General features: G+C 56.0%; 99 protein-coding genes, 7 tRNA genes, 1 pseudogene and 1 riboswitch. Of the genes and pseudogenes, 47 read left to right on the forward strand and 60 right to left on the reverse strand.

Features of this window, described 5'->3' with window-relative positions:
* Positions 1–31 precede the first annotated feature (31 nt).
* Together thiC and WMO26_RS06195 are read right to left on the reverse strand one after the other, a co-directional pair.
* Complete coding sequence (gene thiC / locus WMO26_RS06190; RefSeq protein ID WP_349218959.1) at positions 32–1,333, reverse strand: phosphomethylpyrimidine synthase ThiC; 1,302 nt, start codon at positions 1,331–1,333, stop codon at positions 32–34.
* Between the two features lie 101 nt (positions 1,334–1,434).
* Positions 1,435–1,534: riboswitch (TPP riboswitch) on the reverse strand.
* Between the two features lie 47 nt (positions 1,535–1,581).
* On the reverse strand, positions 1,582–2,520 hold the full coding sequence (locus WMO26_RS06195) for an AEC family transporter (protein WP_349218960.1): 939 nt from the start codon (positions 2,518–2,520) through the stop codon (positions 1,582–1,584).
* 175 nt (positions 2,521–2,695) lie between these two features.
* Here WMO26_RS06195 and WMO26_RS06200 point away from each other — a divergent pair, with 175 nt between their 5' ends.
* Together WMO26_RS06200 and trpS are read left to right on the forward strand one after the other, a co-directional pair.
* Positions 2,696–3,889 (forward strand): aminotransferase-like domain-containing protein, encoded by a 1,194-nt coding sequence (locus WMO26_RS06200; RefSeq protein ID WP_349218962.1) that lies wholly within the window; start codon positions 2,696–2,698, stop codon positions 3,887–3,889.
* 32 nt (positions 3,890–3,921) lie between these two features.
* The gene (gene trpS / locus WMO26_RS06205) at positions 3,922–4,932 is read left to right on the forward strand and encodes a tryptophan--tRNA ligase (RefSeq protein WP_349218963.1); all 1,011 of its coding nucleotides are present in this window, start codon (positions 3,922–3,924) and stop codon (positions 4,930–4,932) included.
* A 395-nt stretch (positions 4,933–5,327) separates the two neighbouring features.
* Here trpS and WMO26_RS06210 read toward each other — a convergent pair whose 3' ends face one another.
* On the reverse strand, positions 5,328–5,855 hold the full coding sequence (locus tag WMO26_RS06210) for a shikimate kinase (protein WP_349218964.1): 528 nt from the start codon (positions 5,853–5,855) through the stop codon (positions 5,328–5,330).
* A 209-nt stretch (positions 5,856–6,064) separates the two neighbouring features.
* On the opposite strand from WMO26_RS06210, the gene WMO26_RS06215 reads away from it, so the two are divergent.
* The 5 genes from WMO26_RS06215 (at position 6,065) to WMO26_RS06235 (ending at position 12,395) form a co-directional block, all read left to right on the forward strand.
* Positions 6,065–8,833, forward strand: coding sequence for a BppU family phage baseplate upper protein (locus WMO26_RS06215; protein WP_349218966.1), 2,769 nt, complete (start codon positions 6,065–6,067; stop codon positions 8,831–8,833).
* A 53-nt stretch (positions 8,834–8,886) separates the two neighbouring features.
* Positions 8,887–9,150 (forward strand): hypothetical protein, encoded by a 264-nt coding sequence (locus WMO26_RS06220; protein ID WP_349218967.1) that lies wholly within the window; start codon positions 8,887–8,889, stop codon positions 9,148–9,150.
* A gap of 29 nt (positions 9,151–9,179) precedes the next feature.
* Positions 9,180–9,308 carry a CD1375 family protein gene (locus WMO26_RS06225; protein WP_349218969.1) on the forward strand — a complete coding sequence of 43 codons (129 nt, stop codon included), beginning with the start codon at positions 9,180–9,182 and terminating at the stop codon, positions 9,306–9,308.
* 25 nt (positions 9,309–9,333) lie between these two features.
* Positions 9,334–10,854 (forward strand): LysM peptidoglycan-binding domain-containing protein, encoded by a 1,521-nt coding sequence (locus WMO26_RS06230; protein WP_349218971.1) that lies wholly within the window; start codon positions 9,334–9,336, stop codon positions 10,852–10,854.
* A 200-nt stretch (positions 10,855–11,054) separates the two neighbouring features.
* Positions 11,055–12,395, forward strand: a complete 1,341-nt coding sequence (locus WMO26_RS06235) for a GH1 family beta-glucosidase (protein ID WP_349218973.1) — start codon at positions 11,055–11,057, stop codon at positions 12,393–12,395.
* Between the two features lie 9 nt (positions 12,396–12,404).
* On the opposite strand, the gene WMO26_RS06240 is transcribed toward WMO26_RS06235, so the two are convergent.
* Positions 12,405–12,632 carry a helix-turn-helix domain-containing protein gene (locus tag WMO26_RS06240; RefSeq protein ID WP_349218975.1) on the reverse strand — a complete coding sequence of 76 codons (228 nt, stop codon included), beginning with the start codon at positions 12,630–12,632 and terminating at the stop codon, positions 12,405–12,407.
* 357 nt (positions 12,633–12,989) lie between these two features.
* A complete protein-coding gene (locus WMO26_RS06245) occupies positions 12,990–13,202 on the reverse strand; it encodes a helix-turn-helix transcriptional regulator (RefSeq protein WP_349218977.1) in 213 nt (70 codons plus the stop codon).
* 220 nt (positions 13,203–13,422) lie between these two features.
* Between WMO26_RS06245 and WMO26_RS06250 the strand changes: the two genes are divergently transcribed.
* A complete protein-coding gene (locus tag WMO26_RS06250; protein ID WP_349218978.1) occupies positions 13,423–13,635 on the forward strand; it encodes a transcriptional regulator in 213 nt (70 codons plus the stop codon).
* A 71-nt stretch (positions 13,636–13,706) separates the two neighbouring features.
* Here WMO26_RS06250 and WMO26_RS06255 read toward each other — a convergent pair whose 3' ends face one another.
* Entirely contained in the window at positions 13,707–15,143 is a 1,437-nt protein-coding gene (locus WMO26_RS06255) for a hemolysin family protein (protein ID WP_349218980.1), read from the reverse strand.
* A gap of 478 nt (positions 15,144–15,621) precedes the next feature.
* Between WMO26_RS06255 and nifJ the strand changes: the two genes are divergently transcribed.
* The 11 genes from nifJ to WMO26_RS06310 all read left to right on the forward strand — a co-directional run bounded on the left by nifJ (position 15,622) and on the right by WMO26_RS06310 (position 23,541).
* Positions 15,622–19,185: a pyruvate:ferredoxin (flavodoxin) oxidoreductase gene (nifJ, locus tag WMO26_RS06260; RefSeq protein WP_349218982.1), complete on the forward strand. Its 3,564-nt coding sequence runs from the start codon at positions 15,622–15,624 to the stop codon at positions 19,183–19,185.
* Between the two features lie 206 nt (positions 19,186–19,391).
* Positions 19,392–19,631 (forward strand): helix-turn-helix domain-containing protein, encoded by a 240-nt coding sequence (locus tag WMO26_RS06265; RefSeq protein WP_349218984.1) that lies wholly within the window; start codon positions 19,392–19,394, stop codon positions 19,629–19,631.
* Positions 19,632–19,798: 167 nt separating this feature from the next.
* Positions 19,799–20,860, forward strand: coding sequence for a hypothetical protein (locus tag WMO26_RS06270; protein ID WP_349218986.1), 1,062 nt, complete (start codon positions 19,799–19,801; stop codon positions 20,858–20,860).
* A 164-nt stretch (positions 20,861–21,024) separates the two neighbouring features.
* Positions 21,025–21,098 (forward strand) — tRNA-Gly (locus WMO26_RS06275).
* A gap of 15 nt (positions 21,099–21,113) precedes the next feature.
* Positions 21,114–21,190 (forward strand) — tRNA-Arg (locus tag WMO26_RS06280).
* Between the two features lie 6 nt (positions 21,191–21,196).
* Positions 21,197–21,273: transfer RNA gene (locus tag WMO26_RS06285), tRNA-His, on the forward strand.
* Between the two features lie 56 nt (positions 21,274–21,329).
* A tRNA-Gln gene (locus WMO26_RS06290) sits at positions 21,330–21,405 on the forward strand.
* A gap of 339 nt (positions 21,406–21,744) precedes the next feature.
* The gene (locus tag WMO26_RS06295) at positions 21,745–21,918 is read left to right on the forward strand and encodes a hypothetical protein (protein ID WP_349218988.1); all 174 of its coding nucleotides are present in this window, start codon (positions 21,745–21,747) and stop codon (positions 21,916–21,918) included.
* Positions 21,911–22,072 carry a hypothetical protein gene (locus WMO26_RS06300; protein ID WP_349218989.1) on the forward strand — a complete coding sequence of 54 codons (162 nt, stop codon included), beginning with the start codon at positions 21,911–21,913 and terminating at the stop codon, positions 22,070–22,072. The genes WMO26_RS06295 and WMO26_RS06300 overlap by 8 nt, the downstream gene beginning before the upstream one ends.
* Positions 22,073–22,183: 111 nt before the next feature.
* On the forward strand, positions 22,184–23,065 hold the full coding sequence (locus tag WMO26_RS06305; RefSeq protein ID WP_349218991.1) for a glycoside hydrolase family 43 protein: 882 nt from the start codon (positions 22,184–22,186) through the stop codon (positions 23,063–23,065).
* 158 nt (positions 23,066–23,223) lie between these two features.
* Positions 23,224–23,541: an L-rhamnose mutarotase gene (locus WMO26_RS06310; protein ID WP_349218992.1), complete on the forward strand. Its 318-nt coding sequence runs from the start codon at positions 23,224–23,226 to the stop codon at positions 23,539–23,541.
* Between the two features lie 242 nt (positions 23,542–23,783).
* Here WMO26_RS06310 and WMO26_RS06315 read toward each other — a convergent pair whose 3' ends face one another.
* From WMO26_RS06315 to WMO26_RS06325, 3 genes are read right to left on the reverse strand one after another with little or no spacing between them, the layout of a single operon-like run.
* The gene (locus tag WMO26_RS06315; RefSeq protein ID WP_349218993.1) at positions 23,784–24,854 is read right to left on the reverse strand and encodes an SDR family NAD(P)-dependent oxidoreductase; all 1,071 of its coding nucleotides are present in this window, start codon (positions 24,852–24,854) and stop codon (positions 23,784–23,786) included.
* 39 nt (positions 24,855–24,893) lie between these two features.
* Entirely contained in the window at positions 24,894–26,153 is a 1,260-nt protein-coding gene (locus WMO26_RS06320) for a zinc-binding dehydrogenase (RefSeq protein WP_349218995.1), read from the reverse strand.
* A 38-nt stretch (positions 26,154–26,191) separates the two neighbouring features.
* Positions 26,192–26,950, reverse strand: a complete 759-nt coding sequence (locus WMO26_RS06325) for a DeoR/GlpR family DNA-binding transcription regulator (protein ID WP_349218997.1) — start codon at positions 26,948–26,950, stop codon at positions 26,192–26,194.
* 232 nt (positions 26,951–27,182) lie between these two features.
* Here WMO26_RS06325 and fabV point away from each other — a divergent pair, with 232 nt between their 5' ends.
* Complete coding sequence (fabV, locus tag WMO26_RS06330; protein WP_349218998.1) at positions 27,183–28,361, forward strand: enoyl-ACP reductase FabV; 1,179 nt, start codon at positions 27,183–27,185, stop codon at positions 28,359–28,361.
* Positions 28,362–28,649: 288 nt separating this feature from the next.
* On the opposite strand, the gene WMO26_RS06335 is transcribed toward fabV, so the two are convergent.
* The 5 genes from WMO26_RS06335 to WMO26_RS06355 all read right to left on the reverse strand — a co-directional run bounded on the left by WMO26_RS06335 (position 28,650) and on the right by WMO26_RS06355 (position 33,439).
* A complete protein-coding gene (locus WMO26_RS06335; protein WP_349219000.1) occupies positions 28,650–30,152 on the reverse strand; it encodes an IMP dehydrogenase in 1,503 nt (500 codons plus the stop codon).
* Between the two features lie 301 nt (positions 30,153–30,453).
* Positions 30,454–30,846 (reverse strand): hypothetical protein, encoded by a 393-nt coding sequence (locus WMO26_RS06340; RefSeq protein ID WP_349219002.1) that lies wholly within the window; start codon positions 30,844–30,846, stop codon positions 30,454–30,456.
* Positions 30,847–30,950: 104 nt separating this feature from the next.
* Positions 30,951–31,994, reverse strand: a complete 1,044-nt coding sequence (locus WMO26_RS06345; RefSeq protein ID WP_349219003.1) for a M23 family metallopeptidase — start codon at positions 31,992–31,994, stop codon at positions 30,951–30,953.
* Between the two features lie 70 nt (positions 31,995–32,064).
* Positions 32,065–32,781, reverse strand: coding sequence for an IspD/TarI family cytidylyltransferase (locus tag WMO26_RS06350; RefSeq protein WP_349219004.1), 717 nt, complete (start codon positions 32,779–32,781; stop codon positions 32,065–32,067).
* A 136-nt stretch (positions 32,782–32,917) separates the two neighbouring features.
* Positions 32,918–33,439 (reverse strand): gamma carbonic anhydrase family protein, encoded by a 522-nt coding sequence (locus tag WMO26_RS06355; protein WP_349219006.1) that lies wholly within the window; start codon positions 33,437–33,439, stop codon positions 32,918–32,920.
* Between the two features lie 183 nt (positions 33,440–33,622).
* Here WMO26_RS06355 and WMO26_RS06360 point away from each other — a divergent pair.
* From WMO26_RS06360 to glgA, 6 genes are all read left to right on the forward strand, one after another.
* Positions 33,623–33,696 (forward strand) — tRNA-Gln (locus tag WMO26_RS06360).
* Between the two features lie 276 nt (positions 33,697–33,972).
* Positions 33,973–34,683: a helix-turn-helix domain-containing protein gene (locus WMO26_RS06365; protein ID WP_349219008.1), complete on the forward strand. Its 711-nt coding sequence runs from the start codon at positions 33,973–33,975 to the stop codon at positions 34,681–34,683.
* Positions 34,684–35,016: 333 nt separating this feature from the next.
* Entirely contained in the window at positions 35,017–37,008 is a 1,992-nt protein-coding gene (glgB, locus tag WMO26_RS06370) for a 1,4-alpha-glucan branching protein GlgB (protein WP_349219010.1), read from the forward strand.
* 5 nt (positions 37,009–37,013) lie between these two features.
* Complete coding sequence (locus WMO26_RS06375) at positions 37,014–38,231, forward strand: glucose-1-phosphate adenylyltransferase (protein ID WP_349219012.1); 1,218 nt, start codon at positions 37,014–37,016, stop codon at positions 38,229–38,231.
* A complete protein-coding gene (gene glgD / locus WMO26_RS06380) occupies positions 38,228–39,343 on the forward strand; it encodes a glucose-1-phosphate adenylyltransferase subunit GlgD (protein WP_349219014.1) in 1,116 nt (371 codons plus the stop codon). Before WMO26_RS06375 ends, glgD begins: the two co-directional genes overlap by 4 nt.
* A 49-nt stretch (positions 39,344–39,392) precedes the next feature.
* Entirely contained in the window at positions 39,393–40,820 is a 1,428-nt protein-coding gene (gene glgA / locus WMO26_RS06385) for a glycogen synthase GlgA (protein WP_349219015.1), read from the forward strand.
* Positions 40,821–41,091: 271 nt separating this feature from the next.
* On the opposite strand, the gene WMO26_RS06390 is transcribed toward glgA, so the two are convergent.
* The 12 genes from WMO26_RS06390 to WMO26_RS06445 all read right to left on the reverse strand — a co-directional run bounded on the left by WMO26_RS06390 (position 41,092) and on the right by WMO26_RS06445 (position 55,320).
* Positions 41,092–41,955, reverse strand: a complete 864-nt coding sequence (locus WMO26_RS06390; RefSeq protein ID WP_349219017.1) for a YitT family protein — start codon at positions 41,953–41,955, stop codon at positions 41,092–41,094.
* A gap of 304 nt (positions 41,956–42,259) precedes the next feature.
* Positions 42,260–44,086 (reverse strand): glutamine--fructose-6-phosphate transaminase (isomerizing), encoded by a 1,827-nt coding sequence (gene glmS / locus WMO26_RS06395; protein ID WP_349219019.1) that lies wholly within the window; start codon positions 44,084–44,086, stop codon positions 42,260–42,262.
* Positions 44,087–44,172: 86 nt separating this feature from the next.
* Positions 44,173–45,459, reverse strand: coding sequence for an adenylosuccinate synthase (locus tag WMO26_RS06400; RefSeq protein ID WP_349219021.1), 1,287 nt, complete (start codon positions 45,457–45,459; stop codon positions 44,173–44,175).
* 111 nt (positions 45,460–45,570) lie between these two features.
* Positions 45,571–47,001, reverse strand: a complete 1,431-nt coding sequence (gene purB / locus WMO26_RS06405) for an adenylosuccinate lyase (protein WP_349219023.1) — start codon at positions 46,999–47,001, stop codon at positions 45,571–45,573.
* Between the two features lie 395 nt (positions 47,002–47,396).
* Positions 47,397–48,284 carry an alpha/beta hydrolase gene (locus tag WMO26_RS06410; RefSeq protein ID WP_349219025.1) on the reverse strand — a complete coding sequence of 296 codons (888 nt, stop codon included), beginning with the start codon at positions 48,282–48,284 and terminating at the stop codon, positions 47,397–47,399.
* 124 nt (positions 48,285–48,408) lie between these two features.
* Entirely contained in the window at positions 48,409–49,242 is an 834-nt protein-coding gene (gene pgeF, locus WMO26_RS06415; RefSeq protein WP_349219027.1) for a peptidoglycan editing factor PgeF, read from the reverse strand.
* 370 nt (positions 49,243–49,612) lie between these two features.
* Positions 49,613–50,401 carry a sugar phosphate isomerase/epimerase family protein gene (locus tag WMO26_RS06420; protein ID WP_349219029.1) on the reverse strand — a complete coding sequence of 263 codons (789 nt, stop codon included), beginning with the start codon at positions 50,399–50,401 and terminating at the stop codon, positions 49,613–49,615.
* 42 nt (positions 50,402–50,443) lie between these two features.
* The gene (locus WMO26_RS06425; RefSeq protein ID WP_349219031.1) at positions 50,444–51,289 is read right to left on the reverse strand and encodes an SDR family oxidoreductase; all 846 of its coding nucleotides are present in this window, start codon (positions 51,287–51,289) and stop codon (positions 50,444–50,446) included.
* Between the two features lie 32 nt (positions 51,290–51,321).
* Positions 51,322–52,365, reverse strand: a complete 1,044-nt coding sequence (uxuA, locus tag WMO26_RS06430) for a mannonate dehydratase (RefSeq protein ID WP_349219033.1) — start codon at positions 52,363–52,365, stop codon at positions 51,322–51,324.
* Between the two features lie 127 nt (positions 52,366–52,492).
* Positions 52,493–53,668 carry a Gfo/Idh/MocA family protein gene (locus tag WMO26_RS06435; RefSeq protein WP_349219034.1) on the reverse strand — a complete coding sequence of 392 codons (1,176 nt, stop codon included), beginning with the start codon at positions 53,666–53,668 and terminating at the stop codon, positions 52,493–52,495.
* The gene (locus WMO26_RS06440; protein ID WP_349219035.1) at positions 53,656–54,549 is read right to left on the reverse strand and encodes a sugar phosphate isomerase/epimerase family protein; all 894 of its coding nucleotides are present in this window, start codon (positions 54,547–54,549) and stop codon (positions 53,656–53,658) included. Before WMO26_RS06440 ends, WMO26_RS06435 begins: the two co-directional genes overlap by 13 nt.
* A gap of 12 nt (positions 54,550–54,561) precedes the next feature.
* The gene (locus WMO26_RS06445) at positions 54,562–55,320 is read right to left on the reverse strand and encodes a sugar phosphate isomerase/epimerase family protein (RefSeq protein ID WP_349219037.1); all 759 of its coding nucleotides are present in this window, start codon (positions 55,318–55,320) and stop codon (positions 54,562–54,564) included.
* 176 nt (positions 55,321–55,496) lie between these two features.
* On the opposite strand from WMO26_RS06445, the gene WMO26_RS06450 reads away from it, so the two are divergent.
* Positions 55,497–56,351 carry a helix-turn-helix transcriptional regulator gene (locus tag WMO26_RS06450; protein ID WP_349219039.1) on the forward strand — a complete coding sequence of 285 codons (855 nt, stop codon included), beginning with the start codon at positions 55,497–55,499 and terminating at the stop codon, positions 56,349–56,351.
* Between the two features lie 369 nt (positions 56,352–56,720).
* Positions 56,721–57,995 (forward strand): hypothetical protein, encoded by a 1,275-nt coding sequence (locus WMO26_RS06455; RefSeq protein ID WP_349219041.1) that lies wholly within the window; start codon positions 56,721–56,723, stop codon positions 57,993–57,995.
* A 300-nt stretch (positions 57,996–58,295) separates the two neighbouring features.
* Here WMO26_RS06455 and WMO26_RS06460 read toward each other — a convergent pair whose 3' ends face one another.
* The 9 genes from WMO26_RS06460 to WMO26_RS06500 all read right to left on the reverse strand — a co-directional run bounded on the left by WMO26_RS06460 (position 58,296) and on the right by WMO26_RS06500 (position 66,409).
* Positions 58,296–58,787, reverse strand: coding sequence for a VOC family protein (locus WMO26_RS06460; RefSeq protein WP_349219042.1), 492 nt, complete (start codon positions 58,785–58,787; stop codon positions 58,296–58,298).
* A 14-nt stretch (positions 58,788–58,801) separates the two neighbouring features.
* A complete protein-coding gene (locus WMO26_RS06465; protein ID WP_349219043.1) occupies positions 58,802–59,188 on the reverse strand; it encodes a hypothetical protein in 387 nt (128 codons plus the stop codon).
* A 29-nt stretch (positions 59,189–59,217) separates the two neighbouring features.
* Positions 59,218–59,421: a hypothetical protein gene (locus tag WMO26_RS06470; RefSeq protein ID WP_349219045.1), complete on the reverse strand. Its 204-nt coding sequence runs from the start codon at positions 59,419–59,421 to the stop codon at positions 59,218–59,220.
* A 364-nt stretch (positions 59,422–59,785) separates the two neighbouring features.
* Positions 59,786–60,997 (reverse strand): FprA family A-type flavoprotein, encoded by a 1,212-nt coding sequence (locus tag WMO26_RS06475; RefSeq protein WP_349219046.1) that lies wholly within the window; start codon positions 60,995–60,997, stop codon positions 59,786–59,788.
* Positions 60,998–61,530: 533 nt separating this feature from the next.
* Complete coding sequence (locus WMO26_RS06480; RefSeq protein ID WP_349219047.1) at positions 61,531–62,382, reverse strand: GIY-YIG nuclease family protein; 852 nt, start codon at positions 62,380–62,382, stop codon at positions 61,531–61,533.
* 308 nt (positions 62,383–62,690) lie between these two features.
* On the reverse strand, positions 62,691–63,107 hold the full coding sequence (locus WMO26_RS06485; RefSeq protein ID WP_349219048.1) for a GtrA family protein: 417 nt from the start codon (positions 63,105–63,107) through the stop codon (positions 62,691–62,693).
* Positions 63,091–64,893, reverse strand: a complete 1,803-nt coding sequence (locus WMO26_RS06490; protein WP_349219049.1) for a hypothetical protein — start codon at positions 64,891–64,893, stop codon at positions 63,091–63,093. The genes WMO26_RS06485 and WMO26_RS06490 overlap by 17 nt, the downstream gene beginning before the upstream one ends.
* A 147-nt stretch (positions 64,894–65,040) precedes the next feature.
* Entirely contained in the window at positions 65,041–66,003 is a 963-nt protein-coding gene (locus WMO26_RS06495) for a glycosyltransferase family 2 protein (protein WP_349219122.1), read from the reverse strand.
* A gap of 330 nt (positions 66,004–66,333) precedes the next feature.
* A tRNA-Pro gene (locus WMO26_RS06500) sits at positions 66,334–66,409 on the reverse strand.
* 233 nt (positions 66,410–66,642) lie between these two features.
* On the opposite strand from WMO26_RS06500, the gene rlmB reads away from it, so the two are divergent.
* The gene (gene rlmB, locus WMO26_RS06505; RefSeq protein ID WP_349219050.1) at positions 66,643–67,422 is read left to right on the forward strand and encodes a 23S rRNA (guanosine(2251)-2'-O)-methyltransferase RlmB; all 780 of its coding nucleotides are present in this window, start codon (positions 66,643–66,645) and stop codon (positions 67,420–67,422) included.
* An 87-nt stretch (positions 67,423–67,509) separates the two neighbouring features.
* Positions 67,510–69,666, forward strand: a complete 2,157-nt coding sequence (locus WMO26_RS06510) for an HAD family hydrolase (RefSeq protein ID WP_349219052.1) — start codon at positions 67,510–67,512, stop codon at positions 69,664–69,666.
* 82 nt (positions 69,667–69,748) lie between these two features.
* On the opposite strand, the gene WMO26_RS06515 is transcribed toward WMO26_RS06510, so the two are convergent.
* From WMO26_RS06515 to WMO26_RS06530, 4 genes are all read right to left on the reverse strand, one after another.
* The gene (locus tag WMO26_RS06515; protein WP_349219054.1) at positions 69,749–70,726 is read right to left on the reverse strand and encodes an aldo/keto reductase family protein; all 978 of its coding nucleotides are present in this window, start codon (positions 70,724–70,726) and stop codon (positions 69,749–69,751) included.
* 113 nt (positions 70,727–70,839) lie between these two features.
* Positions 70,840–71,556 carry a DUF6320 domain-containing protein gene (locus WMO26_RS06520; protein ID WP_349219056.1) on the reverse strand — a complete coding sequence of 239 codons (717 nt, stop codon included), beginning with the start codon at positions 71,554–71,556 and terminating at the stop codon, positions 70,840–70,842.
* Between the two features lie 29 nt (positions 71,557–71,585).
* Entirely contained in the window at positions 71,586–72,866 is a 1,281-nt protein-coding gene (locus WMO26_RS06525) for a condensation domain-containing protein (RefSeq protein WP_349219057.1), read from the reverse strand.
* Between the two features lie 132 nt (positions 72,867–72,998).
* Positions 72,999–73,874 (reverse strand): DegV family protein, encoded by an 876-nt coding sequence (locus WMO26_RS06530; protein ID WP_349219058.1) that lies wholly within the window; start codon positions 73,872–73,874, stop codon positions 72,999–73,001.
* A 504-nt stretch (positions 73,875–74,378) separates the two neighbouring features.
* Between WMO26_RS06530 and WMO26_RS06535 the strand changes: the two genes are divergently transcribed.
* The 12 genes and pseudogenes from WMO26_RS06535 to WMO26_RS06590 all read left to right on the forward strand — a co-directional run.
* Positions 74,379–76,013, forward strand: coding sequence for a Na/Pi cotransporter family protein (locus tag WMO26_RS06535; protein ID WP_349219060.1), 1,635 nt, complete (start codon positions 74,379–74,381; stop codon positions 76,011–76,013).
* A gap of 397 nt (positions 76,014–76,410) precedes the next feature.
* The gene (locus WMO26_RS06540; protein WP_349219062.1) at positions 76,411–77,580 is read left to right on the forward strand and encodes a ribose-phosphate pyrophosphokinase; all 1,170 of its coding nucleotides are present in this window, start codon (positions 76,411–76,413) and stop codon (positions 77,578–77,580) included.
* A gap of 279 nt (positions 77,581–77,859) precedes the next feature.
* A complete protein-coding gene (gene ruvC / locus WMO26_RS06545; RefSeq protein ID WP_349219064.1) occupies positions 77,860–78,345 on the forward strand; it encodes a crossover junction endodeoxyribonuclease RuvC in 486 nt (161 codons plus the stop codon).
* Between the two features lie 22 nt (positions 78,346–78,367).
* A complete protein-coding gene (gene ruvA, locus WMO26_RS06550) occupies positions 78,368–78,967 on the forward strand; it encodes a Holliday junction branch migration protein RuvA (protein WP_349219065.1) in 600 nt (199 codons plus the stop codon).
* Positions 78,968–79,006: 39 nt separating this feature from the next.
* Complete coding sequence (gene ruvB / locus WMO26_RS06555) at positions 79,007–80,041, forward strand: Holliday junction branch migration DNA helicase RuvB (RefSeq protein WP_349219067.1); 1,035 nt, start codon at positions 79,007–79,009, stop codon at positions 80,039–80,041.
* 29 nt (positions 80,042–80,070) lie between these two features.
* Positions 80,071–81,420: a phosphoglucosamine mutase gene (glmM, locus tag WMO26_RS06560; protein WP_349219069.1), complete on the forward strand. Its 1,350-nt coding sequence runs from the start codon at positions 80,071–80,073 to the stop codon at positions 81,418–81,420.
* Complete coding sequence (locus WMO26_RS06565; protein WP_349219070.1) at positions 81,417–82,283, forward strand: class I SAM-dependent methyltransferase; 867 nt, start codon at positions 81,417–81,419, stop codon at positions 82,281–82,283. The genes glmM and WMO26_RS06565 overlap by 4 nt, the downstream gene beginning before the upstream one ends.
* 27 nt (positions 82,284–82,310) lie before the next feature.
* Entirely contained in the window at positions 82,311–83,189 is an 879-nt protein-coding gene (locus WMO26_RS06570) for an energy-coupling factor transporter ATPase (protein ID WP_349219072.1), read from the forward strand.
* Complete coding sequence (locus WMO26_RS06575; RefSeq protein ID WP_349219074.1) at positions 83,162–84,034, forward strand: energy-coupling factor transporter ATPase; 873 nt, start codon at positions 83,162–83,164, stop codon at positions 84,032–84,034. The genes WMO26_RS06570 and WMO26_RS06575 overlap by 28 nt, the downstream gene beginning before the upstream one ends.
* A complete protein-coding gene (locus WMO26_RS06580) occupies positions 84,031–84,846 on the forward strand; it encodes an energy-coupling factor transporter transmembrane component T family protein (protein ID WP_349219076.1) in 816 nt (271 codons plus the stop codon). The genes WMO26_RS06575 and WMO26_RS06580 overlap by 4 nt, the downstream gene beginning before the upstream one ends.
* An 11-nt stretch (positions 84,847–84,857) precedes the next feature.
* The gene (truA, locus tag WMO26_RS06585; RefSeq protein ID WP_349219078.1) at positions 84,858–85,616 is read left to right on the forward strand and encodes a tRNA pseudouridine(38-40) synthase TruA; all 759 of its coding nucleotides are present in this window, start codon (positions 84,858–84,860) and stop codon (positions 85,614–85,616) included.
* A gap of 13 nt (positions 85,617–85,629) precedes the next feature.
* Positions 85,630–86,481, forward strand: a pseudogene (locus WMO26_RS06590) (DUF5711 family protein); the annotation flags it as partial.
* Positions 86,482–86,978: 497 nt separating this feature from the next.
* Here the strand turns inward: WMO26_RS06590 and WMO26_RS06595 are convergent.
* The 3 genes from WMO26_RS06595 to WMO26_RS06605 are packed head-to-tail and all read right to left on the reverse strand — an operon-like array spanning position 86,979 to position 88,076.
* On the reverse strand, positions 86,979–87,590 hold the full coding sequence (locus WMO26_RS06595; RefSeq protein WP_349219081.1) for a manganese catalase family protein: 612 nt from the start codon (positions 87,588–87,590) through the stop codon (positions 86,979–86,981).
* 4 nt (positions 87,591–87,594) lie between these two features.
* Positions 87,595–87,879 (reverse strand): spore coat protein CotJB, encoded by a 285-nt coding sequence (locus WMO26_RS06600; RefSeq protein ID WP_349219083.1) that lies wholly within the window; start codon positions 87,877–87,879, stop codon positions 87,595–87,597.
* Entirely contained in the window at positions 87,879–88,076 is a 198-nt protein-coding gene (locus tag WMO26_RS06605; RefSeq protein ID WP_349219084.1) for a spore coat associated protein CotJA, read from the reverse strand. Before WMO26_RS06605 ends, WMO26_RS06600 begins: the two co-directional genes overlap by 1 nt.
* A 265-nt stretch (positions 88,077–88,341) precedes the next feature.
* Here WMO26_RS06605 and WMO26_RS06610 point away from each other — a divergent pair, with 265 nt between their 5' ends.
* Entirely contained in the window at positions 88,342–88,944 is a 603-nt protein-coding gene (locus tag WMO26_RS06610) for a hypothetical protein (RefSeq protein ID WP_349219086.1), read from the forward strand.
* Positions 88,945–88,998: 54 nt separating this feature from the next.
* On the opposite strand, the gene WMO26_RS06615 is transcribed toward WMO26_RS06610, so the two are convergent.
* Positions 88,999–89,286, reverse strand: a complete 288-nt coding sequence (locus WMO26_RS06615) for a helix-turn-helix domain-containing protein (protein ID WP_349219087.1) — start codon at positions 89,284–89,286, stop codon at positions 88,999–89,001.
* Between the two features lie 101 nt (positions 89,287–89,387).
* Here WMO26_RS06615 and WMO26_RS06620 point away from each other — a divergent pair, with 101 nt between their 5' ends.
* Positions 89,388–89,696 (forward strand): hypothetical protein, encoded by a 309-nt coding sequence (locus WMO26_RS06620; RefSeq protein ID WP_349219089.1) that lies wholly within the window; start codon positions 89,388–89,390, stop codon positions 89,694–89,696.
* Positions 89,697–89,764: 68 nt separating this feature from the next.
* Here the strand turns inward: WMO26_RS06620 and WMO26_RS06625 are convergent, their stop codons facing one another.
* Positions 89,765–90,049: a helix-turn-helix domain-containing protein gene (locus WMO26_RS06625; protein ID WP_349219090.1), complete on the reverse strand. Its 285-nt coding sequence runs from the start codon at positions 90,047–90,049 to the stop codon at positions 89,765–89,767.
* Positions 90,050–90,161: 112 nt separating this feature from the next.
* On the opposite strand from WMO26_RS06625, the gene WMO26_RS06630 reads away from it, so the two are divergent.
* Complete coding sequence (locus tag WMO26_RS06630; protein WP_349219092.1) at positions 90,162–90,605, forward strand: hypothetical protein; 444 nt, start codon at positions 90,162–90,164, stop codon at positions 90,603–90,605.
* Between the two features lie 90 nt (positions 90,606–90,695).
* Here the strand turns inward: WMO26_RS06630 and WMO26_RS06635 are convergent, their stop codons facing one another.
* The 16 genes from WMO26_RS06635 to WMO26_RS06710 form a co-directional block, all read right to left on the reverse strand.
* Entirely contained in the window at positions 90,696–91,439 is a 744-nt protein-coding gene (locus tag WMO26_RS06635; protein WP_349219094.1) for a class I SAM-dependent methyltransferase, read from the reverse strand.
* A 60-nt stretch (positions 91,440–91,499) separates the two neighbouring features.
* Positions 91,500–91,934 (reverse strand): DUF2752 domain-containing protein, encoded by a 435-nt coding sequence (locus WMO26_RS06640; RefSeq protein WP_349219096.1) that lies wholly within the window; start codon positions 91,932–91,934, stop codon positions 91,500–91,502.
* An 18-nt stretch (positions 91,935–91,952) separates the two neighbouring features.
* Complete coding sequence (locus WMO26_RS06645) at positions 91,953–92,729, reverse strand: tyrosine-protein phosphatase (protein WP_349219098.1); 777 nt, start codon at positions 92,727–92,729, stop codon at positions 91,953–91,955.
* Between the two features lie 29 nt (positions 92,730–92,758).
* The gene (locus WMO26_RS06650) at positions 92,759–93,844 is read right to left on the reverse strand and encodes an LCP family protein (protein ID WP_349219099.1); all 1,086 of its coding nucleotides are present in this window, start codon (positions 93,842–93,844) and stop codon (positions 92,759–92,761) included.
* A 221-nt stretch (positions 93,845–94,065) separates the two neighbouring features.
* Complete coding sequence (locus tag WMO26_RS06655) at positions 94,066–94,608, reverse strand: GNAT family N-acetyltransferase (RefSeq protein WP_349219101.1); 543 nt, start codon at positions 94,606–94,608, stop codon at positions 94,066–94,068.
* A gap of 66 nt (positions 94,609–94,674) precedes the next feature.
* On the reverse strand, positions 94,675–95,379 hold the full coding sequence (gene araD / locus WMO26_RS06660; RefSeq protein ID WP_349219103.1) for an L-ribulose-5-phosphate 4-epimerase: 705 nt from the start codon (positions 95,377–95,379) through the stop codon (positions 94,675–94,677).
* A 19-nt stretch (positions 95,380–95,398) separates the two neighbouring features.
* Positions 95,399–96,874 (reverse strand): L-arabinose isomerase, encoded by a 1,476-nt coding sequence (gene araA, locus WMO26_RS06665; RefSeq protein ID WP_349219104.1) that lies wholly within the window; start codon positions 96,872–96,874, stop codon positions 95,399–95,401.
* Between the two features lie 69 nt (positions 96,875–96,943).
* Positions 96,944–98,605 carry a ribulokinase gene (gene araB / locus WMO26_RS06670; RefSeq protein WP_349219106.1) on the reverse strand — a complete coding sequence of 554 codons (1,662 nt, stop codon included), beginning with the start codon at positions 98,603–98,605 and terminating at the stop codon, positions 96,944–96,946.
* 137 nt (positions 98,606–98,742) lie between these two features.
* Entirely contained in the window at positions 98,743–99,297 is a 555-nt protein-coding gene (locus WMO26_RS06675) for an acyltransferase (protein WP_349219107.1), read from the reverse strand.
* Between the two features lie 258 nt (positions 99,298–99,555).
* On the reverse strand, positions 99,556–100,824 hold the full coding sequence (locus WMO26_RS06680; RefSeq protein WP_349219108.1) for a methionine gamma-lyase family protein: 1,269 nt from the start codon (positions 100,822–100,824) through the stop codon (positions 99,556–99,558).
* 196 nt (positions 100,825–101,020) lie between these two features.
* Positions 101,021–101,782, reverse strand: a complete 762-nt coding sequence (locus WMO26_RS06685) for a class I SAM-dependent methyltransferase (protein ID WP_349219110.1) — start codon at positions 101,780–101,782, stop codon at positions 101,021–101,023.
* Positions 101,760–102,563 carry a GNAT family N-acetyltransferase gene (locus WMO26_RS06690; RefSeq protein ID WP_349219112.1) on the reverse strand — a complete coding sequence of 268 codons (804 nt, stop codon included), beginning with the start codon at positions 102,561–102,563 and terminating at the stop codon, positions 101,760–101,762. Before WMO26_RS06690 ends, WMO26_RS06685 begins: the two co-directional genes overlap by 23 nt.
* Positions 102,560–103,579 carry a M42 family metallopeptidase gene (locus tag WMO26_RS06695; protein ID WP_349219114.1) on the reverse strand — a complete coding sequence of 340 codons (1,020 nt, stop codon included), beginning with the start codon at positions 103,577–103,579 and terminating at the stop codon, positions 102,560–102,562. The genes WMO26_RS06690 and WMO26_RS06695 overlap by 4 nt, the downstream gene beginning before the upstream one ends.
* Complete coding sequence (locus WMO26_RS06700; RefSeq protein WP_349219116.1) at positions 103,572–104,594, reverse strand: M20/M25/M40 family metallo-hydrolase; 1,023 nt, start codon at positions 104,592–104,594, stop codon at positions 103,572–103,574. Before WMO26_RS06700 ends, WMO26_RS06695 begins: the two co-directional genes overlap by 8 nt.
* A 40-nt stretch (positions 104,595–104,634) precedes the next feature.
* Entirely contained in the window at positions 104,635–106,026 is a 1,392-nt protein-coding gene (gene murD / locus WMO26_RS06705; RefSeq protein ID WP_349219117.1) for a UDP-N-acetylmuramoyl-L-alanine--D-glutamate ligase, read from the reverse strand.
* 406 nt (positions 106,027–106,432) lie between these two features.
* Positions 106,433–106,508, reverse strand: a tRNA-Val gene (locus tag WMO26_RS06710).
* A gap of 240 nt (positions 106,509–106,748) precedes the next feature.
* Here WMO26_RS06710 and gpr point away from each other — a divergent pair.
* Positions 106,749–107,630 carry a GPR endopeptidase gene (gpr, locus tag WMO26_RS06715; RefSeq protein ID WP_349219119.1) on the forward strand — a complete coding sequence of 294 codons (882 nt, stop codon included), beginning with the start codon at positions 106,749–106,751 and terminating at the stop codon, positions 107,628–107,630.
* 560 nt (positions 107,631–108,190) lie between these two features.
* The gene (locus WMO26_RS06720; RefSeq protein ID WP_349219120.1) at positions 108,191–109,234 is read left to right on the forward strand and encodes a G5 domain-containing protein; all 1,044 of its coding nucleotides are present in this window, start codon (positions 108,191–108,193) and stop codon (positions 109,232–109,234) included.
* Positions 109,235–109,291 lie beyond the last annotated feature (57 nt).

The following is a 109,291-nucleotide window of genomic DNA, read 5'->3' on the forward strand; positions in this document are numbered from 1 at the left end:
CCCCCCCCCCCCCCCCTTCTTTTCCATTCCTTTAAATCACGTCTACAAACTCGCCGTTCAAAATCTTATTCATATTGCGCACGGCGCACATCTTGCCGCACATGGTGCAGGTGTCCGCATGTTCGGGGGTGGATTCCTCCCGGTAGCGGCGGGCCTTTTCGGGGTCGATGGCAAGCTGGAACATCTTCTCCCAGTCGAGCTCCTTTCTTGCGGTGCTCATGGCCTTGTCCCAGTCCTTCGCGCCGGGGATGCCTTTGGCGATGTCCGCCGCGTGGGCGGCGATCTTCGCGGCGATGATGCCCTCCTTCATGTCCTCCAGGGTAGGCAGGCGCAGGTGCTCGGCGGGAGTGACGTAGCACAAAAACGACACGCCGTAGGTAGCGGCGATGGCGCCGCCGATGGCGGAGGTAATATGGTCATAACCCGGGGCCACGTCGGTCACCAACGGGCCGAGCACATAGAAGGGCGCGCCCTTGCAGACGCTCTGCTGAATGCGTACGTTTGCTTCAATCTGGTCAAGGGGCATGTGACCCGGGCCTTCGATGATGACCTGCACGTCCTTATCCCAGGCGCGCTGGGTCAGCTCGCCCAGGACCATCAGCTCCTCGAGCTGGCAGATGTCGCTTGCGTCCTCGATGCAGCCGGGACGGCAGGCGTCGCCCAGGCTCAGGGTTACATCGTGCTCACGGCAGATGTCCAAAAGCTCATCAAAATGCTCGTAGAAGGGGTTTTCATTGCCGGTCATAGCCATCCAGGAGAAGATGAGGGAACCGCCGCGGGAGACGATGTTGGTCAAGCGGCCGGCTTTCTGAAAGCGCGCGGCGGTGCTTTTGTTGATGCCGCAGTGGATGGTCATGAAGTCCACCCCGTCCTCGGCGTGCATGCGGGCCACATCCAGCCATTCCTGGGAAGTGATTTCGTTTAACGGCTTATTGTAGTAGACAATGGCGTCGTAGATGGGCACAGTGCCCAGGGTGGCCTTGCACTCGGCGGTGAGCTTACGGCGGAAGGTACGGGTATCCCCGAAGGAGCTTAGGTCCATAATGGCTTCGGCGCCCATGGCCTCAGCGGCGTGGACCTTCTCAAGCTCTGCATCCATGTTCAGGCAGTCCTTCGAGGTACCCAGGTTTACGTTGATTTTGGTTTTCAGGGCGTTGCCGATGCCGTTGGGGTCAAGGCAGGTATGGTTCTTATTGGCCGGGATGGCGACCTTGCCGCCGGCTACCAGCTCCATGAGCTTCTCGACTGCCATATGCTCCTTTTCGGCCACCGCCTGCAGTTCCTTTGTAACGATTCCTTTGCGGGCCGCGTCCATTTGCGTGGTATAGTTCATTTGGCTCCTCCTAGTTGCCTTCCCGCTTTGGGCGGGGTATTCTTTTTGGCCGGAAAACAAAAGCGGCCGTACCCTGTTATGGATACGGCCGCATACGCTTTGGTATGGCTTTAGCAACTCCCTACGACGGCATTATCCGTATCAGGTTTAACGGGTTTAGGATTGCTCCAATCTCAGCGATACGCTCCCCGGTTTTCCTTATTTGTTTCTCTATTCTATCCCATTCGACCTAACTTGTCAAAGCGTATTTACAAAAGGCCAAGCTGCTTAAACGAAAACACCCACAAAAAGATGGTCAAGATGGAGAAAAGCGAGCCGAACACCACCAGTTGCCCGGCCAGCTGGGAGTCCCCGTCCATCTGCTGGGCCATGGTAAAGGAGGAGACGGCGGTGGGCGAAGCGAATAAGGCGATGAGCACAGCCAGCTCCGGCCCGCGAAAGCCCAGGGCGACGCCGATGGGCAGAAAAATGGTTGGGATCAGCACCAATCGGCCGCCCAGGCCCAGCAAAAGCTGTTTTCCATAGCCTTTGACGGCGGAAAAGGAGAAGGACGCGCCCAGGATGATCAGGGCCAGAGGGGTGGCGATGCCGCCCACGTCTGCCACCACTTCCTCGAGCACCGCCGGAAAACGAAAGCCGGTGACCATGGCGAGCACCCCCAGGGCGGAGGCAAGAATCAAGGGGTTTGTCACAATGCCCTTGAGAATCTTCTTGGGGTTCATTTTGCCGCCGCGGAAGAGCTCCAGCGCCACCACCGAGAGGGCATTGAACAAAGGGATGATGACGGCGATGAGGAGAGACGCGGTGCCTGCGGCGCCGGGGCCGAAGAGAGACTCGGTGACCGGCAGGCCGAAAATGATGAAGTTGCTGCGGAAGATGCCCTGGATGAGCACGCCCCGGCGGGGGTTTGCCTTCTCGATGCGGGGGATGAGGAGGAGAAGGACCAGGAAGGACGCCGTCACGCTGACGGCGGCAAAGGTCATGAGCTTGTAGTTTAAGGCGGTGCTCACGTCGGTTTTATAGATGTTATAAAAAAGCAGGACTGGGAGGAACACGCGGAAGGCGAGATTGTTCATCACCTTGAGGGAAGGATCGTCCACCATGCGGATGCGCTTGACAAAATACCCCAGCACGATCATGAAGAAGAGCGGCAGCACGACGCTCGCGGATACAATGAGGTTTTCCATAAGAGGCAGCCCGTCCTTGTTATATTTTCGAATAAAAAAGCAGCCCGGCGCGGGGCGCTTACGCTTTATTATAGCATTCTTTTCCCCAAAAGGGGAAGCGGGTGCGAAAAACGCTTTGCTTTGGCAGGCAGTTGTGATAAAATAAGGAACAAATTGATAGGAGAGGCGAATCATTATGACGTATTCCTTTGCTGACCGGGTGATGGCGCTACAGCCGTCGGCCATCCGTGAAATCCTCAAGTTCACCTCCGATCCAGAGGTGATTTCCTTCGCGGCCGGAAATCCCGCGCCGGAGGCCTTCCCGGTGGAAGCCATCCGGGCCATTTCCGCCGATATTTTTGAGCATCATCCCATCGAAGCCCTTCAGTACAGCATTACGGAAGGGTATACGCCGCTGCGCAATACGCTGAAGAAGTACATGTCGGAAAAGTACGACAGCGTGAAGGATTTTGACGAGCTGATCATCACCACCGGCGCTCAGCAGGTGATGGAGCTGACCACCAAGTCCTTGTGCAACGAAGGGGACACCATTCTCTGCGAGGCGCCCAGCTTCATCGGTTCCCTCAACGCCTTCCGTTCCTATGGGGTAAACCTGCGGGGCATCCCGGTGGACAACGACGGCATCAACCTGGAAGCGCTGGAAACGGCCCTCAAGGAAGAGAAAAAGGCCAAGTTCCTTTATGTGATCCCAAACTTCCAGAATCCCTCAGGGGTGACCATGTCCCTTGCAAAACGCAAGGCGGTGTACGCGCTCGCCAAGCAGTATGGCGTGATGATCCTGGAAGACAATCCTTACGGGGAGGTCCGGTTCGCGGGCGAGCCGCTTCCCAACATTAAGTCGATGGACGAGGACGGGATCGTCATTTACGCGGGCAGCTTTTCAAAGGTGATTTCCTCGGGTATGCGGGTAGGTTACGCCATTGCGCCTACAGAGGTCATGCAGAAGATCATCGTGTGCAAGCAGGTGTCCGACGTACATACCACCATCTGGGCCCAGATGGTGATCGACCGGTTTATGACCGGCGGCGGGTTCGAGGCCCATCTGGAGCGAAACCGCGGCATTTACCGGGGCAAGTGCAACCTGATGATTGAGCTGATGGAACGGCATCTGCCCGACTCGATCCGTTTCGTGCGGCCCCAGGGCGGGTTGTTCTTGTGGTGCCAGCTGCCCGACTCCATCGACATGCCCGCGTTCGCGAAGCGGGCGGTGGAGCGGTACAAGGTGGCAGTGGTGCCCGGCAACGCCTTTTTGACCGACGAAAGCCAGCCGTGCAACGCGGTGCGGCTGAATTTCTCCACCCCCACCAACGAGCAGATGGTCAAGGGGATGGAGCTTTTGGGCAAGTGCTTTGCGGACTTTGAGGCGTAAGGCAAACCGTAAGACGAGAGGGAGATTGCGTTATGGAACCGACGACGACACAAAAGAAACCGATTCTGTTCTCCGGCATCCAGCCCAGCGGCAGCCTGACGCTGGGCAATTACCTGGGGGCGCTGAAAAACTGGGTGGCGCTGCAGGATGAATACCGGGGGATTTACTCGGTGGTGGATCTGCACGCCATTACCGTACGGCAGGACCCGGCGAAGTTCCGCCAGCAGATTATCCGCACCTATGCGATTTTGCTCGCATGCGGCATCGACCCGCAGAAAAGCCTGCTGTTTATCCAAAGCCAGGTGCCCGCCCACGCGGAGCTTTCGTGGCTGTTAAGCTGTTACACCCAGTTCGGCGAGCTTTCCCGCATGACCCAGTTTAAGGACAAATCCGCGAGGCATGCGGACAATGTAAACGCGGGGCTTTTCACCTACCCAGTTCTGATGGCGGCGGACATTCTGCTTTACCAGGCGGATGTGGTGCCGGTAGGGGCAGACCAGAAGCAGCATCTAGAGCTTTCCAGGGACATTGCGGCTCGTTTTAACGGGCTTTATGGGGACACCTTCACGGTTCCCGAGCCCTATATTCCGAAAATCGGGGCGAGAGTCATGTCTTTGCAGGAGCCGACTAGGAAAATGTCCAAGTCGGACGAAAATGTGAACGCCTATGTGGCGATTCTCGATAAACCCGAGGATATCCTGCGCAAGTTTAAGCGGGCGGTGACCGATTCTGAGGCCCAGGTCCGCTACGCCGAGGGCAAGGACGGCATCAATAACCTGATGGGCATTTACTCGGCGGTGACCGGTAAGGACTACGGGGCCATTGAAGCGGAGTTTGACGGCAAGGGCTACGGCGACTTTAAGACGGCCGTGGGCGAAGCGGTGGTGGAAGAGCTGCGCCCGGTTCGGGAAAGGTTCGACCAGCTGATGGCGGATAAGGCCTATTTGGAGGACTGTTGGAAGGAAGGCGCGAAGCAGGCGTCTTACCTGGCGGAGAGGACTCTGCTCAAGGTGCAAAAGCGCATCGGCTTTGTCAAGCGGTAGAGCTTGGGCATACCGGTTTCTGAACAGCCGGTTTCATAAACCATGCGGCGATTGCTCATTATTGAAACACGAGGAACAAAAAGAGGCGGCTCGGGTCGAGGCGCGGGGGCCCCCCGCCTCTTTTTGTTGCATTATCAAACACGGTTTGCTATTTTGAATGGTTCGATCCCCTTAACCGACTGCTGCGTTTTGGTTCCAGCAGACCATAACGGGGGTTCCGTGCCGTGTTCACAGGCACGTTTGTTTCCCTCACATCGCAGCCATTCAAAACGCATAAAAACCGCCTATAAGGCTCTGCAGGGAGCCAGCGCTTGATAGGCGCTGGCTTTCGTTTGCGGTAAAATAGCGGCGCAGAACCGTTTACACCGCCATATGACCCAAAACCGCGTCTATGTCTATTGAGAAGAAGGAAGAGGCAGGCCCAGCTCCACGGCAATCTCCCGGGCAACCTGTTCAGCAGGCCGGTTCGCGTCTACCGTAAAGTCCGCCGCTTCGCGGTAAAGAGGAAGGCGGGCTTCATAGAGCTCTTTCATGGCGGTCTCCTTATCCAGGCGGTTGAGAAGGGGACGGGTCTTATCCCCCTGGAGTCTCCGGGCAATTTCCCCAAGCGGCACGTCCAGCAAAACAATGCGGGAGCCGGCCTTTCGAAGCACCTGGACGTTCTCGCCAAAAGTCAGGGCTCCGCCGCCCGCCGCCGCAATCAGGGCGGGTTCCTCTGCGCAGGCCCGGACTGCTTCCCGCTCCAATGCCCTAAAATGCGCTTCCCCGTCCTGCTCAAACATGTCCGCCACGGTTTTTCCCGCTTTTTGTTCAATCCATTCGTCCAAATCCCGGTATGCATAGCCGGTAAGCCGGGACAAGGCCCGCCCTACCGTGGTTTTGCCGCAGCCCATGAAGCCGCACAGCACGACTACCTGTTTCATCCGCCTCTCTCCTGACTACGACGCCTGTCCGTTTTTGGACAGGCATATTTTTTCGCCCAAATCCATAAGATGTGGTACCAACTCTATGATACCTGCATATCCTGTCCAATGCAACCAAAGAATGCACAGAACATGCACCCGCATACGTCCCCCAGAGACTATAATAAATACGAACTTATGTTTGAAATTTTAGTTCAGGAGGACGATCCATGGCAAAGGATATCATTGTGATTCCGGTCCAAATTGGGGCCGTCCTGCCCGACGTCGCTGTAAAACAGGGAGACGCCGGCTCCAGGCTCCTGCGCTTGTGTTTTCGCGGCCGGGACGACAAGCCCATCGACCTCACCGATCATTTGGTCACATTATATGCGGTAAAACCGGACAAGACAAAGGAATTTGCGTCTGTCTCCATTTCCGATGCCGCCGCAGGCGAGGCGCAGGTGGTTCTCTCTTCCAGCCTCCTTGCGGTGGCGGGAATCTGCGAGTGTGAGCTGACTTTAACCGGGCCGGACGACACGGTGCTCTCTACCAATCCTATGCGCATTGCGGTGCTTCCCCTTTTGCGGGACGACGCGGCCATCGAAAGCCAGGATGAGTTTCCCGCCATGCTCGAAGCCCTGGCACGGGCCCAGCAGTATAACGCGCAGATTTTCACCATGAGCGTCAACGGCGGGGAACCGCACGGCCCGGATGAAAACGGAAATGTGGACCTGGCCATCACCGGCGCACAGGAGCTGACCGGATACCTTCGCGCCGACCATCTTAACCAGCCGGGCAATCCGCCTGCGCTTGACGAGGACGGAATACTTGACGAGTCGGTGCTTCCCCTTTCCGGATATCTCAAAAAAGCAGAGCTGGATACAGCGGGGAATCCCCCTTCCTTGCAGCAAAACGGTCTGCTTTCTCTTTCCGTCCTTCCTCTGGAAGGGTATCTTTCCTACGCGGCGCTGGGAACGCCGGGCAACCCGCCTGCTCTTGGTTCCAATGGGTTGCTTTCCGAAGCTGTTCTCCCTCTTTCCGGTTACGTGAAAAAAGCCGACGTCAACAAACCGGGCAGTCCTCCGGCTTTGGGAGCGGATGGGAAGCTTTCCAGCGACCTGCTGCCGGAAAACGACTATCTCTCTCGCAGCGCGCTGGGAACGCCGGGCAATCCGCCAAAGCTCAACGCGGACGGAAAGCTTCCGGACGCAGTTCTTCCCTTTGACCGGCTGGTCACCTACGGGAGCCTGGATTCAGCGGGAAGCGCTCCCCTGCTTCGGGGAGACGGTACCCTTTCCCCGTCGGTCATTCCCCAATTGGACGGCTATGTGACCAACGACGCATTGGAGGAAAAAATACAGGCGGGAGATTTCTCGAAGGTCCTAAGCGAGGAAACCTGCTATTTGCCGGTGGGATACGACTATGTGACGGAAAAAACGGTGCAAAGCGCTTCGATTGTGCAAGCGGTGGGGAGCACCTTGTGTGACCCGTCCAGCCATCTGCTCAGCCACGCCCAGCCTTCCCTGACGGTAGGGGAAACGTCCGTTTTGCTTCCCGCACTGGGAGAATGGGACCGGATTGCGGACGGCACGCTCTACCGCGGCACCTCGGAAATCCTGTCTCTGGCGGCGATGCCTGGGACATGGTCGATACTCGGCAGCTATTCCTCTGCGGAAAGCGGCGTGTGCATGGAACTGTCCACCCCGCTTCCCGACCCCTGGCTCCCCCCGGGGCTTTCCTGGGGACAGGAAGCGGTCAACGAACAGGCCCTTCGCATCCTCTGCTCCCATTTTGATTCCTACGCCACCCGGTATGTCATCTATTCCAGCGGCGTGCGCAAAACCGGGATTTGCATTGAAAAGGCCAAAAAAATCCGGGTACGGGTTCCGCTGTCCTTTGTGGGGGTGGAAACGGTGGCACAGGTAACCAGCGCCAATTTCATCGCCGCCTTGCAGCAAAACAACGTTCGCATCGTTTACGGCTACCAAACACCGGTGGCGTCGGCTTTGGAAAGCAGTTCCCTTCCGATCACGCCAAACATGACAAACCGCATTACTCTGACCGGCCTGCCGGTACAGGAGGAAACCGGCTTATCCTCTTTACAGGTCTCGTTTCTCCATCAGCGCACCCTGGACCACACCGTCGCCCTTGCAAAAGAGAGCGCCGCTGACCGCTACGCGAACGCCCTCACCGGCCTTGCCGAAGGTACGGAGCTTTCGGTCAGCGATTTGCAGAGCGGCACCCGGTTTTCTTCCCTGAAGCTATTTGGAATCTGTCAGCAGAATTCCGTTCCTGGAACCATCTCTTTCGCCGGGGACGGCGGATCGATTCCCCTGCTTGTGGATGGGCAAACGCGGGAAATTCCCCTGTCCCTTTACGGAATTCCCGACGGCACAGGAGGTTTCACGGCGCAGGACCAGCTGGTGGTCGACTATGTACAGAACACCGTTTTTGTGCTACGCCGGGTGGGACGGATCGTAATGAACGGCGAAGAAACCATATTTGCAGACCTGGACAGCGCTAGAGACGAATCCAATTATGTGTATATGACGGGAAACAATCTGGCGGCAAACGGCCGGCTGCTATGCAATCTTCTCCCCTGGCGTTCCAACGGATACGACACCGCCCTGAGCTACTGCTGGACATCTACGGTAATCGCCGTCACCCTATTAAACAGCGAAACCGGGATTGTGACCGGCGAAGAGAGAAGCGCTTACCTGGAGAAATTCCGGACGTGGTTTCGCGCAAAAGCTGCGGCAGGGACACCCCTTACCCTCTACTATCCTCTTGTCCAGCCGCAGCTCGAACAGGTGGACAACAAAACGAGGGCTTTACTTCTTTCCATTGCTCCGAAGGGGACCGGCACGGTTTTATCCACAGCCGCGACGCCTCACCCAGAGCTTTCCCTTTCCTATCACAAGGATGCGGATAAAACCATTGCCTCCCTGCTCAGCCGAATCGAAGTGTTGGAGGAGCAGGCGGTGAACGCGCAATGGTAACGGACTGAAAAAGCCGGAAAGATTCTATTAAAAATCGTATAAGGAGATGCATCATGACGGACGCATTTGTCAAAATTTTGACCCAGGTAGTCACACGGGGCCAGTATTCCTTAACGCAGATGCTCGAAAAACTTCATGTTCTGTGGGTGCAAAACCTTCTAAGCGACGAGGAGCTGGAAACCCTCACCGCTTTGGCCCAGACGAGCGTCGACCCGGATTACCGGGAACCCAAGCGCATCGAGGAACGGGTGAGCGCATTGGAAATCGAAAGCGTCAACACCATGCTGGCTCTGACAGAGCTTTATGAAATGATTTGAAATAAGTGAAGGAAAGGATGAATAAGAATATGAGTATGATCTATGCCACCCTCATCATCAAGGGGGTCAAGACCTTCGCAGACGTGCCGGACACCCTTAAAGACGCGGTCCGGCAGATTCTGGTGGAAGCCGGCTGTGAACATCTGACCGTCCAATAACAAGCCAATCTAGGAGGACAAATCTATGTTTCGAATCTGCATCGACCCTGGTCACGGCGAGTATGGCAATCCCTATCCCCAGCGCCCCGGCTATTATGAGGGGACGCAGATGTATAAGCTCGCCCAGTACCAAAAAGAGGAATTGGAAAAATATTCGGACGTGGAAGTAATCCTCACCCGCAAAACCATCACCGACGACCCGTCCCTGGACGCACGGGGAAAAATGGCGGCGGGCTGCGACCTGTTTTATTCCGACCATTCCAACGCCGCCGACAGCTCCGGCAACTGGAGTGCCGCCAGAGGGGTGGATATCTACGGCAGCAACCGCAAGCCAGCGGAGGCTTTGTGCAACCAGCTGGGCGCGGCCATCGCCGCCGCCATGGGCAACAACTTCCGCGGTACCTTCTACCGGGACTACCAGACCGGGCGCACTTACTCCGAACCACAGCCCGGAATGCTCGATTACTACGGTGTAATTCGTTCGGCGGTGGCCACCTCCTGTAAGGCGGCCATTATCGTCGAGCACGGGTTTCACACCAATGAGCTTGACAGCGCCTTTTTGATTAACGACGACGATCTGCGCAAAATGGCCAAGGCGGAAGTGGAGGTACTCGCCCGGTACTATGGGCTCGGCTCCTCCGGCGGGGAAACCCCTGCGCCCGACCCCACCCCTTCCGGGGACACCTATACCGTTGAGACCGGTGACAGCCTCTCCGCCATCGGCGCGAAGCTGGGGCTTGACTGGCGGGAAATCGCCGCCTTAAACGGCATCACCTCTCCCTATGTCATCTACACCGGACAGGTGCTCAAGCTCCCGGGCTCCTCCTCCGGCGGGGAAACCCCTACGCCCGACCCCACCCCCTCCGGGGACACCTACACCGTGCAGACCGGCGACAGCCTCTCCGCCATTGGCGCGAAGCTGGGCCTCGACTGGCGGGAAATCGCTGCCTTAAACGGCATCTCTTCCCCCTATATCATTTACACCGGACAGGTGCTCAAGCTCCCGGGCGCTTCCTCCGGCGGTACGCCCACGCCTGCCCCCACTCCCTCCGACTCCACCTACACCGTACAGACCGGCGACAGCCTCTCGAAAATCGGCGCGAAGCTAGGGCTTAACTGGCGAGATATCGCCGCTTTAAACGGCATCTCTTCTCCCTATATCATTTACACCGGACAGGTGCTCAAGCTCCCGGGCGGCGCAGACGACACCCCCGACGCCTCCCAGACGCCCGACACCTACACCGTGCAGAAGGGAGATTCTCTTTACAGCATCGGCAACCGGCTGGGTGTGAGCTGGAGCGAGCTTGCCGTGGCCAATTCCATCGCCCCGCCCTATATCATCTACGCCGGGCAGGTGCTCAAGGTTCCCGGCGGTACGGCCCAGGTGGCCACCTCCTACGCGGTGAAAACGGAGGATGCCCCCGACGAGGTGGACACCGATTACCAGGCCCTGTACCAGTCGGAAAAGACGGCCCGGGAAGCCGCGGAAAACAAGCTCAAAACCCTCATTGATAAGATTACAAGCCTCCTATCAGGCATGCAATAAGCATTCCTATTTCGCATTTCTCCTCTTCTCTCCTACCGAAGGCGGCGCGCAAAGCATAGGCTCTGCGCGCCGCCTTCCTCGTTTTTCCCCGCTCCCCCTTGCAACTGCATCTTAGTGCGCTTATACTAAACACATATCATAACTCCCCACTTTTATACCGCAGCCTGCCGATTCCGGCAGGGTAAAAGGAGCGTATTGCTATGGGTTTTTGCAAGGATTTTGTCTGGGGTGCGGCCAGCGCCGCTATTCAGATCGAAGGGGCCGCCTATGAGGACGGAAAGGCCCCGTCTCTCTGGGATGTGTATGCCCGTTACCCCGGCGCCGTCTACCGCGGCCAGAACGCCGACACCGCCTGCGACCACTACCACCGTTTTCAAGAAGATGTGGCGCTGATGAAGCGCATGGGGCTTACCGCTTACCGTTATTCCATCTCCTGGCCCCGGGTACTCCCCCAGGGGACGGGGGAAGTCAACCAAAAGGGCCTGGACTTTTACGACCGGCTGCTGGACGCCCTGCTGGAGGCGGGGATCGAGCCCTACCTGACCCTGTTTCACTGGGACTATCCTTACGCCCTCTACCAAAAGGGCGGATGGATGAACCCGGATTCGTCCGACTGGTTTGCCGCCTATGCCGACCGCATCACCCGCCGCTACGGCGACCGGGTGAAGCATTTTATCACCATCAACGAGCCGGAATGCTTTGTGGGTGCGTTTGAATCGGGAGATCTGGCCCCGTTTTACCGGGTTCATCGGCGGGACTATCTGCAAATGGCCCACAACGCCCTGTTGGGCCACGGTAAGGCGGTGCAGGCCGTCCGAGCCAACTGCCCTGGGGCAGCCTGCGGCTTTGCGGCCACTAATTGGCTCAAATACCCCATCACCGACGAGCCGGAGAACGTGGAACTGGCCCGCAAGCGATGCTTTGAGCTCAACGAGCCCACCGTTACTTCCTTCCCCTGGTGGACGGAGGCGGTGTACCTGGGCCGGTATCCCGCCGCGGCCGTGGCGGCCGCGGGGCCCGACATGCCGGTCATCGGCCAGAACGACATGGCCCTCATCTCCCAGCCGCTGGACTTCTTCGGCATGAACCATTACACCGGCATCCCTGTGGCGCCGGACGGGACCCAGGGCGACCCGGTTTTTTCCGACAATGCGCCCCGTAGCACCTACGACTGGCCCTTGCAGCCCAGGGCCTTCTATTACGCGGCCAAGTTTATGTACGAGCGGTACGGCCTGCCCATCCTGGTAACGGAAAACGGCTATTCCGGCAACGACCTGGTCAGCGCGGACGGGAAGGTTCACGACGCCTACCGCATCGAGCAGCTTTCCTCCTATCTGAAGGCCCTGCGCCGGGCGGCGGACGAAGGCGTTCCCGTGCTGGGGTATTTCCACTGGGCGCTGATGGACAATTTTGAATGGGCCCAGGGCTACGGCAAACGGTTCGGCCTGGCGTATGTGAATTTCGACACCCAGGAGCGGATTTTAAAGGATTCCGGGACGTATTACCGGAAGGTCATTGAATCCAATGGGGAAATTCTGTAGCGGATACTACTATCTGTTGTTCTTCCTCGAATGCGGCTGACGCTCTTGTGTCAATCCCGCCAGGTAATCCACGCTCACCCCATAAAGCTCCGCCAAGCGCACCACCACCCGCAAGGGGATTTTTCCTTCTCCGGATTCGTAGCGGACATAGGTGCGAACCCCTACCAAAATGCGCCCGGCCACCTGGCTTTGGCTGAGGCCTTGTTCTTCCCGAAGCTGCCGGATTCTTTCGTGCAAAGGTGTGCCTCCTTTCCAGTTATTCTGGAAGCCTTCCGAAAGCAGGATACCGCATTTTCCCGTCGGAATCTATAACCGGAACCGGTATCAAATCCGGTGCGAAATGCAAAAAAAGCGGGAAGCGTGGGGCAAAAGGTCCTCGCTCCAGGCTTTTCTATGGATATTGCATGTTTGCCTGCAATTTGTGAGCATATTTCGCCAACACTTATTCTTTCCCCCTTGCCCTCCTCCGATCAGAGGGGAATTTTCAAGGGGGAAAAACAAGTGTCCCCGTTCCTAGCGTCTTTTTCCCCCTTGAACTGCCTTTTCTTTGGTTCGTTTCTTTTAGCAGCGCAAAAGAAATGAACATCCTTGGGATCATCGAAGATCCCGTTTCTCAGTGCGTCCGGTCATCCAATCCACCGTGCACCCATACAAATCCACAAGCTTCACAAGCACAGGCAGCCGCATGGAATTGGCCCCTTTTTCCTCATAACGCCGGTAGGTCCGCAACGTTACGCCGATGGCCTTTGCCACCTTTTCCTGGCTGAATCCCGCCTCTTCCCTTGCCTCAAGTAATTGAAACCCCATTCTCTTTCACACTCCAATCTTCTTTGCTTTGTTCACAAAAAGTTTACGCCTCTTCTTCTATACGTAAATATACGAAATAAATATTTATTTATTCAAAAATTATACGTCTATTCACGTATTTTATCAATAAGCAAATTCGCTTTTTCCCAAATATTATACGCTTTTTATTTGATTGCCTTCGCAAAAAACCGTATAATGACAAGGGAAATGAGGTGGTTTTTTGTCTGCGGCTAAGAAAATAAAAATTCTCTTGGTTGAGCGGGATATGACGCTTACGGATTTATCAAAATTATTAGATAAACATTTGTCAACGATGAGCGATAAAATGAGGCGCGATAATTTTACTGAAAAAGACCTGAAAAAAATAGCCGAGGTCTTGAATTACGAGTATGATGTTGTATTTACGGATAAAGAGACCGGCAAGAAACTTTGAATCCCATCTTCTTGCCGGTCTTGAAAGAAACAAAAAGAGCCGCGAAGTATCTGCTTCGCGGCTCTTTCTATTTACTCTTCGGTTTTTCGTCCCTTGCGGTCCTGCTTTTCCTCTTGGGGCGGCGTTTCCTCCGCCTTGGGCTCGGGCAGCTTCTCCACCCGGACCTTGGCAATGCGCCGTTCCTCGATTTTCTCCACCGTAAAGGAATACCCGGCAATCTGCACCACCGGATGCTCATTCGCTTTGGGAATATGGCCGAGGCTTTCCAGAAGCATGCCGCCCACCGTGTCGTAATCCCCTTCCGGCAGCTCCACATCAAGCTGCTCGGACAGCTCGTCGATGTCGGTGGTGCCGTCCACGGTAAAGGTGGTGTCGGACAGTTTGACTACGTCCTCTTCCTCATTGTCGAATTCGTCCTGGATGTTGCCCACAATGGATTCGAGCAGGTCCTCCATGGTCACGATGCCCGCGGTGCCGCCATATTCGTCCACCACCACGGCCATTTGCACCTTGCAGCGCTGCAAATCCTGCAACAGCTCCCCGCACTTTTTCGCCTCCGGGATATAGAGGGTCTGGCGCATCACCGAGGTCAGCGGCAGCTTTTCCGGCAGGTTCTTGCCTACATACTTAAGCAGGTCCTTGACGTAGCACACGCCCACGATGTTATCCAGCCCCTCCCGGTAGACCGGGATGCGGGAATATCCTTCCTCTATGGCGATCTGGAGCACATCCCCGATGGAGTCCTCCTCGTCTACCGCCGAAATCTCGGTGCGGTGGGTCATGATCTCGCCGGCGGTAATGTCGTCAAACTCAAAGACGTTGGAAATCATTTCGCTGGTGGCTTCCTCGATGACGCCCCGTTCCTCGCCCTCATCCACCATCATGAGGATTTCCTCCTCGGTCACGCTCTCGTCCTCGGCGTTGGGGTTAAAGCCCAGCAGCCGGAGCACGCCGTTGGTGGTCTTGGACAAAAGCCAGATAAAGGGCTTGGTCACCACCGCAATGCCCCGCAGGATACCCGCCACCTTGTAAGAGATGCCCTCCGCCCGCTGCATGGCGATGCGCTTCGGGACCAGCTCGCCGAACACCAGCGTCAGAAAGGACAGCAGCAGGGTGATGACCACGGTGGCGATGCCGGAGATGACGCTGGCTGGGATCGGCACAACGCCGTCAAGGGCCGCGGTGATCTTCTCGGCAAAGGAGGTAGCCGCCACGGCGGAGGCCAGAAACCCGGAGAGGGTTACGCCCACCTGGATGGTGGCAAGAAAGTTGGAGGGGTTGGAGGTCATCCGCATGAGGATGCCCGCCTTTTTGTTGCCCTCTTCCGCGTCCTTCTTGAGCTTGTTGTCGTTGAGGGTGATGATGGCGATCTCCGACGCCGCAAAAAAGGCGTTAAAGAAGATCAAAAGCACCAGAATAAGCAGCTGGAGCAGTGTGCTTCCCCAGTCGCCCGTTTGCGCGGAGGCGACGGAAGCGGTGAGCAGTATTCGACTGCCGTCAGGATCCATGATAAGTCCCCTTTCCAAATTGGTCCGTTTTCTGTTTTATTCGCTTTGCGGCCTCGCCTTACCCGCCAAAACCGGCGAAAAAGGCAGAGATTCTTCCGAGGCGTTTCTCTATCATGATAATAGAACCCCGTGCCTCTGTCAAGAGGCGCAAAACCGCGTATTCAGCCGGTTTATCGAAGACGGCGGTGTTTTCGAAAACCAGATTCTTTTTGCTTGTTTTTTCGTTCCGTTACATTGTAAAAAAAAGAACCCCTGAAAATTCATAAATTTAATGATATTTAGGCTTTACAGGTATCTGTAAAAATGCTACACTTTTTAAGGTCGAGGAAAAGGACAGATTTCGTCTTTTTCCGCCCCTTCCGATTACCGGATTTGCCGTTTTGCCCGGGCGCGGAACAGCGGCATAAGGACAGCTTCGCGTAATCGAAATCGCCGACAAAGGTTTGTTAAGACCTTGAAAAGGGAGGAAAAAATAAAAATGGCAAGAAAAATGAAAACCATGGACGGCAACAATGCCGCCGCGCATGTATCCTATGCGTTTACCGACGTAGCCGCCATTTATCCGATCACGCCGTCATCCGTTATGGCGGAAGAGACCGATAAGTGGGCCGCTGGCGGACGCAAGAACGTCTTTGGCCAGGAGGTCAAGGTCGTGGAAATGCAGTCCGAGGCTGGCGCTGCCGGTGCGGTGCACGGCTCTCTCGCCGCGGGCGCTCTGACCACCACCTATACCGCTTCGCAGGGTCTTCTCCTGATGATTCCGAACATGTATAAGATGGCTGGCGAGCTGCTTCCCTCCGTCATCCACGTTTCCGCGCGTGCCCTTGCTTCTCACGCCCTTTCCATCTTCGGCGACCATTCCGACGTGTACGCCTGCCGCCAGACCGGTTACGCCATGCTATGTTCTTCCAGCGTGCAGGAGGTTATGGACCTGGGCGCTGTGGCTCATCTGGCCGCCATCAAAGGCCGCGTTCCGTTTTTGCATTTCTTCGACGGCTTCCGCACCTCTCATGAGGTCCAGAAGATCGAAGCTTGGGACTACGAGGACTTAGCGGAGATGCTCGACTGGGATGCGGTTGACGAATTCCGCCGCGGCTCTCTCAATCCGGAGCATCCGGCCCTGCGCGGCTCTGCGCAGAACCCGGACGTGTTCTTCCAGGCCCGCGAGGCCTGCAACCCCTACTACGATAAGATCGTAGATGTGGTTGAGGAGTACATGAACAAGGTTAACGCCAAGATCGGCACCAAATATAAGCCCTTCAACTACTATGGTCCCCGCGACGCCGAGCGCGTCATCATCGCCATGGGTTCCGTGTGCGACACCATTGAGGAAACCGTGGATTACTTAAATGCCAACGGCGACAAGGTCGGCCTGGTGAAGGTCCGCCTGTACCGTCCGTTCTCCGCCAAGCACCTGATCTCCGCGCTGCCCTCCAGCGTCAAGAAGATCGCCGTGCTCGACCGCACCAAGGAGCCGGGCTCCATCGGCGAGCCGCTGTATTTGGACGTGTGCGCGGCGGTGCGCGGCACTGAGTTTGCCGACTGCACCATCCTCACCGGCCGTTACGGCCTGGGCTCTAAGGACACCACGCCGGCCCAGATCATCGCCGTTTACCGCAACCTGGAGGCCGCCCGTCCGAAGAAGCGCTTCACCATCGGCATTGAGGACGATGTGACCAAGCTCTCCCTGAAGATCAAGGAGAACCCGGACACCACGCCCCGCGGCACCCATTCCTGCAAGTTCTGGGGCTTGGGCTCTGACGGCACCGTCGGCGCCAACAAGAACTCCATTAAGATTATCGGCGATAATACCGATATGTATGCGCAGGGCTACTTTGCCTATGACTCGAAGAAGTCGGGCGGCGTCACCATCAGCCATCTGCGTTTCGGCAAGAAGAAGATCAAGTCTACCTACTACATCAGCAAGGCGGATTTCGTGGCCTGCCACAACCCGTCCTATGTGGACAAGTACGACATGGTCGAGGACCTCAAGCCCGGCGGAACCTTCCTGCTCAACTGCGACTGGGAGGGCGAGGAACTTTCCGAGCGCCTGCCGGCCAAGATGAAGCGTTACATTGCCAAGAACGACATCAAGTTCTACACCATCGACGCGACTCACATTGCCAAGGAGCTTGGCCTGGGCGGCCGCATCAACACCATCCTGCAGGCAGCCTTCTTCAAGCTCGCCAAGATCATCCCGGCGGACACGGCCGTTACCCTGATGAAGGAAGCAGCCACCAGATCCTACGGCAAGAAGGGCGAGAAGGTGGTTGCACTCAACCATGCGGCCATCGAGCGCGGCATTGACGGCGCAAAGAAGGTCAAGGTTCCTGCAGAATGGGCTAAGGCCGAGGACGCTGCGGTGGAAGCGAGCGCTACCACCTCCAGCAACCCGAAGCTTTCCAAGTTTGTCGACACCATTCTCCATCCGGTCAACAAGCAGCAGGGCGACAAGCTGCCGGTTTCCGCCTTCTCCGACGAAGTCAACGGCGAAATCCCGCAGGGCTCCGCGGCTTACGAAAAACGCGGCATTGCGGTGGATGTTCCGGAATGGAATCCGGCGAACTGCATCCAGTGTAACTTCTGCTCCTATGTGTGCCCCCATGCGGTCATCCGCCCGGTCGTGATGAACGAGGAAGAGGCGGCCAACGCTCCGGAGCTTCTCAAGTCCAAGATGGTGGACATGACCGGTATGCCGGGCATGAAGTTCGCCATGACCATCTCCACGCTCGACTGCACCGGCTGCGGCTCCTGCGCATCCGTCTGCCCGGGCCGCAAGGGCGAGAAGGCCCTGACCATGCAGCCCATCGACACCCAGCGGGAAGGCCAGAAGTCCTTTGACTACGGCAGAGAACTGGCTCCGAAGGCCGAGGTCTTCGAGAAGTTCAAGCCCAACACCGTCAAGGGCAGCCAGTTCAAGCAGCCGCTGCTGGAATTCTCCGGCGCCTGCGCGGGCTGCGGCGAGACCCCGTACGCGAAGCTCGCTACCCAGCTCTACGGCGACAAGATGTACATCGCCAACGCCACCGGCTGTTCTTCCATCTGGGGCGGTTCCTATCCGTCCACCCCGTACACCACCAATTACAAGGGCTTTGGTCCTGCCTGGCAGAACTCTCTGTTTGAAGACAACGCTGAGTTCGGCTACGGCATGGCGGTGGCCCAGGGCGCCATCCGCAATCGTCTGGCCCAGTATGTGACCCGCATCGCGGAGATCTCCTTCGGCGACGTGCAGGCGGCGGCCAAGGAATGGCTGGACACCTATGCCGATACCGCGGCTAACGGCCCGGCGGCTGATAAACTGCGCGCGGCTCTGGCCCAAGTCAAGGACGACGGCGAGGTCGGCCAGCTGACCGCTAAGGTTCTGGCGGACGCCGACTACCTGGCGAAGAAGTCCACCTGGATCTTCGGCGGCGACGGCTGGGCGTACGACATCGGCTTCGGCGGCCTGGATCATGTCATCGCTTCCGGCGAAGATGTGAACATCCTGGTCTTCGACACCGAGGTGTACTCCAACACCGGCGGACAGGCTTCCAAGTCCACCCCGATCGGCTCGGTCGCCCAGTTCGCGGCTGCTGGTAAGGCGGTTAAGAAGAAGGATCTGGCCGGAATCGCCATGAGCTACGGCTACGTTTACGTGGCGCATGTGGCCATGGGCGCCGACTACAACCAGTGCATCAAGGCCTTCAACGAGGCCGAGAGCTATCACGGCCCGTCCATCATCATCGCCTACGCTCCGTGTATCAACCACGGCATCAAGGGCGGCATGGGCATCAGCCAGGCCGAAGAGAAGAAGGCAGTGGCCGCCGGTTACTGGAACCTCTTCCGCTTTGACCCGCGTCTCGCAGACGAGGGCAAGAACCCCTTCACCCTCGACAGCAAGGCTCCCACCGCCAGCTATCGTGACTTCATCATGGGCGAAGTTCGTTACAACTCTCTGACCCGTTCCTTCCCGGAGCGCGCGGAGAAGCTGTTCGGCGAAGCCGAGAAGGTCGCGGCCGATCGTTACGAGCACCTGCTCAAGCTCTCGAAGCTTTACGAATAATTCATCCGGTTTCCAACGAGCGCCGGGCTTTCCATTTGGGAAGCTCGGCGCTTTTTCTATGATGGGAATAAAATTTACGATTGACCTCTTGTGAATGTCCACTCTTGATTTATCAAGTGGTACGATCAGGGCATCCCTTTCTTTTGGCAGCGCAAAAGAAAGAACGACGAAAAAAGCACAACAAAGCATGAAAAGGAGCCGATCCAATGGAAACGTATCCGGATCTTCTCAAAGAGCTGCGGCGGGACCGCGGGCTTACGCAAGAAGCGCTGGCGAAAGAGCTGGGTCTGTCCACACCCAGCTACCGCCGCTATGAAAACGCCCACGGCAACATGCCTCTGGACATTCTGACCCGCCTCGCGTTCTTCTTCGACACCTCCACCGACTACATCCTGGGCCTGACCGACAACCCCAAGCCATATCCCCGCCGCAGCCGTCTGCCATGACCGGCAGGCTGTGAGCGCCATGGGTATAAAACCGCATTTTCCCAGAGTGCATCTTTTTCATAGACAAATCTCCTCAGGAATGTTACAATAGATTAAATTGGTTTCTTTGCGCAAAAACGCAGGGCGTTTTACAAGAATATCTGTAACATTTTAGGAGGAAACTTTCTATGAAGCTCGCAAAACGCATCACCACCTTCGTGCTGGCACTGGTCTTGACACTCAGCATGACCTCGTGCAGCAGCACGACCTGGGCCGTAAAGTCCGGCGACGACACCATTCCCACCGGCTTGTATCTTTCTTACCTATTTTATACCTTCAATAGTCTTTATAACAATTATTATAATATGGGCAACGACGTCTCCAACTTTTTTAATGAAAAGCCGAACAATTCCACTATGGAGCAGTATATCATGGATACCGCACGGGACTCCGCCAAGGAATCTCTCGCCGTCACTCAGTGGCTACGGGAGCTGGGCCTGGAAATTCCTCAGGAAGAGCTGGACAGCGCCAACCAGACCGCGGAGGAATCCTATGAGCCCAACGCCGATTATCTCACGCAAATCGGCCTGACTAAGGATGACATTATCGCCTACTACAAGGACAACGCTGCTTTCCGCACCCTCTTCAATCACTTCTTCGGGGAAGGCGGAGAAAAGGAAATTTCCCTCCAGGAGCTGAAGGACGATTTCTATGAAAACAACTATCGGGTGGAAATCTTCTATGTCCCGCTGAAAACCTCCACCGGCGGCTCTCTTTCGGAAGAGGAACAGCAGGCGATAAAAGACCGGCTTAACGGCTACGCCAAGGAGATCAATGAGCAGGGCGCGACCTTTGCGTCCATCCGGGAAAAAGAAGCCGAGCTCACCCCCAGCGTGGCCAGCACCTCTGAGGACAGCGCCGGCTATCTGAGCAAGGATAACGTCAGCGAGGACGATCTGGTTTCCTCCACCATCGCTTCCCTTGCCGAAGGGGAGGCCACTGCCTTTGACTTTAGCAGCTATTATTACGTTCTGGCTCAGAAGATGCCCATCAAAAGCGCGGAGACGGACAAGCATGTGGAGGATTATCAGTTTTCTCTGCGGTATGCCATCGCTCAGGATGAATACGAGACTATGATCACCGACCGTATCAACAAAACCAATTATTCGCTCAATAACACCGTTTTAAAGAAATATAGCCCCCGGTCCTTCCTGGTGGACACTACCTCCAGCACCGCGTCCTCTAAGTAAGGCACCGCTCGTTCCAGGTTGTTTTTTCTGCCGACCCGGACTTTTTCACAAGTCCGGGTCCGTTTTTTCTTCGTAGACGGCAGAGGAAAATCCCTGCGCAAAATGGCAATTTTACTCTTGCTTTTCCAGACAAACTATGGTATTATAAAATGCGTCTTGGAAATGCGGGTGTAGTTCAATGGTAGAACTCCAGCCTTCCAAGCTGGTCGCGTGGGTTCGATTCCCATCACCCGCTCCACACGTTTTCATGTATGCGCTTGTAGCTCAGGTGGATAGAGCAACTGCCTTCTAAGCAGTGGGTCAGGGGTTCGAGTCCCTTCAAGCGCGCCAGATATGGTGGATATAGCTCAGTTGGTTAGAGCGCCAGATTGTGGCTCTGGAGGCCGTCGGTTCGAATCCGATTATCCACCCCATGCACAAAGGGTCTTAGGTCGAAACGCTTTCAGACCTTGGGCCCTTTGTCTCATCTTGGGATGTAGCCAAGCGGTAAGGCAACGGACTTTGACTCCGTCATCTCGGTGGTTCGACCCCACCCATCCCAGCCAGCGGCGGGCGCCGCAAAAAAACACACCTCAAAAAATGAGGTGTGTTTTTTTATACCTTACCAACTGCACGGCGCTTTTGAGATGTATTTTTACGCACGAAGCCTGTAAATTCTATACTTTGTAACTCCCTTTTAAAATCCCAGACCGTCGGGTTTGAGCTATTTTAGTATTCTCTCGCCGCTGCTATTATGGGTTGTCCGGGGAGTTCTTTTTCTTATGTTGCAAAAAAGAAAAGACGCTCTATGAAATCGCGTTTTATTTCTTTTTGCGCGGACATACTACGAATGTAGACGCCACCGGGCGCCTTACAACATCAACTTGAAAAAGGAGTCTTCTTTTATGAGCAAGAATCAGAAGCAGAACAACAGCTATTCTAACTCCAACAACCAGAATAACAGCAAAAACCAGAAGCAGAACAACAGCTTCTCCAATTCCAACAACCAGAGCAACAGCAAAAACCAAAAGCAAAACAACAACTACCAGAATAAGCGGGACAACCAGTTCGATGACTAACCGCAGCGCCAAAAAAAGCAAACCTTCGGTCGAAAACGTGGCCGAAACGCTCAAAAAGCAGGGCAGAGGCTCTATCCCCTCCGACGTAACCGGCAGCTATACCGGCCAGTCGGCCACGGGAGAACGTCCGGAGCAGGACGCGGACGATCTGTAGGCGTCCGCTTTACGAGCGCGGCAAAATATGCTATGATGAAAAGCAGGATCACAATCCTTTTGTGGTTCTGCTTTTTCTTTGTCTGACGCAATCGGCTGGAGGAATGAAATCATGCTCTTACGTGATCTTCGCATCCGCGACGTTTTTGTGCTTCCTTGTCCCCAGGAAAGGTGCTACTATCTGTATGGGAGCACCGATTCGGACACCTGGAACGGTCCCGGCGTCGGATTCGACGCTTATGTCACTACGGACTTTGAGCACGCAGAGGGTCCCTTCCCCGTCTTTCGCCCCGCTCCCGGCTTCTGGGCCGACCGGCATTTTTGGGCGCCGGAGGTGTACTCCTACCGGGGACGGTATTACATGCTTGCTTCCTTTAAGAGCGGGTCCGCCTGCCGGGGCACCCAGGTGCTGGCGGCGGAGCATCCGAAAGGCCCTTTTGTCCCGGTTTCCAACAAGCCGGTCACACCCGCTGAGTGGGAATGCCTGGACGGCACTCTTTACGAGGAAGACGGGCAGCTTTATCTAGTCTTCTGCCGGGAATGGGTGCAAACCGGGGACGGTGAGATGTACGCCATGCCTTTGGACGAAGCGTTAAACCGGGCTGGGGATCCTATTTTGCTCTTTACCGCGTCCAACGCTCCCTGGGCCCGGCCCCGTTTTCCCCAGCAGGACGGTCACGAGGTCATCGCTTACGTGACCGACGGCCCCTTCCTGTACCGCACGAAAGACGGATCCCTTTTGATGCTCTGGTCTTCCTTTGGGGAATCGGGCTATGTGCAGGGCTATTCCCGCTCTCTGACCGGCAAGGTCAAGGGACCCTGGACCGCGGCGAAAGAGCCGCTTTATGCCAAAGACGGCGGGCACGGTATGCTCTTTCGCGCCCTGGACGGCCAACTGACCCTGGCGCTGCACACTCCCAACTCAAACCATGCCGAGCGGCTAAAGCTGCTCTCTGTAAGCGACGAAGGCGGCTTCCTGACCGTCCTAAAATAGCTCTTTGAGCTATTTTTTACGCATCCGGCCACCCTTGTGGCCGGGCACAATGATCGTGATTGGCCCCGGGCCGGGACGGCCCGGATGACCGCTTTTTATAGCTTTGCTGCGCAGAGCTAGAGAAAATCCACCCACATCAGAAAGAGAGGAATGGTTAGATGGAACGTTATGCATGGAAAGCCATTGTCAAGGAAGGAAAGATCGACGAATACGTCAAGCGGCACAATGAGATCTGGCCGGAACTGGTAGACGTGCTCAAGGCGGCCGGAATCAAGAACTACACCATCTGGAACGTAGGCAACGAGCTGTTCGGGTACTACGAATGCGAGAAGGGCGTGCAATTTGCCGCCGAAACCCAGGCGAAGAGCCCGGTGGTGGACAAATGGAACGAGTTCATGAAGGATGTCATGATCATGGAGATGGACCCGGAAACCGGCGCCCAGCCCATGCTCAAGCAGGTCTTTTTCCTGGAATAAGCCGAGTGTTTTCCCCGGCCTCATCCGTCCGGTCAGGAAGGATGGGGCCATTCCCTTTTTCGCCTCTTGACAGGAGCTAACCGCAATGTTTTGACTCCGGGCGGCTCGTGTCAATAATATTCTTCCTTTTCAGCGCCGTTTTGCAGCGGAAATGTGGGACCATGATGGAGAGAGCAAGAGTAAGCAAGAAGGCCTCCTTCCGAATAAATCGGAGGGAGGCCTTCTCTGGATAAGGATAGAAGTTAGCTGAGCATGACCTGGCCGCCGGTGACGGGCACCGCCTGGCCGGTTTCGTATTTCTGTTCCACCACGTAGAACAGGGCGCGGGCCACGTCTTCACCGTAGCAGCCCCGCTTCATAGGAACCTTGGACTCGTAGTAGTTTTTCACGTCCTGCACCGTTTTGGCGCCCGGGACCTTGCCCGCATGCAGGTACTGCACGAAGAGGCCGCGGTCGGGGTCGGACCACAGGGGGCCGTCCAGGAAGTTGCCCGGGCAGATGGAGTTTACCTTGATGTTATACTCCACCAGCTCCAGCGCAAAGCTCTGGGTCAGGCCAATGCCGCCGAACTTCCCGCCTGCATAGGCGAAGTTCTTGTTGCTGCCCTCCAGGCCGGACTTGGAGTTGATCTGAATGATATCGGTCATGTAATCCTTGTTGTACCGGTGCTGGATCTTCATGACGCGGGAGGCGTACTTGGCGCAGATAAAATAAGCTTCATAATTGATCTTGGTGACGAACTCGAAGGACTTGGCGTCCATCTCTTCCAAGCTGCCCGCTTTGAGAACGCCTGCGTTGTTGACGAATACGTCCAGGCCCCCGAAGGCCGCCACCGTCTCGTCCATCATGTTTTTGACCGATTCCTCGTTGCCCACGTCCACCTTGACGGCCAAGGTCCGAGGAGCGGTCTGATTCATTTCGTCGCTGACCTTTTTGGCCAGGTCATAGTTCAAGTCCGCAATCACCACATAGGCGCCTTCCCGCACCATGGCGGTGGCAAGCTCCAGCCCAAAGCCCTGGGCAGAACCGGTGACGATGCACACCTTGCCCGCCAGACGGCCGGTTCCTTGAGGCTTTACCGCCGTGAAGGTGGCTACGTTTTCCACGCATACGCTCTTGGGCGCAGCGCCGTTTTTCTGGATGTAAGCAGGGATTTCCGCCGCCAGCAGGGTGTTGACCGCCTCGGCGTCCACACCGGATACCGTCAGGTCCGCAGGACCCGGCTCGGAAAGCTTCACAAGGTCGGCGGGATCGTTTTTGGAAAGGAGCACGCGCACGGCAGGTGCCACGGCTACGGCAAATTCTTTATTCATAAACAAACGCCTCCAAATTTCACTTTTTTTAAGCTTCCCTTACTGGGCCTTGTTCTCCAGCAGGTATTTCTCCGCCTCGGCGCTCCACAGGCCCTTGTTGCGCCCGCAAATTTCCGCCAGGCCCTTGAAGAAGGGATCCGTCTCGCCAAGCTTCGCAAAATCGGCAATGGCGGTCAGCGGCATTTCGATGCCGGTGTAGATGAGCTTCTTGCCGCCGGGGATCTTGGGCAGGTTTAACGTGGTTTCAATTACCGCGTTGAGGCCGCCTACATGGGTGATCATGGCGGCGGGGTTGATAAGCCCCTTCTCCATCATCTGGAGGGATTCGATCATGTCATCGGTGTTGCCGCCGCTGGTGCCCACAATGTGGGTGGCGGCGTAATGGACGTTATAGAAATTAAACTCGGCCTTGAATTCCGGATTGGTCGGGCCGGCAAAGAAGTTCAGGCAGCCGTCGTGGGCTAAAATCGCGTCGCCCTGCTCCACCACCGGGCGCACCGGCGCGAACACAAACACGTCGTTGTACCCTTCGCCGCCGGTCAGCTCCTTGAGCGCAGCAACCGGATCGGGCGTGGCGGCGGTGTTGAGGTAAATAAGCTCCACGCCGCATTGAGCTGCCTGCTCGGGAGTGAAGAGCTCCTTGGCTCTGGCAAGACGCGCGTCGTCGATATCGGTGACCACCAAAAGGCGGGGACGCAGCTCGTTATGTACCGCGTAGTCAATGGCGCCCAGGCCCATGGGGCCCGCGCCCGCTAAAATCGCCATGCAGCCGCCCTCTTTGATGCCCATGTCATGGACATAGGAGCCGCCGGTGGTATGATAGTTGGCATGGAATCCGCCCACAATGCAGGACATAGGCTCAGCAAGGGAACCATAGAAGAAAGCCTCGCCGTCATAGGGCAGCAGGCATCCCAGCTCCATCACCTCGTGGGGGATGACGATGTAGGTGGCGTCGCCGCCGATGTAGGGATAGGAATAACCGGGAGCGTCCAGGCTGCCGTTGTAGTTGAGAGCGGGCTGGATGGAGAACTTCTGGCCGGGCTTGAATTCGCTCTTCCACTTCTCACCCACCTCGACGATTTCACCGCAGAACTCATGGCCGATGATGATGGGATTTTCGGCGACATCGTTGTGCACACGCTTGTGATCGGCCCCCTGGGAGGTGGCCTTATAGCTGCTCATGCACAGCGAATCGGAAACAACGCGGGCGAGGATTTCGTCCTCGCGGATGGGCGGCAGCTCAAAGCTTTCCAGCCTGAGGTCGTTCTTCCCATAAAGTCTGACAGCTTTTGTAATCATCTGTTTTCCTCCATTGTGTTAAGATAAAAGGTGATGTGTTATACGACTTTGGTCTGACACCGCTGAGCCTCCGCCTGCACCTCTTCGGGAAGCTCCCCTTCGGAGATGAGCACGTCGATGTCCGACATGGTGGCGAAGGTAAAGGGCATGTTGCGGTCGAGCTTGGAGCCGTCCATCAGCATAACCACCGTATGGGCCTTTTTGATAACCAGCTTTTTAAGCTCCGCCTCATCGAAATTGCCGGAGGTGAACTGCCCCGACAGCGAATATCCGGAGGTGGCCATAAAGGCAATGTCCACATTGATGGAGCTTACAAAGTCCACCGCCTTGGCCCCGGAAAGGGTCAGGTTATCGTGGTTGAGGGTGCCGCCGGTGAGCATGACGGTGGCGTTGGGCTTGGTAATCAGTTCGAGCGCCATATTGGGCGCGTTTGTCAGGATGAAATAGTTTCCTTCCGGCAAAAGCCTCGCAAACGCCATGGTGGTGGAGCCCGCGTCGATAAAGACCGAGCAGCCCCGTCGCATAAAGTCCAGCGCCTTTTTGGCAATGGAGAGCTTCGCCTCGGTGTTCTCCTGGGCACGCTGGGAATAGATGGCCTCCTTGAACACCGAAATGTCCGACCCGGCCCGCACACTTCCCCGCATACGGCGGATGAGGCCCTGCTTTTCCATGAATTCCAGGTCCCTGCGGATGGTCATGGAGGACACCTGCGGAAAAAAGGCGAACAGCTCCGCGAGCTTTACTTCCCCGCGCTCCTGGATGTATTCGTTGAGCGCCTGTATTCTCGCCGTGTTCATAGCAGCCTCCGATCCGTTACTCCTCACAAAATAACAAGAATTGTGATATTTCACAGCTTTGAAAATAATTCTAACATTGATATCACAAAAAGTCAACATGAATCCGGAGAAGGTTTCCGTAAATTTGCAAAAGATTTGCGGCGGCTTCTTCCTTCTGGTATACTAAGGAAGAAAACGCGGCTATGAGCCCGCAAAATCCCGTCGGAAAGACGGCAGAGAAAGGACAATTGCGATGATGGTAACACCTAAGGTTCGCGGCTTTATCTGCACCACCGCTCACCCGGCCGGATGCAGGGAAAACGTGAAGGAACAAATCGAATATGTCAAACGCCAGCCCAAGGCCGACGGCCCAAAAAAGGTGCTGGTCATCGGGGCGTCCACCGGCTACGGCCTTTCTTCCCGGATTGCGCTGGCCTTTTCCTCCGGTGCCGCCACGCTGGGCGTGCTCTTTGAAAAGCCGGCAGCCGGCAGCCGGACCGCCACCGCTGGCTGGTATAACACCGCTGCCTTTGAGGAATTCGCCCAAAAGGACGGGCTTTACGCCAAGTCGGTCAACGGGGACGCGTTCTCCAAGGAAGTCAAGGACCAGGTCATCGGCCTGATCAAGCAGGACCTGGGACAGGTAGACATGGTGGTGTACAGCCTGGCCGCGCCCCGCCGCACTGACGCGAACGGAAAGGTGTGGTCCTCGGTGCTCAAAACCACCGGCGCTTCTTACACCAATAAAACCATCGACCTGAAGACCCGGGCGGTTTCCGATGTGACCATCGAGCCTGCCACGGAAGAAGAGATCACCGCCACCGTCAAGGTCATGGGCGGGGAGGACTGGAAGGACTGGATTTCCGCTCTGAAGGCGGCGGACGTGCTGGCTCCAAACGTCGTCACGGTGGCCTATTCCTACATCGGCCCGGCGCTGACCCATCCCATGTATCTGGACGGCTCCATCGGCATGGCAAAACGGCATCTGGCAAAGACCGCAAAGGAAATCACGCAGGAGTTCCCCGGCGTCACCGGGTATATTTCCGTCAACAAGGCGCTGGTCACCCAGTCGAGCGCGGCGATTCCGATTGTCCCGCTTTACATTTCCCTTCTTTACAAAGTGATGAAAGAAAAAGGGCTTCATGAGGGCTGCATCGAGCAGATGACCCGGCTCTTCGGCGAAAAGCTCTGCAATGGTTCCCCTCAAGTGGACGGGGAAGGCATGCTGCGGCTGGACGACTGGGAGATGCGTGACGATGTGCAACGGGAAGTAAGCCGCCTGTGGGAAACCGTCGCCACGGAGAACGTGGAGCAGCTTGCGGACATCGACGGCTACTGGGAGGATTTCTACCGCATGTTCGGCTTCCATCTGCCCGGTGTGGACTACGACGCGGACGTGGCGGTGGACGTGTCCATCCCCAGCCTGGCTTAACACACAAAAATGCCCGGCAACGACGTTGTTTTCGTTGCCGGGCATTTTCGTACCGATCTGGACCCGTTCTTTCGTCTCTTCTCCACCGGTTGGAAAGAACGCGGTCCAGTTACTGGCAGGCGCCCATGAAGCACCTTTCCCGCTAGTCCCTTCGCGGCGTTGGATATCCTTTGTGCCAATGCTGCACTCTATACCGCGTTTTCCCCAGCCGCCCGCGTTGTTGGCATAAACAAAAGAGGCCCGGTTCCATTCGGAACCGGACCTTTGGTTCTCCGGCGAAAGCCGGGCTTATTTCATTCCGCTGTTTTCCTTGACAATGACGTCATGAGCGCCACCCTCCACAATGGAAGTGGCGGACACCAGCGTAATCTTCGCATTCTTTTGCAGCTGCGGGATGGTAATGGCGCCGCAGTTGCACATGGTGGACTTGACCTTTCCAAGCGTCACCCGCACATTGTCCCGCAGAGAGCCGGCGTAGGGCACGTAGGAATCCACGCCCTCCTCAAAGGAAAGCTTCGCCGCCCCGCCTAAGTCGTACCGCTGCCAGTTGCGCGCACGGTTGGAGCCTTCGCCCCAGTATTCCTTGACGTAGTTGCCGTTGATGTTAAGCTTGTTGGTGGGGCTTTCGTCAAACCGGGCGAAATACCGGCCCAACATGATAAAGTCCGCTCCCATGGCCAGCGCCAGGGTGATGTGGTAATCGTAGACGATACCGCCGTCCGAGCAGATGGGCACGTAAATGCCGGTGGCCTCGAAATATTCGTCTCTGGCCTTGGCCACTTCAATGAGCGCGGTGGCCTGGCCCCGGCCGATGCCCTTTTGTTCGCGGGTGATGCAGATGGAGCCGCCGCCGATGCCCACCTTGACAAAGTCCGCCCCGGCCTTGGCCAGATACAAGAACCCTTCCTTATCCACCACGTTTCCGGCGCCCACCTTCACCGTGTCGCCGTACTTTTCCCGGATAAAGTCGATGGTGATCTTCTGCCATTCGGTGAAGCCCTCCGACGAGTCGATGCACAGCACGTCCGCGCCCGCTTCCACCAAAGCGGGAACCCGGGTGGCGTAATCGCGGGTGTTAATACCTGCGCCCACCATATACCGCTTCTTTTCGTCCAGCATCTCCTCGGGATTTTCCTTATGAGACGCATAGTCCTTGCGGAAAACCAGGTAAAGTAGGTGCTGATCCCTGTCGATAACGGGCAGGGTGTTGAGCTTGTTCTCCCAGATGATGTCGTTGGCTTCCTTGAGGGTGGTACCCTCCTGGGCATAGATGAGGGAAGCAAACGGCGTCATGAACTCGCTGACCGGCTGGTCGGTGGTCATGCGGCTGACCCGGTAGTCACGGCTGGTGACGATGCCCAGCAGCGTGCCGTGGGCAGTGCCGTCGTCGGTGACCGCAATGGTGGAATGGCCGGTGCGTTCCTTTAAGTCCAGCACGTCCTGCAGCGTCTGGTCTGGGCGGATGTTGGAGTCGCTCTCCACAAAGCCCGCCTTGTAGCTTTTGACGCGGCTGACCATGGCCGCCTGGCTCTCGATGGACTGGGAAGAGTAGATAAAGGACAAGCCGCCTTCCGTAGCCAGGGCCACCCCCATCTTATCGTCGGAAACCGACTGCATGATCGCAGAAACCAGCGGGATGTTCAGCGTCAGCGCCGGCTCCTCCCCTCTGGAAAACTTGGCAAGCGGGGTCTTCAGGCTCACATTTTGGGGCACGCATTCGTGGGAAGAATACCCGGGTACCAGCAGGTATTCGCTGAAGGTGTGGGATGGTTCGCTGAAATAATACGCCATATCTGCTCTCCTCCTGTGCACGTCTCGTCGGTTTCACGTCCGATTCTGTTGAAAAGGAGCCGCCTAACTGGAGGGGACATTCTGGCGGAAAACCCGTATTTCCGTTTCCATTAGGCGGCACTATATAACTTTAAATTTTACACTGATTTCCCCAAAAGTCAACCGAATTCCCGTTCCTTAAGATGCCAAAAAAACGGCCGGTTTTCCCGCTGAAATCTAGCACATTTACGTAGGATGCGGCTTTTCCCCTCTTTTCCATTCAAAAACCGAGCGCAACGCCAAAACGCCGCGCCCGGTTTTGCTATTCCTGTATAACCGTGTGACGGTTTTTATGCCGGCAGAAGTACCAGGTCGCCCATCCGAAGGCGGCGGACAAAAGGATTCCCAGCCCGAACCGCACGGCGGCATAGATGCTGTGAAACCCGGTTCCTGCCGTCACAATGGCCGAACACAGATAATACGCGAGATTCGCAAGCAGAGTCAGCAAGGTCAGGCCGAACCGCTCTTTTTTGGAAAAATGGGAAAGAAAGAAATCCAAAATCATCAGTCCTCCCACCGCCAGCATGACCGTCGACACCGCCCAAGGATTCAAAAGGCCGTTCAGAAGGGATGGACGCGGGACCAGCAGCCCGCCTAAGGAGGCAAGCGTCAAAAAAACGCCCCAGCCGAGGATGCCAAAATAGAACCGTTTCACTTCCATACCCTCCATTCATCCCCCGATACAAGTATCAGTTTATCGAATTATTTATCCGAATTCAATAAAAGGAAACGGCGAATTGTTCAAAAAACTTGGAAGGTTTAATCCGGCTCCATCAAATCGTACACCCGGTCGTAATCCTTGGTTTCCTCGTTGTACTGGACGGCGCTCTTGTTTTTCTGCAGCAGCTCAATGATCTCATAGACGTCGATCCAAATCTGATTGTCCCCATCCTTCTGGCTTTCGTCAAAAATGAGCTGGAGGCCGAAATGCAGATGAGGGGTGTTGATGTTGTTGACGTTTTCTTTCGAGCTGTATCCGGTCATCCCCAGGTATCCGATCACATCCCCGGCGTTCACCCGGTCCCCTTCCCCGATGGTATAATGAAACGGATGGTCCCGGCGCAGATGCGCATAATAATAGTACCGTTTCCCGTCCAGGGAACGGATTCCTACCCGCCAGCCGCCGTACTGGTTCCACCCCAGAGCCTCCACCACGCCGCTTTCCACCGCGATAATGGGCGTTCCCACGCTGCCCATTAGATCGTTGCCCAGATGCTTGCGCTTATACCCGTAGGACCGGGAGGCGCCGAAATCGTTGTAATGGGAGAAAGAATAGCCGCCGGCAATGGGAGAATAGGCCTTCAGGCCGTACCGCTGCACCACCGTTTTCTGTCCCTCCTGCTGCGGGTCGTCGATTTCGATGCTGTATTCCCCTACAAACCCGTCCAAAATGGCCGTATAGGCCTCCAGATAATAGGAATAATATTGCATCCCATTTGTAATATCTTCGATCTTTTCTCCGTCTAGTAAACGCTGTGCCACCGCATCCAGGTCTTTGGAGGCGGATTTGGGGAGGTTGCCGTAGTTTTTCGCCGACGTATATGCCAGCAGTTCAATCCAATTGAGATGGGGCTCCTTCCCATAGCTGTCCAGGTCGTAGGACAGCGCCTTGCTCATAATGGAAGCCGTCAGGTTAAAGTCCACCCATTTGATGTATTTCTGGGTGTCGCCGTTTTCCTGGGCCACCGTCTGATAAAGCTCCTCCCGGGAAGCGGCGGCGATGGACCCCGCCACACAGATGACCCCCAGCAAAACCGCCACCACCACGATTGCAATCCATTTTCGCTTGACAATCAAAAACATTCCCATCACCCATACATGATTATGCGGGTGACGGGAATGTTATACGCGCGTATCGCTTAGTGAAACCGGCTTACCCTTCGTCGGCGGCCGGCTGGTTTTTGCACAGGAAATCCGCCACCGCCAAGTCATACGGGGTGGTGATTTTAAAGTTCTGCTGCTCGCCCACGACGATTTTCACCGGCAGCCCTTTGAGCCGGTAAATCTTGGACGCGTCGGTGAGGGTTTTCGCTTCCCGCTCGGTCAGGGAACGGCATACCTCGATAAAGGCCGCCATGCGAAAGCTCTGGGGCGTCTGTACCTGGTACATAAGCTCCCTAGGCGGAATGGTGTCGAGAAACTCCCCTTCCCCGGTGGCGATGGTGTCGATGGCGGGAAGCATGGTGTTAGCCGCCCCCACCTCTCTGGCAAAGCGCACGTTCTCCTCCAGAATCCGTGCGCTTACAAAGGGACGCACCGCATCGTGGGAAACAAGGACGTCCTCCTCTTTGATGCCAAAGGTCTTCTCTATATAGCCGCACACCCGCAGAAGGGAGCCGTTGCGGTCCTCTCCCCCCTCCACCACCGAAACAGCGGCTTCGGGCAGGTACTTTTCCAGCAGTACCTTCGTATACTCCATCCATTTGGCGGGCACCGCCACCAGCACCCGGTCGATGCAGCCGGCATGCAAAAACCGCTCCACCGTGTGAATCAGAATGGGGCGGCCGCCGATGGGCAGAAACTGTTTGGGACGCTGGGTATGCCCCATCCGCTCTCCCCGGCCGCCCGCCAGGATCCCTGCGTATACCAAAACGATCCCCGCCTTTTTGCTGTGTTTTCGCAAAGGAAGCGTCCAAACGCCGCTTCTGCGGCGACGCGGCATTCCTGTTTGCCGCCGGCCGCGGTTCGAACGTCTCTTTTGTCCACGCTGCGTGAAGGAACCCGCCTTACAGGTCCATCTGCTGCATAACCTTATATTCGTCCGCAAAGCGAACGTATTCCTCGGCGTTCGCCCGCATTCCCTGTTTTTCCTCCTCGGTCAAAGCCCGTACCGGCTGGGCCGGGCTTCCCAGCGCCACAAAGCCGTCCGGGATCTGCTTATGCCCGGTCACCAAAGCGCCCGCGCCGATCATGGCTTCCTTTCCGATGACCGCCCCGTCCAAAACAATGCTGCCCATCCCAATGAGGGCTCCGTCCTTGATGGTGCAGGAGTGGAGAATGGCGCCGTGGCCCACCGTGACTCCATCGCCGATCACCAGGTCCTCTTCATGGCCGCAGTGAAGGATGCAGCCATCCTGCAGATTGGTACGGTTTCCCACCACAATACGCCGGCAGTCTCCCCGGATGACACAGTTATGCCCGATGTACGTGTCCTCCCCGATGACCACATCGCCGATGATCTGGGCCGTCTCCGCGATATAAGCATCTGGAGAAATCTCGGGCGCTTTGTCCTGGTACGATAGAATCATGGTATTCCCATCCCTTCCGCCTGTCTGCTTTTTCCACAGGCTTTCGTTTGTTATTATAGCAGGCTTTTCTTCCCGCCGCAATCGACACCACAAGTATTTTCCGAAAACCCGGAAAAAATGCAACAAATCCCTTGACAAACGACCGAGGGATGTCTATAATTATCCATGCTGTCTTAAAACTGATGCGGAATTGTGTAATGGTAGCACGGCAGACTCTGACTCTGTTTGTGAGGGTTCGAATCCTTCTTCCGCAGCCAAAACGCCGCAAGTGGGAAACCGCTTGCGGCGTTTTTTTGAAAGATTCTTGCTGACCTTTCGATCTGTGGCCTGTATTGAATTTATAATGTTACACAAAAATAATCCTCCCCGTTTGGTAGAAAACCCGGAATTGTGAGAAATTACAACAAAATCCGGCCTCATTCTGCTTTACAAAACCCGCCGTACCCATTATAATGTAGGATGTATCTTTAGGGGCTACTTTTCGAAAACACAGGCGGCAATGGGTTCGTTGTGCCTACGATGGGGGTTTGCAAATGAATAGCAGCTTTCCCAGAATCATGACCTTGCTTCGTAAGGAACGCGGCATCAGCCAGAAGGCCGCCTCGCAGGGGCTGGGAATTTCCCAGGCTTTGCTTTCACACTATGAAAAGGGAATCCGCGAATGCGGGCTGGATTTCTTAGTCCGGGCAGCGGATTATTACCAGGTATCGTGCGACTATTTGCTGGGACGCACGCCGGACCGCAACGGGGCGCAGATTACGGTGGAGGATATTCCGGAACCGGATGCGGCGGGAAAGGAAAACGTGTTCCGCGGCAGCGTCCTTCCCACGCTCAACAAAAAACTGATTGCCAATTCGCTGAACATTGTGTACGACAAGCTGCAAACCTGCAACAACAAGGGGCTGACCACGGAGGTATCCGCCTTCTTCATGCTGTCGGTGTACCGGATGCTCCGAGTGCTCTACGGGGCCAATCCCAAAAACCCGCAGTCGACCTTCGCTGTCCCGCCTCAGCTTGCCCGCGGTTCGGCGTCGGCTCAGATGCAGCTGGCGGAGGCAAACGCTAAGTGTATTGCCGGAGGGCTCAATCTATGCGGGTTTGAAGGTCTTTCCGACCCTGCTCTGCTTGCCATGACGCCCGAGCAGCTGCTTAAGGATTATCCTTTGTTCGCTTCTTCTCTCATGAACCTGATCCAGAACGCGGAAAACCGCATGGGATACCACAAAAAAACATCGTCCAAATAAAGATGTTTGGCGGCTTGTACCGCCCGGAAGAAATTTTCGGGGGTATAAGCCGCTTTTTGATTTTTCCAATTGGCTGAAAAGTTTCCGGAATCAAAAGCAAAAAAAGCATTGCACCAATGCATTTTTATGCTATAATTGTGTTCTGTGCTAATTTTTACCAGTTGTCAAAACCGCCAATTATAACAGCCATCTCCCGCCTATTTGTATATATCGCACAGAACTTTTCAGTGATTTTCCACATGAGTTATGCGAATATTACCATAAACCCCTTGAAAACTGGAAAAAAAGTTGGTAAAATAAATGCATGGTAACATGGAAACGGAGGGATATTCAATGCCAGAGAACCATTTGCTCGATTGTTCGGCGCCCTTAGCCTTGTTCCACCAGGGGAAACATACGAAAGCCTACGAATTCTTAGGCGCGCACCTGTTCCGGGATGGAAAAGAGACAAAAGCGGTGTTTCGCACCTGGGCTCCCAATGCGGTTTCGCTCAGCGTGGTAGGCACCTTTAACGATTGGGACACCCAGGCCAATCCCATGCGCCGCATTTCCGACGGCGGGGTTTGGGAAGCGGTCGTCGCCGGGGTCAAGCAATTTGATCTTTACAAGTACGCGGTGGAAACCCAGGACGAAGAGGTGGTTTTGAAAACCGACCCGTACGGGTTTCACACGGAAACGGCGCCGGACAATGCTTCCCGCCTTTACGACCTGGAAGGGTACCAGTGGAAAGACGGGGCTTGGCTCGCAAAAAAAGCAAAAACCAACATCTACGAAAGCCCGGTCAACATCTATGAGGTACACGCGGGTTCCTGGAAGCAGTACCCGGACGGAAAGCCCTTTTCTTACGAGAAGCTGGCCGACGAGCTCATTGAATACGTGCTGGAAATGGGATATACCCACATCGAGCTGCTGCCTTTGACCGAGTATCCCTATGACGGCTCTTGGGGCTATCAGGTGACCGGGTATTTCGCCCCTACCTCCCGCTATGGCACTCCAAAAGACCTGATGAAATTCATAGACCGGTTCCACCAGGCGGGCATCGGGGTGATTATGGACTGGGTTCCGGCCCATTTTCCAAGGGACGGGCACGGCCTGTTCCGGTTCGACGGCACCCACTGCTACGAATACGCCGACCCGCGGAAGGGTGAGCACAAGGAGTGGGGAACCTGCGTGTTCGACTATGGGCGAAACGAGGTGGTTTCTTTTCTGACCTCCTCGGCCATGTTCTGGCTGGACAAGTACCACATCGACGGCATCCGGGTGGACGCGGTGGCCTCCATGCTTTATCTGGACTATAACCGCCGGGACGGGGAATGGATCGCCAACAAATACGGCGGCAAGGAAAACCTGGAGGCGGTTGATTTCTTAAAACACCTAAACGAAGCGGTGTTCGCCCAATTCCCCGACGTGATGATGATCGCGGAGGAATCGACGGCCTGGCCGCTGGTTTCCAAGCCCACCTATATGGGGGGCCTGGGGTTCAACTTCAAGTGGAACATGGGCTGGATGAACGACATGCTGCGCTACATGTCCACCGACCCGTATTTCCGCCGGCATAACCACGACGCGCTGACCTTCTCCTTCTTCTACGCGTTCTCGGAAAACTATGTGCTGCCCGTCTCTCACGACGAGGTGGTCCACGGCAAATGCTCCCTCATCGGGAAGATGCCGGGGGAATACGAGCAGAAGTTCGCGGGCGTGCGGGCGTTTCTGGCCTTTATGATGGCCCACCCGGGCAAGAAGCTTTTGTTTATGGGGCAGGAGTTCGGCCAGTTTAACGAATGGAATTACCAGACGGGGCTGGACTGGATGCTGCTCGATTATCCCGCGCACAAGCAGCTGCAGCGCTACTCCAAGTCCCTCAACGAATTTTACCGGGCCCATCCCCAGCTGTGGCAGATTGATTATTCCTGGGAGGGCTTCTCCTGGATTTCCAACGACGACAACCGCAATTCGGTCATCAGCTTCCGGCGGATGGACAAGGACGGCGGTGAGCTGATCGTAGTGTGCAACTTCCTCAACATCGCCCATGACAATTACCGCATCGGCGCCCCCTATTACGGGGAATACGCCGAGGTGTTCAATTCCGACGACAAAAAGTTCGGAGGCTCCGGGATGCATAACCCAACCGTCATCCAGGCGGATTTGGAGACTCCCATGCACGGCTTTGAGCAATCCATTAAGCTGGTGCTGCCGCCTATGTCGGTTCTTTACCTGCGCTGCACCCGCAAGCTCAAAAAGCCGGTTAAACCGGTCAAACAGGCGACCCTTCCCAAGAAGGCGGCTGTTCCTACTCTTGTAAAAAAGGCCATAAAGGAGGAATAAATCCTATGTTTCGCAAGCAGGAATGTGTAGCAATGCTGCTGGCGGGCGGGCAGGGCAGCCGTTTGGGCGTTCTGACCAAGAATTTAGCAAAGCCTGCGGTGCCCTACGGCGGCAAATACCGTATCATCGACTTTCCTCTTTCCAACTGCGTCAATTCCGGGATTGAGACGGTGGGGGTCCTCACCCAGTACCAGCCCATGGTGCTCAATGAATACATCGGAACCGGCCAGCCCTGGGACCTGGATACCATGCACGGCGGCGTGCATGTGCTGCCCCCCTACCAGCGCAGCCGGGGCGCCGACTGGTACAAGGGCACGGCCAACGCCATTTATCAAAACATTCCCTTTATCGAGCGGTACGATCCCGATTACGTGCTGGTCCTGTCCGGCGACCACATCTATAAAATGGACTATTCGAAGATGATCGCCGAGCATCAGAAAAACAACGCCGACTGCACCATCGCAGTGCTGGAGGTCCCGATGGAGGAGGCTTCCCGCTTCGGCATTCTCAACACCAACCCAGACAATTCCATTTACGAGTTTGACGAGAAGCCCAAGGTTCCCAAAAGCAACCTGGCTTCCATGGGTATCTATGTCTTCAACTGGGAAAAGCTGCGCCGGTATCTGGAGGCGGACGAAGCGGATAAGAAATCCTCAAACGACTTCGGCAAAAACGTACTGCCGGCCATGCTGGCGGACGGGCAGCGGATGTTTGCTTACCGGTTCGAGGGCTACTGGAAGGACGTAGGTACCATCGACAGTCTCTGGGAGGCCAATATGGATCTTTTGAATCCCAAAGTGGACTTAGACCTTGGCGATCCGGCCTGGCGCATTTACGCACGCACGCCGGTGCTGCCGCCCCACTACATCGGGGAAAACGCCCTGGTGCAGAATTCCCTCATTACCGAAGGCGCCAACGTGCTGGGCACGGTGGATTTTTCGGTTTTGTTCGCGGATACGGTGATTGAAGAGGGCGCGGTGGTACGCGACTCCATTATTATGCCGGGCGCGAAGATTAAGAAAGGCGCAGTGGTTCAGTACGCCATCATCGGGGAAGACACGGTGGTGGAGGAAAACGCGGTCTTCGGCGAGCGGCCGGAGGAAGCGGAGAACCTGGACGCCTGGGGCGTAGCGGTTGCCGGGGCGGATCTGGTCATCGGCGCAGGCGCCAGGGTTCCGGCCAAGGCCATGGTGGAGAAAGACGTGAAGGGGGCGGTGAAATGAGAGGCAACAATGTGTTAGGAATCGTGTTTTCCAACATGCACGACGAATTTCTCAAGGAACTGACCGCGGTGCGCACTCTTGGATCCATTCCCTTCGGCGGACGGTACCGGCTTATCGACTTCGCCCTGTCGAACATGGTAAACTCCGGCATCACCAAGGTTGGCGTCATCACCAAGTCAAACTACCAGTCACTGATGGACCATCTGGGCTCCGGCAAGGCGTGGAACCTGTCGAGAAAGCGCCAGGGTCTTTACATACTCCCGCCCTTCGGCCAGGGCAACGATGTTTACAGCGACCGGATCCAGGCTCTGGAAGGCATCATGCCGTTCCTCAACCATTCCAATGAGGAATACGTGCTTCTTTCCGACTGCGACCTGGTCCTCAATTTCGACATTGACGCCATGATGGAAGCCCATATGGCTTCCGGGGCGGACATTACCATTGCTTACAAATACGGCGTCAAGCCGGAGCGGCGCAACGACGTGATCGTGATGGACTTAGACGAGACAAACCGGGTTACCAATATCGAAATTGATCCCCAGCGCACGGAGGACTGCTGTTTCGGGCTGAACATTTACCTGATGCGCAGGGATTTCCTGAAGATGGCTATTTCCTCCGCCCGCAGCAAAAGTGCTACCAGCTTTGTGCGGGATGTGATCCAGTCGCGGGTACTCAAGAACCGCATCTATGGCTACCGGGTAAAGGAACATGCCAGCGTCGTCGATTCCATCGCCAGCTACTTTTCCGCTAACATGGACCTGCTCAAGCCGGAGGTACGCGCCGAGCTTTTCGAGCGCAGCCGGCCGATCTACACTAAGGTCCGCGACGATATGCCCACCCGGTATGGCCTGGGCTCGTCGGTGAAAAACAGCCTGATTGCCGACGGCTGCGTCATCGAGGGTGAAGTGGAGAACTCCATTTTGTTCCGCGGGGTGCATGTAGGCAAGGGCTGCAAGGTGAAAAACTGCATCATCGGCCAGAATTCGGTTCTGGGAGTCAATTCCCAGATTGCCTATGTCATCACCGACAAGGATGTCATCCTCAAGGGAGGACGCACTCTGATGGGATTTGAGACTTATCCGGTGTTCATCGGCAAGGAGGCCGTGGTATGACCGGGCCGCACGGCGGCAATCGTCAAGTAGGAAGGGAGCCGAAGCAGAGATGAAAGTGTTGTTTGTGACAAGTGAAGCGCTGCCCTTTGCAGCATCAGGGGGCCTGGGCGATGTGGCGGGTTCCCTGCCCCAGGCCATCCGCGCCCGGCTGGTGGGATGCCGGATCGTCATGCCCTTATACGAAGAAATCCCCCAACATCTCAAGGATAATATGAAGTTTCTGACCAGCATCTCGGTACCGGTGGCCTGGCGGCGCCAGTACTGCGGCATTTTTGAAGCCAAGTACGGCGGGGTCATCTACTACCTGCTGGACAATCAATATTACTTTAAGCGCCAGGGGCTGTACGGGCATTACGACGATGCGGAGCGGTTTGCATTTCTGTCCCGTGCCGCCATTGAAATTATCCCCGCAATTGACTTTAAGCCGGACGTGATTCACGCCAACGACTGGCAGACGGCGCTGACCCCTATTTACTATAAGCTGTTCTATCAGAATCTTCCCGAGTTCGCCGGGATCAAAACCGTCTTTACCATTCACAACATCCAGTACCAGGGCAAGTATGGCATGGAGCTTTTGGAGGACGTGTGCGGCCTGCCGAAGAATGCGGCGCATATTGTGGAATACGACAAGTGCGTCAACTTTATGAAGGGAGCCATCGAAACGGCCGACGCGGTTACCACCGTGAGTCCCTCTTACGCCCAGGAAATCCTCGATCCCTGGTTCTCCCATGGGCTCGACCCCATCCTGGCGAAAAATTCCTTTAAGCTGTCCGGTATCCTAAACGGCATCGACGTGGACAACTATAACCCCGCCACCGACAACCAAATCTATGCCAACTTTACCGCCGACGACCTGTCCGGCAAGGCGGAAAACAAGCGCATGCTCCAGGAGCGGATGGGGCTTCCCACCAATGCGGACATTCCGATCCTCAGTATGGTCACCCGTTTGGTTGCCCATAAGGGGCTTGACCTGGTAAAGTATATCCTCGACGAGCTTTTGGGCTCGGAGGACATACAGATGGTGGTGCTCGGCTCGGGGGACTGGACCTATGAAAGCTTCTTCAAAGAGATGCAGCAGAAGTATCCGGGCAAGCTGTCGGTAGCCATCGGCTTTATCCCGGAGCTGTCCCGCAAGATTTACGCCGGGTCCGACCTGTTTTTGATGCCGTCAAAGAGCGAGCCCTGCGGCCTTTCCCAGATGATTTCCCTGCGCTACGGCACCGTTCCCATCGTGCGGGAAACCGGCGGCCTTCGCGACAGCATTCACGACTCGGGCGACATGCAGGGCAACGGCTTTACCTTCAAAAGTTACAACGCCCACGACATGCTCGGCGCCATTCGCCGCGCCATCCATGGGTATTACGACCGGGAGAATTGGAAAATACTAGTTAAACGTGCCATGCAGTGTGACAACAGCTGGGGCAGGTCAGCCAACGAATACATCCGGCTGTACAAATCCTTAGTCCAGCACGACTGATTGCAAATCCCACGATAAAGCAACCCCCGCTGTTTTGATGACAGAAAACGGGTCATCGAAACAGCGGGGGTTTTCCTTTGATTGCTCTCTTTCCTGTCCCTTCGCAACGGATCCAAGTAGGACGTACGTTCTGAGCCTCTGCGGGCATGGACGCAAATCAGGCCTATACCGCCTGGGATGTGAAAGATAACAAAACGGTAACCAGCCTCTTTCTTATACAAAAGGGAACAAGGAAACACCGCCCTTCATCCGGCCAAAGCAGATACACTCATTATTGCTTATCGATGTGCTTAAAGCCTTCCCCAATGATCTCCCCTACGTCGGACACTACGATAAACGCATCGGGGTCGGTCTGTTTGATGACAGCACGGATCTGGAACACTTCCTGACGGCGCACCACACACAACAGCACTTCCTTATCCTCCCCGGTATACGCCCCCTGCGCCTTGAGCACCGTGACCCCGCGCTGGATGTCTTCCAGGATGCGTTTGGCGATGGCATCGTTTTGGTCGGACACAATGAGCATCATCTTCCCCGTGTCCGCTCCGTAAAGCACCCCGTCAATCAGGCGGCTGCTGATGAAGATCATGATGAGCGCATAAAGACCGCTTTCCATGGTACCGTACACCAATGTCGCCGCCAGAACAATAACCAAATCCACCGCCATAATCAGTTTCCCCATGGGAATATGGGGGAATTTCCGGGAAAGGAGTTTCGCCCCCAAGTCGCTGCCGCCGGTGGTGGCACCCCGCAGATAAATAAGACCCAGACCCAAGCCGGACAAAAAGCCGCCGTAAAGAGCCGCCAACAACGTGTCTCCCTGGTATTGGGGCAAAAAAGGCGCCAGCCCGTCGATCAAGGCGGAAGAAACGATGGTGGCCACCACGGTACGGGCCAAAAACCGCCAGCCCAGCAACTTCCAGCCCAGCAAAAACAAAGGCAGGTTGATCAATAGGATGGTGGTACCGATGGGCAGGGTGGTCAGGTAGTTGACGATGGTGGCAAGGCCGGTAGCGCCGCCGGGCGCGATAGCATTGGGGGACGAAAAGGTGTCGATGGCCACGGCGAACAGTACGCTGCCGCCCACAAATGCAGCCGCGTCCAGAACGTATTCCTTCATCCGGTTTTTCTTCATGGGGTTCTCTCCTTTGGGGAACGGTACGCCCAGGTTCGACATTTGAAATCCGGGTTCCTTGTTCCATAGTGTTTCGCAATTCGGGAAAAACATACCAAACAGGCCGCCTTTCCTTGGTATCGCCAGCCCAAAACGCCAATAAGATTCCATTTTGAGATGTTTTTGGGGACGCAGGCACGCCTCCTTGCGTCTGCCATCCAGCCTGTTTTTTCTGTAAATATGAGTTTTTCGGCACAAAAGGCCCGGCAACGATTGTCTCGTTGCCGGGCCTTTTCCAAGCGGCGCCGCGCTTTTTCCGGTTTCTTTACTCCACCGTCACGCTCTTTGCCAAATTGCGGGGCTTGTCGATGTCGCATCCCTTCATAGAGGCCATATAATAGCCGAACAGCTGCAAAGGAACAATGGCTAGCGAAGGTAGGAAAATATCCAGCGTCTCCGGAATGTAGAACTGGAAGTCGGTGGTTTCGTTAATACGGGTATTGTGCTCGGTGGTAAGCCCCAGCACTTCCGCGCCCCGGGCTTTTACTTCCTTGACATTGCTCATGGTTTTGTCAAACAGCCGGTCCTGGGTGGCGACTGCCACCACCAGGGTACCTTCCTCGATCAGGGAAATGGTCCCGTGTTTGAGCTCGCCCGCGGCATACGCCTCGGAATGAATGTAGGAGATTTCCTTGAGCTTCAACGATCCTTCCATGCAAACCGCATAATCCAGATTGCGCCCGAGGAAGAACACGTCCTTGTCCGCATAGTGGCGGGAAGCAAAATACTGAATGTCTTCCTTCTTTTCGAGCACCGTCGCCACCTTTTCCGGCAACGCCAGCAGCTCGCGGATCATCCCTAAATTCTCCTCGTCGGAGATTTTCCCCAGCTGCCGCCCCACATACACCCCCAGCAGGTAAAGAACCGCCAGCTGACAGGAATAGGCCTTGGTGGTGGCCACAGCGATTTCCGGGCCCGCCCAGGTATAGATCACGTCGTCGGATTCTTTGGCAATGGAACTGCCCACCACATTGACGATGGCCAAAGTCCTGGCTCCCTGCTGCTTCGCATAGCGAAGAGCCGCCAGAGTATCCGCCGTCTCGCCCGACTGACTAATGATGACCACTAAGGTATGTTCGGTAAGAATGGGATCCCGGTACCGGAATTCCGACGCCAAATCCACCTCCACCGGCTTACGGGTGAGGCCTTCGATGACGTACTTGGCCACGATGCCAGTATGGTAAGCCGAGCCGCAAGCCACGATGAGAATCTTGTCGACCTTCTCGAGCTGGTCCTTGGTGAGCGTAATGTCGTCGAGCACCACCTCGCCGTCCTGAATGCGGGGCTTGATGGTGTCGGTGAGGGCCTTGGGCTGCTCCATGATCTCCTTGATCATAAAGTGCTCATAGCCGCCCTTCTCCGCTGCGGACACGTCCCAATCCACATGGAACACTTCTTTGTCCACAAGCTCCTTGCTGGTGTCGTACACCTTTACCTCGTCTGCGCGCATCACCACAATTTCCTTTTCCTCGAGATGATAGATGTCCCTCGTGTAGGAAAGGATGGCGGGAATGTCGGAGGCGATGAAGTTCTCGCCTTCCCCAAGCCCCACGATGAGGGGGCTGTCCTTGCGCATGGCGATGATCTCGTCCGGATGGTCCAGGCACAAAATACCCAAGGCATAAGAGCCCTCCAGGGAATTTTGCAGCATGACCACGGTATCGAGAATGTCGCCGTTATAGTAATATTCAATCAGCTGGGCGATGACCTCGCTGTCCGTCTCGGACGCAAAGGCAAACCCCTTTTCCATCAGGCGGTTTTTCAGCTGCATATAGTTTTCGATGATGCCGTTGTGAACAATGGCAAACCGGCCGGAAGAACTGATATGCGGGTGGGAGTTGACATCGGAAGGCTGCCCGTGGGTGGCCCAGCGGGTATGCCCGATGCCGATAGTCCCCTTGAGATTGCGGCCGCCGTCGAGCATATCGCGAAGGATCTCCAGCCTTCCCTTGGCCTTGACCACTTCCAGCTGTTCCCCAGTGTATACCGCTACACCCGCTGAGTCATACCCCCGGTATTCGAGCTTGGAAAGACCGTCGAGCAGAATGGGCGCTACCTGCTGGCTGCCCACATAACCTACGATTCCGCACATAGAAACTGTGCCCCCTTATTTACATAGAATGATACGGTTAAAAACGCCGTCTGTCCTCCCAGCGTATTTACCTTTGCCCTTTTCTCTTACAGACGCGGCTGCCGGAAAATAATATCCTCGCGGCCGGGTCCGTTCGAAACCATTGTAACAGGTGTGTCAATGGCACGCTCGATGAAATTGACGTATTCCTGTGCCGCCTTGGGAAGCTCCTCAAACTTGCGGATGCCCCGGATGTCTTGCTTCCAGCCGTCGAGCACCTTGAGCACGGGCTTTGCCCGTTCCAGGTCGGGTGTCACCGGGAAATTGTCGGAAATTTCGCCGTCGAGCTCGTAACCCACGCAGACCGGAATGTTATCCAGATACGAAAGCGCGTCAAGCACCGTTACCACCGCTTCCGTGGCGCCCTGCACCTTGCAGCCGTACCGGGTAGCGATGCAGTCAAACCAGCCCATGCGGCGCGGGCGGCCGGTGGTGGCGCCGTATTCGCCCTTGTCACCCCCGTGGCGGCGAAGCTCTTCCGCCTCTTCCCCGAAGATCTCGCTGACAAAAGCGCCTGCGCCCACGGCGCTGGAATAGGCCTTGACCACCGTGACCACGCTCTCCACCGAGTGGGCGGGAAGACCCGCTCCCACCGGCCCGTAGCCGGCGATGGTGTTCGACGAGGTGACCATGGGATAAATGCCCCAGTCCAAATCCTTCAAGGCGCCCAGCTGGCCCTCCAGCAGAATGTTCTTTCCTTCCTTGACGGCCTCCTGCATAAACGCGTGCACATTTCCAACATATGGCCTTACTTGCTCGCGATATTCCAGCATGGTGGCATAAAGTTTCTTTGCATCCAGGAGAGGTTTGTGGTATAAGTGCTCAAGCAGCACGTTCTTGGTCTCGATGACCCGTTCAATCTTCTCAAGAAGCTCCTTCTCCCGGAACAGCTCGCACACCTGGAACCCCACCTTGGATACCTTGTCCGCATAAAAAGGGGCGATGCCCGACTTGGTCGAGCCGAAGCTTTTCGAGGAAAGCCGCTCCTCCTCATACTGGTCGAACAGGACATGATAGGGCATGACAATCTGGGCCCGCTCGCTTATCAAGAGGCGGGGAGCCGGCACGCCGCCGTCCTTAATCTGCTTGAGCTCCTTCATTAGCTGGGGAATGTTGAGCGCCACCCCGTTGCCGATGACGTTCATAATATGGGAATAAAACGCGCCGGAAGGCATCATGTGCAGCGCGAAGCGCCCATAGGGGTTGATGATGGTGTGTCCCGCGTTGGCGCCGCCCTGGAAACGCACCACAATGTCCGATTTCGCGGCGAACATATCAGTAATTTTTCCCTTGCCTTCGTCGCCCCAGTTTGCGCCTACAATCGCCTTTACCATGTGGTATCACTCCTAACAATCGGTTGGCCCCAGGGAGATCTTCCCCCTGCGGCATGCTTTCGGCCGGGTTTTCGTTTCACTGCTTCCTTGCCGCGAAACGCTTCTTTTCCCTTAGACCTTGATTTCTACCTCCACCTGACCGATGCCTTGATACCGGTCCAGGACCTCCTTGACGTCATGCTCCAAAAACTCCGTCACCTGCTGAGGCGCCCGGCCCACGTAATTCTCCGGACGGATGAGGGCTTTGAGTTCTTCCAACGTCACACCGAAGGCCGGATCCTTTGCAATCCGCTCGAGCAGATCGTTTTCGCCGCCCTCCTGCTTGATGACGCGTCCCGCCTCCATGGAGTGAACCCGGATGCGCTCGTGCAGCTCCTGCCGGTCGCCGCCCCGCTTGACCGCGTCCATCATAATGTTTTCGGTGGCCATAAAGGGCAGCTCCTTCATAAGCCGCTGCTCGATGACCTTGGGGTACACCACTAAGCCGTCTACCACGTTGATATACAGACTCAAAATCGCGTCCACCGCCAAAAAGGCTTCCGGCACGCTGATGCGCTTGTTGGCCGAGTCGTCCAGCGTCCGCTCGAACCACTGGGTGGAAGCGGTAAGGGCGGGGTTGACCGCGTCGGCGATCACATAGCGTGCCAGCGACGCGATGCGCTCGGTGCGCATGGGGTTGCGTTTATAGGCCATGGCGGAGGAACCGATCTGCTGCTTTTCAAAGGGCTCCTCAATCTCCTTGAGATGCTGCAAAAGCCGGATGTCATTCGAGAACTTAGCCGCCGACTGGGCGATGCCGGACAATACGTTTAAATACTGGCTGTCCACCTTTCTCGAATAGGTCTGCCCGGAAACCGGGAACACGCCGGGATATCCCATAATCTCCGCAATCAGGCCGTCGAGGGTACGCACCTTTTCCTGGTCCCCCTCAAACAGCTCCAGAAAGCTCGCCTGGGTGCCGGTGGTTCCCTTGGAACCCAGCAGCTTCGCTTTGGAAAGCTGATGCTCCACATCCTCCAGATCCAGCAAAATGTCATTGAGCCACAGCGCCGCCCGTTTTCCCACCGTGGTGGGCTGGGCAGGCTGGAAATGGGTAAAAGCCAGAGTGGGCTGGTCTTTTTGCTCGTCGGCAAACTTGGCCAGATGCCCAATCAACGTCACCAGCTTGTCGCGGATGAGGGTCAACCCTTCGTGCATCAGGATCAGATCGGTATTGTCGCCCACATAGCAGGAGGTGGCGCCCAAATGGATGATGGGGCGGGCCTTGGGGCACTGCTGGCCGTACGCGTAAACATGGGCCATCACGTCGTGACGGCATTCCCGCTCCCGCTTTTCGGCCACGTCGTAATTGATGTCGTCTGCGTGCTGCTTCATTTCCTCGATCTGCTCCTCGGTCACCGGCAGGCCAAGCTCATGCTCCGCCTGGGCCAGGGCAATCCACAGCCTGCGCCAGGTGCGGAACTTCTTGTCCGGTGAAAAAAGATAGAGCATTTCACGGCTGGCATACCGTGAGGACAGGGGGCTTTGATAGGTATCGTTCAAAATAGAACGCCTCCTTGCGAATTTGGTAAGAATCCGTTGCCGCGAAGAGGCATACGCCCGTTCGCGCAGATTTTCTCCAGTTTACTGCAGTTTAATAGTAATACATCCGGATGGATTTGTAAAGAATTTGCTTGTAAAACGAAAAAAGCCGCGCGTCTTTGAAAAGACGTGCAGCCTGCCGGTGCGGCCCAGGATCTCCGGCTCCCGCATGAAACCGTAGAGAAGAGATTGATACCAGTTAGGAAGCGAGATGGCGGGAGCGGAGACAGGGAGAAAAGGGTAAAGATGTAAGCAAAAAGAAGAATGTAACAAGAGGAATTCTTGTTATCCCTATTATAAAAACACGCTCGAACCCTGTCAATACGATATGCCAAACTTTAATCTTTGTATACAATTTATACTGCGAGTAAATGATCGAGGAAATCCCGGATTTGTTCCATCGCCTGGTTGGTCTCCGGCAGATCAAACACATGGAACACATGCCACATGCCGTCGAACACCGATAGGGTTACCGGTACGCCGCATTCTTCCAGTCTTTTCTTCAAAAGCAGCGAGTCTCCCAGCAGCACCTCGTTGGTACCCGCCTGGATGAGAACCGGGGGAAACCCGGCCAAATCCCCGTACACCGGCGACAGATAAGGGGTCCCAAGCGGCGTTCCCGCCGCGTAATGCAGGGCGGACAGGTGCAGCCCCTCGCTTTCGATGATGGGGTCGTCCTGGGCCCGGGTACGATGGGAGGAAACCGACCCGGTCAGGTCGGTCCAGGGGGAAAGGCAAACGATCCCGCCGGGCAGCGGCTCATCCCTGTCTTTGAGGCACAAAGCCAGCGCCAGCGAAAGACCGCCGCCCGCCGAGTCTCCGGCCAAGACAATCCGGCCCGGTTCGATTCCTTCCCTGCACAGATGCCGAAAGACGGCCAGAGCGTCGTCCAAAGCGGCAGGGAACGGATGCTCTGGCGCCAGACGGTAGTCATAGGAAAGGACGCGCCGCCCGGTATCCTGTGCCAGGACCGACGCCAGCGCCCGGCTGGAGGTCAACGACCCGCCTTCGTAGGCGCCCCCGTGGGAATAGAGGATCACCCGGTCCCCCCTTTCCTTTGCCGGGACAATCCACTCCGCCGGCCGAGGGCCGGGGGCCGGCGCCACCCGCAGATCAGGCGGCATCTTTTTGAGCTTTCCTAAAAAATCCGACCCGGCACGTTTGAGATCCAGGTTCAGATTACAAATCACCGGCTTTACGCTGCGCAATAGTCCCAGCATCGCCGCGCTCTTCTTGCTTTGCATACTTCCCCTCCATGTTCCAGCCGCCTTTTCCCTCTCCATGGAGAAACGGCCTAAGTCTGCCACCTCTTCCCCCGTCGGCACCCAAAGCAAGGCAACCGCATTTCGCTGTTGACCTCCTCGCTCCCTATTCCGGCAAAATCTCCAAAAACGCCGCCAGGCCGCCCCGCCTTCCGCCGGTGGCCCGGTGGGAAAAAAGCAGGTCGCTGTGGCAACAGGTGCAGATCCCCGAGACCGTGATCTGCGTTTGCGGAATCCCGGCGCCAACGAGCAGCTGCCGGTTTAGCTCCCACAAATCCAGCTGATAGCGGCCGTTTTCCTTGGGGAAAAGCACCTGCTCGAGGTGAATCCCCGAAAGTGCCCGCACCCGATCGGCCACCGCGTCGTCCACCTCATAACAGCATTTCCCAATGGAAGGGCCTACGGCCGCCTTGAGGTCTCTAGGGTCGGTGCCGAATTCCTCCCGCATCCGTTTTACGGTGATGGGACCGATGGACGATACCGTTCCCCGCCAGCCCGCATGAGTTAGGCCGATGGCCTTGTGCACCGGGTCGAGAAAGAACAGGGGGACGCAGTCGGCATAATGGGTAACCAGGGTAAGGCCCGGCACATCGGTAATCAATCCATCCACACTCTGGTAATCCTTCTTCCGCCTGATCCCTTTTCCACGGTCCTCTTCCGTTACCCGGCGGATCACCGTATGGTGATCCTGGGCGGAAAAGACCAAACTTTGCGGGTCAAACCCGGCGGCCAGGGAAATGCGCCGGTAGTTTTCCCGTACATTTTCGTCCGGGTCTCCCCGGCCGAAGCTCAGGTTGAGCGCCGCGAATTCCCCTTCGCTCACCCCGCCCAAACGGGTGGAAAAGGCATGGCGGAACCCGAGTTCCTCCGAAAGGGCCGGGAATGTCAGAAACCCCACCCCATCCTTTTGCTCGAGCCTCATATTCCCAATGGAGTTCATTTTAAAACGCCCCTTTCCTTTGCTGCGTGATTCGCAGGCCATCGGCCTGCCAGACTGCGCGTGGTGGGAACGGCATTCCTCGCACCGCCCATACCGGGGACAACGTTTCCTGCGGCATGGGCAGGGGGATTTCACCGGTGTTTGCACAAAACTCCCTCCTTGGTTTTCTCCTTTGTTCTTTTTGCCAATGCCAGCCTTGGATGTTCCGCGGCGCTTCTTCTATTGTATGCCATTCGGGCTTCTTTGAACCAACATAGAAAAATCCCGCGACGAAGCCCACCCGCCGCGGGATTTCCGCCCGTTCGCTGCAGGACCCGCCAGCGCAAACGGACACGTCATTTGCCTATTGTGAAGGAAGAAAAGGCGCTTGTCAAGCTCTTGCCAGAGCTTCCCGGATAATTTTGCTGTCCCAGTCGTTTTCCAGCGGGTCGCCGATGCACTCGGAGGACATCCGCCCGTCGTACCCGGCGGCCTTCAGCGCCGCGAAGAACGGTATGCATTCCTCCAGCTCCTCACCCCGGGGGAAATACCGGGTGGGCGAAGAAATGTGCGTGTGCCCCAGCTTGCCGGACTCGGCCGCTTGCGCCACAATGGACACATCCTCATGGTCCACGCACATGTGATAGTAGTCCAGCAGAATGCCCACGCTGGGATGGTCCACCTGGCGCATCAGCGCAAGGCCTTCGGCGCCGGAATTGATGAGGTTTGTCTCCGTATGGTTGAGTGGTTCGATGACGATGGTAATGCCGTACTTTTTCGCCACGTCGCCCAGCTGATAGGTAAGCTCCGCCATCTGCTGAAAGGCATCCTCCTTAGAGAAGCCTTCCGGCACCTTGCGGGCCGCGCCCGAGCCCAGCACCGACGTTTTCACGCCCAGGGACGCCGCCTTATAAAGAGCTTTGTCGGTATACTCAAGCAGGCTTTTTACGTCCACATTCGGGCCGGTCAGCGGCGCCGAACCGGAGAAGAAAATATTGGTCGCCTCGGTCTTGAGGCCCGCCGCCTCACAGGCGGCGCCAAACTCTTTGAGCTGTGCGTCGGTCATATCTGCCAGCTTGCACAGCGCCACTTCCACATAATCGTAGCCAAGCCGTTTTTTTGCCAGGGGGAGTTTCTCCGCAGCATGTTCAAAGTCGCCAAAGCAAAGGCCGAATCGCATGGTTATCGCATCCTTTCCGTTGAGAAAATGTTGATTGTGATCTTACACGCCCGAGTAGGCGGAGAACCCACCGTCTACGGGGATGACCGTACCGGTGACAAAACCGGAGGCCGCGTCGCACAAAAGCCACAGCAGCGTGCCGGTCAGTTCCTCCGCTTCCCCGAAGCGGCCCATGGGGGTGGCCCGGAGAATTTTGTCGGTGCGTGCGGTGGGCCTGCCGCTCTCGTCAAACAGCAGAGCCCTATTCTGATTGGTCACAAAGAAGCCCGGGGCAATGGCGTTGACCCGTACTCCCGCCTTGGCAAAATAAACCGCCATCCACTGGGTCAGGTTGGACACCGCCGCCTTCGCGCCCGAATAAGCCGGGATTTTGGTCAGCGGGCGAAAGGCGTTCATGGAGGAGATGTTGATGATATTGCCGCCCCGGCCCGCCATGTTCTTGGCGAAGACCTGAGTGGTCAGCAGGGTGGCCATGTAGTTGAGGTTAAGCACAAACTGCACGCCGGAAGGGTCCAGGTCAAAGAAAGTCTTCACCTGGCCGATAGCGGCCGGGTCGAGCTGCTCGTCGTCGGTGGTGCCCCGGGGATGGTTGCCGCCCGCGCCGTTGATGAGGATGTCGGGGGTGCCAAGGCGCTTCTCCACTTCCTCGGACGCTTTCTGAAGGCTTTGCACATCTAAGCAGTCGGCCGCCACCGCAATCGCCTCGCCGCCCTCTTGGCCAATCTCGTCGGCCACCTTCCGGGCCGCGTCCTGATTCAAGTCCAAAACCGCCACCTTTGCGCCGCACTGGGCTATGGTCTTGGCAAAAGCTGAGCAAAGGACTCCTCCCCCGCCCGTGACCACCGCAACCTTGCCCTTCAAATCAATGTCAAACGGAAGCTTTGCCATATCGCTGTCTCCTTTTCGTTTGGATCCTTGGGTCATTTTTTCTTGCGGATGGCTTCCCACAATCCCGTGAGATAGCACGCGCCCAGCGCCCGGTCGTAAAGGCCGTAGCCCGGCCGTCCTTCCTCGCCCCAGATCATCCGCCCGTGGTCGGGGCGCATATATCCGTCGAAGCCGGTTTCGTACAGGGCGGTGAGCAGCGCCGCCATATCCAAAGACCCGCAGGCAGAGGGATGGGCCGCTTCTTCAAAGGAACGCCCGCCGGTATTCTTGATGTTGCGGGCATGAACAAAATGAAAACGGTGCTCGGGGCCGAACCGGCGGATGATCCCTTCCAGGTCGTTGTCCGGGTCGGCGCCCAGCGAACCAAAGCAAAGGGTAACGCCGTTGCGCTTGCTTTTGTTAAGCGCAAAAAGCCGTTGGTAGCTGTCCGCCCCGGTGATGATCCGGGGCAGGCCGAAGATGGGCCAGGGCGGATCGTCTGGATGGATGGCCATGTTCACCCCGTATTCCTCGCAAACCGGGATGACCGCGTCCAAAAACCGGCCCAGATTGCGCCACAAATCCTCTTCGCTCACCTTTGCGTACCGCTCCATGAGCGTTCTCAGCTCGTCCCTCGTGTAGCTTTCGTCCCACCCGGGCAGGCTCAGCTCGCTTTTGACCGGGTCGATGGAACAAACGGTTTCGTCGTCGTAGGCCAGGGCAGTGGAGCCATCCGGCAGCGGTCTTTTCAGCTCGCTTCGCGTCCAGTCGAACACCGGCATAAAATTGTAGCAGATACACTTGACTCCCGCCTTGCCCAGACGGCGGACGTTTTCGCAGTAGTTCTCGATGTATTTTTCGCAGCCAGGCGCGCCCAGCTTGATGTCCTCATGGACCGGCACGCTCTCAATGACCTCAAACGCAAGGCCCTTTTCCTCAGCCTGCCGCTTAAGCGCGTCAATGTCCTCCTGGGGCCAAACCTCGCCTACCGGCACGGTGTACACCGCGGTGACCACGCCGGACATGCAGGGAATTTGGCGAATGTGGTCGAGGGTTACCGGATCGTCCGGCCCGTACCACCGAAAGGTCATGTTCAAAACGGCGTTCCTCCTCTGCTGTATTCCAATACGTAATTTTTATTTCAAATATTTCTAATCGTTGTCAACATAGCCGTCCTCCGGGCCCTTCCTTGCAGCCGGAAGGATTCGATCAAATCGGTCTTTCTTACTTTTTCTGCACGTTATAGGAACCGGAGGTATCCGCAAAGACCGCTTGGGTGTTCTTCACCACCGAGGTGGCCACCCGCTTTTGCAGCTCGTTGTAGAACAGGTCCTCGTCAAAGGGGATGTCCACGGTCCTGTCCAGCCAGGAGGACAGGTGCATGGCGTTGGAGAGGGTCAGGCCGTTGATGCCCTCCTCGCCTCTGGCCACCAGCGGCTCGCCCCGCAGGATGGCGCCGCCGAAGGCGCGCAGCACGCCCTGGTGCTGGGGGGACAAGCCGTCGGTTTCCACGTCCACAACCTCCACCGCCGGCTGGCCGAACACATCCGAGCGGTTGGTGGCGTTAAATTCCTTCTGGCCGGGGGTAATCTTCCACAGCTTCAGTTTTTCATCCTCGCACACCAGCTTGCCGCCGTCACAGGTGATTTCAAACCGGTTGGTGCCCGGCGCGTCGGACACGCTGGTGACAAACACGCCGGACGCGCCGTTTGCGTATTCAAAATAGGCGGTCACGTCGTCCTCCACCTCAATGTCGCGCCACAGGCCGTTGTGGCAGAAGGCCCGCATTCTCACCGGCATACCGCAGATCCACTGGAGAAGGTCCAGGTTGTGGGGGCACTGGTTTAAGAGCACGCCGCCGCCCTCGCCCTTCCAGGTAGCGCGCCAGGAGCCGGAGTCGTAATAAAACTGAGAGCGGTACCAGTTGGTCACGATCCAGTTGACCCGCTTGATCTCGCCCAGCTCGCCGCTGTGCACCAGCTCGTGCATCTTGCGGTAAATGTGGTTGGTGCGCTGGTTGAACATCAGGGCAAACACCCGGTCGCTCTTGGCGGCAGCCTCGTTCATTTCCCGCACCTGCTTGGTATACACGCCCGCGGGCTTTTCGCACAGCACATGCAGGTTGTGCTCCAATGCCTCAATGACCAGAGGCGGGTGGGAATAGTGGGGAACGGCGATGGTCACCGCGTCCACCAGCCCGCTTTCCATCAGGGCGGTGGCGTTGTCAAAGAGCGTTACCTCTTCGCCCACCTGGGTCTTGGCCCACTCCAGGCGCTGGGGATTGATGTCCGCTACGGCAGTGAGCACCAAATCGTCCCCGCACTCGTGGTCGCGGATCATACGCACATGGCCGGAACCCATGTTGCCGATGCCGATTACGCCGACTCTTACCTTATCCATGTTCCCTGTTCCCCTTTCGCTTCGTCAAAACTGCATTTGATCAGGATTTCCTTCAACGCGTCCACCGCCGCCCCGTAGGCGTCCTTGGCGCTCGGGTACACAAACCGGCCGCCCGCCTGTACCTCGCCCTGCTCCAGGCTTTTCATCCCCTCGAACAGCGTCAGGTGCGGCTCGCAGGTAAGGTAACGCAGCCCCTCCTTGGCAGAGAACTTGCGGATGATCTTGTCCACCTCGCCCACGCCGTACCCGGCCGGGACCACAAAGCCCACGTTGGTGGCGTCCTTGACGTGCACGCTTTCCACAAAGTACTCCAGTTTATCCCACGCCGTCCGCACGTTCTCGCCGCACTGGACGAAGTTTGCCGGGTCAAAGATGGCCTGCATGCCGCCGTCCATCTCGGTGAGGATGTCCAGGCACCGATCGGCGGTGTCGCCGTAAATGCCCTTTTCGTTCTCGTGCAGAAGGGCGACGCCGCTGCCCTGGGCCGCGTCCACAAAGGCGCGCAGCCGCTTCATGACCTCGTCGCGGTACTTTTTCGGGTCTTCCCCCTTGGGGATGTAGAAGCTGAAAAGACGGATGCGCGTAACATCCAGGAGTTTGCAGAGCTCCAGCGTCCGTTTGAAGAGCTCCAGGTGGGGCTCAAAGGGATCGGTAATTAAGATCTTGCCCAAAGGCGAGCCCATGCAGGTCACCTTCAGGCCCTCCTGGTCCAGAGTGGACTTGAGCGCCTTCGCTTCCTCGTCGGTCAGCTCGGTGCAGTTCTTGCCGTATACGCCCCGCAGGTCGATGCCGGCAAGGCCCAGCTTTTTGCAGCATTCGATCTGCTCGGCAAGGGCGGGCGAATATTCGTCGGTAAATCCAGTCAGTACAAAACGTGCCATGGTCCGTTCCTCCTATCGGTATCCCAGTTTTCTCAAATATTGATAGCTGGTTTGCAGCGACGCGAAGGGATCCCCTTCGCAGGTGTCCTGCTCCACCAGGAGCCATTCGGTCCCGGCCTTTTCGCATGCATCCAGAATGGCGGGAAAATTCAAGTTTCCCTCCCCTACCGGGGCCATTACCTGGGTCATTCCGTGTACCGCCATGTCCTTGAGATGCACGCAGCGAAGCCGCCCGGACAGCTTTTTGATCCACTCCACCGGGTCGCAGCCCCCCGCCTGGACCCAGTAGGTGTCCAGGATGAAGTGCATTTCCTCCGGCGCGAACATATCCGCAAGGCGGTCGATCACCATCCGTCCGCCGAACCGTTCGAACTCCAGATTGTGGTTGTGGTAGTGAAACTGGCAGCCCGTATCCCTGATTTTCCGGGCCACCGGAAGAAAATCCCGGCAAAACCGCTCCACGCCCTCCATGCTTCCCCGGTATTCCTCCGGAAGCATGCCAAGGCCGATGTTTTTGCAGCCGTAAACCGTGTGTTCCGCCAGCACGTCGCCGAGCTCAGTCAGCAGCCGCCCCGGTGGGATATGGGTCACCGCAATGGTCAATCCCAGCCGGTCGCAGCAGTCTTTCAGACGTTTGGGTTCAATGGGGCCCAGCCCCGAAACCTGCACCGTCCGGTACCCGATCTGCGCAATCTTTTCAAGGGCGATTTCAATCTCTTCCGGGGTTTTACACTGCTCGCGCACCGTGAACATCTGCGCGCCCAGTTTCATACCATCTGCCTCCTTTTCCCGTCCGGACCGGACGGATTCAACGACTTTTTTCCTCGTCTTCATCTTATCACATCCGCAAAAATTTACGATTGCAATTCAAGCCAATAACATTGCAAATATAGCGGTTTGGCTGTAAAATATCCCTAGAGCTATTTCGAAGGGGAGGGAATTTCTGTATGCCGGAACGATCCGCCATCCGCACCGATCAGCTGTTCTACCATTATAGTGTGGATGAAACCGAGAAAAACAGCGAATATGACCTGCATTGCCACACCACCTATGAGCTTTTCTATATGATAAACGGTTCGGTCAGCTACCTGGTGGAAGGCCGCCAGTATCATCCCGCGCCGGGCAGCGTGCTGCTTATGCGTCCGGGCGTGTTCCACGGCCGCAAGCACGAAGGCGGCATCTATGAGCGCTGCGTAGTCCATTTTTCTCCTTTTCTCCTGGAGGAAGCGAACCGGGAACGGCTTCTGTCTCCCTTCCATAACCAGGGAGGAAACGGCTGCTATTACACCGACGTAGACGCCTACGGCTTTTCTTCTATTTTTGAAACCCTCGCCACCTGCGCAGGTTTTCCGGATGCGGAACGGATGCTCTGTTCCCGGTTTGCGGTGCAGACGCTGTTGGCCTGCCTGGTGCATATGAGTAAAAGCCGCCATTTTGATGTTCCCGCCGTGGTCAGCGGGGTGGTCAACGACGTACTCTGGCACCTAAACGAGGACATCGCAAGACCGGTCACTCTCGACGAGCTGTCGGCTAAGTTTTTCATTTCCAAGCACCATCTCAACAAGGTGTTCCGGGCCGCCACCGGCACCACGGTGATGGAATACGTCATCCGCAAGCGGGTCATGCTCACCCAGCAGCTGATGCAAAAGGGACATACCTCCACCGAAGCGGCGGAAAAAGCCGGGTTTGGGGACTATTCCAACTTTTACCGGGCCTACCGCCGGATTACCGGCCACGCCCCGTCGGCGGATAAGGTGGTGCCCGACACGATCAACATAGCGGGGCAGACGAGCCTGTTGTAGGCTTGACGAATCCCGTCCGGATGGCCTCTGTCTTCGGTGCGCCGCTTTGAACTGCCGTCTAACTTGTGCCCCAGTCTCTGTTTTTCCTATTCACTGTGAGGGCCTTCTCTTTGAGACAAAAGAGAAGACCGGGTGGGCGGCTCCCCATAGGACCGCATCGAACGTCCCCATCAAAAATACACGCTCAAAAGCGCTTGCTTTCCAAGCAGAATGCCGCTGTTATGCAAAACATGAAACAAGGGATGGATGCAATGGATACCCCCTGTACTGGTTCCCTGTTCTTCGTCGGTGATTATCACCGAAAAGGATACCGTAAGGAAAAATTTTAAGGAACCCCGGACTATCTTAATGAAAAAGGCAGGATATCATATGAAATTCTTGTCAAAAACACTTGGAAAATCCATCTTGCTTGTCCTTTCATGCACGATGGTCGGATTATTGCTATTAATTGCTGTGTTCGCCATTCCTACCGACCGGATGGAAGAACATGTCCTCGCCTCTGCTGCGGTTTTTGAAGAGGAAGGCGCTTATCCGGAATTCAATATCCTTGGCACACACAGCACGTTGGACAACTGGACCGATGCGATTATGCTGCTTCAAGCGTCCTATTGCAACGATACCGGTCTCCTCGACCGGGCAATCAGCGTATACAGGCCAACCATCGAAGGGGAAAATCCGGCGCAAGTGCTCGTATCCTATTATACTCAGGGGGCACAAACCCAGATTATCTCTTACCCAAGGTATTGGCACGGGTATCTTGTGTTTCTAAAACCGCTTCTTTGTGTTTTTTCCTATGATCAAATCCGAATCCTTAACGCGGTCTTCGTCGCCGTTCTTGCATTGCTGTTCATCGCTGTTATGTATTACAAGAAAATGGCGAGATACATCCTTCCCTATGTGATTGCTCTGCTGCTCATCGATCCGTTTGCAATTTCTCAATCCATACAATTCACAACCATTTATTATATATACACCATCGCTTCCATTGTACTTCTTCTGAAGCAGGATTGGCTCGAAGCGTCTGTAGAGCGGCTGGCTCTGTTTTTTGTTGTGATCGGCTGTGCGACGAGTTATTTTGATTTTCTGACATACCCGCTCGTCACATTCGGCGTGCCGGCAATCCTTTTTCTCTGTTCTACAAAAAAGCCCTTGAAGAAAACCGCTAAAATTTTGTTGCTGGTTTTGGTTTGCTGGTTCATCGGATATGCCGGAATGTGGGCGGGAAAATGGATTCTTGGAACGCTGCTTGGAAACGAAAACATTATTATGGATGCCATTTCGTCTATTTTTCTCCGGTCCTCCACGTTGGATGTATCTGGTCAGTCGTTCTCTTTGTTCAGCGTCTTAAAAGCACAGTTGTATCATATTATAACGCCTGCTTTCGGGTTCGCTGCGGTTTATGTGATTGTAATGGGGATCTGTTTTTGGAAGCATAACCCTAAGAAAAAACGATCGGATTTTACATGGACGCTCTATATTGGCATCGCTTTGCTGCCGATTTTATGGTTTGTTGGTGCAAGCAATCACTCGTATGTCCATCATTGGTTTACCTATCGGGAATTGCTCACTTCTGCATTCTCGGTGATGTGCTTGTTCGCAAGATACGCGACAAAAACAGATGCGATCGCTCGTCGTGAAAAATAGGCATCCAACGTTTCTTGTCGACAAAGGCACGCTTATCTATGGGTTCGCAGCCCTGCGCCGGGTGCTTATCTTCGGGCTAAGACGAGCGGGACAAACGAGCCCGTTGCAGTCCTGGGGTTTGGCGCCATCCTTTTTCCGCAAAACCGCACCGATGAACTTTCTTGAAATCCACTAGCCTGGCGTCACGTGGTTTTTCGGCCTTTTTCGAAAGTGTCCACTTGCTTTCCCCGACGTTTCTTAGAACAAAAAACAAAAAAGAGCCGCCTAGTCAGGCGGCTCTTTTTCTTGTGTTTTGTGCATTTAACGCGCCTCTTCGGGCGTATTCTCCTGCATACACATACGGACAAATTCGATCGGATGCTGGGTACGCTTGGCGGTCTCCTCCGGCGAAAGGCCCTGGCCCAAAAAACGCAGGACTACCGCGCGCATGCTATCGGCTACCTCGATGATATGCCCGTCCGGGTCGTAAAAGCGGATGACCCGCTGCCCCCAGGGAAATTCCTTGAGTTTATGGACATAAACAACGTCTTCCCTTTGCCCGAGCTTTTCCAAAAACGAATCCAACTGGTCCTCTTCAAAATAAAGCTCGAAATCGTTTCCGCGGGTGTTGATCTCGGTTTGGGGCCGCTCAATAAACTCGGCCCAAGACTCTTTGGTCTGCAGCGAAAAGCCCCGTTCAAAGGTGATATTCGCCCCGAAGTCGAAGATCACGTTCAGGCCCAATATCTCCTCATAAAACCGGCGGGTTGCGGCCATATTCTCCGTAACCAGAAGCGGACAATTTAATTGCATCTGAATTCCTCCTATCATCGTTTCGTGTGCAGGTTTAGTATACACAAGACCGGGCCCGTTGTATTGTAAAAACCGGACAACCTGAGCATCCGGCGCCGCTTGTTTCGACGGCGGGAAGGAATCGGATTCTTCCTCCCGGAAGGACGGGCCACCACAATCCGAATCGGCTCTCTGGGCGGCGAGGACAGGTCGATCTGCGTAAGCTGGCGGATCCGGTTTTTCAGTAGCGCGCACTCGAAGGGACGGATGTAAAGCTCGTATTCGGAATAGGTGGTGCTTCGTCCGTACGCAAGGATCATCCACAGCAAAATTACCAGTGTCGGACAGATAAAAAGAGGAAGGACGATTACGGAAACGAGAAGGGAAATCAGGGGTGGTCCCTGCGGAATTTTTTCAATCAAATTCACAACTGCTGAGCCAAAGATACCCATCAAAGAAGTAGAATATTTTGGTTATAAAGTCTGTGCTGTTTGAGCTTTCGCAGGCGTTTCATCAAAAGGGGCACCATTTCCCGGTCTATCTTCCGGTACTGCGCCGTAATTTGCTTTTTGGTCTCCAGGATAGCCCGCGGATCATCTTTGGGATATTGCCGCTGTATCCAGTGAAAGAGCTTCTTTCCCGCTATGTACTTCATCACTTGTTTCTCCTTTCCGGCTGTGTTTTATGAATGATCCTCCTTTCATTCAATCACTTATCGGTACAAGAAATTTCCCTGTTCTGAGCCAGGCACAAAGCCCCTATTTTGTAGAATCATTTTTCCTTTGCTAAAGCCCCCTTCCATGAGACCGGCGGAAAAAAGACGGTTCCCATTTGGCCGAGCCTGGATAATCATTTGGTCCTTCCTGCAAGTCTATAAACATGCAGACGAGCCGGACTGCCGCCTGTCCTCCTTTAACGGAGAAAAAGCCGGAGCAAGCGGGTGAAACGCTTGGCTCCGGCGTAAAAACAAGAGGGTACAGCCCTTGGAAAAACGCCGGGCGCGGCTAATGCCGTTTTCCTCAGGCGTTTTGGGACAGGGAGGCCAGGATGCTGTCTTTGAGCTGCATCAGGGCGGCCATCCCGTCGTTCTTGAGGGACGACTTGATCGTCACCACCGGCTTTAAAACCGAAATGTCCTTCAATTCGGACAGCAAGTCCATCGTCTGCTTGCCGGCCGCCGGCGCCCAGGAACCGTTTTCAATCAATCCCACCGTCCGGTTTTGCAGATTGAGGGCCTTCATATCGTGCAGGAAATTCAGCATCGCCGGATAGACGCCGTTGTTGTAAGTGGGCATCGCCAGCACCAGATGGCTGCACCGGAACACCTCGGAGATAAGGGTGGAAACGTGCGTGCTGGAAACGTCGTACACCGTGATGCTTTTTACGCCGCCTTCGGCCAAAGCGCCGGCCAGGATGTTGACCGCGTTCTCCGTGTCTCCGTACATGGAGGCGTACAGCAGAGCCACTGCCTTTTCCTCCGGTTCATATCGGCTCCAGCGGTCGTATTTATCCAGCAGCCAAACCAAATCGCTGCGCCACACCACGCCGTGAAGGGGGCAGATCACACGGATGTCCAGCCCGGAAAGCTTTTTGAGCGCATTTTGCACCTGAGGTCCGTATTTGCCGACGATATTTCCATAATAGCGCCTGGCGTCCGCCAGCCAATCCTGCTCAAACCGTACCTCGTCGTTAAACAGGTTGCCGCTTAACGCCCCGAAGCTGCCGAAGGCGTCCGCGGAAAAGAGCAGATGCTCGCTTTCCTCATAGGTCATCATGACCTCCGGCCAATGCACCATCGGCGTAAAATAAAAGCGCAGCGTGTGTTCTCCCAGGGACAGCGTATCCCGTTCCTTTACGATAACCGTGCGGTCCTCTAGATCAAACGCATAAAACTGCTGGATCAGCCCGATGGTTTTGGCGTTGCCTACTACTTTCATGGACGGAAATCGCAGCATCAGCTCCTCTATATTGGCGCAGTGGTCCGGTTCCATGTGGTTAACAACCAGGTAATCAAGAGGGCGCCCGTCCAGCGTATGCAGGATGTTTTCAAAAAACTGCCGGGAAATGGAGGAATCCACCGTATCGATCAAGGCGGTTTTTTGATCCAGAATCAGATAAGAATTATACGTGATCCCACGGGGAATGGGGAATAGGTTTTCAAAGAGGGCTAGACGGCGGTCACAGCCGCCTACCCAGAAAACGGTCTGCGTGACTTTTCTCGTGCAATACATAGAATGTATCTCTCCCTTCAAAGCTTTCGTGTCCTTAAAGGCCGGAGCATGTCCCAATTGCCAAAATGCACGGCCTTGCCTGGACAACAACCGTGGATGACTCTTTTTGGATTATAGCATAGTCCGGATAGAGGAACAAGAATCTGAAAATCAGATACGGATTCAGTTTCACGGCAGCGCCCATATAGCAGGGTCCTTTCCGTGTTCTCCGGCTCGTCTGAAAACGTTCGTTTTTATCCTTGGATGAAACGGGTATTGCTAAACAGAAACCTTCTTAAAAAGTCGCTGTTTTTGCAGGAACGTTCTTCCTCCGGTTTGCACGGTTTTGGTAAAAGGGAGGCAAAAAGGGACCGCCCTGCTTTCGTAGGGCGTGTCCCTTAAAAATACGCTTCATTCAGGCCTTCACCTTGCCCGAAACAAAATTCAAACAAGCCTCGTCTATTTTTCAGTACTGCGATCCAAAATGGATAAAACCCGCTTTGCCCGATCTTAGTACCCGTTCAAAAAGTGATGTGTTATGGACATCATGGCTTTTATGATTTTTCTAGCTCCTTCAACGTTTTTCCGTTATATTTCCACATTCGGGGACCAGCGGTATTTCCGCCGCTTATGATGACCGCCGCCCTACTTGGGCTGTTACAGGGAATGTCTCTTACAACCACCAGTTCATTTTCATTTTGGCTTTCCACAATTGCGCCGTCGTGTTCTAATGTAGCGCGGATATCCCTGATGTTTTGGCTGGCAGATTTACGAAAACTCTTCGAAGCGGTAGAGCCGGCCAATAATACATACTTCCCGTCTCGAATCGCCATTTTACCAAGATAGTTTTTTATTCGATATTCATATATGATTTCATTTTCTTTTGGCAATTCGGAGTTATAAGACAACGGCTTAAAGAAGGATAGGTTCAATACATTGACCAGCAATTGTATTGCTTCTAAGAATTGCTGCACTTCCGCTTTATCCACCTCGGAGATGGTGGGCTTCGATGAGATATTGATATTATCCAATTTCACACGTTTTACTTCTTTTGCAATATCAATCAACTTGGATTCCAAATATTTTATTTGTGTTTTCGTTAGATATTCATCTTTCGATGTAAACACAAATGCATCTGTCCAAAACTCTTTGTTGACGCCATGGCTTTTTATTCGTTCCGATACCGGATCGCCTTCTCCAATATAAAGAATTGGCTTGGATTGTTCGTCTATGGAGTTTCCATATAGCATATAGACGCCCGGGCGTCTAGATTCATCTCTTTCCAGAAAGTCCTTTAGCAAAGGACGGGGGAACACGGTTGCTTTTATCGTCATATTGGAAATTTCAAGCGTTTTTAATCCATCCGGATTGTCTTTGACTAGAAATGTTCTTATCAATCGCCCCATGCCCTGTCACATCCCTTTTGATCATAATTGCATTATATCAGAACATCTACTTTCTGTCATCCAATTTTCTCATTGAGCATATCGAATGCATTTCGTCTCGCAGCCCCACATAGAGCAAAAGGCTGCCGACCATGGTCGGCAGCCTTTTGCTTGGGTACCTCAAACGGTTAATATTGAAATCCAAACCATCAAAGCTGTAAATCATGCCTTAATATAATAATTGAAAGCCTCACGCTTGCCGCATTATGAAAGCAATAAACCGTTCTCTATACATCGGGCACGAGCATCAAATCAAACTTTCCTTTCCGTCACTCCAAAAACAACTTCCGCGTTATAAAGTTAAAGACCATGACAATTGCCGTCGCCACAATTTTGACCAGCTTATAGCTCCAATGTATACAATCGACCCCAACCCACATCAACAGTTCGGTCAGTAGAAGTCCAATCACACTGAACACGATAAAAAAGATAAAATTACGCATCTTTCCGTGGTTTTTATTTGCATCAAAAACAAAGCGGACGCTTAAGATATAGTTTACAATCACAGAAATTGTGAAAGAAATTGCAGCCGCCACAAGGTATTGCACATTGAAAAGTTCCTTTAGCGCCAGCATGATCCCATAATCAATCACAAAACAAAGCACGCCGACCCCAGAAAATTTCACGATTTGTGCAAATAATTTTTTTAAATCTTCGATCCGTATTTTTTTATGATTTACGTTCAATTTCAAGTTCTCTTTTCTTATATTCCTTTTTCTTTTTACTCACATGGCCCGTTTTAGATTCCACAAAAATTGCATATGGAACCACCAGCAAAGCCATCTCGATGGTCTCGATCACAAATCTGGGATCTTGTGACGGCGTTGTAATAATCATGAGCACATCAAAGATCGCGATGGGAACCAGTGCAATCAAATCCGCTCTGCGCCGCTTCAGCAGCAATATTGCAACACTGATGATCAAAAAGAACAAGCAGTATCCGCCCCGCCAGCATAAATCTTGAAGAATCGGAGACTGAAACGTAAACATTCCATAGTTCTGAATTATTGGATACGCTCCCTTATAAGTGATCCCTTCATTTGGCGCCACATTGACGAGCGCCCAATTATATCCATCGTTCGGCTGCGCAATTTGCCACAGGATCGAACTTGGATCCAGCAGGCGTGAAGCATAGAATACCGGATGATGAATAAAAATTTCCGCGTTCATCCGAATGAGCTGCTTTCCGAACCCTTCCTTTTCAATCAAATCATTGATTTTCGCAATACGTTCCGCGCCAATTTTTCCCCACGTTCTGCTTGCGTCATCAATCCAGTATTTGTTATATACATTGCCCCATTCATCCAACGGCATGACCTGTTCGAGCAACGCTACATCATTCTCATCCAATTCGATGCCGTCATGAACCGCAGCGCTAATCATATAAAGCGGGCTGCCATATGTTACATACGCCGGATTCGGTTCGGCTTTTAATACATGTTCCCCAACGTACGATACGGTTCCGTTTAATACAAGCGCACAAAGTGTGACAACCGATCCGAGCAGCAGCTTTTTGTACTTCTTTTTCCCGACCAGGTACACAAGAGCGATCAGTATGCCAAGAAGAGCCGGAACGCTGCCCATATGACGGAAGGTCATGGTAAAGAAGACTGCGACCATGCCGGGGATCAAATATCTCCATTTCAACTTTTCCGCATGGATTAAGTACAGAATAAACAACGATTCTCCAACCAAACCCATCGAGAAAATAACGTCCTTGTACATGACCTGCGTATAATAAAAGGGAGTGAAAACAGCAATACTTGCAACAGCATAGAAAATCATCATTTTGTTGCTGTTTTTCATCTTGAAAAAGTATAATAAAATAAAATAATTCAATATAATCCAAAGAAGGCCATTCAAAAACACGACGCTTCCCGGGTTTGGAACAACTTGATAGCAGAGCCAGACCAGCATCTGATATCCAACTGTATGCCAATCATTCCACGCCTCGTTTGTAACGGCTATATCTACCGTTCCAACATCGTCTGAGATCCAAACACCTTGATCGGTTGCAATGACACAGAGGATGGTTACAAATGCAACCGCGGCAAAGCAGAACCAGAAGGTCCGTTTTTGTTTCTTTAAATCCGTATCATCGCTTTTTTTCTGTATACTCATTTGAACGATGTGCAGCATACAGTAATACATACAGACAATTAAAGCCGCCGTATAGGCACATTGCCCTACTGTGGACATGCTTTGAAACCGATTCGTTGCAAATAATTGGAATATCGACAGCATTAAAAAATAAATAACCGTTAGGATACCGCTTGCACAATACATTTTAGGGGTCAAGGCACTTAACTTTGAGTAATAAGGCAGTAAAACAGCTGCTCCGATCAACGGCAGCAATGATGCATACATAACATTGGACATTTCGCCCGAGGAGGAAAACAGCAAAACCTTAAACACGATTCCTATAATTATCAGCTCTAAGATGCAGATAAGTATGTTCCTTTTTACGTTCATTTTCATTTTTCCTCTCGTTATCTTTGATCGGCCAGCTAAAAGAGCCGCTGCACATTTTTTAACCTTTTACGCAACCTTATGGGCAGAAAAATCTCTGCGAAAACTTAGGATTCCATGACGAATGCATATGCGGTTATTTTATTGGTCTTATATTTCTTTTTTATCGTGCGAATGCTCCACTAAATTCTTATAACAGCGATCAATCAGTTGCAGCCTGAATTCAAATTCCCGGTGATTATTCTCCGAAATACATAAAAGGATCAGACCCGTAAAGATCGATAAAAGTCCCGCCAGGCCGATAAAACCGGAGACAATCAACGTGGGGAAATTAGGAACCAGTTTGGTTTGTGCGTACGTGATCAGAATCGGAAGGAAAAAAGCAAAGGCAATCATAAATAGGACAAGCCCTAAAATTCCAAAAAAGCGCATAGGCATATAGTTTCGGTACAGGCGGAAAATCGTCCGAATCACTTTGATTCCGTCTGAATATGTGTTCAATTTGGATTCGCTTCCATCCGGACGGTCACGGTATTCAATAATCACATTTTGAACGTTCATTTTCTTGTCAATCGCATGGATGCTCATTTCCGTTTCAATTTCAAACCCTCTTGACAGCACCGGAAATGTTTTTACAAATTGATAGCTAAAAGCCCGATATCCGGTCATAATGTCTCTAATATCGCTCTTAAACAAATGATTAATAGAGGCTCGCACCAAACTATTTCCGAAGTTATGGAACGGCCTCTTATTTTCTTCAAAATAGGTGGAAGACAACCGATCTCCCACAACCATATCTGCATGATTGGTCAGGACTGCATTTACGAACTCATTTGCATAGTCCGCCGGATAGGTATCATCTCCATCGACCATGATGTAGCATCTGGCATCAATCTCACGAAACATACGCCGAATTACATTGCCTTTGCCTTGCTGGTTCTCTTTGCGTACAATTGCTCCGGCTTTCCGGGCGATAGCCGCCGTATCATCGGTCGAATTGTTATCATATACGTAAATAGCGGCAGAAGGAAGTTCTTTTTTCCAGTCATGAATTACCTTCCCTATGGTTTTGCTTTCATTATAACAAGGAATCAGTACTGCAATATGATCCATACCCATGCCCATACCTCTCTAATCTGTAAAAATAAAGCAATTCGGTGTGTACAAATTTCATATAAAATACATAATTTTTTTACATTTTACTATATAACATCGAAAAAGTCAAGATATTCATAACCAATCGCAGGGACTATACCCAAATATTATCGAATGAATGGGAAGATTTCCACACAGATCCGGCATCCTTCATTTGGTATCGAAATTTGGAAAACTCATGCGTGAAAACGTGCGCGCGCCGTAAGGCATGTCCGAAAAATACCGGTTGCACAGGCTGGAGCATCTCACAAAAAAGTCGTCGCGAACGAAACGACGTCCGCGACGACATGGTCCGAGTGACAGGGTTCGAACCTGCGGCCTGATGGTCCCAAACCACCCGCGCTACCAACTGCGCCACACCCGGAAATCCGGTTCCTCTTTTCTTTGCGAAAAGCAATGAACAGCATAAACACGACTGTAATTATACGGCAAAGGCTTTTGCGCTGTCAACCGTTATTTGAACCGAAAAGACGGCGGTCTCCCTGATTTCCAGACAAATCCGCGTGAAAAAATACGGCAAAGGGTTTGTATTGCGGAAGGAATGTTGGTATAATGAAATAATATTATATTATGTGTCGTTTCAAAGGGGTTTTTATTATGACCGATCCCGCAAAGCAACCAAACAGCGAGGTCATCGCCGGACGCAACAGCGTCATGGAGGCGCTCAAGTCCGGCCGGCCGGCGGACCGGCTTCTTCTCGCCAAGGGGGAACGCACCGGCGCGGTGCAGGCCATCGTCGCCCGCTGCCGGGACCGGGGGATTCCGGTCAAGGAGGTGGATCCCCGCAAGCTGACGGCTCTGTGCGGCGGGGACGCCCATCAGGGAGTGGCGCTGCTGGCGGCCGTAAAAGAATACGCCACGGTAGACGACATCTTCGCCCTGGCGGAAGAACGGGGAGAACCGCCTCTCCTCATCATTGCCGACGAGCTGTCCGACCCGCACAACCTGGGCGCCATCGTGCGAACGGCCGAAGGAGCGGGCGCCCACGGAATTGTAGTTCCAAAGCGGCGCACGGCGGGGCTGACGCCGGCGGTGCTGAAAGCGGCGGCCGGGGCGCTCGAATATATCCCGGTAGCCAGGGTTTCCAACCTGGCGGCCGCCATCGAGGACCTTAAAAAGCGCGGCGTCTGGATTTACGCGCTGGACATGGACGGCACACCCTGGTGCCAGACCGACTTTACCGGCCCTACCGCTCTGGTCATCGGTTCGGAGGGACAGGGGGTAGGCCGGCTCATCAAGGAAAAATGCGACTTTACCATATCCCTTCCCATGCGCGGACAGATTGATTCCCTCAACGCTTCGGTGGCGGCGGGAATTGTTCTTTATGAGGCCGCGCGCCAGCGCACCGGCCTCTCTCGCGTGAAAACCAGGCAATAAATCGGCAGGCAAACAGGTTTTGGAGGTGACGACAGCATGCCCAGCGAAAAAGATCCATTTCTGTCCGGTCAAAAGGAGCCGTTTGCTTTGGCGAATAAATACTCCCTGGACGATATCATCAAAGAGGCGAAGCACCGCCATAAGGGGAACGGCCCCATCGACACGTCGAAAACGGAGGAAATCCTGCTGGAGTTTTCGGCGAAAAACATCCGCGAGCCGATGGAGGATGAAAACAGAAAGGACGCGCCTTTCCGCCCCGACCAGGAAACCCAGCCCATGCCCATCCAGGCCTTCCAGAAAAAGCGGCCGGCGGAGGACGACGAACTGGAAGGACAGCTTAAGCTGTTCGACAGCGACGGCGTGGAGGAGCCTGGGCCGGTAAACGAACGGGTTCTCTACGAGAAGCGGCGGGAACGGGCGGAGAAGTTCGTCCTTTCCGGCACGGAGGAGGACACCGACCCAAAGGAGCTCTATGACGCCGACAGCGAAGCCGGAAAGCAGATTGACGATTTCACCTCTTATGAGGATGCGCCGGTTATCCAGGCGCATTTGAACTCCCAGTTTTCCGGGCTGCTTACGCGTCTGGGCTTAAGCGTGCTGGGCCTTCTCATCACCGGCTGGCTGACCGTCGCGCCCGCCCTTTTTCTTTACACCGGCGCGAAGCTCCCGCTGTATGACTTCCCCGTCACCAGCCCGATGCTGTTCGTTTCCATCAACGCGGCGGTGCTTATGCTGGCGGCTTCGGTCAATTCCGCCGTCTTTGCTTCCTCCCTGCGCAGCGCATTCAAGCTGCACACCGCCCCAGACATGCCTACCGCCATCGCGGTGTTCGCCGTGTTTGTACATACCTTTTCCATGCTCTTTTTCCCCGAGCGCGTCGCGGATATGACCGTGCCCCTGTACACAGCCCCGGTCATGCTCCTTTTGTGCGCAAACGCGGGTGGAAAGCTCCTCAAGCTCTCCCGGATCAAAGAGAATTTCGCCTTTCTTTCACAAAAAGGCGTGAAGCACGGCGCCCGGATGCTTCCCAACGACAACACCACACGGGATCTGTGCCGCAACATCTTGGGTGACCCTTATATCGTCATGCCGGTGAAGGCTTCCTTTCTCACCGGGTTTCTGGACGACTCCTATGCGGACGATTCCTGTGCCTCCCTAGGCGGCTTTTTGTCCCCTTGTGTGCTGCTCGGCTCTTTGGTGACGGCGGTGGCCTGCTTGGTTGTGACCAAGGACGGGGCTTTGGCCATCACCGCCTTTGCCGCCGTGTGCTGCCTGGCCGCGCCGATTGCGTCCCTTTTGTGCGGCAACCTGCCCATGAAAGCCGCTTCCCGCCGCCTTCTGCGGCGCGGGGCCATGCTTTCCGGGTTCCCTGCGGTAGACGATTATTTCCTGACCAACAGTCTGACGGTGGATGCAAGCGACCTCTTTCCCGCCGGGTCGGTGACCCTCAACGGCATTAAGACCTTCAGCGGCGGGCGCATCGACCAGGCGATTCTGGACGCGGCGGCCCTGGTGCATACGGCGGGCGGACCGCTGACCCCGGTGTTTGAGCAGGTCATCCAGGGGGACGACAAAATTCTGCCCACGGTGGAGTCGCTGGTGTACGAGCAGGGGATGGGCATCTCCGGCTGGGTGGACGGCCGGCGGGTACTGGCGGGCAACCGGGAGCTTCTGCAAAACCACGGCATTGTCCCCCCTTCTCTCGACTATGAAAGCCGCTACCTGCGCGCCAGGCGCAAGCTTGTCTACCTATGCTCGGCCGGGGAGCTGTGCGCCATGTTCGTGGTGACCTACCGCTTCTCCCCTTACATCCGCCAGGAGCTCGATCGGTTCGCCCGCAACGGCATCGGCCTGATGGTGCGCACCTGCGACCCCAACGTGACCACCGAGCTTCTCTGCGACGGGTTTGACATTTCGGAAAGCGATGTGCTGATCTTGTCCGCTGCCGCTACCAGCGAATTCGATCAGTTAAGCGTCCCTCAGGAGACGGCCCAAGCGAGCGTTGCTTACGACGGGAAAATCGACGGACTGATGGATGTTCTTTCCTCCTCCATAAGGCTTGGCACCATCGTCAAGCTTTCCTCGGTGCTGCAGGTAATTGGGGTGCTGCTTGGATTTTTGCTGTCGGCGTTTCTGGCATTCTACGGCGGGCTTTATAACTTAAACGGCGCCACGGCGCTGCTGTTCCAGCTTTTCTGGCTCTTAGCGTCGCTGATCCCTTCCCTGCTCCGAAGCTCCAGTTAGAAAAACAAAAGCGCCCTGCTGCAAAGCAATTGCAGCAGGGCGCTTTTTCATATGCGGGAGCTTTTCCTCTCCCGGACCAGGCTTATCCGATGCGGCGGAAAAACGGATGGTAGCCGAGAATCGTTTCGATTTCCTCAAGCACCGGTTCGGACAGACTTAGGCCGCTGGCTTCGATGTTCTGCGCCAGCTGCTCGGGCCGGCTGGCCCCGGTGATCACGCTGCTGATCACCTTCTTGCGCAAAATCCAGGCAAGGGCCAGAACGGAAGGTGTGGTATGCAGGTCCCCGGCGATCTGCGAAAGCTTCTCTACCTTCGAAAGGTTTTCCTCCGTCAAGAGGCGGTTGACCTGCTTATCTTTCTGATGGGTGGCCCGGGACCCCTCGGGAAGAGGCTGGCCCTTTTTGTATTTCCCCGTCAGAAGGCCCTGCGCCAGCGGGGAAAAGGGGGTAATTCCCATGCCGTACTTTTCGCACACATCCATGATTTCGTCTTCAATATACCGGTCCAGCATATGGTACTGGGGCTGGATGACCGTCATGGGCCGCAGGCCGCGCTTTTCGATGATTCCATGGGCCTCTTCCAGCCGCGCCGCTGTCCAGCCCTCGCTCACGCCATAGTAGAGGATTTTCCCCTGGGCCACCAGGTCGTCAAGGGCCTGCAGGGTTTCCTCCACCGGCGTGTCCGGGTCAAAGCGGTGGCAGTAATACAAGTCGAGATAGTCCATCTTCAGGTTTTTCAGCGACCGGTCCACATTCTCAAAAATATGCTTTCTGGAAAGGCCCCGTTCGTTTACCCCTTCCCCGGTGGGGAAATACACCTTGCTGGAAACCACCAGCCGGCTTCTGGGGTAAGCCGCGAGCACCTCGCCCAAAAACCGCTCCGCGGCCCCGTTTCCATACGCGTCCGCGCAGTCAAAGAAATTGATTCCCTTTTCGAACGCCAGTTGGATGGTTTCTTTCGCCAGGCTCACCTTTTCGGTGCTGCTTAGATCGGTCAGCCATGTGCCGATCGAAATTTCGCTTACCTTCAGCCCGGATTTTCCAACGTTGCGATACTGCATTGCATACCGCTCCTTTCTGTGCTTATCCGCAAATTTTTCGACCGCCGGGACGGCGGAACGTTTCTAACAAGGCTGCCGCCTCATTTGGACCTGCCGCTGAGCCAAAACCTCTTTTACATATGAAGCCGCCGGCGCAGCTCTTCCTTGACCGCCCGGTACCGGCCCACGAACAGGAAAAATCCCGCCAAAATCAGACAGGGCACCAATGCGTACAAGGACCAGGTAAGGCTGACCGCTCCGGACAGGTAGGCATCCACGATGCATTCCAGGCCCACGAGCAGCAGCGCCACCGTCAGCATCACCGGCACTCCAATATACGCGCCTTTTACCACCCGCGGGAGAATCAGCGCCGCGTTTAAAATCAGAAAGCCCAGCACCATCCCGGTTACGGGCAGGGCAAAGGGCACAAACCATGCGCCGTCTGTGAGCGTCTCGCACATCCACAAAAAGCCGCAAAGAGCCAGCGCATCCAGCAAGGCGCTGAGCAGGAAGGTGACGGCCGGCTTTATCCGCAGCATCAACGGCGGGAACAAAAACACCCACAGCATACAAAGGGCCCCGGCCGGATAATAGGCCCAGGTTACCTCCCCCGCATACACCGCATTGAGGAAAATGCACATTCCGCCCGCGAAAAAGAACAGCAGGGTCATCACCAGCGCCGCGATCCGCCTTCCCCGCAGGGACACCAGCGGGGAATCCAGCTGCTTGGGGTAAAGCTGCTTTGCCTTGGGGTCATAAGGCTCCTTGGGATTGACCACCTCGGTCCCGCACAAGGGGCAGCGCTGCTCAGCTTTCCCAAGCTCCACCCCGCAGTTGACACAGTAGGACATACCGTTCCTCCCTTTCTATGGCTTTGGGCCTATTGGCCGTTGCTTTCGATTTTCACCGGAATCCCCAGCTTCACAAGCTGGGTGAAAAACTCCCGCTCAATAAAAGTTTCCCTGGTGGTACGGGTAAAATTGAGCACCAGGCTGCCGCCGTAGCTGACGGCGGTCAGGTTGCCACGGTTGATCTTGCTGGCTCCCAGCAAAAAGTCGAACCGCTCCACATAAGGGCGCATCGCGTCGGGAACCTTTGCTTCCCCTAAGTTCGAAAGGGTGGCGCTGAAGCAGGATTCCCCCACCACACGGAAGGCCATGGACATGGCCCAGTCTTTGAAAAGCAGGGGCACCATGCGGATAAAGGGATTGCGCTCGTCGGAGACGTTGGTGCAAATCTGGGCGGCGATGTATTTCTGGTTGAGGCGCATGCGCATCTGGCAGTGGACCTGTTCGACGATTTCCTCCAAGGTATAGTCCCCGTAACCCGGGTCAATGCCGGGGGTCAGGTACAAAACAAAGTTGCGCAATGTGTCGCTGGGGAAAAATTTGCGCAGGTTCACCGGCACGCAAAGCTTCACGTCCTTCTCTCTCAGGTGGCGTTCCGCCGTTTGCAGCCGGTGAAGGGCCAGAATGTAGTTGGCGGCTAAAAACTCGGTAAGGGTCGCCTTGGCCGCCCGCGCCTTCTCCAGCAGCGGCCCGAGCGGGATGGTGGCGCTGATGATGTGCAGCGTGGGAAAGGGCTCCAGGGTCCCTTTGAAGTGATAGGCCTTGGACTCCCGGCGGGGAGCCCTCTTTTGAAAGGCAGCGTATTTGGAGAAGGCGTCCTCCAGCTCCCCCTTCTTTGGCCGGGCGCTCGTATCGAGCACGCCGTCGGTGAACGGAATTTGTTTGCCCATCAGGGTCAGGTACCGGGCGGCCAGGGTCTTTAAAAACACCATGGCGCCGTTCCCGTCGGTCAGCACATGGAAAGGCTCCAGCGCGATGCGGCAGCCGTCCACCCGCACCCGGAAAAGAAAGCCGCCGTTCTCCCCCTTGCCGATGGGCTTGCAGGGATTGGCCACGTCTGCCTCCACCTGCGCAACTCCGTCGTTTTGCTCTAGGTAACGCCAGAAGAGCCCGGTGCGCAGCCGCATGCCGAAAAAGGGGATGCGCTTGACCGTGTCCTCCAACGCCGTTTGGAGCACCTTCGGGTCCACTTCCTCGGTGAGGGTCACCGACACGCGGAACATGGTGGAAAACCGGGCGTTGCGGATGGCGGGATAGATCATGGCGGAATTGTCCAGCTTCATCCACCGTTTGACCCGTTTTCGCTTTTTCACCGGCATTTCCTCCTTTTTCTCAATCTTTTGCAGAAACGCCCGATAACGAAGGTTCGTTACCGGGCGTATGAATCAGGTCGTCTTGGGGCGGGACGAAAAGAACCGGCCTTCGCCTGCTTAGGGAACGCACCGTTACCGCTTGGTTCCCAGGAAGAAGAGGGCCACCGTTCCCGGTCCCGAATGCGCGCCGATGACCGGGCCGATGGGATTTATAAGAATATCCTTGACCCCCAGCCGCTCGCGCACCTTTTGGGCGAGAATCTGTGCGTCCTTTAAACAGTCCCCATGGCTGATGAACACCGTCTGCTGTGCCGGGTCTATGGCGGTCTTCTCCATCTGTTCTGCCATCTTATCCAAGGATGCGGCCCGGCCCCGCACCTTTTCCACCAGAATCAGATGCCCCTCATCGTCCACGTGCAGCACGGGCTTTACGCCCAAAAGGGATCCCATGATGGCCGATGCCTTGGATACCCGGCCGCCCCGGTGGAGGTGATGCAGGTCGTCCACCGTAAACCAGTGGCACAAGTTGAGCTTATTGTCCTCAAACCATTTGGCGTTTTCCTCAATGGTCATGCCCGCATCCCGGTTTTTGACCGTGTGGTAGGCCAAAAGGCCTTCTCCCATGGAGGCCGCCAGGGAATCGAGTACCAGGATCTTGCGGTCGGGATATTTTTCCCGCAAAGCGGCCGCGCCGTTTAAGCAGGAATGAAAGGAACCGGACAGGCCGCTGGAAAAACTGATGTGCAGCAGGTCCTTGCCCGCCTGCAAAAAGGGCTCGGCAAATTCCTCAAACTCCACCGCCGTCACCTGGGCGGTGGAAGGCATCTGCCCGCTGCGCACCAGGTCATAGAACGCATGATTGGAAAGAGGACAATCGCCGCAGTCCCGGTACTCCTTCCCGTCCACAGTGAAAAGCATGGGGATAAACGGAACCTCGTGTTCCTGATAAAAGCTCCACGGCAGGTCCGCTGTGGAATCGGTTGATACGACATAGGATCGTTCGGTCATGTTGCCCCTCCGCCATTTCTCCAGCGGTCAAAACTAAAGTCTTCGGCAGCCGTTGAAACCGCTGGGAAACGGCCGCAGCACTTTCGCGAAAAGAGCCGAAAACCCATCGAAAGCACTGGAAAATTGCGTAAAATTTGCACAAGAATATATCTGACTGTATTGTACCCGCTTTCTCCCTGCAAGTCAAGCAAGAATCCCGTCGAACCGGCGCGATGCGTCCTTCTGTTTTCCAGGGTGAATGGAACCGGCGGAACGTGATATTCCAGATATTGTTACTGTTTTTGCAGGATTCTGTTCAATGCTCTCAAAAATCGGCGTAAAAATTCATGAAACCTTCTAAAATGCAGGTTTGGTCTTGTCTCACGTGTCAAGATAGTGTAAACTTTTGAATAGGGTCGTTTTTCGATATTTGAAAGAGATCCTGCATATTTTTGTAAAGATTTGGCTTTTTGTGCGACTGATACCGCGGTACCGATTTTTCTACCATCTTGGGGGGCAGACAATATGGCATTCGGTTTTGGCGATATTCTGATGCTGATCGGCGGCTTGGGACTTTTCCTGTACGGCATGAAAATGATGGGAGAGGGCCTGGAGCTTGTGGCGGGTTCCCGGCTGAAAAAACTGTTGGCGGTGCTCACTTCCAACCGTCTGCTGGCCGTATTGGTCGGGATTGCGGTCACGGCGGTAATCCAAAGCTCATCGGCGACGACGGTGATGATCATCGGCTTTGTAAACGCGGGGCTGATGAACCTGGCGCAGGCGGTGGGCGTCATCATGGGTGCGAACATCGGCACTACCGTCACCTCCCAGCTCATCGCCTTCAAGGTGGGCGATTTCACTCTGACCGACTTAGCGCCGATTGCGGTGGGCATCGGCGTGGGCCTCATTATGTTCTGCAAAAAGCCCACCATCAAGCACGTGGGGCAGGTGGTAGCCGGTTTCGGTATCCTGTTTATGGGAATGGACACCATGAGCACGGCGATGGAGCCGCTGCAGCAGGTGCCCGAATTTGTAAACCTGCTTACGCAGTTCCAGAATCCCTTTATCGGCATTCTGGTGGGCGCCTTGTTCACGGCCATCATTCAAAGCTCCTCGGCTTCGGTGGGTATCCTCCAGGCGCTGGCCATGCAGGGCCTGATTGGGCTGGATGGAGCCATCTTCGTCCTGTTCGGGCAGAATATCGGTACCTGCGTCACCGCTCTGCTTTCTTCCATCGGCACCAATAAGACCGCCAAGCGGGCGGCCATCGTCCATCTGCTTTTCAATGTGGCGGGTACGATTATTTTCGTACCGCTGGCTATGTTCCTCCCCTTTGTGGACTGGATGCAGGCCATTACCGGGAACATTCCCCAACAGATCGCCAACACACACATTATCTTCAATTTAGTCAGTACGGCCGTGCTGCTGCCTGCGGCGCCCCTGCTGGTAAAGGCGGCCAACTTCCTCATCCCCGGCAAGGACAAAGCCTTCGAGCCCATGCAGCTGCAATACCTTGACGAGCGTATTCTGGCTACGCCGCCTATTGCGGTGGCCCAGGTCATCAAGGAAAGCGAACGTATGGCAGTGCTGGCGCGGCAGGAATTCCACGATTCCATTGAATATTTCTTTAAACCCAACAGCGAGCTTTTGGAAAAGGTAACGGCCAACAAGCAGGTGCTCGATTACCTCAATAAGGAGATTACCTCCTATCTAATCAAAATCAGCGCCCTAGAGCTCCCCGCCAGCGACAGCAAGGCGGTGGGCGCATTGTTCCACACCATCAACGACTTCCAGCGCATCGGCGACCACGCGGAGAACATCGTCGAGGCGGGGCAGGCCATGCAGGAGGGGAAACTGTCCCTATCGGAAAACGCGGTCAACGAGATGAAGGAAATGTCGCTGCGGGTGGAGGTGCTGCTGGATGAAGCGCTGCACATGTTCCGCACCCGGGTGTACGACGAGGAACTGGCGGCAGCCATCAACCGGTCGGAAGAAGAAGTGGACCAATGTACAGAGGAATTCCGCAACAACCACATCCGCCGGCTGACCAAGCACAAATGCACTCCGGAGCAGGGAGTCGTCTTCCTGGATATACTGGGCGATCTGGAACGTGTGGCCGACCATGCCACCAATATTGCCTTCTCTCTGAGCAACCAATAGAAATTCAGCCGTCCCGGCGGGGAACCGAAAGGCTCCCGCCGGGATCTTTTTGTCCGATTCGTTTTGGCCGCCTAACCGGGAAGGAAAAATCGTCCATACGGCCTTTGCTCTTCTTATTTTTTTCTTAATATCCAAATTCAGGATTCCTTTTGTGCGTTTCTACGGATTTGCTGGGAAAAAGAAAGGATTTTTATACGAAAATGGGCCGCTTTGCCGCTTTCAAAATGGGACAAAATCGTTTAAAATAGAAGATAGTTCGAGTGGCGCGTTTTGCGCCGTTCAGCTTCGTTCGTTTCTATAACTGCATTGCTGGAACTGACGGCATCCGTTTGAATCCCGCCGCAAAACGGACGCTTTTTTCTTTTCGCCGCAGCGGCAGCGGCAAGGGGCAAACGTCATGCCAGATTTGATCAGCGATTTTCAGACCATCCCGGTGGGCAGGCTGGGCATCATCGCCATGCGCGGCTGCGAAGACCTGGTGGACAGCATCAACGACTACCTGGTATCCTGGCGCCAGCAGCGGGAAAGCGAGCACAAAACCACCATCGCTTTTGCTGGCTACCAGCGGGACACCTATCTGATCAAAACCCAGTGCCCTCGTTTCGGAACGGGCGAAGCCAAGGGAATGATCAAGGAATCGGTGCGGGGATTGGACTTGTTTATCCTGACCGACTGCTACAATTACGGCTGTACCTATAAGATGTACGGCCACGAGGTCCCCATGAGCCCGGACGACCACTATCAGGATCTGAAGCGGGTCATCGCGGCGGTCAGCGGCAAGGCGAGGCGGGTAAACGTCATCATGCCCATGCTTTACGAGGGACGCCAGCACAAGCGCTCCTCCCGGGAATCGCTGGACTGCGCGGTGGCGCTGCAGGAGCTGATTAACGCAGGGGTTGCCAACATCATCACCTTTGACGCCCACGACGCGCGGGTACAGAACGCCATCCCTACCGGCGGCTTTGAAGACGTGAAGACCACCTACCAGATGATCAAAGCCCTTACTCGCTGCGTACCCGACTTAAAGATCGACAAGGACAGCATGATGATCATCTCGCCCGACGAGGGCGGCATGAACCGCTGCATTTACTATGCTTCGGTGCTGGGGATCAACTTAGGCATGTTCTATAAGCGGCGGGATTATTCCCGCATCGTCAACGGCCGCAACCCCATCGTCGACCACCAGTACCTGGGCACGCCGGTGGAGGGGAAGGACTTGGTCATTGTGGACGATATGATTTCGTCCGGAGATTCGGTTCTGGAAATCGCCGAGCGGGTCAAGGGAATGGGTGCGAACCGGGTGTTTGTCTGCACGTCCTTCGGCCTCTTCTGCGAAGGGCTTGGGCGGTTCGACGAGGCCTATGAGAAGGGCATCATTGAAAAGGTATTCACCACTGACTTAATCTATCGTTCTCCGGAGCTGCTTTCCCGGGAATGGTACTGCGAGGTGGACATGTCCAAGTACCTGGCCTATATCATTGACTCCCTCAATCACGATATTACCATCAGCCCTTTGCTCGACCCGTCCGACCGGATCGAGCGGCTGCTCAAAAAACTTCCCAAATAACCCGGTCGATTGCGGGACGGATGCAACGGATGCATCCGTCCTTTTTGCGTGGATGGGACAAGGCCCGCTTCTTTTCAAAAGCCGGTTGCGCTGTGCTGGGACGGTTCGCCGGCGGCAAAAGCGGGGCGGGCGGCATGGCGATTCCATCCGTGTGCTTCTCTGGGAAAGCCGATGGTTTCGGGCGAAGTCTTTTCCCAAAATCCGCCCCTTCTTCCTTGTGGAAGGGCGGATTCTATGGTATGATATTATATTATACACCTGTGGAAAGGACGGGAAGGCATGATCGTTTTGGGGATCGACCCGGGCTACGCCATCGTGGGCTGGGGGGTGCTGCGCTACGAGGGCAGCCGGTTTACCACCATCGCCTACGGCGCTATCCTCACCGACGCGGACATGGACTTTTCCCGCCGTCTTGAGCATATTTATGACCGGATGTGCGCCATCTGCGCGAAATATCAGCCCGACGCGGTTTCCGTCGAGCAGCTTTTCTTTACCACCAACCAGAAAACGGCCATCAAGGTGGCGGAGGCCAGAGGGGTGATTATGCTGGCAGTACGCAAATACGAAATCCCGTTTTTTGAATATACGCCCTTGCAGGTCAAGCAGTCGGTGGTGGGGTACGGCAAGGCCATCAAGTCCCAGGTGATGGAGATGACCCGGCAGGTTCTCCATTTGGAGAAAGTCCCCAAGCCTGACGACACCGCCGACGCCTTGGCGGTGGCCATCTGCCATGCCCACTGCGCCGGGTCGCGGATTTTCTGGTAACGATACAAAAGGAGATACGTCCATGTTTTACAGCGTAACCGGCGTGCTGCGGCATACCGAGCCGAATTTTGCCGTGATCGACTGCGGCGGGGTGGGGTTTCAGTGCATGACCACCACCTACACCCTTTCCAAGCTCCCTCCTGTTGGGAAAACGGCGACCCTCTATACCTATCTGAACGTCCGGGAGGACGCGCTCATCCTCTTCGGGTTCGGGGATCAGGAGGAGCTTCACTGCTTTAAGCTTCTCATTTCGGTCACCGGGGTGGGGCCCAAGGCGGCCCTGGCCATTCTTTCTGAGCTCTCTCCGGCGCGCTTTGCCCTGAGTGTGGCCGCGGGGGACAGCAAGTCCATTACCCGCGCCCAGGGGGTGGGCAACAAGACCGCCCAGCGCATCGTGCTGGAGCTCAAGGATAAGCTTTCCGCCAATCTAACCGCCGGGGAGGACGAGTTCGCCCCGGCGCCCGCGGCGGACGCTTTCGGCAATGCCTCGGAGGCGGTGGCGGCTTTGACGGTGCTGGGCTTTTCCGCGCCCCAGGCCTCCGCCGCGGTAGCCAAGCTCGACAGCGCGTTGCCGGTAGAGGAGCTCATACGCCTGGCGCTGCGCTCTTTGGGCAGCGTATGACGAAGAATACCTTGCGATTGGGAAAGGGGATAGGACTGTATGCCGGACGATATTGAAATGGACTTTGAAAACCGGATTGTGGCCCCGGAGTATACGCCCGAGGACGTGGATACCGAGAATCCCCTGCGCCCGAAAACCCTTGCCGATTACATCGGACAGGAAAAGGCAAAGGAAAACCTGTCCATCTACATCGAAGCGGCCCGGGGCCGGCAGGAAGCGCTGGACCATGTGCTGCTCTTCGGCCCGCCGGGCTTAGGAAAGACCACGCTGGCGGGCATCATCGCCAACGAAATGAACGTGCACCTGCGGGTGACCTCCGGTCCCGCCATCGAAAAGCCCGGGGACCTGGCGGCGTTGCTTACAAACCTGTCACCGGGGGACGTGCTCTTTATCGACGAAATCCACCGGCTTCCCCGCACGGTGGAGGAGATCCTCTACCCGGCAATGGAAGACTTTTCGTTGGACATCATCATCGGCAAAGGCCCTTCCGCCCGTTCCATCCGCATTGACCTGGCGAAATTTACCCTAGTGGGGGCCACCACCCGTTCCGGGCAGCTGGCCGCCCCCTTGCGGGACCGGTTCGGGATCCATCTGCGCCTGGAGCTGTACACTCCTCGGGAGCTTGCCAGCATCGTGTCGAGAAGCGCTTCGATTCTAGGGATCGAAACCGACCCGGAGGGCGCTTTGGAGCTTGCCTCCCGCTCACGGGGAACCCCCCGTATCGCAAACCGTCTTCTAAAGCGAGTGCGGGATTTCGCCCAGGTGACGGGGAACGGCGTCATCACCTGCGAAACGGCTAGGAAGGCCCTGGACCGGATGGAAATCGACGAGCTGGGGCTCGACGCCAATGACCGGCGGATGCTTCTGACCATCATCAACCTCTATCATGGGGGACCGGTGGGGTTGGACACCATTGCCGCCGCCATCGGGGAAGAATCGGTGACGCTTGAGGACGTGTACGAGCCCTATCTGATGCAGATCGGGTTTTTAAGCCGCACCAAACAAGGCCGGGTGATCCTGCCGCCCGCTTACGCCCATCTGGGCCTGGAGTATAACGGACAATTGACCATGTAGACCATGTATAGAGGAGTGTTTTTTTCGCTATGGGAAGACTTTTTGGAACCGACGGTGCCCGCGGCATCGCCAACACCGAGCTCACCTGTGAGCTCGCCATGCAGATCGGCCGGGCGGCCGCCTGCGTGCTCACCGAAGCCACCCATCACCGGCCCCTGTTTCTCATTGGAATGGATACCCGCGTTTCTTCGGAAATGCTGGAAGCGGCCATGGTGGCGGGGCTTACCTCGGTGGGCGCAGACGTAAAGCTATTGGGCGTGATTCCCACCCCGGCGGTGGCGTATCTGGTGAAAAAATACGGGGCGGACGCAGGTATTATGATCTCCGCTTCCCACAACCCCTGCGAATACAACGGCATCAAGCTCTTCAACGGCGAAGGCTTCAAGCTGTCCGACCAGATTGAGGAGCAGATTGAAGAGATCGTTCTCGACCGCAAGACCCAGCTTCCAAAGCCCGTGGGCGGGGATCTAGGCCGGGTCAGCCGGGCGGACTGCGCCGTGGACGATTATATCCACCACATCGCCTCCACCGTCCCATGTTCTCTTTCGGGGCTGAAGGTGGCGCTGGACTGCGCCAACGGCTCGGCAAGCGTCACCGCCAAAAAGCTCTTTACCTCCCTGGGCGCGGACGTGATCACCATCCATGACGAGCCAAACGGAATCAACATCAACGACCACTGCGGTTCGACCCATATGGACGACTTAATCGAAACCGTCAAGCGGTACCGCTGCCAGGCGGGTCTGGCCTTTGACGGGGATGCGGACCGTTGCCTGGCGGTGGACGAACAGGGGAACCTGGTGGACGGGGACCGGCTCATCGCCATTTTCGCCGACGAGATGATGAAGGAAGGCACTTTGAAAAACGACACGGCGGTGGTCACCGTTATGACCAACCTTGGCTTTTTCCGGTTCTGTGAATCCAAGGGCATCAAAACCTGCGCCACCAAGGTGGGGGACCGGTATGTGCTGGAAGAGATGCTCAAAAACGGCTATAAAATCGGGGGCGAACAGTCGGGCCATATTATTTTCCTGGACCATTCCACCACCGGCGACGGCCAGCTGACCGGCGCGCAGCTTCTCTATGTCCTGCGAAAGCACAGCGAACGGCTTTCGAAACTCTCCTCGCTGATGGAGCGGTTCCCCCAGGTGCTCGTGAACGTGCGCACCGACGCGAAAGGCAAAGCCAAGTTCCCGGAGGACACGGTCATCAAAGAGCGCATCGACGAAGCGTGCAAGCAGCTTGGCCGGGACGGCCGGGTGCTGGTGCGCATCTCCGGGACGGAGCACCTGATCCGGGTGATGGTGGAAGGGAAGGACTTTGACACCATCAACCGCATCGCAGTGGACCTGTCCGACGTGATTAAGGAACGACTGCAATGAGGGTAGCGGCGCATTGGAAGGACTATGAGCTGCTGGACGCTTCCGGCGGCGAGCGGCTGGAGCGGTGGGGAGAGGTGCTCCTCATCCGCCCGGACCCGCAGATTTTGTGGGACACCCCCAAAACCCATCCCGGCTGGAAGCGCGCCCACGCCCGTTACCTGCGCTCGAACACGGGCGGGGGCCAATGGGAGCAGCGAAGGCCTCTTCCTCCCTCCTGGTCCATCCGCTACGGGGAGCTGACCTTCCAGGTCAAGCCCATGGGCTTTAAGCACACGGGGCTGTTCCCCGAGCAGGCGGTCAACTGGGACTGGATGGGGGAACGCATCCAGAAAGCCGGGCGGCCTGTTAAGGTACTCAACCTCTTCGCCTACACCGGCGGGGCGACCCTCGCCTGCGCGGCGGCAGGGGCGGCGGTATGCCATGTGGACGCGTCGAAAGGAATGGTCGCCTGGGGCCGGGAAAACGCGGCGGCTTCCGGGCTTTCGGACAAGCCGGTGCGCTGGCTGGTGGACGACTGCGTCAAATTCCTAAACCGGGAAATCCGGCGGGGAAACCGGTACGACGCCATCGTGATGGACCCGCCCTCCTACGGCCGGGGGCCGGGAGGGGAAATCTGGAAGCTGGAGGAGCAGGTGTATCCGCTCATTGAGCTGTGCGCCAAGGTGCTCAGTGAAGCTCCACTCTTTCTGCTTTTAAACTCCTACACCACAGGGCTTTCCCCGTCGGTGATGGAATATATGCTGGCGAGCGTGCTCCTGCCGCAGTTCGGCGGAAGGACCAGCTCGGACGAAATCGGCCTGCCGGTCAAGCAGAACGGCCTGGTCCTTCCCTGCGGGGGGACGGCCATTTTCCATGGAAAATAAAACGCGAAGGTCCAAAGAGGGAACAGGATGACAAACATCATTGAAACAAAAGACCTGCGGTTTGAATACACCTCCGAGGAGGAGGGGGCGCGGGTGGTGCTAAACGGGGTGGACCTATCCATCCGCAAGGGCGAGTTTGTGGCGGTCTTAGGCCACAACGGCTCGGGCAAATCCACCCTCGCCAAGCACTTCAACGCCATGCTTCTGCCTTCGGGCGGGAAATGCTTTGTGGCGGGGATGGACACGGCAGACGGGGAAAAGCTCTTCGACATCCGCCAGACGGTGGGAATGGTGCTGCAAAACCCCGATAACCAGCTGGTGGCCACCATCGTCGAGGAGGATGTGGCCTTCGGCCCGGAGAATATGGGAGTGCCTCCCGAAGAAATCCGCAAGCGGGTGGACGAAGCTCTCAAGGCGGTAGGGATGTACGAGTACCGCCGCCACGCGCCTCACAAGCTGTCCGGCGGGCAAAAGCAGCGCATTGCCATTGCGGGCATCATCGCCATGCGTCCCGCCTGCATTGTTTTGGACGAGCCCACCGCCATGCTCGACCCCAGAGGCCGGGAGGAGGTCATCTCCACCATTCACCGGCTGTGCAGCGAAATGGGGATCACCATTGTCCTTATTACCCATTACATGGACGAAGCGGTGGACGCCGACCGGGTGGTGGTCATGGACGACGGGCAAATTTTACTGTCTGGCACGCCCAGGGAGGTTTTCTCCCAGGTTCCCCGGCTCAAGGCGGTGGAGCTGGACGTACCCCAGGCCACCCGGCTCATCTACCGGCTGCAAAAGGCCGGGGTGAAGGGGCTGCCGGCGGGCGTGCTCACCGACGACGAATGCATTGAAGTGCTGTCGAATCTGCTGGAGGTGAATGGATGCCCATCCTCGAAACCAAGGAGCTAAGCTACGTCTACGGCCAGGGGACTCCATTTGAGAAAACGGCGGTGGACCACGTTTCCATCGCCATCGACGAAGGGGAATTCGTGGGCGTCATCGGGCACACGGGTTCGGGCAAATCCACCCTGGTACAGCATTTAAACGGGCTGATTCAGCCCACCTCCGGCACCGTACTGGTGGACGGTCGGGACATTTGGGCCGAACCGAAAAAAATCCGCTCGGTGCGCTTTGAGGTGGGGCTTTGCTTTCAGTACCCGGAACACCAGCTTTTCGCGGAGACGGTGTATAAGGACATTGCCTTCGGCCCGCAGAACATGGGGCTTAACGAGGACGAGGTCAATAACCGGGTCAAAAGCGCGGCCCAGTTCGTTTCCTTAAAGCCGGAGCTTTTAGAGAAGTCCCCTTTTGACCTGTCCGGCGGGGAAAAGCGCCGGGCGGCCATCGCGGGGGTGCTGGCTATGGAGCCGAAGGTGCTGATTCTCGACGAGCCCACCGCCGGCCTGGATCCTAAGGGCCGGGACGTGATTTTAGGGCAGATCCGCGAGTACCAGAAGGAGCGGGGCTCCACGGTGCTGCTGGTGTCCCACTCCATGGAGGACGTGGCCCGGGTTTCCTCCAAGGTGCTGGTGATGAACGAATCGAAATGCGCCATGTACGGCACGGTGGATCAGGTGTTCACACGGGCATCCGAGCTTGCCGGGATGGGGCTGAATATCCCCCAGGTCACTCGGATTTTTCTTGGGCTCAAGGCCCGGGGCTACGATGTGAACACCTGCGTCTATACCGCACGGCAGGGGCGCGACGAGATTCTGCGGCTTCTTTCTAAGGTGAAGGGAGGGGCAGCTACATGATTCGGGACATTACTTTCGGTCAGTTCTTTCCGGCCAAATCGCCCATCCACGCTTTAGACCCCCGCACGAAGCTAGTCCTAGTGGTGGCGTACATCGTCATGGTCTTCATCGGCAACAACTTCTTCTGCCTAGGGCTGGCCGCCGCTTTTCTCATTTTAGTCACGGCGTTGTCCAGGGTTCCCGTGAAGATGATTTTGCGTTCCATCCGGCCGATCTGGTTTGTCATCGCCTTTACGGCGATTTTAAACATTTTCTACATCCAAGGGGAGGTTCTCCTGTTCGAATGGGGGTTTATCCACATTTATGACCGGGGAGTATTCACCGCTTTGTTTATGGCGGTGCGTATTATACTGGTAGTTATAGGAAGCTCCCTGCTTACCTACACCACCTCCCCCACCGACCTGACCGACGGGCTGGAACGGCTTTTGGCCCCGCTGAAGGTCTTCAAGCTGCCGGTCCATGAGTTCGCCCTGATGATGACCATCGCCCTGCGCTTCATCCCCACTCTCATTGAGGAAACGGACAAGATCATGTCGGCCCAGAAGGCCAGAGGAGCGGATTTGGAATCGGGCGGGTTATTCAGCCGGGTGAAGGCGCTGGTCCCGATTCTGATTCCTCTCTTCGTCTCCTCCTTCCGCCGGGCCTTTGACCTGGCAACCGCCATGGAATGCCGGTGCTACCACGGCGGGGAAGGGCGCACCCGGATGAAGAAGCTGCAGATGCGGGCGGGAGACTACTGGGCCTTTGGGGTAACGGCTCTGGTATTCGGCGGCATTATCGCCGCCTCCATCCTGCTGCCGAGGGTGTACTAAGGGGGAAGGAGATGCGAAATATACTACTGACCCTGCGCTACGACGGCAGCCGGTACCATGGCTGGCAGGTCCAGCAAAACGCCCAGTCGGTGCAGGCGGTGCTGCAAAGCGCCATGGAAGGGCTGTTGGGCGCCCGCCCCGACGTAAAGGGATGCAGCCGCACCGATGCGGGCGTTCATGCGGACATGTTCTGCGTCAGCTTCCGGACGGACAGCCGGATTCCCTGCGATCGGATGATCCCGGCTCTCAATGTGCGCCTTCCCTTTGACATTGCCGTATACGGCTGCCGGGAGGTTCCCCTCTCCTTTCACGCCCGGTATTCCTGCAAGGGAAAGCGGTACTGTTACCGGATGTATAACGCCCCGGTCCGCAACCCTTTCTGGCAGGGCCGGGCCCTTCATTACCGGCATCCTTTGGATGCGCAGCTTTTGCATGAGGCGGCCCAGGCGTTTGTGGGCCGGCATGACTTCGCTGCCTACTGCTCGTCCAAAAGCGACGTGGAGGACACGATACGCACCGTTTGGGCGGCGAAGGTGGAGCGGGATGGAGATGTGGTAACCTTCTCGGTGGAAGGGGACGGATTTCTTTACAATATGGTGCGGATTATGGTGGGTACCTTGCTGGAGGTGGCCCAGGGAAAACGGTCCAAGGCCTCTATCAAGGCCAGCCTCGAAAGCGGCCTGCGCACGGCGGCGGGGCCGACGGCGCCTGCATGTGGGCTGATTTTAAAGCGGGTTTTCTATGACGAACGTGACTTCATCGAAGAATAGGAGGTGACGGGCCATGTTCCGCCACAAAAGCGGACGGCTGCGCCGTCCGGACGAACCGGCGCAGGATACGCCCAAAGAGGCAGAGCCGAAACTCAAGCTGGTAAAAGAACGTCCCAAACGGCGCCGGGGGCTCAAACTGTTCCTTTGGCTGTGCGTGCTGGTGCTGGTGGCCGGCACGGCGGTGTGGGGCATTGCCAACCGGGACCTGTTTTCCGGGGTGCGCATCGAGGAATGGTTCGACCAGGCCTTCGGCAACTATGGAACGGGAGACGGCTTTCCTGTAACGGCGGCGGGCAGCGAGGTATCCGACCTTGCCATTATCGGCTCGGACGTGGCGCTGTTATCCGATTCCTCTCTCCAGCTTTTTAACGACACGGCCAAGGAGATCTACTCCCGGCAGCACAAGTTTCAAACGCCCGTGCTGCGCAAAACCGACACCCGGGCGCTGCTGTACGACCGTGGCTCTACCGGCTACCGGGTGGAAAACCGAAAACGCACGGTGATCACAGGCAAGACCGATTATAACCTTCTGGCAGCGGACATCAGCCAAAGCGGCGATTTGGTGCTGGTGACGGAGGGAACGGGCGGGTATGTATCCGAGCTGGTGGTGCTGGGCAGTGATTTGAAAACGGTCCGGTTCAAATGGTCCTCCGCCTCCAACATGGTGGTGGACGTGGCGGCCGCTCCCGACGGCAAAGGCGCGGCGGCAGCCACCGTCTACGCCAAGGACGGGGGGCTCGGCTCCAGCCTGACTCTTCTGGATTTTGGCAGCGATACCCCTGCCTATCTCAATTTCAACGATACCCTTTTCTTTGCGGTACGCTACTGCGGCGACCGGGTCATCGGCATTGGAGATGATCGGATTGTCAGCGTCAAGCCGGACGGCAGCGACATGCAGGAGTTCTCCTACGGCGATGCGTATTTAGCCGCCTGGGACCTGGAGGAAACGGGTCAGATCGCTGTCGCGCTCTCTCCCTATGAGGACCGGCGGGAATGCAGCGTGACCTTCTTAAACGCCGCCTTATCCCAGACCGCAAGCGTAGCGGCAGGGGAAGTGCGGGCTTTATCGTGCAGCGAGGGGCTGACGGCGGTGCTGGCACCCAGCGCGGTCACCGCATATTCCGCCGACGGCTCCGTAGTGGCGTCGGCACAGGTTTCCGCCAGCGGCTCGCAGGTAGCCCTCAAAGAGAGGACGGCATATGTACTGGAAGGCAGGACGGTCGCTTCCTATCCCCTTTCCTAGCGGATTAAGACGAATATCGCTGCGGGAACAGACCGAGGAAGTGTATACAAATGGGGGGTACCCCATCAAAGGGGCGGGGGTATTCCCCCGTCCCTTTTTGTATGGATGGGTTTCCTTTGTTATTTGCAGGGCTTTTTGCAGTCAAATTCCGGGTTAAAGGCGTAGAAATTCTTATAATCCAGCTTGTCGGTTGCCAGACGAAGCCCTTCGCCGAACCGCTGGTAATGAACCACTTCGCGCTGCCGGAGGAACTTGATGGGGTCGCGCACATCAGGGTCGTCGCACATACGAAGGATGTTGTCGTAGGTGGTGCGGGCCTTTTGCTCGGCAGCCAGGTCCTCGTGCAGGTCGGTGATGGCGTCACCCTTGACCTGGAAATAAGAAGACGTGAACGGCGCGCCACTGGCGGCAACCGGATAGATACCGGTGGTGTGATCCACAAAATAGGTGTCAAAGCCGCTCTTCTTGATTTCTTCCGGTGTCAGGTTCTTGGTCAGCTGATAGACGATGGCGGCGATCATTTCAAAATGCGCCAGTTCCTCGGTGCCGATGTCGGTCAGCAGGCCTTTGAGCTCCGGATAGGGCATGGTATACCGCTGGCTCAGGTAGCGGAGGGACGCACTCAGCTCGCCGTCCGGGCCGCCGTACTGGGTGATGATAATCTTCGCAAGGGCGGGGTTGGTGTTCGCGATTTTTACCGGGTATTGCAGCTTTTTCTCATAACTCCACATTCAGCTAGCACTCCTTTCCATCTTCCCACGGCCACGGGCCCTGGGTCCAGGCCCAGCGGTTGTTGCAGTCGGCATTGTTGTTGGCGTCGCTGATGTTGAGAATCAGCGGGCCGAACTTGCTCTCGTACTCCTTGAGCAGCGCCTTATACTTGATGTCGTACGCTTCCAGCTTGCGCATGGCTTCCTTGTCGCAGTTGTGGGTATCCAGGAAAATGTGCAGTTCCCACATGGCAAAGGAAAGGGCGGACAGCCTGCGAAGCATGGCCTCGCGTTCGTTGGTCGACTCCATTAGATGCACCCTCTCTTTCCGCCTAAAAACGGCTTATCCAATTCAGGGAATATGGTTCCCGCGTGAAACCCCTGTTCCGGCTCATAAATCGATTCCAGAAACTGAAGCGGCACATATGCCATGGCAACCGGCGTCTGGGCAGGGAATTTGGTTTGTGCGCAGGTATAGTCAGCAAACAAATCAAAATCTTTGTTCATGTCAATGCTCCTTTCGCTTACTGGATACGCTGTAGATCCGATAGCAGTATATGAAAAGCTTCCCGGACAGGTACCAGGCTAATTCCATTCTGATGTTCGCCGCAAAGCTGCATAAACTTCTAGCTGCCCGCGTATCCATGAAAGAACCTTTTCTCCACCCTCTATTTTGTAAGAGAACTGTGCGGAAAAAATTTTTCTAGACCTTGCAAAACAAGCGGAAACTTGCTATCATTAATTTATACAAATGAAATCAGGAGGTCGCTTTATGAGTAACGATCCTTTCCATCCGAACGAGGGCATAGACAACACTCAGCCTGTCCCTCCGACAGAACCGCCGGCCGGTTCTGCACCACAGGCTTCTTCGCAAAACGAAGGCACGAATGCTTACCAGGAGCCCGGTGCTCCCTATCAGGCGCCTGTAAGTCAACCGACACCTCCGCCTTCTGCCTATCCGCCTCCCTATCAGGCACCTCAGCAGACCAATTCCTACGGTAATGCAAACAACCCCTATCCCCAGCAGCCGGTTTATACCGTTCCCCAGCCGAAGCCTGCCAACGGTATGGCAATCGCTTCCCTGGTGCTTGGTATTTTGTCCATCGTTTGCTGCTGCGCCGGTTTCTTTGGGATTCTGCCTGGCGTCATCGGCCTGATTCTCGCTATCATTTGTTTTTCGAAGGGCAATAAAGGCGGGATGGCGGTTGCCGGCCTGGTGCTCAATATCATTGGTGTTGCCTTGGCGGTGGTGGCTCTGATTATGCTGATTGCAGACGGGTCCCTGGCTCAGATTATCTATGCGATAGAGAGCGGCGATTTGGACGACCTCTATTATTATTACTACCGTGACTTTATGATGATTTTCCCGCGGTAATGTCTCCAACACAACGAAAAGCGCCGTGTGCGAAAAATGCACACGGCGCTTTTCTTATTCCGGTTTCCTTAATTCCCCGATCAGCTCATTGATGATCTGAATCTGCCGTTCCGTCAGCCCTTCCGCATTAAGGCGCCGGCGGTTCTCCAGCCCCAGCAAATAATCCGTCGATACGCCAAACACACTTGCCAGCCGGATGAGAATGTCATAGGACGGGTATCGTATTGCGGTTTCATAGGCGCTTACCATGGATTTGGTCACGCCGATCAGCTGTGCCAGCTGCCGCTGGGTCATGTGTTTGCCTGTTCTAAGAGTTTTAAGCCGATTTCCTAAGTCAACCATCCGTTACACCTGCCTTACACAATAAGTGTACTCATACAAAGTCAACCATTGGCATATCTTATTGCTGAATATAGTTGACTTATTTTAGGATGTGCAGTAAAATGAAAATGATTCTGGCAGTCCGGGCAAATCGGATGGGAATGGTGAGGCAAGATCGAATGCATACAAAAAGGTCGCGGGACGGTGAAAACGAAAAAAAGAACAAGAGATTCGGTACAACCTTGCCGTTTCGTCTTATTTTGACGGCTGCGGCTTTCCTAGTCCTTTTGGCGACGGTTGTGTTTTGCCTGTGGGACTGGGAATCGTTTTCTTCTGCCAATTTTTTATGGGGCGGCTTTTTGCTGGCCTGTTTCACACTCCTGCTTTTTGTGCTCTTTTTTCTGTATCTCTGGGCAAAAGGGCAGAAATAAAAAAAGTTTCATCAGAAGCGAATCAAAAAACGAAATAAAGGCGGCATGACGTTTTGGTCATGCCGCCTTTATTTCGTTTTTGAATCAATGCCTAAAAGCCAGTCCGTGGTAACACCCAATGCATCCGCAATAATCGGCAATTCAAAATCCGGCACAAGCCTTTTTCCCGTCTCGATCCGGCTGACTGCCATTTGCCCCATCTGCAAGCCCCGCAGTTGAAGCCTGGCAGCCAGGATTTCCTGGGACATTTTCGCCTGCTTGCGGGCCTCTTTGATGCGTTCCCCTGAAATATTGCACCGTTCGCCTAATGTGTAAAGCCGCATAGTCACCCCACCGCTAATCATCTTTTCCATATTTATTCTTGACAATACCACGAACAGTAGATACAATTATAAAAAAGATGATTAACAAGTGGTTTTTCCTAGGGGGCATTTCTCATGAAACGGATTTGAGGAGTACAAGGCTATGCAGAAAGGCAGTCTGATCGTCACAACAAAAAAAGTGCAGATTGTGCGTTTGGCCATCCTCGCCGTCAGCTTTCCCTTTTTCTATTTTATCGGAATCTACTGCTTGAATAATCCGGCGGCCTTTCGCCCGATCAGCCGCACTTGTTATGAATCGTTTTCCTATCTCTTCGGCACTGTGCTGATCGCCTTTCCCATTGTCGCCATTTTGACGGTTTGGAAAAGCCAGTCGTCTTACGTGGCGGTGTATGAAACCTGTGTGGAGGGCTGTACCGCATTCAAAGGGACCAAATTCCATTTGCCCTTTTCCGCGATTCAATCCATTTATGCGGCTAAGCACCGTTTGTTTATCCAGACAAAGGACAAGACCTATGCGGTTACGGCAATGGCAAACCGGGACCAGGCCATATTGGAAATTCAAAAGAGAATCCCCCCAGCGCCTTAACGCGACAAAACCGATGGAGGTTTTTTGTGGACGAAAAAGCAGGGAGGCAGAGCTAAATAAGCTCTGCCTCCCTGCTTTATGCCTGTTTTTTTATTCTTTGTCCGGCTTTTTCGCTGCCACGAGCAGCATCATCGGCCGACGAAGTTCCTCTTTCATGTCGGGAACAGCGGCGAGCAGCTCCGGCGCAGGCATTGGCTCTACAACGGAGGAAATCGAGAAGCCCGCGTGCATAAGGCTGTTTAGGTACGTAGTCAGCGTCCTATGGTACTTGACCACTTCCTCTCCCAAGAAATGAGCGGTACGCCTTCCCTCTTCGAAATACCGGTCCACCGGCCAGTGCAGGCGGTTTCCCGCTTCGTCGCAATACCAGTCCTGTGTGCCAAACGCGGTAAAGACCGGATGCTCCACGGAAAAGACAAAATCTCCGCCTCCAGTCAAACACCGGGCGACGTTTCGGCAAAGCAGCGAAAAATCCTGCACATAATGAAAGGCGAGGGAACTGATAACCACGTCATAGGCATTCTCCGGATATGCGTAATCCTCAATGGACCCGCGGCGGTATTCTACCTCCGGCGCCGGGTTGCGCTTCTCGGCTTCTGCAAGCATCCGCTCGGATAGGTCGATTCCCAGCACGTGCTTCGCTCCGTTCTCCGCCGCATACCGGCAATGCCACCCAAACCCGCAGCCCAGATCCAGCACTCGCTTTCCACGAAAATCCGGCAGAAGCTTTTGCAGTTCATGCCATTCGCCCGCGCCTTCCAATCCCTGCACAGAGCGGGACATCCGGCTGTATTGTTCAAAAAATGCTTTGTCGTCGTATTTGTTCTCTTTCATGAAGTTCTCCTTATCACCCGGTCTTGGATTATACCGGGTATTGTCTTAATCGAGCGGCGTTCAGCGCATAAACGGGTAAACGGGCAGGTTGCGCACCACCAAGAAAACCACCACCAAGCCGGTAAAAACCAGCGCGTACGCCCCCGCGTGACGAAGGCGCGGCGGCCGGTATTCCCGGCGAAAGCACCCGGCCAGAAGCCAGATCCACGCGAACAGGACGACCGCCGCCATCAGGACCACCAGCGGGTTATAATAGACCGCCTGCCCGATCTGGCCATGGAGAAGGGATTCGATTGCCCTGGTCCCCCCGCAGCCCACACAGCGAAATCCCGTCACGCGATAAAAAAAACATGGCGGGAAAATTCCCACCAGTTTGGCCGGCGTCCACGAAAACCACAAAGCCGCTCCTATGTACAGCGCGGCGCTCCCGCCGCATACCCATGCGTTTCCCTTCCTTGTTCTCCATAAAAAGTTGGAAATGCGGTGTCCCCTCATCGGTTCCTCCTCTGTACCCTAACGCCCAAACCGTTTGGGCGGCAAAATATACCCGATCTGCCGGTCGGAAATGTCCGCGTCCGCCATAATCTGGCCCGGCGTTTCCTCCATCATCCGGGAAAGCAGGCTTTCCGGAATTCCCTGGGCAAAAAGCAGCTCCCGGATTGCAAGCAGGTCCGCCCCCCGCCTGCCGTACGCCTCATGGGCGTCGGATGCCAGGCAGTCGATGGCGTCCGCCCGCAGCATGGCCTGCGCCAGCTTCATCGGCTGAGGGCCGAACGCGCCCAGCAGACTTTGAGCCGTCACCTGCAGCACTGCCCCCTTCTCCAAAAGAAGATTCGGAATGTCATAGTTCTCCTGAAAATAGGCATACCGCTCCGGATGAGCGATTACTGGAATCAAATCTTGATCGAAAATCAACTCAATGTAATCAAATACATCCTCCATAGGGATGGGAGAAAAGGGCATTTCGGCCAGCAGATACCGGGTTCCGCCCAAAGAAAGCCTTTTTAACTCGTCCCGGCGGGTATACAGCTCCGGCCGCATAGCTACCTCGGCGCCCAACCGAATCTCCAGGGACAGCCCTCTTTCCATCAAGCCGCTTTTCAAGAGCGCAAGCCGCGCCTCCCGCTTTTCCAGAAAAGCGTCGGCAGCCGTCACATCATAAAAATGAGGGGTGGCCACAATGGTTTTTACTCCACTTTCCGCCGCTGCGGCGCACATTTCGAGGGACTCTTCCAGAGAAGAAGCCCCATCGTCCATTTCAGGAAGAATATGCGTGTGGATATCGACCATCGAGGTCACCCCCTCGGTTTGCTGCTCAGTTATTTCTTTCTGGAAGAGGCCGGCGACTTGGATGCCGACGAGGAAGAAGAGGTCTCCGGCTCGGATGGAGCCGTGCCGTCCTCATAAATAAACTCGTGCATCAGCAGACCGTTTTCCTTGGTGTCATAGTCTACGGTAGAAAGCATTTGGCCGTTTACCTCATGGGACCCGTACTTCCAGGTATTGTCCACCGGCAAACGGAATTCCTCCACCGGGTATTGCAGATAGGTCATGGAATTATAGGCAAGCGAGAGAACCTCGTTTGTGGGAATGTTGGTCTTTACATGGGGCAAAACCGAATTCGCCAGCCCCACAATCTTGAACACATCCATATTCTTCGCGCTCTTTACCACCGCCTGAATCACGTTGCGCTGGCGCTGGGTGCGCTGGAAGTCGTCGCCCGCCATTTTACGGATACGGGCGTAAGACAAGGCCGCGTTGCCGTCGAGCAGGTTGACGCCCTCGTGCAGTTCGCCCAAAGTGCCGTAATAGTTTTCGTCCAGATGATCGACCTCCGCTTGGGTCAGCTCGATTTCCACGCCGCCCAGAGTATCCACCACCTGCTCAAACATCTCGAAGTTGACGATGGCGTACTTATCAATCTTGAAATTGTAATTGTACTCGATGGTGTCCATCAAAAGCTCCGGCCCGCCCAGGGTATAGGCATGGTTGAGCTTCATGTCGTAGTAGCCGGGAATGGTCACCCAACTGTCGCGCATCAGAGAAACCATTTTCAGCTTTTGATGGGTGTTGTCCAGCGAGACGATAATCATGCTGTCGGTGTTGCCCGCCAAACTCTCGGTGCGGGAATCCACGCCGATGAGCAGGACGTTGTACACGTCTTCGTCGATCACTGCCAGGTCCGGCATGGACTGGTCGGAATTGAGCGGCACCGACGGCCAGGAAGGCGTGGGCACCTCCGAACCGGTTCTGCCCACAATCACCCACACGACGATGACCACCGCAATGATCGCCAGAACAATCAGACCCAGACATCCAAGGGTTGTATATTTCGCAACTTTCTTTCCAGATTTTTTTTCATTACCCAGCTCGTTAAGATCTACTTCGTCGTTTTTCTTCTTCATAACGGCTCCTTTTTTCACAGTATTTCTTTTTTGGACGGCGATATGTATCCGCGTGTAAAATCTCGCCGAAAAACCGTTCCCCTCTATGAAAACTGGGCCTTTCTTCCCAGTTCGTCCTTCCTCATATTTTTCTATTATGCATTTATCCAAAGAAAATTACAAGTCTTTTTTTCTCAAAATAGATGGAAATTACGCGGGATTTGCTTGATTTCTCGTTTTTTTTACAACTCGGATACACCGTCCGCTTCCTCCTTCTCCAGAGCGAACACCAGATGCGGCATATCCATATGGTAATAATGCTTCACCATTTTACCAATAGGTTTCATCCCCAGCCGGCGTGCCACCTGCTGGGATGCGTGGTTCGTTTCCCGGATGATGGACACCACCCGGCTGGCGCCCAACTGCTCAAAGGCATAGCGCTTACAGCCCCGAGCTGCCTCGGTGGCATACCCGTTGTGCCAGGCGCTGCGTTTGAACAGGTACCCAATTTCAATTTCCTGCCCGCGGCCCGTCTCCTGCCAGGTAAGCCCTGCCTGGCCCACAAACTCGCCGGTATCCTTTCGCTCCACCGCCCACAGGCCGAAGCCGTCGCTCCGGTACCGCTCCAGCTGACGTTCGAGCCAATCTCGCACCTCCTCGTCGGAAAAGGCATGCTCATAGGCGTACATGGCTTTCTCATCCTGCAAAATCGTACAGAGATTCTGAAAATCGGCTTTGGTCATCTCCCGCAGCCGCAGCCGCCTGGTTTGTAAAATTTCCTTCATCTATATTTCCTCCCAACACAAGGTCAGGCCCGCTTCCCTGCATTTCCCAGGAAGCGGGCCTTTTCTCTATTTGGTTTGTCCGTAATAGGCGCCGGGGCCGTGCTTGCGCAGAAAATGCTTGTCAAGCAGCGCTTGCTGCATAGGTGCACGGGCGGCACCCTGGGGCAGCGCTTCGGTATGCCAAGCCATCATGGCCACCTCTTCAAGGACCACGGCGTTGTGCACCGCATCCTCCGGGGTGCTTCCCCAAGTGAAAGGCCCGTGGGCTTTTACTAAAACCGCAGGGACTTGCTGAGGATCAATTCGTTTCTTTTGAAAGGTCTCCACCATCACCCGGCCGGTTTCCAACTCGTATTCCCCATGGATTTCCTCTTCGGTGAGGGCCCTGGTGCAGGGAACCGGGCCGTAGAAGGCGTCGGCGTGGGTGGTGCCGTAGGCGGGAATATCCCGTCCAGCCTGGGCCCAGATGGTGGCCCAGCGGGAATGGGTATGGACGACGCCGCCCAGAGACGGGAACTTCCGGTAAAGCTCCAGATGGGTGGGGGTATCGGAGGAGGGATGCAGGCTCCCTTCCACCACGTCGCCCTGAAGGCTGACCACCACCATGTCCTTAGCCGTCATCTCCTCATAGGAGACGCCGGAGGGCTTGATGACCATCAGGCCCGACGCCCGGTCGATGCCGGATACGTTTCCCCAGGTAAAGACCACCAGGCCGTGGGCCGGCAGCTGCAAATTGGCGGCAAAGACCTGCTCCTTGAGTGCTTCCAGCATGTCTCGTTCCTCCGCTTTCTCAGGATTTGAGCTTCCAATAGAGATCATTCCACATCAGTTCCTTCTCCAGCTCTTCGAGCTTGGTATCCTTGCCGATGTGAACAAATTCGATGTCCATAATCCGGGCGAAATCCCGCATAATCTCCGCGTCCAGCCCGTAGCTTAGAACGGTGTGGTGAGCGCCGCCCGCCAAAATCCAGGCTTCCGCAGAGGTGGTCAGATCCGGCAACGGTTTCCACATGACCTGGGCCACCGGGAGCTTGGGCATCTCCTCAAAGGGGGCGGCGGCATGGACGTCGTTGACGATCATGCGCATCCGGCCGCCCATATCCACCAGGCTGATGACGACGGCATCCCCTTCCCCGGTCTTGAAGGTCAGGCGGGCCGGGGGTTCCCGGTCTCCAATGCCCAGAGGATGGACCTCAATGCAGGGCTTGGTTACCGCGATGTCCGGGTCCACCTCCAGCATATGGGCACCCAGGACGCCCTGGTTTTGCGGATCCATATGATAAGTGTAGTCCTCCATAAAGGCGGTGCCGCCGGAAAGGCCCGTGCTCATGAGCTTGACAATCCGGTGAAGGGCGGCGATCTTCCAGTCCCCTTCCCCGCCGAAGCCGTAGCCGTCGGCCATCAGGTTTTGCACCGCAAGGCCGCCCAGCTGCCGAAGCTGCTGCAGGTCCTGGAAGTTGTCGGTAAAGGCGCCGAAGCCGCCCACCTCCAGGAACTTGCGCAGAGCCACTTCCAGCTTCGCCTGGTAGCGCACCGCGTCCAAATCGTCGGTTTTCAAATCGTACCGCTCCCGGTATTCCTTCATTTTAGCGTCCACCTGGGCTTCGGTCACCCGGTCGACGATGCTGACTAAGTCTCCCACGCCCCAGGAATTGACCGACCAGCCCAGCTTGATCTGGGCTTCCACCTTGTCCCCTTCGGTGACGGCCACCTCGCGCATATTGTCCCCGAACCGGCACACCTTCAGCCGACGGCTCTCATAAGCGCCGATGGCCGCGCGCATCCAACGCCCAACCCGGGCGCGGGTGGTTTCGTCTCCCCAGTACCCGGCAACGACCTTGCGGGGCATGCGAAGCCTGGCGCCGATAAAGCCGTGCTCCCGGTCCCCGTGGGCGGACTGGTTGAGATTCATGTAATCCATGTCGATGTCGTCAAAGGGAATATCCCGGAGAAACTGGGTGTGCAGATGCAGCCAGGGTTTCGATAGCCTCGTCAGCCCCCCGATCCACATTTTCGACGGCGAAAAGGTGTGCATCCAGGTGATGACGCCCACGCAGGATTCGTCCGCGCTGGCTTTGGTCATCACGTCGGTAATTTCCCCCGCGTTTCGCACCGCCGGCATACACACCACCCTGCCGGGAACCGACGGGTCCTCGTCGAGAGCCTTGGCGATGATCCTGGCGTGGTCGTTTACCTGGCGGACCACCTCGGCCCCGTATAAATCCTGGGTGCCGGCGATGAACCAAAAGGTGTACTGCTGTTCCATGGGTAATTCCCCCTTTTTCAAATAGACCCTTGCAATCCGCCGGACAGGCGGATATTTTATCGAGAGCGGTCAGTCCGCCTGCTTTTTGAGGGCCTTGAGCCGCTTCATCACGTCGTTTTCCCCACGGCCGAAATAATCGTGGAGGCGTTTGTATTCCGTGTACAGCCGGTCGTACACCTGAGCGTGCTCCGCCACCGGCTCATACGCTGCTTCTTTTACCTTGCCCATCCGGCGCGCCGCGTCGAACACGTCAGCAAAACCGCCCGCGTCCTTCCCGGCGGCTACCGCGGCGAAGATGGCGCTGCCCAGCGCCGGGCCCTGTTGGGAGCCTGCAATGCGCACCGGCATACGCAGCACGTCCGCATAAATCTGCATAGCCATGGGATCCTTCTGGCTGATGCCGCCCGAGGCGTAAAACTCGTCCACCGGCACCCCGTTTTCCCGGAAGGTTTCCACGATCATACGGGTGCCGTAGGCGGTGGCTTCAATGAGGGCGCGGTAGATTTCCTCCGGCTTTGTCTGCAGGGTCATCCCCAGGATCAGGCCGGTTAGGTCCACGTCCACCAGCACGGAGCGGTTGCCGTTGAACCAGTCCAACGCCAGAAGGCCGCTTTCCCCGGGCTTGAGCCTCTGGGCCTTTTGACGCAGATAGGTGTGGATATTCTGTCCCTTCGCCTTCGCGTCCTCCACATAGGCCGCGGGCAGGCAATTGTCCACAAACCAGGCGAAATGGTCCCCCACGCAGGACTGGCCCGCCTCATAGCCGAAGTAGCCCGGCATCACCCCGTCGGCCACTACGCCGCACATGCCCGGGACCTTACGTTCTTCCCTACCCATGAGGATATGGCAGGTGGAGGTGCCTATAATGGCAAGGAGCTTGCCCGGCCCGTCGATGCCCACCGCCGGCACGCACACATGGGCGTCCACATTGCCTACCGCCACCGCCGTCCCCGGGTTTAAACCGGTGAGCGCTGCGGCCTTTTGGGTGATTTCCCCGGCCTTTTGGCCTAAGGGGGAGATGGTTCTGGAAAGCTTTTCGTCCACCACACGGCGAAGACGTTCGTCCAATGCAGCAAAAAAGTCCTCCGACGGGTACCCTTCCCGCTTCGACCAGATTTCCTTATACCCGGCGGTGCAGGAATTGCGGGTTTCCACGCCGGTCAGCTGCCAGACGATCCAGTCCGCCGCCTCAATAAACCGGTCCATGGCCTCGTACACCCCGGGGGCCTCGTCTAGAATCTGCCACAGCTTTGGGATGGCCCACTCGGACGAGATCTTGCCTCCGTACCGGGCCAGAAAGGTTTCTCCCCGTTCCTCGGCAATGGCGTTGAGACGGTTTGCCTTGTCCTGCGCCGCGTGATGCTTCCACAGCTTTACGTAGGCGTGGGGCTCGTCTTTCCACTGGGGGAGGAAACAAAGAGGCGTGCCGTCCGCTTTCACCGGAAGGACGGTACAGGCGGTAAAATCCGTCCCGACGCCGATCACGTCGTCAGGCGATACGTCCGCCTCCCGGAGCACCGCCGGAATGGTATGCCCCAGCGCCTCCAAATAATCCTGCGGGTTCTGGAGAGCCCAATCCTGAGGCAGCCTGCGGCCGCTGGGCAGCTGCTCGTCCATTACCCCATGGGGATACTCGTAAACGGCGGCTGCGGCCTCCCGCCCGCTTGGCACCTCCAAAAGCACCGCCCTTGCGGACAATGTCCCAAAGTCCACCCCAATGGTGTATTTCATGTCGTCTCTTCCTCTCAAATGTATGGTTCTATTTCCAAGGCTGTTTCACACGAAAAAAGGGCGCCAGGTCCGCACATCCGCAGATCCGGCGCCTTTTTTACAAAGCAGCCCTTTTTCACCCGATCCAAGCGGTTTGGCTATTCGACAAAGCCCATCCCCTTCTTGAGAACCTGCTTCATCTTTTCCTTATGCTCTCCAGTGATCCCCCTGGATATGGTATACTCCGCCCCAAAAGTATTGCCCGGCTGCATGGTTGCCTTCATCTTCTCCAGATAATCGTCCAGAGAGCAGATCCGCTTCGCCGGGTTGCCGGCGTAAACACCGCCGGAGGGCAGGTCCTTGGTTACCACGCTGTTGGCCCCCACGATCACCCGGTCCCCAATCCTGCAATTGGGAAGAACCGTACTGTTGGCCCCGATAAATACCTGGTTTCCGATGGTCACCAAGCCGATCTTCGTGTACCCCAGAAACATCTTCGTACTGGCGTCATGGGCCAGAATGTGTACCCGGGGCGCCAGCGTTACATCGTCGCCGATGGTAATCAGCCAGCAGTGGGACGGGTCGAGGATGCAGCCCTTTTGGGGCTGAAAGTTCTTTCCCACCGTCAGGCCCCGCTCGACGAGCACCGCAAGCGGCGTCTCCCCGCGCAGCTTGGCCGCGACGGCAGCCTTTTGCTTTCCGATCCAGCTCATAGTGTTCTTCCTTCTTCCTTACAACTGGGACGCCGTCCTTCCGATTTCGGGCGGCAAATCCTAGACATGCATTACATTTATATGGAATATTCGCTCATTTTCCATTTAGTTGTTCTGTCAATCCTTACAAGATAGAAAGAGAAATATCTATTTGTCCATACGGTTGTTCGTACATTTCTATCGTAAATTATAACAGTCCAATCCGCGCTGGTCAAGGTGAAATTTTCAAGGTGCATGTAGAAAAATGGGGACGATTTTTTACTTTTTGAACAATTGTAATAAATGCGTAGCCGCTAGCTGGACCCCGGTCTTGCCCGAATGGAAGTTAAGCCCTCCCTGCATCCAGACGGCATAGGGCTCCCTGAGCGGCGCATCGGCGGACAGTTCAATGGACGCGCCCATGGTAAAGGCCCCCGCCGCCATAATAACCTGGCTGTCATAGCCGGGCATGTCCCAGGGCTCGGGGGTGACGAAGGCGTCGATGGGCGCTCCCGCCTGCATGCCCTGGCAGAAGGCGATGAGGTTTTCCGGAGTCTGAAGCTTCACGGCCTGGATGATATCGTGACGCTCCTCCAAGGGCTCGGGAGTGACCGCGAAGCCCAGCTCCTTCATAAGCCCGGCGGCGAACACGGCGGTTTTCAGCGCTTCGCCGGTGACGTGAGGGGCATGGAACAGACCCAGAAACAGCTCCCTGGTGTGCCCGAGGGTGGCGCCGATTTCCCGGCCCACCCCGGCGGTGGTGTGCCGGCAGGCGCACAGCTCGATCAAATCCGACCGGCCGGCGATGTAGCCACCGGTGGGGGCCACGCCGCCGCCCGGGTTTTTGATAAGAGATCCCGCCATCAGGTCGGCGCCGTAGGCGGTGGGCTCCGCCTCGTCCACAAATTCGCCGTAGCAATTGTCCACCATCACCACCACGCCCGGCTTCTTTTTCTTGACGAACCGGGCGATTTCCCCGATGGTCTTGGCCGACAGGCTTTTTCGAAGGGTATAGCCCCGGGAGCGCTGGACATACACCATCTTTACCGCGTCGTCGAGGGCCTGTTCGATCCCGTCGTAATCCGGCTCCCCATCCTCTTTGAGGGCCACCGAATCAAAGGCGATACCGAAATCTTTCAATGAGCCCTGGCCGCTTCCGCGCAGGCCAATGACCGAATGGATGGTGTCGTAGGGAATGCCGGTGACGGAAAGCATTTTATCTCCCGGACGCAGCACGCCGAAGAGGGCCACCGACAGGGTATGAGTGCCGGACAGAAAAGAATGGCGCACCAGGGCATCCTCGGCGTCCATGGCGTCGGCGAACACCCGGTCGAGCACTTCCCGGCCCCGGTCTCCGTAGCCGTAGCCGGTGGAAGGGACAAAGTGGGATTCGCTGACCCGGTTCTCGATAAAGGCGCACAGCACCTTCTGCTGGTTTTGCTCGGTCTGCCGGTCAATCCGGTCAAAGGCGGGGGCGCAGGCGCAAAGGGCACGCTCGGACGCCTCCGCCACCTCAGGAGCGATGTGAAAATACGGTTTTTGCAGCATAGGTTCCTCCATTTGTCCCGCCGGCCTCTTTTCCCTGGGAAGAGGCGCACCGCGGGATCCTCTCAATTTTGTATACCGGGCCGGGTTTCGGCCCCACGGGAAAAACCCCGTATGCCGGTTTCCGAAAAAGCGGCGGATACGGGGAAGGAAGGTCACATTTTGTCGATACCAAAGGCATAAAAGGCGGTCCGGGTGCTTACGCTCCCACCCGGCCTACGTAACAGTGGACAAAGTTTGGCAAAAGGAGCGCCCCGCCGGTTTCATACCGGTCGAACAGACTGCCAACCGCATTTACAAAACGGGCATAGTGCCCTTCGTCCGGCTTTGGCGCGTAAGAGGAGGATAGGCTCAGGCCGAGAAACCCTTCCCGGTCACAGCGAAAGTCATTGGGATGGCGGATAAAGGTATACCGGCCATCCTGAAAAAAGCAACGGCACATTTCCTGCAGCATGGCGCTGCCGGCCAGGGTTTCCACGTTCTTTTGACAGATTTCTTCGCACAAGCGGTTATTGTCCCGAACTACCGGCGCGCTGTCGTCCAAAAAGTTCCAGATCAGCGTCACCCTGCCGCCGGGTTTCAGAATCCGCCGGCACTCGTCCCGAAACTGCATGGGGTCGAACCAATGGAAGGCCTGGGCAACCGAAACGCCGTCCACACTTTGGTCTCTTAGTCCCGTATGTTCCGCCGAACCGGCCACCGCGTGAAACTGCACGAATCCATGCAATTCCCGCTTGGCCGTTTCCCGCATATCGAAGTTTGGCTCCACTGCATACACGGTAGCCCCCCTGGACAAAAGAAGCCCGCTGAAAATCCCCGTTCCTGCGCCGATGTCGGCAATCACTGGGCCTTCTTTCACAAACACCAGGCGTAGAAGAGCGTCCACCAGAGGTCCGGGATAGGACGGCCTCCATCTGGCATATTGGTCCGCCCTTCCGCTAAAAAGCTGTTTGCTGTCCATCGGCTTCTCCCTTCCCGGCCGGCCGCAGAAAGGCGTATTCTTCCAAGGGTTCAAAACCCAGCGACCGATAAAAGGCTTCGTTCTCGCTTGCATCGCGCAGCAGGAATACCTGCTTGCCCGCTTTTTGCAGGGTTTCGCTCATGGCGTCTACCAAAGCTCGTCCATATCCGCGGCCTCGGTACTCCGGCACTACCGCCACCGCGCAAAGAAGCGCCTGCCCTTCGCTTTCCCCCGCCGTCATGGCGCAGCCCACCGGGCCGCCGCCCTCACAGGCCGTTACCGCCCGGATGAGCCCCCGGCGCAGCTTGTGGGACACGTCCACATACCAGCCGTCAAAGGGAGGCAGCCGGATGCTGGCACCCGTGCAGGTTTTCAGCAGGGCGTACAGGGTGCGGGGGGACGGGGCCCAGTCTAGGGCAAGCCCGGTTTCGGCGGGAAAAACCTGCTTTTTCCGCCGGAGCAGGACGGCGGTCTGCGCTCTGAAAAAGGGCAGCCGCCGCGCCGCTGCACACTTGCACAGCAGGGTTTCAAACCCCGCCGCCTGCAAAAAGAGAGCCAGTTCCCCGGCGTCGAACCCGTCCCTGGCCACCAGCGTCATTTGTCCGTCCAGCCGTCCCATTACCGCAACGGGTTCTTTCTCCGTCTGCTGCACCCACAGGTCGAAAAACAGGGATGAAAGCCCGTAAGCGGCGGCGTTGACCGCCAGGCGGGGGAAAAGCGGGTCCTCCTGCAAAAAAGCCAGGGTCTCTAAACTCTCAGCATCCTCGATATGACGGATCATCCCTTTGCCAGTTCCATCGCCAAGGCCCGCAGCAGGGACAGCGTGCTTTCCAGGTCGCTTTGGGCGATGACGCCGGCGGGCGCGTGCAGGTACCGGCAGGGCACCGACAGAGCGGCGGTAGGCACGCCGGCACGGCTTTTGTGGATGGCACCCGCGTCGTTGCCGCCGGTGACCGCGGCCTTGGGCTGGCAGGGAATGTTGTGGGCCTTGGCGAGGGCAAACGCCAGGTCGTACATCTGTTTATCGTAAATGGTGTGCCCGTCCATAAAGGAAACGGCCACGCCCTGTTTGAGCCGGCAGACCTGGTCTTTCGGCTCCACCCCGGCAATATCCGCCGCCGTGGTGGCTTCCACCACAATGGCCGCATCCGGCGCAACCCCATAGGCGGCCGTGCCTGCGCCCCGCAGGCCCACTTCCTCCTGCACGGTGAACACGGCGGTCAGGTCATAGGGAAGGTCCTCCTTGAGCAGCGCCAAAAGCACCGCGCAGCCCGCTCGGTCGTCCAAGGCTTTTGCCTTGACGCACCCGTCCCCAAACGGGGAAAACGCCGTGTCCCACACGGCAAAGTCCGGGATCGCGACCAGGCGCTGGGCCTCTTCCCGGGTATCGGCGCCGATGTCGAAAAAGAGCTTGTCCAAGTCGGGCGCTTTTACACGCTCCTCGCTGTCTAAGAGATGGACCGGAGCGCCGGCCACCACGCCGGGGACTTTCTGTTCCCCGATGAGCACCCGGCGGCCGAATAAAACCCGCGGGTCGATGCCGCCCACCGTGGAAAACCGCAAAAGGCCGTTTTCTTCCACGTGTGTGACGACAAAACCCACCTCATCCATATGGGCGGACACCATGACCTTTTTCTTGGCCCGGCATCTGCCCTGTTTTTCTACAATCAGGTTTCCAAGGCCGTCCACCCGGCAGCGGGCCACACCGTCGAGCTTGGAAAGAAGGAAATCGCGCACCGCTTCCTCCCGGCCAGAAACGCCGGGCAATTCACAGAGGGTTTTAAGGGTGTCAAGCATCGCTGCATTCCTCCTTTGTCAGGTAAAGGGCCAAAAGCCGGGCGGTGTTTTCCAAATCCTCCAGGTCAATGACCTCCACCGGCGTATGCATGTACCGCTGGGGGATGGAAATGAGCCCGGTGGGGCAGCCCGCCTTGGAAACGGCGATGCAGTCTGCGTTGGTGCCGGAGTCCGCCCCCATGATTTCCGTTTGATAGGGGATGCCCGCTTCCTTGGCAAGGGCGCACAGGCGGGTAAAAATCGGGTAGGAAAGCACCGGCGCATAGCCGATCATGGGGCCCTTCGACAACTGGCCGCACTTGTGCTTGGCCGAGTCCGGCGTAAAGGCAAAGCTTACATCCAGGGCGATGGCCTCGGTGGCCTCCGACTGGAAGGCCCCTGCCTGGGCCCCCGCCTGCCCGGTCTCCTCCTGGACGGAAAACTGCACGGTGATGCGGGTCTTATGGTCTTTCGGCAGCAGAGACAGCGCCCGGAGAATGGCGGTGACGCAGGCCCGGTCGTCCAGCGCCTTGGAGGTCACCCGGCCGCCGGCCAGACGGCAGGGGCTGCTTTTAACCGTCACCCGGTCGCCCGGCCTTACCAGCTTTTTAAGGGCTTCCCCGGAAAGGCCCGTGTCAATCCAGGCGTCCGCCAGGGCCGGGACCTTTTTGCGCTCCTCGGCCTTGCTCAGATGCGGGGGCACCGCGCAAAAGATTCCGTCCACCGGCTCCTTGCCCCAGATGGTAACCTCCCGGTCGGGTAAAGTCCGCAGGTCCACCCCGCCGGTTTTGTCCACCCGGACAAAGCCGTCCTCCAGATGGGTGACGATCATGCCGATTTCGTCAATGTGGGCGTCGAGCAGCACATGGCGGGTATATCTCTCTGGAACGATCTCCCCGATCACGTTACCCAGCGCATCGGTACGCACCCGTGCGTACCGGCCCAGCTCCTCTGCGGCGAGCGCAGCCGCTTCTCCCTCCGCCCCGGCGGGGCCTACGGCCGCGCACAGGGAAAAGAGAACCTGCTTGGTATCCATGGTTTTGTTCCTCTCCTTCTGCGTAACGTCCGGCGCTTTTTTATATAAGCGTGCGGACCAGCTCTTTGAAATGATTGCCGCGGGCGGCAAAGTTCGGGTATAAATCGAAGCTGGCGCAGGCGGGAGACAAGGTCACCACGTCGCCGGGCTTTGCCTCGGCCTTCGCCGCGCTCACCGCTTCTTCCATATCCCGTACCCGCAGGATGGGGGTTTTCATCTCGTCAAAGTCCGGGCAGGCGCGTACCGCTTGCTCGATTTTGTCCGCCGTGGCCCCCATTAAAATCAGCCGCTTGACGTATTTGGCCACCGCCGGGCCTAAAGTGTCAAAGGGGATGTGCTTATCGTACCCGCCGGCGATGAGGATGACCTTCTCGGGGAAGGCCTTGAGCCCCGCAATGGTGCGGGTGGGGCTGGAGGCGATGGAGTCGTTGTACCAGCGTACCCCGTCCTTCTCCCGCACCAGCTCAATGCGGTGCTCCACTCCGCCGAAGGTTTCCGCCGTGGTGCGCATGGCAGTCAAGTCCACGTCCCCCCAAACGGCACAGATGGCGGCCAGGTAGTTTTCCACATTGTGGTCGCCGGGCAGCTTGATGGCGGCCCGCTCAAAAAGGCGCTCCGGTTTCCCGTTGCGGGAGAAATAGAGAAAGCCGTCCTCTCCCAGATACGCGCCGGTGCGCACCGGCCTGGTGCGGGAAAAAAGAAGGGTGTCCCCCCTGGTTTCCATAGCAAAGGAGGCGGTAATGGCGTTGTCCACGTTAAGTACCGTACGGGAAAAGCCAGTCTGGTGCAAAAACAAGTTGCGCTTGGCGTCGATATACTCCTGCATATCCTTATGGATGTCCAGGTGGTTGGGGGCTACGTTGGTCACCACCGCCACCTGGGGACTCTGGCGCATGGAAATGAGCTGAAAGGAGGAAAGCTCCACTACCGCATAGTCCTCCTCCTTCATCTCCATCACCTTGGGCAGCAGCGGCGCGCCGATGTTCCCGCCCAACCAGACGGTATGACCCTGGGCCTTGAGCATCTCGGCGATCAGGGTGGTGGTGGTGGTCTTTCCGTCCGACCCGGTCACCCCGATAAGCTTCGCCGGGCACAGGTCGAAAAAGACCTCCATTTCCGAGGTGACCGTCACCCCGTCGGCCCGGTACCCGGCCAGCTGCGGCAGCGTATAGGGCATGCCGGGGGTACGGAAGATGATGTCGGCGTCCAGGTTTTCCAGATAGTCCGGGCCGGTTTTGAGCACGGCGCCCAGCTTTTGCAGATGGCCCGCCGCCTCTCCCAGGGCCTCCGGCTCTCGTTTGTCACAGGCGGTGACCTTCGCCCCGTACCGGCAAAGCAGCTCGATGAGGGGGCGGTTGCTTACCCCGATGCCGCACACGGCTATCTTTTTCCCCTTAAGGCTTTGAAAAAACGTTTCGGCTGACTGACGCATACGCTCTTTGCTCCGTTTCTCCGCGCACAGGCTTGCCAAACAGCGGGCATCCCCCTCTCTGCGCGGGAAGAGCGGGATAGAATATAAAGTCATAGTCCACCCAATCCACCTGTAGATCCGGGCGGTTCTTTTCCCGGGAACCATTGGGCAAAGCGGCGGGCTGTCACTTGGCTATAATACTTTATTATATGTGTTTTACAGGAAAAATTCAACGCGCATACCGTCTTTTTCCCGCAAAGCCAAGCTGCGGGCTCAAATGCGCAATTTATCCGACTGTTTTGCGTAAAAAGCACGCATATACCTTATTATAATAGAAAGCCCCCGGAAAGGTTCTTTTTTCCTCTCCGGGGACCGCAAAAAACAAAAAAAATAAGGCCGCCCCCACTATTGCAGGGACAGCCCTTTATGGTGGACGCTAACGGACTTGAACCGCTGACCTTCCGCACGTCAAGCGGAAGCTCTACCAGCTGAGCTAAGCGTCCAAACAGAACTTGTCGTTTTTGCGACGAAGATTATTATATAGCATGTGTCCATAAAATGCAAGTCTTTTTTCGCAAAAGCGACGCAAATAATTCATAAATTTGGGGAATCCGGCGCTCCTTCCGTTTTCAGGGCGGATTCTTTGCATATTCCTTCCTTGCTTGTCCCACACTAATACCGGCAGCCGGGCGGAAAAACGCGCGGCGATAGAAACTTTGCTTTTGCGAAAGGAGTTTAAATCTATGATATACCGAACCGACCTGGCCATTGAGGCCGCCGAGCTTGCGGGGACGAAAACCCCGCCTGGGGTGGAGTCCAGCGAGGAAATGCGCGGCGACGCGAAAATCACCCGCATCCGGGTAGTAAACGAAGAGGGCGCCAGTGCCATCGGCAAGCCGGTGGGCAACTATGTGACCATCGAGCTGCCGCCTTTCTCGGAAATGTCGGAAGAGATCGACGAGAAGCTTTCCGCCGTGGCCGACTGCCTCAAAGAGCTGCTGCCCCCGGAGGGTCCCGTTCTGGTAGCGGGCATCGGAAACGCCGAAACCACCCCCGACGCCTTAGGCCCTGACGCTTGCTCCTCCATCCTGGCCACCCGCCACATCCGCGGGGAAATCGCCCGGGCCGCGGGCTTAGAGGGGCTTCGCCCGGTGGCGGTGCTGGCGCCGGGGGTTTTGGGGCAGACGGGCATTGAGACCGGCGAACTGCTGGCCGCGGCAGTCGAACACATCAAGCCTGCCGCCGTCATCGCCATCGACGCGCTGGCCTCCCGCAGCCTCTCCCGCCTGGGTTGTACCGTGCAGCTGGCGGACACCGGCATTTCCCCGGGGTCGGGCGTGGGCAACAAGCGCAAGGAGCTCAGCCGGGAAACCCTTGGGGTGCCGGTCATTGCCATGGGGGTGCCCACGGTGGTAGACGCTATGACCCTGGCCGCCGACCTTCTGGGCGAGGAGGACGCCGACCGGCTCCTAGAGAAGGTACAGCCGGACGGCCGGGCCATGATGGTCACCCCCAGGGAGATCGACATGCTCATTGACCGGGCGGCGTTCCTTTGCTCCCTTGCCGTCAATACCGCTTTGCAGCCCACTCTCACCCCCGACGACATCTTAGCGCTAGTCTCCTAATTTTCCTTGGCCCGGCCCTTCTTTTTTTCGCCGCTATGCAAGAAAAACAGCTCTTATTCCACCCATTTAGCGGGAATGATAGGCAGGCCCTTTTTCAGCCTTTCAGATTAGTGCAATTTGACGAAGCTCTTGAAAATCTGCACAAATCCAAATCCAAATTTTGTTGCTTTCTCTAGTTTTCTATTTCCTTCCATTTAAAAATTACAACCCTGTCATTTCTGTTACAAAATTGTAACAATGCACAGAAAGGAAATGCGACCTTTGGTTTTTTTGACTTAAAAATGGTCGAATTCAAAAAAACGCCGTCGTTTTTTCCAAATCAAAAAAACGAAAAAAAACCGCGTTACTTTCCAATCGCACGAGTTCCTTATGTAGCAAAACGTCAAAAACTTTGGCAGGTTTGAACAAATCCAAGCACCCGCAATCGTTTGACAGACCTGGGTTTGCGAGGCTATAATCAAACTCGTTCGAAAAAAACAGAAGTCAAAATGCGTTATTTTTTCTTTCTGTGAAGCGCCCAAAACCGGCGGCTTCGCAAATACAGAGTAAGGAGCGTTGGTATGACCGAAATGCAACGAGTGCGCAAGCTCTTATCCCGCTTGTGTACTTCGCGCCTCTTTCCGGTGACCCTTTTGGGGGCCACATGCGTCATAGCTCTCGTCTGGGGATTTCTTGAGCTTAAACCGGTCCGTGTCTACGACGGCGTCACCGACACCACGGTGTACACCTCCTCGGCGCAGCCGAATATCATCCTGGGAAAGGCCGGCATCCTGCCGGGCGAAGACGATCTGGTGGATACCCGCCACAACGCAGACGGCAATCTGGAGATCACTTACATTCGCGACGGCGCCTTCGACCTTTCTTCCCTCACCCAAAGCAGCGCGGTCAGCGTTTCCTATTACGGAACGCTCGCTCAATACACCCAGGAATCCGCCGCACCGGAAACGGTGACGGTGGAAATCGAATCCTCCATTCCCTACGGAACCGTGACGCAGGAAACGAGCCTGCTAAACGCAGGCGAGGTACGTGTGAAGAGCGCAGGCGTGGCCGGCGTGAGCGTAGCCCGTTACGAGCAGACCATGGTAAATGGCAAAATCGTCAAATCGGTAAAGCTGGGCGAGGAAGTGGTCAGCGAGCCGGTGGATGAAGTGGTGCAGATGGGCACCTATGTGGCCCGCAATCCCAGTCTGGTCAGCCAACTGACCGGTTCGGGCGGCGCAGTAATGACCTCGGCGGATGTGCCGTGCTTCTCCCTGCTCACCCCCTCTTCTCCCATTGAGCTGGACGCAAACGGCTATCCGGTCCATTACAGCCGGGTTATCACCGGCCCCGGCACGGCTTATACGGCCGCGCCCGGCAAGGGCACCGCTTCGGGACGCCCTGCCATGCAGGGCCATGTGGCGGTGGACCCCAAGGAAATCCCCTACGGTACGGAGCTGTATATCGTGTCCGCGGACGGCAAGTTCGTCTACGGCTACTGCATCGCGGCGGACACCGGCGGCTTTGTTCACACCACCAACATTGTGGCCGACCTGTATTTCTCCAACATGAGCGACATTTACAGCTTCGGCAAACGCGACGTGCTCATCTTTGTGCTTAACTAAGAGCGCGCGCAACACCCCATACAGACGAGACAAGGGCCGGACGCTTTGGGGGGGCCG

Origin of the sequence: Solibaculum intestinale (genome assembly GCF_040096205.1) — a bacterium.
GTDB classification, from domain to species: Bacteria; Bacillota; Clostridia; order Oscillospirales; family Acutalibacteraceae; genus Solibaculum_A; species Solibaculum_A intestinale.

Bases quoted from the DNA above. Each gene is read 5' to 3' on its own strand.
- thiC (WP_349218959.1), bottom strand. From the start codon at position 1,333: ATGAACTATACCACGCAAATGGACGCGGCCCGCAAAGGAATCGTTACA.
- WMO26_RS06195 (WP_349218960.1), bottom strand. From the start codon at position 2,520: ATGGAAAACCTCATTGTATCCGCGAGCGTCGTGCTGCCGCTCTTCTTC.
- WMO26_RS06200 (WP_349218962.1), top strand. From the start codon at position 2,696: ATGACGTATTCCTTTGCTGACCGGGTGATGGCGCTACAGCCGTCGGCC.
- trpS (WP_349218963.1), top strand. From the start codon at position 3,922: ATGGAACCGACGACGACACAAAAGAAACCGATTCTGTTCTCCGGCATC.
- WMO26_RS06210 (WP_349218964.1), bottom strand. From the start codon at position 5,855: ATGAAACAGGTAGTCGTGCTGTGCGGCTTCATGGGCTGCGGCAAAACC.
- WMO26_RS06215 (WP_349218966.1), top strand. From the start codon at position 6,065: ATGGCAAAGGATATCATTGTGATTCCGGTCCAAATTGGGGCCGTCCTG.
- WMO26_RS06220 (WP_349218967.1), top strand. From the start codon at position 8,887: ATGACGGACGCATTTGTCAAAATTTTGACCCAGGTAGTCACACGGGGC.
- WMO26_RS06225 (WP_349218969.1), top strand. From the start codon at position 9,180: ATGAGTATGATCTATGCCACCCTCATCATCAAGGGGGTCAAGACCTTC.
- WMO26_RS06230 (WP_349218971.1), top strand. From the start codon at position 9,334: ATGTTTCGAATCTGCATCGACCCTGGTCACGGCGAGTATGGCAATCCC.
- WMO26_RS06235 (WP_349218973.1), top strand. From the start codon at position 11,055: ATGGGTTTTTGCAAGGATTTTGTCTGGGGTGCGGCCAGCGCCGCTATT.
- WMO26_RS06245 (WP_349218977.1), bottom strand. From the start codon at position 13,202: ATGGGGTTTCAATTACTTGAGGCAAGGGAAGAGGCGGGATTCAGCCAG.
- WMO26_RS06255 (WP_349218980.1), bottom strand. From the start codon at position 15,143: ATGGATCCTGACGGCAGTCGAATACTGCTCACCGCTTCCGTCGCCTCC.
- nifJ (WP_349218982.1), top strand. From the start codon at position 15,622: ATGGCAAGAAAAATGAAAACCATGGACGGCAACAATGCCGCCGCGCAT.
- WMO26_RS06265 (WP_349218984.1), top strand. From the start codon at position 19,392: ATGGAAACGTATCCGGATCTTCTCAAAGAGCTGCGGCGGGACCGCGGG.
- WMO26_RS06270 (WP_349218986.1), top strand. From the start codon at position 19,799: ATGAAGCTCGCAAAACGCATCACCACCTTCGTGCTGGCACTGGTCTTG.
- WMO26_RS06295 (WP_349218988.1), top strand. From the start codon at position 21,745: ATGAGCAAGAATCAGAAGCAGAACAACAGCTATTCTAACTCCAACAAC.
- WMO26_RS06300 (WP_349218989.1), top strand. From the start codon at position 21,911: ATGACTAACCGCAGCGCCAAAAAAAGCAAACCTTCGGTCGAAAACGTG.
- WMO26_RS06305 (WP_349218991.1), top strand. From the start codon at position 22,184: ATGCTCTTACGTGATCTTCGCATCCGCGACGTTTTTGTGCTTCCTTGT.
- WMO26_RS06310 (WP_349218992.1), top strand. From the start codon at position 23,224: ATGGAACGTTATGCATGGAAAGCCATTGTCAAGGAAGGAAAGATCGAC.
- WMO26_RS06315 (WP_349218993.1), bottom strand. From the start codon at position 24,854: ATGAATAAAGAATTTGCCGTAGCCGTGGCACCTGCCGTGCGCGTGCTC.
- WMO26_RS06320 (WP_349218995.1), bottom strand. From the start codon at position 26,153: ATGATTACAAAAGCTGTCAGACTTTATGGGAAGAACGACCTCAGGCTG.
- WMO26_RS06325 (WP_349218997.1), bottom strand. From the start codon at position 26,950: ATGAACACGGCGAGAATACAGGCGCTCAACGAATACATCCAGGAGCGC.
- fabV (WP_349218998.1), top strand. From the start codon at position 27,183: ATGATGGTAACACCTAAGGTTCGCGGCTTTATCTGCACCACCGCTCAC.
- WMO26_RS06335 (WP_349219000.1), bottom strand. From the start codon at position 30,152: ATGGCGTATTATTTCAGCGAACCATCCCACACCTTCAGCGAATACCTG.
- WMO26_RS06345 (WP_349219003.1), bottom strand. From the start codon at position 31,994: ATGTTTTTGATTGTCAAGCGAAAATGGATTGCAATCGTGGTGGTGGCG.
- WMO26_RS06355 (WP_349219006.1), bottom strand. From the start codon at position 33,439: ATGATTCTATCGTACCAGGACAAAGCGCCCGAGATTTCTCCAGATGCT.
- WMO26_RS06365 (WP_349219008.1), top strand. From the start codon at position 33,973: ATGAATAGCAGCTTTCCCAGAATCATGACCTTGCTTCGTAAGGAACGC.
- glgB (WP_349219010.1), top strand. From the start codon at position 35,017: ATGCCAGAGAACCATTTGCTCGATTGTTCGGCGCCCTTAGCCTTGTTC.
- WMO26_RS06375 (WP_349219012.1), top strand. From the start codon at position 37,014: ATGTTTCGCAAGCAGGAATGTGTAGCAATGCTGCTGGCGGGCGGGCAG.
- glgD (WP_349219014.1), top strand. From the start codon at position 38,228: ATGAGAGGCAACAATGTGTTAGGAATCGTGTTTTCCAACATGCACGAC.
- glgA (WP_349219015.1), top strand. From the start codon at position 39,393: ATGAAAGTGTTGTTTGTGACAAGTGAAGCGCTGCCCTTTGCAGCATCA.
- WMO26_RS06390 (WP_349219017.1), bottom strand. From the start codon at position 41,955: ATGAAGAAAAACCGGATGAAGGAATACGTTCTGGACGCGGCTGCATTT.
- glmS (WP_349219019.1), bottom strand. From the start codon at position 44,086: ATGTGCGGAATCGTAGGTTATGTGGGCAGCCAGCAGGTAGCGCCCATT.
- WMO26_RS06400 (WP_349219021.1), bottom strand. From the start codon at position 45,459: ATGGTAAAGGCGATTGTAGGCGCAAACTGGGGCGACGAAGGCAAGGGA.
- WMO26_RS06410 (WP_349219025.1), bottom strand. From the start codon at position 48,284: ATGCAAAGCAAGAAGAGCGCGGCGATGCTGGGACTATTGCGCAGCGTA.
- pgeF (WP_349219027.1), bottom strand. From the start codon at position 49,242: ATGAACTCCATTGGGAATATGAGGCTCGAGCAAAAGGATGGGGTGGGG.
- WMO26_RS06420 (WP_349219029.1), bottom strand. From the start codon at position 50,401: ATGCGATTCGGCCTTTGCTTTGGCGACTTTGAACATGCTGCGGAGAAA.
- WMO26_RS06425 (WP_349219031.1), bottom strand. From the start codon at position 51,289: ATGGCAAAGCTTCCGTTTGACATTGATTTGAAGGGCAAGGTTGCGGTG.
- WMO26_RS06435 (WP_349219034.1), bottom strand. From the start codon at position 53,668: ATGGATAAGGTAAGAGTCGGCGTAATCGGCATCGGCAACATGGGTTCC.
- WMO26_RS06440 (WP_349219035.1), bottom strand. From the start codon at position 54,549: ATGGCACGTTTTGTACTGACTGGATTTACCGACGAATATTCGCCCGCC.
- WMO26_RS06445 (WP_349219037.1), bottom strand. From the start codon at position 55,320: ATGAAACTGGGCGCGCAGATGTTCACGGTGCGCGAGCAGTGTAAAACC.
- WMO26_RS06450 (WP_349219039.1), top strand. From the start codon at position 55,497: ATGCCGGAACGATCCGCCATCCGCACCGATCAGCTGTTCTACCATTAT.
- WMO26_RS06455 (WP_349219041.1), top strand. From the start codon at position 56,721: ATGAAATTCTTGTCAAAAACACTTGGAAAATCCATCTTGCTTGTCCTT.
- WMO26_RS06460 (WP_349219042.1), bottom strand. From the start codon at position 58,787: ATGCAATTAAATTGTCCGCTTCTGGTTACGGAGAATATGGCCGCAACC.
- WMO26_RS06470 (WP_349219045.1), bottom strand. From the start codon at position 59,421: ATGAAGTACATAGCGGGAAAGAAGCTCTTTCACTGGATACAGCGGCAA.
- WMO26_RS06475 (WP_349219046.1), bottom strand. From the start codon at position 60,997: ATGTATTGCACGAGAAAAGTCACGCAGACCGTTTTCTGGGTAGGCGGC.
- WMO26_RS06480 (WP_349219047.1), bottom strand. From the start codon at position 62,382: ATGGGGCGATTGATAAGAACATTTCTAGTCAAAGACAATCCGGATGGA.
- WMO26_RS06490 (WP_349219049.1), bottom strand. From the start codon at position 64,893: ATGAACGTAAAAAGGAACATACTTATCTGCATCTTAGAGCTGATAATT.
- WMO26_RS06495 (WP_349219122.1), bottom strand. From the start codon at position 66,003: ATGGATCATATTGCAGTACTGATTCCTTGTTATAATGAAAGCAAAACC.
- rlmB (WP_349219050.1), top strand. From the start codon at position 66,643: ATGACCGATCCCGCAAAGCAACCAAACAGCGAGGTCATCGCCGGACGC.
- WMO26_RS06515 (WP_349219054.1), bottom strand. From the start codon at position 70,726: ATGCAGTATCGCAACGTTGGAAAATCCGGGCTGAAGGTAAGCGAAATT.
- WMO26_RS06520 (WP_349219056.1), bottom strand. From the start codon at position 71,556: ATGTCCTACTGTGTCAACTGCGGGGTGGAGCTTGGGAAAGCTGAGCAG.
- WMO26_RS06530 (WP_349219058.1), bottom strand. From the start codon at position 73,874: ATGACCGAACGATCCTATGTCGTATCAACCGATTCCACAGCGGACCTG.
- WMO26_RS06535 (WP_349219060.1), top strand. From the start codon at position 74,379: ATGGCATTCGGTTTTGGCGATATTCTGATGCTGATCGGCGGCTTGGGA.
- WMO26_RS06540 (WP_349219062.1), top strand. From the start codon at position 76,411: ATGCCAGATTTGATCAGCGATTTTCAGACCATCCCGGTGGGCAGGCTG.
- ruvC (WP_349219064.1), top strand. From the start codon at position 77,860: ATGATCGTTTTGGGGATCGACCCGGGCTACGCCATCGTGGGCTGGGGG.
- ruvA (WP_349219065.1), top strand. From the start codon at position 78,368: ATGTTTTACAGCGTAACCGGCGTGCTGCGGCATACCGAGCCGAATTTT.
- ruvB (WP_349219067.1), top strand. From the start codon at position 79,007: ATGCCGGACGATATTGAAATGGACTTTGAAAACCGGATTGTGGCCCCG.
- glmM (WP_349219069.1), top strand. From the start codon at position 80,071: ATGGGAAGACTTTTTGGAACCGACGGTGCCCGCGGCATCGCCAACACC.
- WMO26_RS06565 (WP_349219070.1), top strand. From the start codon at position 81,417: ATGAGGGTAGCGGCGCATTGGAAGGACTATGAGCTGCTGGACGCTTCC.
- WMO26_RS06570 (WP_349219072.1), top strand. From the start codon at position 82,311: ATGACAAACATCATTGAAACAAAAGACCTGCGGTTTGAATACACCTCC.
- WMO26_RS06575 (WP_349219074.1), top strand. From the start codon at position 83,162: ATGCCCATCCTCGAAACCAAGGAGCTAAGCTACGTCTACGGCCAGGGG.
- WMO26_RS06580 (WP_349219076.1), top strand. From the start codon at position 84,031: ATGATTCGGGACATTACTTTCGGTCAGTTCTTTCCGGCCAAATCGCCC.
- truA (WP_349219078.1), top strand. From the start codon at position 84,858: ATGCGAAATATACTACTGACCCTGCGCTACGACGGCAGCCGGTACCAT.
- WMO26_RS06595 (WP_349219081.1), bottom strand. From the start codon at position 87,590: ATGTGGAGTTATGAGAAAAAGCTGCAATACCCGGTAAAAATCGCGAAC.
- WMO26_RS06600 (WP_349219083.1), bottom strand. From the start codon at position 87,879: ATGGAGTCGACCAACGAACGCGAGGCCATGCTTCGCAGGCTGTCCGCC.
- WMO26_RS06605 (WP_349219084.1), bottom strand. From the start codon at position 88,076: ATGAACAAAGATTTTGATTTGTTTGCTGACTATACCTGCGCACAAACC.
- WMO26_RS06610 (WP_349219086.1), top strand. From the start codon at position 88,342: ATGAGTAACGATCCTTTCCATCCGAACGAGGGCATAGACAACACTCAG.
- WMO26_RS06615 (WP_349219087.1), bottom strand. From the start codon at position 89,286: ATGGTTGACTTAGGAAATCGGCTTAAAACTCTTAGAACAGGCAAACAC.
- WMO26_RS06620 (WP_349219089.1), top strand. From the start codon at position 89,388: ATGAAAATGATTCTGGCAGTCCGGGCAAATCGGATGGGAATGGTGAGG.
- WMO26_RS06625 (WP_349219090.1), bottom strand. From the start codon at position 90,049: ATGGAAAAGATGATTAGCGGTGGGGTGACTATGCGGCTTTACACATTA.
- WMO26_RS06630 (WP_349219092.1), top strand. From the start codon at position 90,162: ATGCAGAAAGGCAGTCTGATCGTCACAACAAAAAAAGTGCAGATTGTG.
- WMO26_RS06635 (WP_349219094.1), bottom strand. From the start codon at position 91,439: ATGAAAGAGAACAAATACGACGACAAAGCATTTTTTGAACAATACAGC.
- WMO26_RS06640 (WP_349219096.1), bottom strand. From the start codon at position 91,934: ATGAGGGGACACCGCATTTCCAACTTTTTATGGAGAACAAGGAAGGGA.
- WMO26_RS06645 (WP_349219098.1), bottom strand. From the start codon at position 92,729: ATGGTCGATATCCACACGCATATTCTTCCTGAAATGGACGATGGGGCT.
- WMO26_RS06650 (WP_349219099.1), bottom strand. From the start codon at position 93,844: ATGAAGAAGAAAAACGACGAAGTAGATCTTAACGAGCTGGGTAATGAA.
- WMO26_RS06655 (WP_349219101.1), bottom strand. From the start codon at position 94,608: ATGAAGGAAATTTTACAAACCAGGCGGCTGCGGCTGCGGGAGATGACC.
- araD (WP_349219103.1), bottom strand. From the start codon at position 95,379: ATGCTGGAAGCACTCAAGGAGCAGGTCTTTGCCGCCAATTTGCAGCTG.
- araA (WP_349219104.1), bottom strand. From the start codon at position 96,874: ATGGAACAGCAGTACACCTTTTGGTTCATCGCCGGCACCCAGGATTTA.
- araB (WP_349219106.1), bottom strand. From the start codon at position 98,605: ATGAAATACACCATTGGGGTGGACTTTGGGACATTGTCCGCAAGGGCG.
- WMO26_RS06675 (WP_349219107.1), bottom strand. From the start codon at position 99,297: ATGAGCTGGATCGGAAAGCAAAAGGCTGCCGTCGCGGCCAAGCTGCGC.
- WMO26_RS06680 (WP_349219108.1), bottom strand. From the start codon at position 100,824: ATGCTGCAAAAACCGTATTTTCACATCGCTCCTGAGGTGGCGGAGGCG.
- WMO26_RS06685 (WP_349219110.1), bottom strand. From the start codon at position 101,782: ATGGACAGCAAACAGCTTTTTAGCGGAAGGGCGGACCAATATGCCAGA.
- WMO26_RS06690 (WP_349219112.1), bottom strand. From the start codon at position 102,563: ATGATCCGTCATATCGAGGATGCTGAGAGTTTAGAGACCCTGGCTTTT.
- WMO26_RS06695 (WP_349219114.1), bottom strand. From the start codon at position 103,579: ATGCTTGACACCCTTAAAACCCTCTGTGAATTGCCCGGCGTTTCTGGC.
- WMO26_RS06700 (WP_349219116.1), bottom strand. From the start codon at position 104,594: ATGGATACCAAGCAGGTTCTCTTTTCCCTGTGCGCGGCCGTAGGCCCC.
- murD (WP_349219117.1), bottom strand. From the start codon at position 106,026: ATGCGTCAGTCAGCCGAAACGTTTTTTCAAAGCCTTAAGGGGAAAAAG.
- gpr (WP_349219119.1), top strand. From the start codon at position 106,749: ATGATATACCGAACCGACCTGGCCATTGAGGCCGCCGAGCTTGCGGGG.
- WMO26_RS06720 (WP_349219120.1), top strand. From the start codon at position 108,191: ATGACCGAAATGCAACGAGTGCGCAAGCTCTTATCCCGCTTGTGTACT.